Raw genomic sequence first — 115,343 nt, 5'->3', positions numbered from 1 at the left:
ACACCGCACAGAGCGCGTCTGACGCACTGCGTCCGGGTTTCGTCGCCGCGTTCTCGGTGCCGGCTAACCAGCTGCCGATGGAGGCGCGTAACGGCGCGGAGATCGCCGGCGATGACTCCTCGGAGACACTCGTCGTGGTCGCCGAGCGCGCGCCCGGCGCGGGCAAGGCGGATCCGGTCCCCGTCGCGGACGCGGTCCGTACGGCGATCTCGGCCCGGCACGGCGTCACCGCCCAAGACGTGCTGCTGGTCCCCGCCGGATCCATCCCCCGCACGTCCAGTGGCAAGATCGCGCGCCGCGCGTGCAGGGCGGCGTACGTGGACGGCACCCTGCGCGGGGGCCACCAGCAGACCGCCTTCCCGGATCTGCCGACGCAGTAGCGTCCGGCGACCGGGCCTGTAAAAGGCACCACGGGTGCCCCGCTGCGACGGGACACACCGGACGACACCCGAGGGAAAGGCGAGCCACGGATGGCACAGAGCGAGATGACGGTAGTTGAGCTCCGCGAATGGATGCGGGGTTGGGTCTGCCGGGCCACTGGGCTCGACCTCTCCAAGGTCACCGATGACCGCTCGCTGGAGGAGTACGGACTGTCGTCCCGCGACGCGGTCTCCCTGTCCGCCGACCTCGAGGACCTCATCGGCCGGCCACTCGACGCGACCGTCGCCTACCAGCACCCCACCATCGCCTCCCTGGCCGAGTACGTGGTCAACGGTCCGGTCGGGTCCGACGAGCCCACCGACTTCCACACGTTCCGTGACCGCGGGGCCGGCATGGAGTTCGATGTGGCCGTGATCGGGTTCGCGACCCGTTTCCCCGGCGGCGCCGACACCCCCGAGGCGACCTGGGACCTGCTGGCCTCCGGCCGCGACGCCACCACGCCCCGCCCGGCGACCCGCTGGGCGGAGTGGGCCGGCGACGCCTACGTGCAGCAGGTGCTCTCCGAGGCGCCCGATCGTGGTGGCTGGCTCGACGACTCGGAGGTGCGCGAGTTCGACGCCGAGTTCTTCGGCATGAGCCCCCGCGAGGCCGAGATGGTCGACCCGCAGCAGCGACTCGCCCTCGAACTCACCTGGGAGGCACTGGAGAACGCCCACCTCCCGGCCAGTGACCTCAAGGGCCGCGAAGTCGGCGTGTTCATGGGGTCTTCGTCAAGCGACTACCAGGTGTTCCTCACCTCCGATTCCGCCGCGGCCTCGCCGTACGCGGTCACGGGTGCCTCCAACTCGATCATCTCCAACCGGGTCTCGTACACGTTCGACTTCCGCGGTCCGTCCATGACCCTGGACACCGCCTGCTCGACGTCGCTGGTGGCGATCCACGAGGCCGTCAACTCCCTGAGGCTGCACGAATCGGACCTGGTGGTGGCCGGTGGCGTCAACATGATGCTCGCGCCCGCTGCGACCATGGGCTTTGCCAAGACCGGTGCAGCGCTGAGCCCGGACGGCCGCATCAAGGCGTTCTCGTCCGACGCCAACGGCATCTGCCGCTCGGAGGGCGGGGGAGTGTTCATCCTCAAGCGCCTCTCGGAGGCCGAACGCGACGGTAACGACATCCTCGCCGTCATCAAGGGGTCCGCCGTGAACTCGGACGGCCGCTCCAACGGGCTGACCGCGCCAAACCCCGACGCCCAGGTCGCGGTCCTGCGCCAGGCCTACGCCGACGCTGGCGTGGACCCGAGCGAGGTCGACTACATCGAGGCGCACGGCACCGGCACGATCCTCGGCGACCCCATCGAGGCCACTGCGCTGGGCCAGGTTCTCGGCCGCGGCCGAGACGCTGACCGTCCCACGCTGCTCGGGTCGGCCAAGACCAACTTCGGTCACATGGAGTCCGCCGCCGGCGCCGCCGGCCTGGCCAAGGTCATCCTCGGGATGAACAAGGACGCACTGCCGCCCACGATCAACTTCGCGGGCCCCAACCCGTACATCGACTTCGACGCCGCCCGGCTGAACGTTGTCACCGAGACCACGTCGTGGCCGCGCTACAGCGGGCGCGCCGTGGCCGGCATCTCCGGATTCGGCTTCGGTGGCACGAACGCCCACGTCGTGGTGGCCGAGTACCAGCCGGCGCAGGTGCGCACCGCCGCGGACGAGGCCGCCGTCACCGAGGCCGCCGGCACCGACACTGCCGGTGCCGGTGCCGGTGCCAGCGAGAGCTCCGCTCCCGGGACTCCGGCCGACGCGGATGACGTCGCCCGCTGTGTGGCCGAGGCCGTCGCGCGAAACGCCGACGAGCTCGCCACGACCGGCACCTCTGTGCCCGGTGCGCCCGCGACCGTCCTCGTGGTCTCCGGGTCGCTGCCGTCACGTCGTAAATCCACCGCCGGCCAGATCGCCGACTGGCTTGAGGCGCAGGACGACTCGGTGGACCTGGGCGCGGTCGCCCGGACCCTGGCCACCCGCAACCACGGTCGCTCGCGGGGGGCCGTTGTGGGTCACACCCGCGCCGAGCTCATCACGGGCCTGCGCGCGCTGGCGGCCGGTGATCCCGGGCCGGGCGTGTTCAGCGCCGATGCCCCCGCAGGTACCGGCGACGTATGGGTGTTCTCCGGTTTCGGTTCCCAGCACCGGAAGATGGCCAAGGAGCTCTACCTGTCCAACCCGCTGTTCGCCTCGTGCCTGGACGCGGTGGACGAGCTCATCGACTTCGAGGCCGGGTACCGGATCGCCGAGATCATCCTCGACGACTCCCAGACGTACGAGCTGGAGAACTCCCAGGTCGGCATCTTCGCCATCCAGGTGGCGCTGATCGACACGCTCAAGGCGCTCGGTGCCAAGCCGGAGGCCGTGATCGGGCACTCGATGGGAGAGGTGGCGGCCGCGTACGCCGCCGGTGGGCTCGGCCTCGAGGACGCGGTGCGCGTGATCTGCGTCCGCTCGCGCCTCATGGGCGATGCCGAGGGCCAGGTGTCGGACGCTGACGCCGGCGCGATGGCCCTGGTGGAGTACTCGGCGGAGGAGATCGCACAGATCATCGCCGACAACCCGCAGTTCGCCTCGATCGAGCCCGCCGTCTACGCCGCGCCCACACACACCACGGTCGGCGGGCGCGCCCAGCCCGTTGCCGACTTCGTGGCCTGGGTCGAGGAGCAGGGCAAGTTCGCCCGTCAGCTGCAGGTCCGCGGCGCCGGGCACACCTCGGACGTGGACATGCTGCTCGGGGAGCTGGCGGCGGAGATCGCCGGTCTGGAGCCCCACGAGCTCACCTCCGGCCTGTTCTCCTCGGTCGACCGCGAGACCTTCTACCGCGCCGGCCACGAGCCGGTCCACGCTGAGGCGTACTGGGTCAAGGGCATGCGCCACTCGGTGTGGTTCACGCACGCCGTGCGCAAGGCCGTAGAGGCCGGGTACGTCACATTCCTGGAGTTGGCCCCCAACCCGGTGGCGGCGATGTCGGTCGCAGCGACGTGCTTCGACGCGGGGCTCTTGGAGCCCAACCTCCTGCACGCGCTCAAGCGCAAGGAGTCCGAGGCTGACACGCTGCTCCACGCCATCGCGCAGCTGTACGTCCACGGGCACACCATCGACATGCCCAGCGTGGTGGAGATGATCCACGGCTATGTCACCGGCGCCGGCCGGTATGCGGCGGTGCCGGGTACCGCCTGGAAGCGTCGGACTCTGTGGCCCACTGTCACCGCTGGCGGCGGATCGGGCGAGGGCCGGATGCCGGGTTCGCACGTCGCACTGCCCGATGGCCGGCATGCTTGGCAGGTCCGCGCCGAGGTGGTGCCCAGCGTCGACGCGCTGATGACCGCCGCCGCGGCGTCGGTGCTCGAGGGGGCGACCCTCACCGCCGTCCACCGGCCCGGCGTCCTGCCGCCCTCCGGGTCCGTGACCACGACCATGACCCCGCACCCGGGTGGAGCGTCGGTGCAGGTCCACGCCCAGCCCGGCGACGCGTCCGCCGCGTTCGTGTTGGTCGCCGAGTGCGCGGTGACCGGCGGCGCCCCGATCGACCCGGACTCCGCGCCGGAGCAGCACTACGTGTCAACCGAGTCCGATGCGCCGGTGGTCGGTGACGACGAGGACGACGACGAGCTCGACAGTCGCTGGAACCCGGAGTCCGGTGAGCCGATCGGCGACCGACTGGCCCGGATCATCGGGTCGTCCATGGGGTACAGCCCCGATGACCTGCCGAGGGAGCTGCCGCTACTCGACCTCGGGCTGGATTCGCTCATGGCGGTGCGGATCAAGAACCGGGTAGAGCACGAGTTCGCGATCCCGCCGCTCGAGTTGCAGGCGATGCGCGACGCGTCACTGAACGACGTTGCGGACATGGTGACGTTCGCGGTCGAGCACCCCGAGGAGGTCGGCGATCTGGCCGCCCAGCAGGCCCGGGGCGAGGGCGCAGTGGACGTGGCCGCACTGCGCGGCGCTCCCGAATCGGGCACCGGTTCCGAACCGGGGGACGGCTCCGACGACGCCGCGGTCACCATCGCGCCGCGCGACGACACCGAGCGTATGGCGTTCGGTGCGTGGGCCGTGGTCACCGGCGCGGCTGCGCCAGGAGTGACCGGCGACCTGCCCCCGATCGACGAGACCACCCGAGCCACTCTCGCTGAGCGACTCTCGGAACGCTCGGGGGGCGATGTCACCGCCGATCAGGTAGCAGGGGCCGCGACGATCGCCGAGATCGCCGACCTGCTGCGCCCGTTCACCGAGGTCGCCGTGGAGGGCAACATCCGGGTGCTGGCCGAAGGGTCGGCCGAGCGGACCCCGCTGTTCTTGTTCCACGCCGCCGGCGGGTCGTCGTTCGTCTACGAGCCGCTGGTCGATCGCCTGGGCCCGGACACCCCTGTGTACGGCGTCGAGCGCGTCGAGGGACCGCTGGGCGAGCGCGCCGCGAGCTACCTGGACCGCATCCGCGAGATCGCGGCCGGCCGGCCCCTCGCGGTCGGTGGCTGGTCCTTCGGTGGCGCGTTGGCCGTGGAAGTGGCCCGGCAGTTGCGGGCCGCGGGCGACGAGGTCGCGCTGGTGGTCCTGCTGGATACCGTTCAGCCGTCGGAGCCGATCCCGGACAGCCTCGACGAGGCCGAGGCCAGGTGGCGCCGCTACTCGGAGTTCGCCAAGCGCACCTACGGGCTCGACGTGGAGGTGCCGAGGGATTTCCTGGCCGAGCACGGCGAGGACGGCGTTCTGGACATGCTGCTCGGCGCGCTGGGGGCCGAGGCCAACACCATGGGTGGCGGCGTTATCGAGCATCAGCGGGCCAGTTTCGTCGACAACCGGATCCTGCAGAGCGCGGACCTGTCTTCCTGGGCCGGTGTCGGCGCCGAGGTGCCGTTCGTGTTGTACCGGGCCGAGCGGATGCACGACGGCGCGATCGAACTCGAGCCGCGTTACGCGCACATCGACCCGGACGGTGGTTGGGCCGGGATCGTCGCCGATCTGGAGGTTGTCCAACTCGAGGGGGACCACCTCGCGATGGTCGACGAACCGGTGGTCGGTACGGTCGGTAGGCATCTGGCGCGTCGGCTCACCGAGCTCGACGCGGGTAGACGGAAGGGATCAGACGCGTGACGGCGAAGACCACCGCGGAGAAGCTCGCGGAACTGCGGGTCAAGACCGAGCAGGCCATGGACCCGGGTAGCGAGCGGGCCAAGGCTCGCCGCGATGCCGCGGGCCTGACTCCTCCCCGCGAGCGGATCGCGGAACTTCTCGACGCGGGTAGTTTCGTGGAGATGGGCCAGCTCGCCAAAGCCCCCGGCAGTCCGGACAACCCGTTCGGCGACGGAGTGGTGACCGGCCGCGGGACGATCGACGGCCGCCCGGTGGCCGTGTACGCCCACGACAACACGGTGTTCGGCGGGTCCGTGGGGGAGGCCTTCGGCAAGAAGGTCTGCGCCATCATGGACTTCGCCATCAAGGTCGGGTGCCCCATCATCGGCATCAATGATTCGGGCGGCGCCCGCGTCCAGGACGCCGTGACCTCGCTGGCCTACTACTCGGAGATCTCACGCCGACAGTACCCGGCGTCAGGTTACGTCCCCCAGATCTCGATCATGCTGGGCAAGTGCGCTGGCGGCGCCGTCTACGCCCCCGTGACCACTGACTTCGTGGTGGCGGTCCAGGACCAGGCGTACATGTTCGTCACCGGTCCGGACGTGATCAAGCAGGTCACCGGCGAGGAGATCTCCATGGAGGATCTCGGGTCGGCCCTGCAGCAGGCGAAGAACGGCAACGTCAACCATGTGGCCGTCAACGAACATGAAGCGTTCATGTACGTGCGTAACCTGCTGAGCTTCCTGCCATCCTCCGCGTCCGAAAAGGCTCCCCGGATCAACCCGGGCCTCGAGCCGGAGCCTACAGAGTCTGACCTGCAGCTCGACTCGATCATCCCCGACTCGGACAACGCCGCGTACGACATGCACGACGTGTTGATCCGGATGTTCGATGACGGGGAGTTCGTCGAGACGTCGGGCCAGTTCGCGCCCAACATGATTACCGGCTTCGCCCGGGTCGACGGCGAGCCGGTGGGTGTGGTCGCAAACCAGCCGCTGCACCTGTCTGGAGCGCTGGACATCGACGCCTCGGAGAAGGCCTCACGGTTCATGTCGATCTGCGACGCCTACTCGATTCCGATCGTCTACGTGGTGGACACTCCCGGATACCTTCCCGGCGTGCAGCAGGAGAAGCTCGGCATCATTCACCGTGGCGCCAAGATGGGCTTCGCGGTCGTCGCAGCTTCCGTTCCCAAGGTGACCTTCGTCGTGCGCAAGGCCTACGGAGGGGCGTATGCCGTGATGGGGTCCAAGAATCTCGGTGGCGACCTGAACTTCGCTTGGCCCACCGCACGTATCGCCGTGATGGGTGCCGAGGGCGCCGTCGACCTGCTGCAGCGCCGCCAGATCGAGGAGGCGGGCCCCGAAGAGGGTCCCAAACTGCGCAAGCAGCTGATCGACATGTACAACGAGTTCATCGCGACCCCATATACCGCCGCCGAGCGTGGCTACATCGACGCGGTGATCGAGCCATCCCAGACCCGTCTGGTGCTCCGCGGCGCGCTGAATCAGCTGCGCGACAAGATCCGCAACGAGTCCCCGAGAAAGCACCCGATCGCCCCGATGTGATCCACGCGGGCGGGGCCCGCCACCCGGCTGACAGTCGAGAGCCCCGCCCGTGCCGCGCATACGTGCCCGCCCCGGGCCCATGCTGGCCGGCCGGCCCGGCCATGCCCGCTCACCGCCGTCGGGGTGGGCAATCGGGCAGCGCGCCGTGTCCTGGTTACGCTGCCTCATTGACCTGCGCGCCCAGTGTGGTCCATTCCCGCAGCGGACCCCCTCTATTCGTGTGCAAAGAGGACGCATAAGCCAGAGGGACAGCGTGGCTGGGGCCGGGTGCGCTGCGTCCATGCACGCGGCGGGGGCAAACGAGGGGCCGACGGGGGCCGGGGCCCGGGGCGGAGCTGGGGCAGGGCGGGGTGGGCGAGTGGTGCGAAGGACCAGACGAGGAAAGGGCCCGCCGTCGGCTTCTGCCATCGGCGGGCCCTGCCCTACCCCTTCACTGCCCCTATCTCGGCACCGCCCCTACCCCTGCCGCGGGTGCCGGCTCGGGCCCGGGTGCCGGCTCGGGCCCGGGTGCCGGCTCGGGCCCGGGTGCCGGCTCGGGCCCGGGTGCGGGCGCGGGCACCGGCTTGTACGTCACTCCGGGTCGGTCACCAGAATTGGCCCCTCGGGCTGCCACCAGCCCCAGCGGGTCTCGGTCGAGGTTGTCACCTCGGCAGGCCTCGGCGGATCATCCTGGTAGGTGCCCAGCGGGGCGTATGCCTCGATCGAACCCCAATCGCGGTTCCAGTCATGGCGCAGGTACGACGGGATCGTACGAGCACGCTGAGCGGTCTCGACCCAGCCGAGCGGGCCACCGGCCTCGTAGGACATCCACGTACTGGTGGCGCTGACGGCAAGCGGACGGTCCGGCATGATCCGGAACTCCGGGAGCTCGGCGACGCCGGCGTAGTGCGCGAACGGCCGCTGACACGGGAACTGCAGGCTCACGGCCCAGTCCAGCAGGACCGGCGACTCCGACCCGACCATCTCCTGGAGCGTCACGAGCTCGGGCGCGCGCGGCGGCGTGATGGCTGCCCACTGCTCGGGGGTGAGGTCGTTGTCGTCGACCCGCACCCGCATGACATCCGCGTCGGTGGGGGCGTCCTTCATGTCCACCCGCAGGTTTCGCCACGTGGGAGCGGGACCGATGTCGAACGGCACGATCGGCTCGCCGACCGTCTCGACCCCGGCGTCTCCGGACCGGCCGAACTCGACCACGACCTCCTGGCCGTACTTGTAGATGCCGTCCGAGTCATAGCGGCCGATCCGGCCCGCCGCCGAGATGACGAGCAGTGGGTGGGACTCCCGGTTCTCGGGAAGTCGGTACCAGCCCGTCTCCAGGCTCGCCTCACGCTGCGGACCTGTGAGGAACGAGCCGAGAACCGGGGTGGTAGCCGGGTCGAGCCCGAACGGGAGGGCCACCGTGGACTCGTTGACGCCCTCCGCCCCACGTCCGCCGCCGGTGCCGGCGCTCTCACCGGTGTTGACCGACGGGCCGCCGCCGGGATCGGTGGAGGTGTTGGCCGCGCCGGGATCCGCAACCACCGCGTCGGCGGAGAGATCCGGGGCGACGCCGTCAGGTGTGAACGCGGTGTTCTCTCCGGCCTCGAGAGCCGTTGCACGGTCCTGGGGCCTGATCGACCCGTCGGGCAGCGGGGTGGCGCCGAGTGGGTCCAGCATGCCTGCGTTGGCATCCGGTTCGACCAGGACGCGGTCGGCGAGCATGCAGGGGTTACCCGCAATCGCGGACAGGTTACCGGCAGCGATCGTGTAGGCCGGGTACTGCTTGACGATGCCCTTGGCGAAAGAGGCGATCGAGAAGACCACCAGCAGGCCCGCGACCACGGCGATGGGAGCGGCGGCGAAGGTCCGCACCCGGCGACGGCCCTCGGAGGTCCGGGGCGTCGGGTCGCCGGTGTAGTCGCGTCGGAGGTGCTGCCATCCCGCGAAGGCGAAGGTGAGCACGGCCAGCGCGAGCAGCACGGTGGCAGCGTCGATGCCACGGATGCTGGGTGCCTTGTCCCACCACGGGAGCCCGTAGCTGGAGACGTACCACCAACCGTTGGGTCCGGCGAACGCCAGCGCGACGACCACGAGGATCACGCCGAGGAACAGTGTGCGGTTGCGGGCCGTCCGGACGGCGGACGCGGAGATCGCGAGGGCACCGAGTGCGGCGATCGCCGCGCCGATGCCGGCGTAGACCCCGAAGTGGTGGGTCCACTTGGTCGGCGAGAACATCATGAAGAAGGCGGTGCCCACGACCACGCCGACCAGACGCCAGACGGGACCTGAGGCGGCACCGGGAACCTTGCCGCGCCGCAGCAGCGTGCCGATCACAAGGATCAGGCACAGCAGCACCAGCAGAACCGGCAGGCGGCGCGCGAGGGAGCCGTCCACCGTGGGGATCATCAGGTAGTAGTAGCGGACGAATTCCTCGAACCAGTTCAGGTTGGGGCCGATCTCACCGCGGACGCGGATGGCCTCGAGGACCGCGGCGAGGCTCTGGACGCCGAACACGACGATCAGCACCATGGTGCCAGCGGCCGCCACCGGAGCGACCAGTGCGAGGTACGAACCGATCCGGCGGCCGCGCACCACCACGGTCCGCACGACCGCGCGCAAGCCCATGATGAGTGCTGCGACAGCCATCAGACCGGTCGGGCCGGTGGCCAGGGAGAACGAGGCAATGATCACCGCGATGGCGAACGGCAGCATCCGGCGCGTGGCTATCGCCCGTTCGACGGAGACCCACGTGAGCAGCGCCCCTAGCGCGATGGCGGGCTCGGGCCGCAGGCCGTTGTTGAACGCCATCCAAAAGGCGAGGAATACGGCGGCGGCGCTCCACACCACGACCGGCGTCGTGCGCGCGGCCCGGCCGAGTCGAGGCAGGACCTCACGGCTGATGACGAGCCAGCAGAGGATGGCCGCCACGAGCGCGGGAAGTCGCATCCACGGGCTGGCGGTGGAGACCTGCGAGAACAGAGTGAGCAGGTCGTAGTAGGGGGAGCCGAAGGGCGACTCGGGGACCCCGTACCAGCGGTAGTAGTTGGCCATGTAGCCGGCCGGGTCGGCGGCGCGGGCCATCGAGAGGATGTAACCGTCGTCGGAGGTGTTTCCGCCGATGATGTGCCAGACGAGAAGTGTGCCGATCACCGCGAAGTCGGGCGGTCGGATCCGGAACCAGCCGCGCGGCAGGAAACGACGGGCGCGTCGGCCGTCGGTCTGATCGAGGCCGTGCAGGGCCCACAGGGCCACGGCGGTGGCCAGCAGGCCGACCACGATCGCTGCCCACTTCAGGGCGGTGGGATCGGTGGTGAACCGGGAGTCGACCTCCACGGTGACGTCGAGGTCGGCGGGCACGGCGGTAGCGGAGGGGAGGTCCGTGTATACCCCCACCACCATCGGGCGTAGGTCGTCGGCGTCGACCCGGCGGGCGGCGCCGTCGATCCCTTGGAAGTCGGCCTCCACGTAGGTGGGGGCGGCCACCACGCGCAGTTGTGTGCAGTCGCCAGCCTCGACACGATCACGTGGTGCGGAGACGATCACCCGGTTGCGGGAGACCACGTCGACCGTGTCGGCGGACGCCCGCACGAACAGCGCCCGGTCGCCGGCCTCCTTGCCACCGGGCGGCGCGGTCGACAGCAGGACCCCGCCTGCCTCCGGCAGATCGGCGACCAGTGCGCACGGCACGGTCGCCGTGAATCGCTGAGGGGAGTGCGCCATGAGCGGGGCGGTGACCGAGTCGACGGACCCGTTCTGTGGCCACTGCACCGTGGACGTTGTCTGCGCGACCGGCAGGAACGGCAGGGACAGGAAGCACAGTGTGCCCAGGATTCCGCTGACGATGGCGATGAGTCGGAGGCGTCCGACGCGGGCGTCGGCGGCTATCGAGCCGGCGACCGGCCCGATAGCCGGGGGAGTTTCCGGGGACGGGGCCGGCGAGGAGTCTGACACGACGACCGATTCTAGGCGACGATCACTTCATCGGACCCGGCGTGGTCCAGCCCCACTGCAACTGACTCCCGCGGAGGAGCTCGGCGGGGCGCGCCGCCGGGTCGAGGGGTTCGAACCGCTGGAGCGAACCCCAGTCGCGAGACCAGTCATGGTCGAGGTAGGTGGGGACCGTGACCGCCTCGACCGTCTGCGTGGTCCACAACAGTGGGCCGCCACCGCCCGCGCTCTGCCACCAGTTCGCGGCAGAGGACGATTCCCGGTCGGCGAGGATGCGGTACCGGGGAATCTCGGCCACGCCACCGTTGTGCACGAACGGCCGCTGGCACGGGAAGGCAAGCGCCACAACCCAGTCGACGAGCACCGGGTCGGTGTGGCCGACGACCTCGTCGAGAGTACGTAGTCGCGGGTTCCGTGGCGGGGTCACGGCGAGCCACCAGTCGGGGTCGAGGTTGCCGTCTTCGGCGACCACGCGGACGACCTCTGCCTCGGCGGGGATCGACTCGAGCGGGATCCGCAGGTTGCGCCACGCGGGGGCAGGTCCGATGTCGATGGGGGGCATGGAGCCCATGACCTCGAAATCGGTGGGCCCGGTGGCGCCGACCCGGCCCGGCCGACCGTACTCGATCCTCAGATCACCGTTCGCGACACGACCGGCGGCGGCCATGACGAGCAGCGGCCGGTTGGGACTGCGGGTGGGGAGCTGGTACCAGGCACTGGTGAGCTCGGCCGCGACCTGGGGTCCGCGACGGTACGAGCCGAGGACAGGGGTGGTATCCGGGTCGAGGCCGAAGGGCAGGGCCACTGTGGATCCGTTGACGGTGACGGCGCCGCGGCCGCCGGTGGTGCCGACGTCGACGCCGTCGCCGGGGTCCCGCTCGCCGGTCTCGGACGTCGCCAGGGTGCCCGAGGCTTCGGTGCTCTCGACGGTGATGGAATCGGGCAGTCCGTTGGGGGCGAAGCCGTTGACGACGCCGGCGCCGAGGGATATCTCCGGTCCGGCGCCGATGGCGCTGAGCAGACCGTCATTGGAGTCCTCCTCGACCAGCACCGAGTCGGCGAGCGCGCACGGCTGGCCGGCCAGGGCGCGCATGTTGCTGCGTCCGACGGTGTAGGCGGGGGTCTGGGCGAACACGGCTGTGACCGCGGAGAACAGCTCGAAGACCACCACGGAGAATGCCACCACGGTCAGAGGGGCGCCGTCGATCCCGGTACGCAGGCGTGGGCGCGTCGTGGCCCCGGAGCCCCCGTCCCGCCGTCGCGAGGCTGGGGTGTCGGCGTGCGTGCGAAGGAACGGCACCGCGCGCCTGATGCGCACCCGGAGGGCGGCGCCGGGGTCGTCGGGCAGGATCCCGGAGTGGATGAGCCCGGCGATGAGCAGGCACACGAACCCGCCGATGAAGGCGACGTACTGGACCTGGACCCCGCCGATGGCGGGGAATGAGTCGGAGAAGGGGATGCCGTAGTCGGAGACGTACCACCAGGTGTTGTCAGTGGCGGTGGACAGACCGACGACGAGGCACAGCGCTGCCCACACCAGCCAGCGATTCCGGCTCAGCGACACCGTCGAGGAACGCAGCGCGATGACAGCCAGCACGGCCAGCGCGCCCGCCAGCCCGGCGAAAACCCCGAAGTGGTGGGTCCACTTGGTGGGGGTGAACACCAGGAACAGCAGCGATCCCGCGATCACACCGAGCAGTCGGCGGGATGGCCCGGCAGCTGCACCGGGGATCCGGCCGCGCCGCAGCATCACCGCGGAGACCAGTATCAGGCACATGAGCATGAGCAGGACGGGGAAGCGTCGGGCCACGCCACCATCGGCGGAGACCCCGAATAGCGCCTCCCAGCGTTCCTTCTCCCCGTACCAGGGCAGGCTCGGACCGAGATCGGTGCGGATCCGGGTGGCCTCGAGGACGGCGGCTAGCGTCTGGTCTGCGAACACGGTGTAGAGCAGCGCCAGACCCACGGCAAGCACGGGGCCCAGGATCGGCGCCCAGCCCACCACCTGCGCGCGGCGGCGCGCCATGCGGACGAACTCGCGCGCGCCCGCGGCCAGCGCCGCCACACACATCAGCCCGGTGGGGCCGGCTCCGAGGGAGAACGCGGCCACGCCGATCGCCGCGGCGCCCGGCACGAGTCGGCGGGTGGCGATGGACCGCTCCACCAGCGACCAGGTGAGCAGGGCGCCCAGCGCGATGATCGGCTCGGGTCGCAAGCCGTTGTTGAAGGCCATCCAGAACGCGAGGAACACGGCGGCGCCCGTCCAACGCGGGCCGCGCCAGGTGCGGGCGAGACGGCCGAGCCGGGGGACGACCTCTCGGCTGATGATGAGCCACGACAGGATGCCGCACACCAGGGTGGGAAGCCGCATCCACGGGCTGGCCGTGGAGATCTCGGCGAACATCCGCAGGATCTCGTAGTACCACCCCACCGGGGACTCTGGGGAACCGAGCCAGCGATAGTAGTTGGCCATGTACCCGCTTGGTCCGGCGGAGCGAGCCATGGTGAGCAGGTATCCGTCGTCGGAGGTGTTGGCGCCTACGAGATGCCAGAAGCTCAGGACGCCGATCACCACACCGTCGACCCCGGACAACCGCGACCACGACCGTGGCACGAACCGCCGACCGGAACGCCCGTCGATACCGTCGAGACGGTGCAGGAACACGATGGACGCGATGGTCGCCAGAACGCCGATCGCCATGAGAACCTGCTTGAGCAGGGTGGGGCTGGAGGAGTAGCGGGAGTCGACCGTCACCTCCACTGTCGACTCGCCCAGCCCGTCCGGTGCGTCCGCGGCGGTCAGGTCGGTGAACACGCCGGTGACCTGCGGCCGCATGGCCCCGGGAACAGCGGCGCGCACGGCGTCGTCGGCGTCGTTCGGGTTGCGGTCGAGGCCGGTGAACTCGGCCACGAGGATCCCGGTTTCAGCGCGGACGTGCAGGGTCTCGCAGGCGGGATCGCGCAACGTCGACAGGGGTACGGAGAGCAACGTGAGGTTGCGGACCGCCACCTCGATGACGGGGTCGCCTGCCGCGTCGTTCGCCCGCTGGACCACCAACCCGTCGGAGATCCGCCCGGGGGCGCCCTTGGGCAGGGTCGAGAACACGATGGTGTTCTCCGGCACCTGCGAGAGCGGCCCGCAGGGGGCGGTGATGGTCAGGTCGAGGGGCCGCCCTGAAACCAGTGGCGCGGTGACGGAGGCGTAGTCGGGTCCGGCGGTCCACTGCACTCGCGTGGTGTCCTGGTTGACCGGCAACACCCCGGCGAGGATCGCCAGGAACGCACCGAGGAACCCGGTGATGATCGCCCACCGGCGGTCGCGGTCCATGCCCGGGTAGGGGTGCAGACCGAGGGGGCGCTCATGATCGCTGTCGCGCACCTCGTCGTCGTCGCCCCGTGTCACGGTTCCCGCCTCCCACCTCGTCATCGCCTGATCACCGCACCACGATCACGGCGAACGGTCCCGCGTCGTGGACCTCGAAGTGGGGACCTTCCACGGCCTCGACGGGAATGGTGACACCGAACCGTCGGACATTGGGGTCGTTGGGGTAGGTGTCTTCGGCAAGCCGCAACGCGTACCCGTCGCCCGTCGGGCGGGCGACGATCGCGTCGGGGCCGCGCCACGGGGTCTCGTCCATCATGGCGCGCAACTCGGCGCCGCTGGTCGCATCCTGCCACCGGATCATGGATTCGTTGCGGTCGGCGTAGCGGCCCAGAGGGTTGGCGTAATGGGAGGTGACAGCCTGATAGGCCAGGTACGGGTGGTAGGCGAGGAAGGCGTCGGCGGTGCTGACGACGACGAGGTCTGTCCGGTCGCGGCCCGGGAATGCCTCCCGGATCACCTCGTCGACCTCGGCGTAGTGGGACTCGGGCCCGGGCGGGTAGCGGTCCGCGCGCTCACCGAAACCGTCGGTATCCGTGTAGGCGAGCCGGATCTCGTCGTGCAGGTGATCGGGGATGCCCTGCGCGTGGGCGAGTGCGGCCAGGGCTGCCACGACGCCCACCACCGCGGTGGCCCGGCGACGACGATTGGCCGCCTCCGCGGCGGGGCGCTCCACCCCGTCCTGTCGCCCGGCCGCCCGCACGGCGAACCCGGCGACGTCGGCAACAGCGAAGACCCCCGCGACGACCAGTAGCAGGATGAGCACCGGCTCTAGGCGAAAGCCCAGCATGGTGGTGCCCAGCACGGTGACCGCCATCGAGGCCAGGCACCACAGGTAGACGGCGACCACACCCAGGCCCAGGGCCTGTGCACGGCGCGAGGTCCACGCGCGGGCGACGATCCACACCAGACCGGCCAGGCAGACCCAGCCGGTGAGGCCACCTGCGGTCATGGGCAGCGGCAGGCGGGCGCCGGCGTCGGGCAGGTAATGCATGGCGGTCCCGGAGTCCGCGGGCGCCCCGCGCAGCGCGGCGAGCAGGTAGGGCGCCCATACGATGAGCGCGATCACGATGGAGCCGAGCCCGATCGCTGCGAGTCGGGCCGCCGGCAGCCAGAGCGGGACGACGTACCTGGACCGCGGCGCTCCGCCGCCCCGGTCCGCACGCGGGACGTCACCGTGGGGGGCGTTCCCCTGGCCAGCGCGGTAATTGCGCAGAAACGCGGCGACGGTCGAGACCAGCGCCATCAGCACGACGGTCCCCGCTGCCAGGCCCGTGTAGAGGGTGTAGGTGCTGGCCGAGACTCCCAGGAACAGGGTGGTCGCGAGGGTCGCCCTACGACCGGCGTGCAGTGCGGTGGGGTTGACGGCGTGCCAGGCGAGGATGAGCACCGGCGGGAGGAACAGTGCGACGATCGCGCCGTAGGGCTCGGGACTGCCGTAGGCGAGCATGATCGAAGTCGAGGCCAGTCCCACCGCGGCACCGAGATCGGTGCGGAGCAGGCGGGTCCACAGCACCGTCACCAGCGCGGCGGCGATCGCCAGCGAGAGGATGGACCACGGCTTGAAGGCCGCCCAGCCCTCGAGGCCGGCGAGGGTGGCGAAGCGTCCACCCAGCCAGAACCAGCCCGACGGGTAGAACGACGGCAGGTCGGCGTACGCCATGTCGGGCAGGCCGAGCGAGGTGGCGGAGCGGCCGAGGAACTGGGTGCGGAACTCCTGGTCCACGCTCACGCCGTGCAGGTACAGGCGTGAGGCGGCCAGCGGGATGCCCAGCGTCGCCGCCACGAGCAACGCCGAGCCGGTGGGCGCCGCGAGCGTGCCCAGACGAACCAGCGCGGGCCGACCTCCCGGCCGCTCGCCCGAGCGGGCAGCGAGGATCCCGAGTACGACCAGGGCGATCGCGGCGACCTGGCCGACCACCGTCAGCGCCCGCAGGACGTTCGAGTTGCCGTAGGCGGGGAACGAGACCAGGGAGAAACCGGCGAGGACGACAGCGGTGACCACGGCGGCCAGCAGCGTCGCCGCGCCGGCCAGGCCGACACCCCGGAGCGCCACCGGCATCCCTAGAAGGGGAGCTTGCGGAAGATGGGGCGCGGTACGTGAGTGAGCACGGCCATGACCCCGCCGAACGCCGCGGGCGCGAAGACCGCGCCCTTGCCGGCACCTGAGTTCTTCACCGCGATGCGGGCGACCTCTTCCTTGTTGATCGTCAGCGGCGCCTCCTTGACATGCGCTGACATGCGCGTGCGGACCTGGCCGGGGCGGATGACCAGGACGTCCACCCCATGCTCGGCGAGCGCGTACCCGAGGCCGGTGTAGAAGGAGTCCAGCCCCGCCTTGGTGGAGCCGTAGACGAAGTTGGATCGGCGTGCCCGCAGGCCGGCGGCCGAGCTCATGGCGATGATTCGGCCGTAGCCCTGCGCTTTCATCCGCTCCGCCAGGAGGACGCCCACCGACACCGCGCCGGTGTAGTTGATCTGCGCGATCTGGACTGCCTTGCGCTGGTCGGACCAGAGTTCCTCGTTCTCACCGAGCAGGCCGAACGCGACGATCGCCACGTCCACGTCCCCACCGGCGAAGATCTGCTCGAACGCGGCCGGGTGGGAGTCGGTGGCGGCGGCGTCGAAGTCGACCACCTCGACCAAGTTCGCGCCGGCGGCCGTCATCTCGGCGCGCGCGTCCTCGACGCCCGGGTCGCCGGGCAGGCAGGCGAGGATCACGCGCATCGGGCCCTGCTGCAGGTACTCGGCGCAGATGGCTAGACCGATCTCCGAGGTACCACCGAGTAGGAGCAGGGTCTGGGGGACGCCGACGGCATTGATCATGGGCAGGAGTCTACCGAGGGGGTCCGACGACGCCGCGCGGTCACGGGGTGACGGCGCATTCACTCGGTGCGGCGTGCCGGCGGGGGCCGCTGCGTGGTGGCGCGGCGGCGTGGCGGAGGGTCCGACCTTCTCGGTCTCCGCTCCCACACCATGGAGGGTGGGGTGGTGACGATCAGAGCGAACGCGGCGACGGTGGTGCGGAGGATCATCGTGGGCTCCCGGCTCGGTGCCCCGGGCGACCCTCGTCGTCTGGGGTGCGGACCAGTGTCACCCCGGCATGAGGGTCGTGTGAAGCCCCCGCCTGGAGGCCCCTGCGCGGGGGACCGTGCGCGGGGGACGGGACAGAGCGGCTCGGGCCCGTACTCCCCGCCCCGTCAGAGCAGTTCGAGCCGACGGCCCATGTCGGAGACGAACACACCGTTGGGGTCGATGCCGCGGCGGGTGGCGATCCACGAGTCGATCTGCGGATACATGGCGTGGAAGCGCTCGGCCGGCACCCGGGAATCCTTGGCCGTGTACAGCCGACCGCCCATCGACATGACCTTGGCATCAAGTTCATTGACGAACGCGTTGAGGCGACCGTTGATGGGGAAGTCGACGCAGACGTTCCACCCCTCCATCGGGAACGACAGCGGCGCCTCGTTCCCCGGCCCGAAGAGCTTGAAGACGTTGAGGAACGAGTAGTGGCCGGAACGCTGGATGTCGCCGATGATCTCCTTGAAACCCTCGACTTCGCCGGGCGGGACGATGAACTGGTACTGCAGGAACCCCTTGGATCCGTAGGCCCGGTTCCACTCCGAGAACAGGTCGAGCATGTGATAAAACGCCGGCAGCGTCTTGATCTGGTTCCGGGACGTTCCGCCGAGCCGGTAGTACACCTCGCCGATGGGTCCAAAGGTGTACTTGTTCGCCAACCCGTTGGGGAAGATGTCCGGGAAGGTGATGAGCGGCTTGGCATCCATCGCCAATGGGTTCTTCGCCAGCTTCGGCGCGTACTCCTCGAGCTGGGCCAGGGTGGCCAGTGACCCGCGGGAGACGGCAGCCCGGCCGAGCTTCGGTGGCGCACTGATGGCGTCGAACCAGGCGGAGGAATAGGTGTATTTCGACTCGGAACCGTCGGTGTGCAGAGCGATCGTCTCGTCGAGCGAGCCGGTCTGATCGGAGTCGGCCAGGAAGAAGGCCGTCTCGGTGCGGGTCATCGCGATCCACACCTTGAGGATGACGCCCGTCAGACCGTTGCCACCTACCGTGGCCCAGAACAGGGTGCCCTCCGGGTCGTCGGCGGTACCGCCCGGCTCCAGCGTGAGCACCCGGCCGTCGGCGACGAGCAGTTCCATGCGCGTGACGTGGTTGCCGAACGATCCGGCGGAGTGGTGGTTCTTTCCGTGGACGTCGTGGCCGATCGCGCCGCCGACGGTGACCTGCCGGGTACCGGGTAGCACCGGGACCCACAGGCCGAACGGCAGCGCCGCGCGCATGAGTTGGTCCAGGTTCACGCCCGCGTCCACCACGGCCAGTGCCTTTTCGGCGTTGAGTTCGTGGATGCGGTTGAACAGGCTCATGTCCAGCACCAGGCCGCCGGAGTTCTGGGCACTGTCGCCGTACGAGCGGCCGAGCCCGCGGGCGACTACTCCGCGCTGCAGGTGTGCCGGGGCGGAGGCGTTGGCATCGTTGACCGCCGCGACGGCTGCGGAGATCTCCTCCACCGAGCGCGGGGTGAGGACGTGGCTCATCGCAGGGGAGGTACGACCCCAGCCGGTGAGGCGCTTGAGTTCGGTGTCCAGGGAGGACTGGGCCGGGGCGGAGTTCTGGGCGGTGCTCACGTGGTCGAGGTTACCGCTCGTTGACATCGGATCCACCCTGTGACGGTCTCGGCGTGACGCCCGCAACGTCCGCTCGTAGCGATCGGAACAGCCCGGCGCGGCGTTCGTGACGGTCCGTCGTCGCCTGCGCAGGGGCCGCTGGCTGCGTTGATGTGCAGTCGGCCAGCGAATCTCGTCCCGGATGCGTGGTGATTCTGACCCGCGCGTCCTTGGTGGTCCCTTCCGGCGGCGCAACCGGACCATCTGCGTACAAAGGGGGAGCGCAAGCCGAGCGCTAGCGGCAGCCGGCGGTGAACGGCACGCCGCGGGCGCGGGCGTCGACCCAGTCGAGCGCCGGCCCCACCGCCGTGTACGCAGCGAGGATGTGCTCGCCGGGCACGGGCGTGTACTCGACGTCTGCGCCGGCTGCGCACCATTCGTCCGCCAGTCGCCGGGCTGTCCGCTCGGGGACGAACAGGTCCCCGGGGCCCTGCTCCGAGCCCGGGCCCGGGCCGATCGGCGCGAGGGCATCCCCGTGCCACACCTGGATCGGACTGGTCGGCACCTCACGCGGGTCCGCGCCGTGCACAGGGTCGGCGGTGCCCAGCCGGTTTCGGGCTAGGACCTTCAACACGGTCGGGTCGGTGCGCGGATCGGTGGTGGTCAGCATCGCCAGTGGGACGGGAATCAGTCCAGCCGCGGTGTTCGCGGCGGCGCACGTGTCGCGCAGACCATGGGCGGCCACGTCGCCGGTGTCGTTGAGCAGCGCGTACAGCTCGGGGTACTCGCGGGCGATCCCCAGGACCGCGGCCCGGTAGAGCCCGGAGGCGACATTGCCGTCCATCGTGTCGAACAGTTCCGCGTAGTCGGCGGGAACACCGCCCACCGACGACCCCACCAGGACCCCGGTCAGTTCGGGCGCGTAGACCGGCTGCAGCTGGGCGGCCCAGCCAGTGGCGATGCCGCCGCCGGAATACCCGACCTGCACGACCCGCGAGTCGGCGAACAGCGGACCGGTGTCCCCGGGCGCGACGAAGGCGCGGGCCGCGCGAATCCCGTCGAGGACGGCCCGGCCATTGGCGCGGCCCGCCGCATACGCTGCCTTCGGGCCCTGGAAGTCGGTCACGACCAGGCCGTATCCGCGGTCGGCGAGGATCTGCAGGAACGGCGGCAGTTCGAGGTTGAACTCGCGCGGCAGGACGTGCGACGGCATGCATGTCAGGCCGAGGGAGTCGATCGTGGCGTTGAACGACACCAGCGGTCGCGGGCCGGGACCGGTCCAGGGAGTGGCCGGCTCGATGACGGTGGAGACGATCTGCTGAGACCGGTCGTGGGAGTCCGTGCTCTGGACCAGCAGCTGCCAGCCCCGTCCGAAGTTTCGCACGTTGTGCGGCGGGATCGTCACCGGACGCGAGTCGAGAATCGTCCCCGGAGCGGTGGCGGGAGCGAGCGGAGGTGGCGACGAGTACCAGGGGTCCGGTGACGGGCTGGGTAGGTATCGCTCGGGGGTGCGCTCGTGCGCCGGGGCCGGCCGGAACACTGCCAGCGCATCCGGCAGCGCGACGGGGGAGGGCCCGGTTGCGGGACCGGACGTCGCCACGGCCGAGGGGACCCCGCCGAACAGGCAGGCCAGTGAGACGACTGCCGCGGCGACTGCGCGGCACGGACGGAGGGGGCACCGCGACCTCATGTGCGTACGGTATCGCGCCAGACGGTCGGCGCCACTCATTGCCAACACGGCAACCCCGCCAACACGGCAACCCGGCCAACCCCGCCAAGCCGCCCCGCCGACCCGCCCGGTTGACTCCGGGTCTGTCTCAGGCGGAACCGCGGGTGGTCGACGTGGGAAGGACGACGCGACCGGTGGGTGTGTACGACGGCGAGGCCAGGCGACGATTCGGCTCGCGCAGCGGTGAGGACGGCGGGATGGCTCGACCGGTCGGCGTGTACGAGAACGCGGTCGGCGCGTTGTCCACAAAGGGGTTGCAGAGATGCGACGTGGGATTGCTGCTGGTCGGAAAGGAGCGGGAACCTGACACGCCGCCGACGGTCCGACCAGAAGCGCGCTGGTGTGCACGCGGTTGGAAAACTATTGCACCCGCACCCGGGGCGGAATCTTGCCGGCCTCCAGAGGATCGATTGAATGCAGGATGTGGTCCGCCGGGCCGGCGTAGACGGTGATGAATGCGTTCCGGGCGGATGGGTGCCACCCGGGCGCGGGCGGCGTCACTCGCGGCGGTGGGTCGCACCACCTGTCGGGCCGGCGCACTACCCTGGCCGGGTGACGACATCCAGCGGCAGACCCGCACACCACGAGTCGGCGGACCCGCCGGAGGATTCCGTCCTCGACTCCCTTCGCGGCGCCGTCGACCCGCTGGAGCCGCGGCACGAGTCCGATCCGGCCGCACCGACCGATCTGAAAACGCAGGTCATCCGGTTCTTCCTCACCGGCGTCCTGTCGGCGATCGTCGACTACGGCCTGCTGCAGCTGCTCATGCTCGCGGGCCTCGGCCACGGTGCGGCCAAGGCGCTGTCGTTCGTGGCGGGCACGCTCACCGCGTACGCCCTCAACCGACGCTGGACGTTCCAGGCGGAGCCGTCGCGGGCCCGCTTCGCGGCCACGATGGGCCTGTACGCCGTGATGTTCGGCGTCCAGTGGGGCCTGTTCATGGTGCTGGTGCCCATTTTCGAGGATCAGAACTGGGGCACGTTCTGGGCCACGACCGTCGGATACGTGATCGCGCAGGGTGTTGCGACGGTCACCAACTTCATCGTCCAGCGGACCGTGATCTTCCGGGTGCGGTGAGGCGGCTGTGACTGCCGCAGTGGTGTCGGTTCTTCTCGCCCTCGCGCTGCTCTATGTGCCGGGCGTCCTGGTGGCGGCGGTGTTCCGTCAGAACCGTGTCGTAGTGCTGACGGTAGCGCCTGCCCTGACGTTCGCGGTGGTCTCCGTCGGTGCCATGGCCACCACCGCGGTCAACGTGCGCTGGACCCCGGCGGCCGTTGCGCTGTGGACCGTGCTCGTGGTGGCAACGGCCGCTGTCGTGTCCATCTTGCTGACGGTGGTCGAGCGGCGCCGGGCACTCCTCGGCCAGGTTCACCGGACGAACGAGCCCAGCCGCTCGTCGTCGTCGCCGTCGGGACGTCCGCCGTTGACCGCGGCAACGACCGCGGTTACCACCGCGGTTACCACCGCGGTTACGACACGTGCTCGGGTGCTGGCCGGCGTCGTGATCGTGGTCAGCGCAGTCGCGGGGGCCGCGCAGATCGTCGTCGCGAGTGATCGACTTACCCGCCCGCTGCAGTTCTGGGACGCGGTCTTTCACGGGGTCGCGGTGAGATACATCGCCGACACCGGCAAGGCCAGCCCGTTCTCGCTGGCCGGGGCGGCTCAGCCCGCCAACCAGGACTACTACTATCCGGACGTCTACCACGCGATCGGCGCGCTGCTGCTCCAACTGCCCGGCCAGGAGATGCCGGGAGTGCTCTCGGCGCTCTCCGCGGCCACCGTTGTCGTCTTCGTGCTCGGGTCCGCCGCCGTCGCCGCGCGGCTCGGCGGCGGGCCGGTCGGCGTCGCCGTGACGGCAGTCGCTGCCGCCACCACCTGGACGTTCCCGTTCGGGCGACTCAACTGGGGTCCGGTACTGCCGTACGCGTTCGGCGTCGCGGCGATCTCGGGCGCCTTGGTCCTCGGGATCGCGGTCGTCCGCGCACGCACGGTGTCCGCGCGGCACGCGTTGCTGCTCGGGGCCGTGATGACAGGTCTGCTGGCGGTGCATCCCTCCGTGGGCGTGGGCGCGGGGATCATGCTGGGGCTGCTCCTAGTGTGCGCGCGGCAGGGAGCCAGGATTCCGGCTCTGCTCACCTTGGCCGCCGCGGCCGTCGTCGCGCTCGTACTGTTCCTTCCCCAGATCGCCCTCAGCGCGGGCGGATCCGTGGCGGGATTTCGCTGGCCCAAGACGTACTCGTTGCTCCGGGTCGCCCAGGAGTACTTCGAGGTGACCAAGTCCGCCCCGGCATCTGTGCTCTGGTGGCTCATCCTGGCGGCCGGGGTGGTGGCTGTGGTGCGGGCACGGTCCCGGGCGGGACTCGCGCTGGCTGTCTCCGCTGCGCTGTTCACCGCGGTATTCGTGCTGGCCTACACGGTCAGTGCGGACTGGGCGCACCTGTTCACCGCCGTCTGGTGGGACGACGCCAACCGTCTCGCGGCGCTGGTGATGGTGGCGGCCACCCCGCTGGTTGGGGTCGGTGCGGCGACCCTCGCGCGGGCGGTGGGGGCCCGCGGCGAGTCGTGGTCGTGGACAGCGGGAGTCGTCGCCGTGGTGGTGGCGGCCGGGGTGTGCGTCCACGCCGACCTCGGCACCCAGCGGGTCCTCACATCGGCAGTTTACGGCGACGGGCCGGCCGTCACTCCCGGTGAAGCGGAGCTGTTCGCCGAGCTCGACGACCGGTATGTGGGGGGATTGGTCCTCGGCGACCCTTCCGACGGTTCGAGTTGGATCTACACGTTGTACGGGATCCCCGTCGTGATTCCTGCCCCGCTTGCGGAGGACCCGGCGGCCCAGGTCGGGGAGCCGCGGATGCTGCTCTACACGTCGATGAACCGGTACGGGTTCGAACCGGCTGTCACCATGACGGTTCGCGACCTGGACGTGCGGTGGGTCGTGGTCGGCTCCGGCGTCATCGGCGGCCCGGGCCGCCCGCCTGGTTTCGAGGGGTTGGGTCTCAACCCCCATCTCGAACTCGTCGCCGCCACCGACGATGCCCGGTTGTACCGCGTTATGCCCGTGGGTGCGCATCCGCCGGCGCCGCCGCCGGAGGGGATCCCCGCGGTGGTGCCGCCGATCGCCGAGGGCGTCGACTCGCTCGACGTGGTCGGGGGCCCGACCCGGCCGGGCGAGCCCTGACGCCGGTGGCCCCGCCGCGCCACTAGCCTGGTGTCCATGGCTTCCGAGAGCATCGCCGACACGCGCCCAGCGGCCGACCCGGACGGGGACACCGAGCGGGACCTGCTGCTCCAGCGCTCGCTGTTCTCCGGTCCGCTCCGGTGGGTCAACGACGACCTGTACTCGCGGGTCCTGCGCGGCGTGGCCCGCCGCACCCGCCGTGAGCTGCACCTCCAGGTCGGTGCCGTCGTGGACATCAACACCTACTTTGGCCGGTTCGAAGCGTCCTACTGGCAGCGGTGGACCTCCGTCAGCGAGGTGACCGTCCGGGTGTCGGTGGAGGCCGCCGGGCAGGTGGACGTTCTGGTCCGCGCTTCCGACATCGGTTCCCACGTGCGGACGGTCGACGTGGTCCACCACCACGGTGACGGCATGGCTGTGCTGCACGTGCCGGTGGACACGTTCACCGACGGCGGCGCGATGTGGCTGGAATTCCACGCGGTCGACGCGCCGGCGACGGTCTCGGATGTGGAGTGGAGTACGACGACGACGAGGCCCGCCCGTCGCGCCGCCGTGGCCATCTGCACGTTCAACCGGGCGGATGACTGTGCGGCAACGGTCGACTCGCTGGCGTCGGATCCCCTCGTCGCGGACCTCATCGACGATCTCTATGTCACGGACCAGGGCACCGACCTGGTGGAGACCCGCGGACAGTTCCGGCACGCGGTGGAGGAGTTCGGCGACCGGCTGCATTACCTGCGTCAGCCCAACCTCGGTGGTGCCGGCGGCTTCAGTCGCGGGCTGTTCGAGGCCACGGCGCCGGACGCCCCGGGGCCGGTGGACGTGCTGCTCATGGACGACGACGTCCGTGTGGAGCCGGAGACTGTGCTGCGGCTGTTCGCGTTTGCGGCCGTCACCCGTGAACCGATGCTGGTCGGCGCCCAGATGCTCTATCTGTTCAATCCTGACTACCTGCTGGTTTCGGCCGAGCGCACGCAGCTCGACGAGTTGAAGGGTGGGTTGGACGCCGACGAGTTCGCGCTGCGCGACGAGTCGGTGGTGGCCAACCGGCAGGAACGGCGGATCGACGCCGAGTACAACGCGTGGTGGTCTTGCCTCATCCCCGGCGAGGCCGTGGAGCGCGTCGGTCTCCCCATGCCGTACTTTTTCCAGTGGGATGACATCGAATACGGCCTGCGGTGCCGGCAGGCGGGGATGCCCACCTGCACTCTGCAGGGCGCGGCCGTGTGGCACGCCGACTTCTATTGGAAGGACGGCGACGATTTCGGTCAGTTCTTTTCCCTGCGGAATTCGCTGACGACCGCCGCCGTCAGGCAGGGGATCGACCCGAAAAATATGGCCAAGACACTCGGCCGAAATGTCCTGCGCGCGGTGGTGGCGATGCAGTACGGGCTGGCCGCCACTCGCTTACGCGGGATCGAGGCGTTCCTCGACGGACCCGGCGGATCCCACGGCGTCGGCGACGGCGGGCAGGCCGCGTTGGCCGCGATCCGCGCCGAGCGCGCGGAGTACCCGGAGACTGCCAAGCTGGGGGTAGAGACCCTTCCCGCCGGGATCGGTGTGCAGCGCAAGGTCGGGATCCCGCGGGACGACCGCGAGGATCAGGTGTTGGCCAAGCGGCTGCTCATGCAGAAGCTGGGTCGACAGCGCCGCGGCGTGGTGGCGATCCCGTACGAGGATGCCGCCTGGTGGCACGTTTCTCTGTTCGACGAGGTGTACGTCACCGATGCCTCGCAGTCCGGGGTGCACCACCGAAAGGTGGATCCCGCGCGCGCCGCCGACTTGCAGAAGCGCCTCGCCTCGCTGCTCGTCCGGTTCGTCCGGGAGGCCCCGGCCGCCCAGAAGCGGTGGCGTGCCGCGCAGGCCGAACTGACCACGCGGGAGAACTGGGCGCGCCTCTACGGGGTGTAGCCCCCGCCTCGCGCGCCCGGCCCGCAACCCGGCCATGCACGGCCCCAGTGGAGTCACTCCGTCAGCGTGGCGTGCGAACTGTCCTGCAAGAACGCTGCACGCAGTGACTCCACAAGGGCGGTTTCTTCCGTGGGCTTCCAGCGGAGGCGGATATGCGGCCCGCAGAGTTCTCCACAGCGCGGCGTATTCCACAAAACGGGTCACCTGGGGCGCTCGAGGGGGAGTTCCGGGCGGCGGCGTGGCGCAGAGTGGTCGGCATGAACTCACCAGCCCCGAGCCGCGCACACACGACCACCCGACCCGCCACCGGCGTAGAGCACGCCATGAGGGCTGAACCCGCCAAGGGCGCCGAGCGCACCACCACGGCAGAGCCCGAAGCCGGCGCAGAGCCCGAAGCCGGCGCAGAGCCCGCCGACGTCGCAGAACTCGCCGACCTCGCCGGACTGCCGCCCGGCCCGTTGACCGCTGCCGAGCTCGCGGCCGCGGTGCCGAATCCCGCCGGTCGCCTGCGGTACCGCAGGATCTGGCACGGCATGTATCGCCGCGAGGACCAGCCCGACGATCTCCGGCTGCGCAGCGAGGCGCTGGCGAGAACCTGGCCAGAGGGAGTTCTGCGCGGGCGCAGCGCTGCCCTGCTGTGGGGTGACGACACGGCACCGGCGGACGCGCAACCCGAAATCTGGCTGCCGTCGACGCGGAGGTCGTGCCCGGGACGGGTGTACCGCTACGGCTCGATGCCCTCCTCGGCCGTCACGGAGATCGCCGGGTTGAGGGTCACGACTCCGCTGCGCACCTGCCGGGACCTGGCCGGAGATGTGAGTTTCGAGGACGCGGTGCTTTCGGTGGAGCGGCTGTGTGCGATGGTGCCCGAACTGCCGGGCCAGCTGAGGGGAGCGGCCGATCATCCGGTCGGGCGCGGGGCGACGACGTTCCGCGCGGTGATCCGGGCCGCGGAACCCCGCTCGGGATCCGCAGCATCGACCCGCGCCCGCCTCGAGCTCGCCGCAGCCGGGTGCGGAACCTTCGGGCACGGGCACACCGTCCGGATGGGCCATTACACCGTCGAACTGCCGCTCGCCGATCCGATGGCCCGGTGCGTGGTGTTCACGCCCGGAGGGGGCCCGCTCGCGCGCGGACGGTCCGCAGAGCGCTATCGGGTGCGCCTTCAGCGGGCCGGGTGGACTGTGATCGATGTCAGAGGCCCGGCCGCGCGCACAGCCACGGCCACGCCCGGGGCCCGTATCGCCCCTGACATGGCTGTGTCTTCCAGTGCTCCCGTTCCCTACGCGCCCATGGAGACCGGGGTTTCCGGTGCGACCTGCCATCGCGCTGCGGCCGTGCTGCAGTCGCGCTGGCCGTCGACGGAGGTCCGGTTCCCGGTGCGCGATGACGGCGCGGCGGATCCCCACGGGATGTGGTCTGGCGGGGGATGGTGAGACGCCGGGGCCGACCACGCGGAGTGGAGGGTGCGGTTCCGATCTGGCTCAGCGGGTGTAGTCGGTGGCCTGCTCGTAGCGGCCCTGCTCGTCCCATACCCGGCGTAGGAGTTGCTCCAGCTCCCAGACGTCACCCTCGGAGCCGAAGTACTTGCGCTCAATGTGGTTGAGCTTGTCCTCGTTCTCGACGATCTTCGCCCACAGTTTGGCCCGCTCGACGGGATCATCGGTGAAGTTCTTGTTGAGGTACTCATTCGAGTGCCGCTTGAGGTTTCCGAGGACGGTGAGCGCCTTGCCGGCCGGGCTCAGCAGCGAGGCCAGGACCGTCGCGACGAGGACGCCCACGATGATCGCGAGCGAGAGGAAGGTGGGAATCTCGAAGACGTCGACGTGCTCGCCCCCATTGATGAACGGCAGGTTGTTCTCGTGCAGGGCGTGGAGGATGAGCTTGACGCCGATGAACCCGAGGATCGCGGCCAGGCCGTACTTGAGGTAGACGAGACGGTCGAGCAGTCCGTCGAGCAGGAAGTACAGCTGACGCAGGCCGAGCAGCGAGAACGTGGTGGCGGTGAAGACGATGAAGACGTTCTGGGTGAGGCCGAAGATCGCGGGGATCGAGTCCAACGCGAACATGATGTCGGTGCCGCCGATCGCGACCATGACGATCATCATCGGTGTCATCACGCGCTTACCGTTCTCAACGGTGAACAGCTTGTCGTGGTCGTAGTGGTCGGTGGCCGGGATCAATTTTTTGGCCAGACGCACGACCACGTTGTCGGCGTCGTCGTCCTCGTCGTCCTCGGCCAGCAACCGGCCGGCTGTGACGAGGAGGAACAAGCCGAAGACGTAGAACAGCGCAGAGAACGTATTGAGCAAAGCGGCGCCCACGAAGATGAACGCGGTCCGCGCGATGATGGAGAAGACGATGCCGAACAGCAGCACCTTCTGTTGTGCCGCCCGCGGCACCTTGAAGCTGGTGAGTAGCAGCAGGAACACGAACAGGTTGTCCACCGAGAGCGCCTTCTCGGTGATGTACCCGGCGAAGTACTCCACGCCCATCTCGGTGCCGCCGAAGAGCCAGACGGCGAAGCCGAAGACGACGGCGATTCCCACGTACAGGCCGGACCAGATGGCCGACTCCTTCAGCGTGGGGATGTGCTCCTTGCGCACATGAAAGAAGTAGTCGAACAGCAGTAGCGCGAGGATCAGCCCGACCGACAGCGTCCAGGCGAGAGGCGAGGCTCCCAACGGGGATTCCTTTCAGGGAGGGGCCGGGTGACCGGATAAGCCTACCCGCGTCAGGCTGCCGTACGCGCTGCCGCTCGCGCGGGCGTGACGGCGACCGGCGGTTAGAGGCGCGGCCAGTCGGACGGGTCGCGGCCGGTCAGCGCGAGCGCGGTGTCGCGGGCGGAGACGTCGGGGCCGTCGAAGCCGGGGACGGGCGGGTCGAACAGCTGTGGGGCCGGGTTGTCGGCGAGATCAGCGCGGACGAAGTCCAGGACGGCCCGCTCGAGTTGGTCGCCCCACCGCAGGTCCATGCCCTGTGAGGCGGCCAGATCCCAGGCGTGGACGGCGAGGTCGAACACCTGTTGCGCCAGGTAGTGCTTCACGGGCGCCCGCCCGTACGACAGGTGCACCTCGTCGTCGTCGGGGGTGCCACGCCAGGCCGCGGACACCGGTGCGCGGACCGACTGCCAGTCACCCACCAGATCGGGCCCGTCTGCGTCGCGCAGTCGACGCAGACGGTCCTCCAGGTCCTCGGCCACCTCGTCGACAGTGCCACCGGCCAGCAGCCCCGGCACCCACAGTTGCTCGTCGACCACGTGGGCGAGGACCTCGCGAGTGGTCCAGTCGCTGCACGGGGTGGCGGCGTCCCAGTCGGTGACGGCGGGCAGGACCTCGTCGTAGAGGTCGGCGGCGCGGGACTGCAGGGCGATCCAGTCGGTCATGAGCCCATCATGCGCCCCGCGGTGGCCAGTGCGCATCCGGCCCCTGGCCCGCCGACCCTCGATCCGCACCGTGTGCGATGTCAGGGCTTGTCGAAGCGCTCGCGCGCGCCCAGGCGCTGCAGTCGCAGCCACTCCCGGAAACCAGCCGGATCGCGTCGCGAGACAAGGAAATACCAGCCGAAGCGGACGATCTCCTGGGGGATGAGCCGCCGCAGTCCCGGCTGGGAGAGCACGTAACCGCGGTTGCGGTAGGTGAAGTGGCGCTTGACCGGGTCGTCGGGGAACTGGGTGTGCATACGCCCGCCGAGGATCGGCTTGAACTCGTCCGAGCCCTGCGGATGCAGGTACGCGGTGGTCAGGCAGGTGCCGAAGGGCAGGCCGGAACGGACGAGACGGCGGTGCACCTCTACCTCGTCACCGCGGATGAACAGGCGCAGGTCGGGAACGCCGACGCGGTCCAGGCACTCGGCGGTGAACAGCGCACCGTTGAACAGCGACGCGATTCCGGGGAGCAGGTCCTCGGTCTGCGCTGCGGTGGTGCCCGTCTCTCCGGGCTCGCTCGCGCCGTCGCCGGGTCCGTCGCTGAACAGTTCCGAGCGGTAGCGCCGCCATACCAGGCCTCGCCGCAGCGGGAAGGCCAGGCGGTCAGGATCGTCGAGGTCGCACACGACCGGTGAGACCTCGGAGAGCCCGTGGCGGTCCATGCAGCCCAGCAGGGTGGCCAGCACCTCGGGCCCCTCGGGGCGGCCGTCGTCGTCGGCGCACCACACCAGGTCGGCCCCGGTTGCCAGGGCATGCAGCATCCCCAGCGCGAACCCGCCGGCGCCCCCCAGGTTGTGCTTGGACCCGATGTACGTCGCCTCCACCGGCTGCGACTCGACTAGGTCGCGCACGGCCAGCTGGTCGGCGTTATCCACCACCACGAGGTGATCGATCGGCCGGGTCTGGCCGCAGACCACCGCGAGCGACGCGCGCAGCTGCTCCAGCCGCCGGTGGGTCACGACGACGGCCACGACTCGGCGGCTGTCGGCCGATTCCTGCTCAGTTGTGCGCCCGGACCGCCCGCCCCAGACGGGGGTGTGCTGCGGGTCTGGACCATTCTGCGCGCGCACCCCGGCGCTCCCCGGCTCGGCGCGCACCCCGGCGCTCCCCGGCTCGGCGCGCACCCCGGCGCTGCCCGGCGTGGCGTCCCCCGGCTCGCCGTCCCCTGGCTCGGCGCTGGACGCCTCGCCCGAGGCCGACGCGCCGGACTCAGGCCTCATGCCGCATCCTGCCGATGTACTCGCCGATGGACCTTCCGGCTTCGGGGCCCTCGTAGGCGGTGACGATCTCCTCGATGCTCCCGCGCTGGCGGATGCGGCCGTGGTCGATCCACATCGCCGAGTCGCACAGTTGGGCGAGGAACTCGTTGGAGTGCGAGGCGAACACGAGGATTCCCGAACGGGAGACCAGTTCGGCGAGCTTGACGCGCGCCTTTTTCATGAACTCCGCGTCCACAGCACCGATGCCCTCGTCGAGCAGCAGAATCTCGGGATCGATGGAGGTCACCACGCCCATGGCCAGGCGGACGCGCATGCCGGTCGAGTAGGTGCGTAGCGGCATGTCGAGGTACTCGCCGAGCTCCGTGAAGTCGGCGATCTCCTCGACCTTCGCCTTCATCTGCTTGCGGGTCTGCCCGAGGAACAGCCCGCGGATGATGATGTTCTCGTAGCCGGAGATCTCCGGGTCCATGCCGACACCCAGGTCGAACACGGGAGCAACTCGGCCGCGGATTCGTGCCGCGCCTCGGGTGGGTTCGTAGATGCCGGAGAGCAGTCGCAGCAGGGTGGACTTGCCGGCGCCGTTGTGTCCGACGAGGCCGACGCGGTCGCCCTCGCGGAGGGAGAGGGTGATGTCCTTGAGCGCCTCGACGACGACGACGTTGGACGCGTTCCTGCCTATCGCGCCGCCGGCGGAGCCGAGAACGGCCTTCTTGAGGGACCGCGATTTGGCGTCGAAGATCGGGAAGTCGACGCAGGCGTCCACGCAGTCGATGGACACGCCCCCGGCAGAGGGTGTAGCGGAGCTCATGGGATGTACCTCCTACACCCAGTACGGGACTCGGGAGCGGAACCGGCGGAGCACCACGAACGCCAGAAGCAGACCGACGGCCGTGCAGGCCAGGACGATCCACCAGTGGTAGGCAGCGACCGGCTGGCCGATCATCGGCGCCCGGACGATCTCCAGGTAGTGGTATAGCGGGTTGAGTTCGGCGATGCGGGCGCGGTCGGCGATCTGCCCGCCCTGCTCGTAGAGCGTCTGCGTGGTCCAGACGATGGGGGTCATATAGAACAGCAGCTGCACCATCGAGTCGAGCAGCGGCGCGATGTCGCGGAAGCGGGTGGCGAGGATGCCGAACAGCATGGACACCCACACGCCGTTGATCATCAGTACGGCTAGGCCCAGGGCGGACAGCAGTAGCTCCCATCCCAGCGGCCGCGGGAACACCACCATGAGTGCAACCCAGATCACCAGGTTGTGGCACAGGAACAGGAACTGCCGCCAGACCAGTCGGTAGACGTGGACGCTCAGGGCGCTGGGCAGCTGCTTGATCAGGCCTTCGTTGGCGATGAAGACCTCGGAGCCCTCCTTGATGCACCCGGAGATGAAGCCCCACATGATGAGGCCCACGGTGACATGGGGGAGGAATTCGGCGAGCGGGATCTGGAACAGGATCGAGTAGAGCAGGCCCAGCGCGACTGCCATGACGCCGGTGGCGATGGTGATCCACAGTGGGCCGAGTGTGGAGCGCCGGTAGCGCTGCTTGATGTCCTGCCAGCCGAGGGACAACCATAACTCGCGCTGGTGCAGCCCCTGACGCAGGTCGGCGATGGCCCTGCGGAAAGTCTGGGAGTCGTTGACGATCTCGCCACGTACGCGCTCGTCGGGGAGCGTGGCCGCAGCGGGATCGGGAAGGGACTGGTCCTGCACGATCGGGAAGCCTACTAGAGCGTTCGGATATGGCAGCCCCGCCGCGACTGCGAGTAGACAGTAGGGATGACAACAAGCACCCAGATCCAGCTCGCGAGCCGTCCCCGTGGATGGCCGACCCACGACAACTTCCAGACCGTCACCGTGGACTTGCCCGACCTCGCCGAGGGGGAGGTGCGGGTGGCCAACGAATACGTCTCGGTGGACCCGTATATGCGCGGACGGATGAGTGAGGGCCGTTCGTACATCCAACCGTTCGAGGTGGGCGAGACCATGACCGGCGGCGCGGTGGGGAGGGTCGTGGAGTCGCGCTCCGACTCCCATCCCGTCGGTGCGGTGGTGCTTCACGACCTGGGGTGGCGTGACATCGCGCAGGGGGCGGCCCGCCAGTTCCGGGTGGTGGAGGAGCTCGACGGTGTGCCGATCTCGGCTTACCTCGGAGTGCTGGGGCTCACCGGTTTGACCGCCTACATCGGCTTGATGCACATCGGAAAGTTCCGGGCCGGCGAGACCGTCTTCGTCTCCGGGGCGGCCGGTTCCGTGGGATCGGCCGTCGGGCAGATCGCGCGACTCGAGGGGGCGTCGAAGGTCATCGGGTCGGCTGGTAGTGCGGAGAAGGTGGAGACCGTGACCGGCCGGTACGGGTTCGACGCCGCGATCAACTACAAGGACGGCCCCGTCCGCGAGCTCGTGCGCGATCACTTCGGTTCCGAGAGTGGTGAGGGGATCGACGTGTACTTCGACAACGTGGGCGGCGACCACCTCGAGGCGGCGTTGGACATGATGAACGACGGTGGCCGGCTCGCCCTGTGCGGTGCCATCAGCGCCTACAACGACACCGAGCGGTCCCCGGGGCCCGACAATCTGGCGAACGCCATTACCCGCGGTCTGACACTCCAGGGTTTCACCATCGGTAACCATATGGAGCACTACACGGAGTTCACGTCCAAGGTCGGTCCGTGGGTCGCCTCCGGCGAGCTGGTGTACGACGAGACCGTGGTCGACGGGATCGACAACGCGGTGGACGCGTTCCTCGATCTGATGAGGGGCGCCAACGTGGGCAAGATGCTCGTCAAGATCTGACCCCCGACCCGGGCGGGGGCGCGGGCCGGGGGTGGGGCAGGCTGGAAGCCATGACGCCGACTCGCCGGGCCGCGCCCGCCTCCCGACTGCGCCGACGGGCTCGTCGGGGGCTCGATACCGTTCGAGCCGCGGCGGACGCCAGGTGGGGTCGGCCGCGCGACTCCCATCGGCCCGTGTATCTCGTTGCCCCTGCGGGGCACCCCAACCACGGCGACGAGCAGTTGTTGGCGGGGTGGCTGCGTTATCTTCGCCACCGGGTGCCGGGTACGCCGGTGGTGGTGGATTGCCACACGCCCGGTCAGGCCGCGGTCCTGCACCACGCCGAGCATCCTGACGTGCTGTTCACCGACACCTTGTGGCGGCTGGCTGGGGAGTGCACGGATGGCGACGAGGCGCTGGCGTTCTGCCGCTCGGCGGTCGCCGATCCAGGGGTGCGCCCGGCTCTGGCCTCGGGCATTGATCTGCTGCGTAGCGCGTCGGTGATCCATCTCATCGGCGGCGGCTACATCAACGATCAGTGGCCGCATCACCTCGGTGTGGTCGCCGGCGCGGGCGAGGCCGGGCGACTGTCCGGCGCGCGCGTGGTGGCGACGGGCCAGGGGCTGACACCCTGCGGTGATACCGCCCTCCTCGTCGACGCCTTGCGTGGTGTCGACTGGGTATCCGTCCGTGACGAGGCCTCTCGTGACCTCCTCGCCGGGTCGAATGTCCCGTTGGCGCTCACTGGTGACGACGGCTGGCTTGCCCTGTCATCCGGCGGTGGCGTCGGAGCCGACGGGCGCCCCGTCCGCGGCGACCACCCCGTCTACTCCAGCGCCCCCGACGTCGCCCGAGACCTGGTCCTGTGCGCGCAGTCTGACCTGGTCGATTCGGACGTGCTCGCTGACGCGGTCGCTCGGATCCTCGCGGCGTGGAGGGTGCCGGGGGAGCGGATCACGGTGGTGGAGTCGATCCCTGGCGGGGACCGGGTGGTGTGGGATGAGGTGTGCGCCCGCGCCGAGACCGACGACGACGAGGTGGGCCGCGCGCTGGCAGATCTGCACCTGACGCGCGCGCGTTTCGTTCCGTTCCAGGAACTGTGGGCCGCGGGTCTTCCGGCCCGTCCCGGGCAGTCCTGGCTGACTACTCGCTTCCATCCGCATCTTTTCGCGGCTGCCCGCGGTGCTTCGGGGGTGGCGATCCGCACCGGGTCGGCCTATTACGACGTCAAGCATGGTTCCCTGACGGCCGCGGGCTCGCCCTGGGAGCTCGTCGACGCGTACGAGATCGCGGATTCTTTTGGCGCGGCCGCGGTCCCGCCGGTGCCGTCCGCGGGCGGATTCGAGCCGGCAACCGTCGCAGATCTCATCGCGGCGGCGCGGGACCTGGCGGACGAGCTCTACCCCGAACGACGTCGATGAGTCGCTCTGTGCAGCATTTCCCCAGTCCGGCGCCGCAGCGACCCTGACGGAGTGACTCAACCCGTGGAGAAAGGTATCCGTGGCCGGCCCGTGTTCGTGCAACTAGTTGCATGAACAGTCGGGTGACCGTACGGTCGGGGGTGGTTACCCGTCCCGCCCCGGTTCCGAAAGGACTGCTCATGGCCCTGCCCCCCGTCCTCGCCGGCCCGCTCACCGTCCCGGTGGTGGCCTCGCCGATGTTCATCTACTCCGGTCCTGAGCTCGTCGCCGCGCAGTGCCAGGCGGGGGTGATCGGGTCGTTCCCGGCGCTCAACGCGCGGCCGCAGTCAGCGCTGGGGGAGTGGATCGACCAGGTCAGGCAGAGTAACGAAGCGTTCGCCGCCGCCAACCCGGACAGGTACGTGGCCCCGTTTGCGGTCAACCAGATCGTCCACCGCTCCAACGACCGCCTCGAGCAAGACCTGGCCACTGTCGTCGAGCACGAGGTGCCCATCGTCATCACCTCCCTCGGCGCGCGAGAGGAGGTCAACGAGGCCGTGCACTCCTACGGTGGCATCGTTCTGCACGACGTCATCAACAACCGATTCGCCCGCAAGGCCGTGGAAAAGGGTGCCGATGGGCTGGTCGCCGTCGCCGCGGGGGCCGGCGGGCACGCCGGGACCCAGTCGCCGTTTGCGCTGATCCAGGAGATTCGCGAATGGTTCGACGGCCCGCTGTTGCTGTCGGGGGCCATTGCCCACGGCCGCTCGATCCTCGCCGCGCGGGCGGCCGGCGCCGACCTGGCGTATGTGGGCTCGGCATTCCTCGCGACCGAAGAGTCCCGTGCCACCGACGCGTACAAGCAGATGATCGTCGACAGCGGCGCCGCCGACATCGTCTACAGCAACCTCTTCACGGGCGTCCACGGGAACTACCTGCGAGGCAGCATCGAGGCGGCCGGGCTGGACCCGGACAACTTGCCCGAGTCGGATCCGTCGACCATGGACTTCGGCTCCGGGGGGACCGCCGACTCCAAGGCGTGGCGTGACATCTGGGGCGCCGGCCAGGGCGTGGGCGCAGTGCACTCGGTCGTCACCGCCCGTGAGCTGGTGGACCGTCTGCGGTCCGAATACGACGAAGCTCTGGCCGCCCTCACCGCGGGCCTGCCCGCGATGCGCTGACCCGGTGTCGCTGAAATTCGCCATCCTCACCTCCCTCACCGAGAGGGAGGGCAGTGGCATCGAACTCGCCCGCCGCTTCGACAAGTCTATCGGATATTTCTGGCCCGCTACCCATCAGCAGATCTACCGAGAGCTCGACCGGCTGGCCGCTGCGGATCTCATCCGCGAATTGCCGCAGGAGGGGCCACCGCGACGTGGGCAGCCCAGGCGCTTCGCTGTCACCGACCACGGCCGGGACCTACTCGTGGCGTGGATCGGCGAGGACGACGAGCCCGATTCGATGCGCTCCAGCCTCGCGGTCCGGGTCCGCGCGGCGGCGAGCACCGGCAGGATCCACGAGCTGCGGCACGCACTCGAACACCACCGCCGTGGCCGGCTGGAGACTCTGCGCCGGTACCGGGAGATCGAGGAGCAGGACTTTGCGTCCCGCGACCCTGCTGACACCCGCGGCGTCCTCCAACATCAGGTGCTCAAGCTGGGCATCCAGGCGGAGCAGGCATGGTTGGGCTGGTGCGATGAGACCTTGGAAGTGCTGGAGCGCCTCATCGATACCGTGTAGTTCTTTCGCCGCTGTTGGGCGATCAGCGTCGCGATCAGTCGACCGTGAGGAGGATCTTTCCGTGAGATCCCCCGGACTCCAGCAGGGACAGCGCCTCCGACGCCCTTTCCAGGGGGATCTCTCGGGATACCCGCGTGGTGACGTCGCCGGCTGCGACCATCGGCCACACCTGATCCACCACCTCTTGACAGATGCCCGTCTTTCCGCCGGGACCGTCCACAGGGCGGGCCCGCAGGTTGGTCGCGAGGATGCCGGCCCGCTTGGGCAATAGTCGGCCCAGGTTGAGTTCCGCCTTGACTCCGCCCTGGAGTCCGATGACGATCACGCGACCGTCCGGCGCCAGGGAGTCGATGTTCTTCTCCAGATACTTTGCGCCCATCACATCCAGAACCAGGTCGACGCCGCGGCCCCGCTCGTCGTCGTCGGTCCACTCCTTGACCCGCTCGACGAAGTCCTCGTCCCGGTAGTCGATCGCCAGGTCCGCGCCCAGCTCCCGGCACATCCCCACCTTCTCCGGCCCGCCGGCGGTGGTGGCCACGCGAGCTCCGAGCGCGCGGCAGACCTGCACCGCGTGGGAGCCGATTCCGCCCGCGCCGCCGTGAATCAACACGCGCGGGGCGCCAAGGTCGGTCTCTCCCCAGCGGGCATGCGCCGCAAGGACACCGCGGCCGAGCCCGCCGGTCATGGCCAGGTTGGACCACACCGTGCAGGCCACCTCCGGAAGCGTCGCAGCCTCGTGCAGGGAGACCCCGGCAGGGACCGGCATGACCTGCCCAGCCGGGACGGCCACCCTCTCGGCGTACCCGCCGCCGGCCAGGAGCGCGCACACCTCGTCGCCCACGGCGAGCCCCTCCACGCCGTCGCCCACCGCCGAGATGCGGCCCGAGCACTCGAGGCCGAGAATCTCCGAGGCGCCGGGTGGTGGCGGGTAGTGTCCCTTGGACTGCAGCAGGTCAGCCCGGTTCACGGCCGAGGCCGCGACGTCGATGAGTACCTCGCCGGCTCCGGCGACCGGGTCATCGACCTCGGTCAGGCGCAGGGACTCAGGACCGTTGGTGTATGCGATGGCCTTCATACACTTGACCGTAGCCGGACTGAGGTCGGGTGGGTGGGGTGATCTACTATGGGCAGCGCCGTACACCGTGGTTCCACGTGGAACCACGCGGCCGCGCGCGTCGTGGCCTGCGGCGGGGAAGTGTGGCAGAGCGGCCGAATGCACTCGCCTTGAAAGCGAGCGTGCCTAAACAGCACCGGGGGTTCAAATCCCTCCACTTCCGCACTAGGTGTGTCAGCCGTGGTGTCAGCCACCGGCCTGTCGGCCGGTCACCGGCCGCCTGGTCCCGAACCGTCGATGACACGCATGCGGCCGGAGGCCGGAGCGCTCAACGGGCCCTCCTCGGCGACGTAGCGCCTAAGAGCCTCGAGATCGGTCACACCCGCCTCTCGGCGGTCCCCGCGTTCGGCTAGGACCGAGCCGTTCCACTCGGGTGAGGAGAGGAATTCGTTCACCACGACGGTGTACTCGCGCCGGGGGTCGACAGGCTCGTCGTCGACGATTATCTCCGTCACCCGGGCGCCATAGGGGCGGGCGAGATCCACGGTGTAGCGGACGTTTGACGACACGGCCGGGCCGTGTCGGCCGATGTCGTCGGCGAAGTGGTCGAAGGCCGCCCGGAGTTCCTCCCCGGAGACTGTGACCAGGTACAGGCGGTCACCGTAAGGCTGCACGCTGTGCAGTGTGGCGTAGTCGAGAGGGCCGGCGGGGAGGTCGGTGAGCAGCGAGTCCGGATTGGACAGTGCGAGTTCGGCACCCCGGCCGCGGGCGGCGTGCAGTTGTCCGTCGGCGATCAGGTCGGCGAGCGGCGATTCTCCGTTGTCATCCATGTCCCGGGAGACAGTCTCGTCGGCGGTCCCGATGAACTGGCGGGCTTCCGGCGCCGCCGCGGCTTGCGCCTGCCGCACGAGTTCCTCGGTTCCGGCATCGGGTGCGATGTCGAGGTTGACGGTCTGGTTGAACACCGACGTCTGCTTCCGGACGACGTCACCGGTGGACGGGTCGACGGCGAGGTCGACGACCGTGACGGACCGGCCATGGGACGCGGGGGCCACCACGACCCGTTCATCGTTCTCGGAATCGAGGACCCGGCAGGTCGCCGGCCCGCCGGAGGCCCCCACGATTACGGCGTCGACGGCGGGGTTGAGCCGCTTGACCAGGTCAATCTGGGTGAGTTCGTCGGGGCAGGCTGCGGGGTCGAGATTGCCGTGCACAGCGTCCGACTGGACCATGGCCACGATCGCCTCCACGCCCAGGAATTGCAGGGACTCGACGGCCTCATCGACCGCGCGGAGCGGCTCCGCCAAGCGGGTCGTCGTCTGGGGAGCCGATTCCGACGGCGCGGTCACTGCGACGACCCCCACTCGGACGTCGCCGACGCGGTGGATGGAGAAAGGGAAAGTCGGCGCCGCGTCGTGTGACGGGATGACGTTGGAGGCGAGGAACGGAAACGCCGCCCCCCGGAACGGCGGGAGCGGCGGGTCGACACGGCAGTCCTGTTCGGTCGTGCAGCCCGGCTTCACCAAGGAACGGATGTGGTCGGCGCCTTTCTCCAGTTCGCGGCGCCCCACGCCTGCGCCGTCCACGCCGATCCGGTTGAAGAACTCGATGGTTGGTCGGTCACCCAACAGCGCCGCCTCGGGCGCGGTCCCGCCGATCGAGTCGCCAGTGGCGAGCAGGAGTGAGTCCTCGGCCTGGGCGCGCAGTTTGCCGATCGTCGCGGCCAGGTGTGGCCCGCCTCCGGCCTGGCGGACGTTGCCCGAGCCGTCACGCAGTTCGCCCTGGAACCCCACGGGCCGGGCGAGGGCGCCGGAGAATTCGCCGATCCCCAGAACGCGGACGGACCGAGTCTCCGCCGCGGGGCTCCACGGACTACTGGTTTGCCCGGTTTGGGCGTTTGCACTCGGCGGGGTGGTGAGGGTGGCCACGAGGACCACGGCAGCGAGGACCGCCAGCACGACAAGAGCTACGCGTCCCGTTATGGACGTATGGGGAGCTGCGGAGTTCACCTCGTGCCATGAACTCTTGTGCTGCAAACCGACTCCTCAGGTGCGCCATCTCGCATATCCCGTGATCCGGGGAGTGCGGGTGTGTGCTGTGCTCCTCCAAACCTGGACCATGCTGCCCTCGCGAGGTCACGGGACCCCGCCGGAAGCATTACGTTCTGGTCACGAATTCCCGGGCGGCTGCGAGAAATTGGTCGTTTTCCTCGGGATCCCCGATGGACACCCGCACCCCGTCGCCGGCGAAGCACCGGGTGATGACCAGGTGTTCGCGGCAGTGGGAGTCGAAGTCCGTCGCGGACTCCCCGAGTGGGAGCCATACGAAGTTCGCCTGGGTGTCCGGGACCTCGTGCCTCATCTCGAGGAGCGAGCGCCGCACCCGAGAGCGTTCATCGACGACCGCGTCGGTGCGAGCGCGGAGTTCATCTCCGGCCTCGAGGCAGGCGATCGCGGCGGCTTGGGCCAGGGAGCTGACGGAGAAGGGAACGACCATCTTCGCGACCGGCACGACCAGGCTCACGGGCCCCACGAGATAGCCGACGCGCAGGCCAGCCAGGCCGTAGGCCTTGGAGAAGGTGCGCAGGGAGACCACGTTGGGACGTGCCATCGCCTCGGCGACGCCGTTCACCGGGTCATCCGATCGCATGTATTCGTAGTAGGCCTCGTCCAGTGCCACGGTGACCCGCTCGGGGATGCGGTCGAGGAACTTGCCGAGGTCGGCGCGGGAAACCGCCGGGCCAGTCGGGTTGTTGGGGGTGCAGACGAAGATCAATCGCGTTCGGGCGGTCACGGCGGCGGCGATGGCGTCCAGGTCCAGCGAGCCGTCCCCGCGGTTGGGGATCGCGACAGGTACCGCGTGGGCGATGCGCGCGATGATCGGGTAGGCCTCGAAGGAGCGCCAACCGAAGATCACCTCGTCGCCGGGCGCGCACACCGCCTGGACCAGTTGCTGGCACAGCGCCACCGAGCCGCATCCGGCGGTGACGTTCTCGGCGGGGACCCCGAGGAAGTCCGCGAGTCGGTCGACGAGCGCACCCGCTGTGATGTCGGGGTAACGGTTGGCGCCCATCGCGGCCTCCGCGATGGCGGTGGCGACACTCGGGAGGGGGCCCGCGGTGGTCTCGTTGGACGCGAGCTTGACCGCGCCCGGTACGGAGGCACCCGGAATGTAGGCGGGGATGGCGTCGAGGTCACTGCGCACGTCGGGGGACATGACTACAGGGTAGGACCACCGCGCGGCGGCCTGGTGGGCGGCCGTTTTGCGCACCGGCCCGGCGTGTGTGTACTGTACTTCTCGTTGGCTCAGCAGAGCCTCCTGGAGGCGTGCCAGAGCGGCCGAATGGGACTCACTGCTAATGAGTTGTCCTCCTAAAAGGGGACCGGAGGTTCAAATCCTCTCGCCTCCGCCATGCTGGCGATCCGGGTGACCGGATATCTGGCACGACAGAAGAATATGCGCCCGTAGCTCAATGGATAGAGCACTTGACTACGGATCAAGAGGTTAGGGGTTCGAGTCCCTTCGGGCGCACAGTGACAATGCCCCCGTCCACGCGGACGGGGGCATTCGTCATTTTCGCGACCCCTCGATCACGCACCTCGGGCAGGTGGCGGACCACGTCGGAAATGTAGCGATCGGTCAGTGTGGACATCACGCGTCGGCCCTATTGGGGAGTGGGGTCATCGCGGCGGCCCGGGGCGGGGGTGGGTCCCGGTGTATGGCGACGACAAGCTCGCCTGCTTCCTAGGCTGTGCCGATGGCTCAGCCCGCGCGAGAGGCGCTCCGCCGCAACGCCGGCCAGCTGGCGTCGGTGGCACTGGTGCTCATGTGGAGCTCGGGCTATGTCGGCGCGGAGCTCGGTATCCGGGCCGGCGGCACCCCTTTACAGCTGTTGGGGTGGCGGTTCTCGATCCTCGGTGTACTGCTGGTGAGCGTCTGCCTCGTGCTGGGGGTGCGGCTAGCCGATCGTGCGGCGTGGGCGCGGCAGGCTGTGTTGGGCTTGTTCAGCCAGGCTGTGTTTCTGTTCATGATCTTCCAGGGGGTCTCTCGGGGCGTCGACGGCGGCACTGCGGCACTGATCGCCGCGCTCCAGCCGCTGCTCGTGGCCACGGTGGCGGGCAAGGTCCTCGGAGAGCGGACGACGGCACGCATGTGGGTCGGCATGGCCCTGGGGATGGCGGGCGTCGTGGTGGTGGTCTCCGGCGGTCTCGATGCGGGCGCGGCCCCGTGGTGGGCGTACTTGTTCCCGGTGACGGGAATGCTCAGTCTGGCGACGGGAACGGTTCTCACACAGCGTCTGCGACCCCCCGAGTCGCTGCTGCAATCCATCACCATGCAGTCCGTCGTCGCGGGTGTCGCTTTGATGTCTGCGGCATTGTTGTCCGGCCAGGCGGCCCCTGTCGCCGAGGTTGACTTCTGGGTGGCCGTGGCATGGCTGGTGTTCCTGTCCACCCTGTGCGGTTACGTCCTGTTCGTGTTCGTCACCCGCACCCGCGGCGCCACCGTCGCCAGCGTGCTGCTTTACCTCACCCCGCCTACGACCATGGTCTGGGTGTGGCTCATGTTCGGCGTCCCGATCACCCTCCTCGCCGTCGCGGGGATGGCCGTCAGCGCGGTCGGCGTGGTCCTGGTGCTGCGATCCCGTCCGGCTGCGGCAGGTCAGCGCGCACGCCGGTAAATCGCGGCCGGGCGAGGTTGTCCGCTCCACGGCACAATAGGATCCGCGCCGGTAAGCCCGTGGACGCCGGGGTCAGAGTGGGAGATGATCCTGAGGTGAACCCACAGCAACCCGATCTGCAGCGTGCCCTCGCCGACCTCGACTCCCGGCTCGGACGCATCACCGCGGAAGTCGCGGAGGTCCGGGCCGGGCTGGCGATGCTCGGCCGGCAGGCGGCACCCGGGCCGGCCGAGCCGCCACAGCGGGAATCGCCATGGCGCCCTGCCGCGCCGCCGCCGGGAATGCCCGCCCCGGCGCACCCGGGCGGGCCCTGGCGCCCGCCCGGGCAGTACACAGTGCCGGGGCAGCATGGAGCGCCCGGGCAGTACGGGATGCCCGCTCACCCCGGTGACCGCGCGCACCCCGGGAGGCATGTGCACCCCGACCGGCCGGGGCGTCCGAGCACGGGAGCGCCGCGGCGTCGGGCTCCGCGCATCACCGCCGCCACCGTGATCGCCGCGGTCGGCGGATCGGTCATGCTCGCCGGCATCGCGTTCTTGCTGGTCGTCGCCATCCAGGCCGGGTTGTTCCCACCGCTCGCGCGGGTACTCGCCGCCGCGCTGCTGGCGGTGGTCCTCATCTGGCTGGGCCTACTCCTGCAGTCTCGTCACGAGCCCACGGCCGACGCCCCGGTCAATCCGGGCGCCCTCGCCCTGGTGGGCACAGGTCTGGCAGCGGCGATGCTCGACGTCATCGCCAGCACGACTCTCTACCAGTGGATCCCGGGGCCCGCCGCCTACATGTTCGTCGGCGGCCTGGCGCTCGGCGGGATTGCCCTCGCCCAACGCTGGTCCTCCGGATTGCTGGCCTGCCTCGTCTCAGCCGGCACGATGCTGCTGGCGCCTCTCATCTCCACCGGTATCGAAATGCCGATCTTCGTTGCGATCGTCGGCATCGCCACCGCAGTCCTCGCCGCCGACCTTGGGGTGGCCGTCCGCGTGGTGTGGTCCGTCCTGCCCGGACTCCTGCTGACCATTTACCTCTCGCAGGCAGCTCTCTACAGTCGCGGCGAACAGATCGCACTCATCGTGACCGCGATCGTCTTTGCCGCTGTCGGGGTGGGCGTGGCCTGGTTCGACACCGTCCGCCGCAGCCCGGCACTCGAGAACGCCGCCCTCGTCGTCGTCCCCACCGCCGCCTCACTCACACTCCTGCCGGCCACCTACCTCCTTCGGCCCGGATGGCCCGTCGGCCTGCTCCTCGCCGCGGCCTACCTGACCGTCGCCGTCCTCGTGGGCCGCGGCGGACGGGGCAAGGCGCACGCGCTGCTCTCCGCCGTGACGGGGTTCGTCGGTAGCGCGCTGCTCCTCCTGGCCTGGGTGGAGCTGGGCGGGCGCGAGCTGACCGGACTCGCGCTGACCCTGAGCGCTCTCGCCTACGTCGTGGCCGCCGGACTGTGGGCGCGCCGCTGGATGGACTGGGTGGCCGGGGTCGCCGCGGCACTCGCGCTGCTCGTCCATACGAGTGTCAATGAGCCGCAGTTTGCGCTCAGTGCGCGGCTCGCGGTCCGGGAGTTCTCCTATTGGGACGTGGTCGCGGCGTTCGCCATCGCCGCGCTGGCGGTCGCCGTGACGTGGTGGGCGCGCCGCCGCCTGCCGCACGAATCGACGCGCGTGGTGATGGTGGGATCTCTCGTCGCGCTGGCGAGCCTCTCGGTGATGGTGGTCGCGGCCGGCGTCGTGATCGGCGAACTGGCCGGGGCGGCGCGCAACGGCTTCCTCGCCGCACATCTGGTGGTGACCGTGCTGTGGACGTGCTGCGCTGCCTGGCTGGTCCTCCTCCCGAACCCACGCATCGCCGACGCGCGCAGGCTCGGCTTCGTCTTGGGATCGCTCGCGCTGGCGAAACTCCTGCTGCTCGACCTGGCCACCCTGCCGGGATTGTTCCGCGTGCTGTCATTCATCGCCGTGGGCGCGGTGATGCTCGCGGTGGCCGTGCGTTACCGCAAGGAGACCGAGCCGTCGGGCAGCGGTTCGCCTACGTAGATCCGGATGGCCCGCGGTTCCGCGCCGGACATCAGCACCTCGACTTCCGGATGGTCGGCCTCGTCAGGGTCGTCGGAGGGCAGGCTCCACACCACCTCGCCGCCCACGGTCAGTTGGCGCAGCGCCAGGCGCGTGGCCCGGACCCACCGCACGTGCTTCAGCGCAGGCTCGTCACGGAGGTCGTCGTCGGCCAGCCCCTCGCGGTCGCGCAGGTCGACCATGAGGCGTTCGCCAGCCGGGGCTTCGTAGGCGGTGCAGACCCTGTCGAGCAGAACGGACAACGGCCACGACGGCCCCGAACCGAGCAGGTCGATGATGATCATGCGCGCATCGCCGACCTGGCAGGAAGTCGGTGTGGTGAGGACCTCGAGCCGGTCAGCGACGGCCTCGGTGATCTCGATGAGCTGAACGGTCATGATGAACCCCTGTCCGACGGAGACGGTCGACAACGAGGACCGCGGCGCGGACCCAAACCGTCCCGACTGTGATCTAGATCATAGTCGACGGGTGGGGTTTTCGGATCACCCTGAGGTGACGATCCCGGGGCCTCCGGTGCCGGACAGCCCTCGCACATGTCAGCAGTGTGGTTGTGTCACAGGCGTGACTACTTCTCACACCGACCGCGCCGCTCCGGCCTCCGACGGCGCCGACGCCTTCACCCTCGGCTACGTCGGCCTCGACCCGGTCAGCGAGGGACTTCGAGAGACCCTCACCTCCACCGGCAACGGCTACATGGCCACCCGGGGCACCGCCGAATGGGAGGAGGCCGACGGGGTCCACTATCCGGGCACCTACGTCCACGGCGTCTACGACCGCGCGACCACCATGCTCGGCGGGGTCCCGGTCCACAACGAGGACCTGGTCAACCTCCCCAACTGGCTGCCCCTCAAGCTTCGGGTCGACGGTGCCGAGGTGCTCCGGCTGGCAGAGGTGGAGATCCTCGACTATCACCATGAACTCGACCTGCGATCGGCGCTGCTCACGCGGCGGCTTCGCTTCCGCGACGCGCAGGGGCGCGAGACGGAACTGGTGAGTCGCCGATTCGTCTCCATGGCGAGCCTTCACCACGCCTACCTGGAGTGGACTCTCACGCCGCTCAACTGGTCTGGCCAGGTCGAGGTGGTGACCGCGATCGACGGGCGCGTCATCAACGACGGCGTACCCCGCTACCGCCAGCTGGAGAGAAGCCACCTCAGTCCCCAGGCGACGCAGGTCGCGGGGCCGCAGACGATCGCCCTCAAAACTCGGACGCGCCAGTCCGAGGTGATTGTCAGCGTCGCCGCCCGGACCCTCGTCTCGACCGGCGGCCGAGAGCGGGACGTGGTCCGTTCCGATTTCCGGACGCACGACTACATCCAGCAGGTACTCCACGTGGAACTGGAGCGCGGGGTCCCCACCACGATCGAGAAGTCGGTGGCCCTGTTCACCTCGCGCGACCCGGCGACCGGGGACACTCTCCTACGCGCGTGCCGATCGGTCTCCCGGGCGCGCTCGTTCCGCGCGGCGTACGCGCACCACCGCGAATCCTGGGAGCGGTTGTGGCAGGCCTGCGACATGCGGGTGTTCGGTGACGACGAGGCTCAGCACCTGCTGCGCGTGCACATCAGCCACATCTTGCAGACGTGCTCGCACAACACCTCAGATCTCGACGCCGGCGTGCCCGCGCGCGGGATCAACGGTGAGGCCTACCGCGGCCACGTGTTCTGGGACGAACTGTTCGTCTTCCCGTTCCTGAACTTCCGGCTCCCGTCCGTCACCAACAGTTTGCTCATGTACCGCTACCGGCGACTGTCCGAGGCGCGGGTAGCGGCGGAGGCAGCAGGGTACAAGGGGTTCATGTTCCCGTGGCAGAGCGGATCGCTCGGGACCGAGGAGACGCAGGAGGTCCACCTCAACCCGATGTCGGGCAAGTGGGACGAGGACCTGTCACACAACCAACGCCACGTCAGCGCGGCGATCTTCTACAACATCTGGCAGTACATCACCATCACCGAGGACACGATGTTCCTCGAGTTCCGGGGCGCGGAGTTGATGCTCGGCATCGCTCGGTTCTGGTCATCCATCGCGCACTTCTCGTCGGAACGGCAGCGGTACGAGATCCACGGAGTGATGGGCCCGGACGAATACCACGAGAAGTACCCGGGCGCCTCAGAGGGCGGGCTGCGCAACAACGCCTACACCAATGTGTTCGTGGCGTGGATCTGCGATATCGCCGCCCACCTGCTCGACCTGCTGCCGGCACCCCGCGCCGGTGCCGTTCGTGCCCGACTCGAACTGCGCGACGAGGAGATCGCCAGGTGGAAAGACATGAGCCGCAGGATGTTCGTGCCGTTCCACGACGGGATCATCAGTCAGTTCGAAGGCTATGAGGATCTGGAGGAACTGGACTGGGACGGGTACCGCGACAAATACGGCAATATTCAGCGTCTCGACCGGATCCTCAAGGCCGAGGGCGACACCCCGGACCGGTACAAGCTGGCCAAGCAGGCTGACGCGGTGATGCTGTTCTTCCTGTTCAGCGACGACGAGCTGCGCCGGGTGTTCACACGCCTCGGGTACGAGTTCCCCGACGACGCCGCGGAACGGACGATCGACTACTACGACCGCCGCACGTCGCACGGGTCGACTCTGTCGTACATCACCCATGCCGGTGTCCTCGCGCGCTTCGACCCGGACAGCTCATGGGAGAGGTTCAAGGTCGCGCTGGGCAGCGATGTGCACGACATCCAGGGCGGGACGACCCGCGAGGGCATCCACATGGGGGTCATGTCCGGCACGGTCGACCTGGTGCAACGCTTCTACGCGGGCATGCGGGTCGAGGACGGGATGCTGCAGTTCGACCCGAACCTGCCCGGCGGTATTGACGGGGTCTCGTTCAACATGACCTACCTGCGCTCGCCGCTCACCGTGACGGTGATGAGGGACGAGGTGGTGATCCGCCACCGTGACGGCGTGATCGATGCGACCCCCGTGCGCGTGTGCGTGCGTGGCGAGCAGCGGCTGGTCGAGGTGCACGGCGAGGAGAGGTTCAGCCTGGAGTGACCTCCGTGCGGGCGCGGCGCCGTACGGCCCGCGCGCGGCGGCGCTCCTCGCGGCGATGGAGGTCGTGCACCACTTCGACCTCATGGTCGTAGGGGGTGCCGCGGAATCGGCGGAACGCGTAGACGAGCAGCGCCAGTCCGACGAGACCCGAGACGATGAGGGTGCCGCCGGTGCCCCAGCCGCCGACCAACCACAGGTCGGGCGAGAGTGGCCACCAGGTCGGCACCGGCGAACCGATGCCCCAGAAGATCCCTAGGCCGATCAGCCAGGCCACCCCGAGCAGTGAGCCCGCGATCTTGGGCCACGACTGGACGCCACGGGAGGCGCCCTCTAGGGCGAGACGTTTGACGACCAGGAGTCGACGGTCGAACCACTCGTATTGACGAGACAGCACCACGGTTCCGGCGAACAGCATTAGCAATCCGGGACCGGGGAGGAACAGCGCGGCGACCCCGAGAACGATGAGCGTCCACCCGAGTGTCTCGAGCGCGAGGCGTCTCACTGCCACGTAGCCGAGTCTTCTCATCGGACCATGGTTACAGAAAGAGGGCGGAGAGCAATCATGAAGGGGGTGCGCTCAGGCGGTGACCGCGGAGCGGTGCTCGTGGGCGGCGCGGGCTCCGGCGTCGAGGTCGACCTCGGGCCACCCGTCGGGGGCGTGGAGCACTGCGGCGAGGTCAGCGGCGGTCAGCCCGGAGCCGGCGGTGAGTAGCGTCTCGACAGCGTCGGGGTCGGGGGCGTCGAGCAGGGTGTCGTCGGCTAGTTCGTCGACGATGTCGCGCAGGGCCGCCCGCGTCACAGGGAACAGTTCGGGGTCGAAGCCGTCGTCGGCCGGTTGATCCAATCGCCACCACCGCGACCCGTCCCAGCCGTACAGAAAGCCCAGGTCGGCGTTGCGGGAGCGGGCGTGTTCGACGCCGCGGCGCCACCACCCGGGGGCGTCGCCGACGAGGTCGGTGCCAGCCTCGCGGGAGTTGCCGCCGCCTTCGGTGAGGGAGAACTCGGGGTGCCAGCCGACCAGGAGCGCGCGCCCGTCTCCGGGCCGCAGCAGCGCCATCCACATTCCCGCGTCGTCGGCCCAGTGCAGCGCCCCCGGGGCGGGCGGGTGGTGGTCGAGACCCACTGCTGCGCGCACGGCCGCGTCCACCGCGAGGAGGGAGGCGATGTCGTCGGGCGTCGAGTCCAGGTCCACGGGGAGCACGGCCATGTGGTCCACGCTAAACCCCATCGTTGACGACGACGAGGTGATCGCGGTGAACGCGCGGCGGCCCCGGGGTGGCGCAGGGGTGCGGGAGCAGCGCGGACCATCAGTCGAACCTGCTGCGGCTTTGGTTGCCGGGTCGTACGGTGTGGGCCATGCACAGTGAGGCGGCACACAGTCAGACGGGCCGTAGCCGGGCCACGCGGGGTGCAGTTGCACGGGACCTGCTCCCGCCTGGGCCCCGCTTTCCACGGATCCTGCAGGCGGTGCTCGCACTTGCGGCGCCCGTCGCCATCTTCCCGGCCGCGGCTCGGCGCTACGGCGTGCCGTTCACGCTCGATCTCATGCCCCGGGGGCGCAAGGTCGTCGCGGTGTCCGAGCCCGCGCAGATCAAGGACGTGTTCGCAGGCTCGCCGTCGGTCTTCCACGCCGGCAAAGGCAACGACGTCCTCCGACCGCTGCTCGGCGAGCACTCCCTGCTGATCCAGGACGGTGACGAACACGCCCGCGCCCGGCGACTGCTGGCGCCGGCGTTCGGGCGACGCGAGATCGACGGCTACCGCACGCTCGTCGAGGAGGTCACCCGCCGACAGTTGGACCGGTGGCCGCGCTCGGGTCGCGTCCGCGCGCACGTCCTGCTCAACGCGCTGACCCTCGAGGTGATCCTGCGGGTCGTGTTCGGGGTGACCGATTCGGCGCGTCTGGACCGGATGCGCCCCATCGTGGCCCGGGCGGTTGACGCCGGTCCTGTGGTGATGATCGGCCTGGGGGTCCCGGCGCTGCGCCGGTTCCGGCCGTGGAGCAGGGAACTCCGGGACCTGGCGGCCATTCACGAGTTCCTCGGCGAGGAGATCGCCGCCGCCCGCCGCGACCCGGCGTTGGCCGAGCGGCGGGACCTCATGGCGTTGCTGGTCCGCGCCTCGGCGACCGACGCCCAGGGGCTGTCCGACCGGGAGTTGCGCGATCAGCTCATCACCCTCGTGGCGGCCGGGCACGAGACCACCGCCACCGCCATGGCGTGGTCGATGCTCGAGCTGGCCCGTCATCCGCACATCCAGGACAGGTGCGTCGCCGAAATCGCCGAGGGCGGGTCGGAGTACCTCGACGCCGTGCTCAAGGAGGCCCTGCGGCTGCATCCCGTGGTGCCGATGGTGATGCGGGAGCTGCAGGAGCCGGCCACGGTCGGTGGCCGAACCTATCCGCGCGGGGTGACCATCTCCGCCTCGATAGTCCTGGCGCACCGCGCCGCGGACACCTACCCGGGCCCGCGTGACTTCAACCCTGAGCGGTTTTTGGGTGAGGTGCCCACGCCCACCGAGTGGCTGCCCTTCGGAGGCGGTGCGCGCCGCTGCATCGGGGCGTCGTTCGCGATGATGGAGGGGCAGGTCATCCTGCGGCAGTTGCTGGAGCGGTATCGGTTGGAGCCGGTTGGGAGCGGTCGAGAGTGGCCGCGGTCGCGCAACGTCACCCTGTACCCGTGGCGCCGGGCGCGGGTGGACCTGCACCCGCGGTGATCCCGCTCTGGTCGGGATCGACCCCCCGGCTACCGACCCCGGAGGTGTGACGGGTGGTGGTGATGTGGTAAACGGGACTCAGATGTGCTTTTTCGTGGAGTTTTTCCTACCGTGGACGGTGTGAACGCTTCTCAGTCGCCCTCGCCGAAGTCCGAAGTGCAGTCCGCCTCGGCCCCCCGCCTGTACACGTGGATCTCCGAGACCGGCAGACTGATCGAGCAGGTCAGAGTGGTTACCAAGGGCGATTCCTCCCGCGCTCGTGGTCGGATCGTCGCCGCGACGGACCCCGAGCACCCTGCCTTCACCGTCGAGTACGAGGCCCAGCTGGGCTCCGACACCGCCCTGCGCCGGGTGGGGCTGACCGTCACCACCGAGGAAATCGAGCGCACCATCGACCTGGTCTGCGACGGCGAGGGGGATTGGCTGCTCGAGGACTCCTCCGGCACCCGCTCGCGCGTGGGCGCCGACGGCGTGGTGGACGTGGACATCACCTACAGCGTGTTCTTCGCCAGCGTGATGATCCGTCGCCTGGGCCTGCACGCGCAGCCGGGCTCTGCAGAGGAGCGCGTGCTGTCGGTGGACTCCTTGACGCTCGACGTCACCGAGGACACGGTCACGCTCTCCAGCGACGACGAGCAGGTTCACGGCATCACCGCCACCGCCTCGACCAGTGCGACGGTCGACTCCGACGGCATTATCGTCGACGTGCCGGGGCTCAGCCGACGGGTCTGACCTGCTGGCCGGCGCGCCTGAACTATTAGCCGACGGGCTTGACCTCGCGGCCTGCGGCGCCGGCCTCCCGTAGCGCCTCGAGCCACCCGGCAGTTCCCGGCGTGACCTCCAGTGGCCGGGTGTCCCCGCCGGCGCGGGTGGCCTGCGCGTTCTCGTACGCGTGCCGAGCGTGATTGCCGTCGTCGACGAGCGCCCCCAGGGTTCCCTGCTCGGCCAGTGCGGCCCGCGCGGCCCCGAGGTCGGCGAGGCACTCGTCGAGCACGGGCAGCAGCGCGTCGCGGTTGGGTTCACAGATCGCCCGCACCAGGTCGGGTGCAGTCCCGGCGACGCGCGTGCCGTCCCGGAACGACCCGGCGGCCAGCGCGAGTGCGAGGTCTCCGCCGCGCCCGCCGGCCAGGGCGAGGGCCTCGGCCAGTACATGCCCCAGGTGGGAGATCCGGGCGACCGCCGTGTCGTGGTCGGCGGAGGTCGCCGAGATCACCCGCGCGCCGCCGTCCAGCGCGAGCCGCGCTACCCGCCCCCAGGTGTCAGGGTCGGCGTCGTCATCGGCCGCGACGAACCACGTGGCGCCGCGGAACAGGTCGGGATCGGTGGCGTTCCAACCGGAGTGCGCGGTCCCGGCCATGGGATGCCCGCCGACGAACCGTGCGTGCAGTCCGCGCCGGCGCACCGCGTCGAGGACAGGTCCCTTCACGCTAATCACGTCGGTGAGGGCGACAGTGGGTGCGTGCTCGGCCACCGCGTCCAGGACGGCGTCGAGGGCGGGGAGGGGAACGCCCACGACGACGAGGGCATCCGCCTCCGCGGCCCGGCGGAGCGTGGAGGGCAGATCCGTGGTGACGTCGAAACCTGCGGCGGTAGCGGCCTCGGCGTTGGGGGCGGAGCGGTTCCAGCCGAATGTGCGCTCGGGGCCGAGAGCCCGCATGAGTGAGCCGCCGATCAGACCGACCCCGAGCACGCACACGTCCGCCGCCACCGTCACCTGACAAGGTTCTCACAGCCGACTACGGTTGGGTCCATGGCCAGCAGCTCCGACCAACACGCCCGCGACTCCGGCGACGACTCTGTTACTGGCACCGCACTCGGGGTGGTCCAGGACGGCGGGTCCTGGCAGGTCGTCCAACTGGACGATGCCGCCCTCACCAGTCTCGACCACGCCGCCCAGCAGGTACGGTCGCTGCGCGCCGAGGGGCCGTCGTTCGGTCTGGTCGATGTGGAACACGAGTTCTTCGTGATCCTGCGCCCGGGACCGTCCGGGATGCGCCTCATGCTCTCGGATGCCACCGCGGCGCTGGATTACGACCTCGCGGCAGATGTGCTGGACGAGCTCAACGTGGATGTGCCCGACATGACCGACGATGAGCTCGAGGAGACTGACCCCTGGGGGGAGGGCGACATGGCGATCCTCGAGGACATGGGCCTGCCGTCCGGGGTGCTGGAGATCATCGTCTCCGAGACCGATCTGTACGCCGACGAGCAGTTGCAGTCGGTGGCCGAGCGGATGGGCTTCGGCGACGAGTTCGAGCGGCACCAACCCGACACGTGACGATGGTATGCGCGTGAGTTGGCTGTGTTCGTGATTATGCGGTGTCAGTGAGCCCGCGCGGGTCGGTGGATCCCGCACACCGGGGATCCGCGCGGGCGGCCGACGAGGGACTGGTGCGGCGTGCTCTCGCGGTAGCGGGCGGCACTCCTCCAGGGGACGTGCCCGTCGGCGCGCTGGTATTGGGCCCGGACGGTCGCGAGCTGGCCGTGGCCACCAACCGTCGGGAGGCCGACGGTGACCCATTCGCCCACGCCGAGGTGCTCGCCCTGCGCGAGGCGGCACGGGTTCTGGATGACGGCTGGCGACTGGAGGACTGCACCCTCGTGGTGACCTTGGAGCCGTGCACGATGTGCGCTGGGGCGGCGGTCGCCGCGCGGGTCGGACGGATCGTGTTCGGTGCCTGGGAGCCGCGCACCGGGGCGTGCGGATCGCTGTGGGACGTCGTCCGGGACCGGCGGCTGCTGCATCGTCCGGAAGTGCGAGGCGGGGTACTCGAGGAGGAGTGCGCGGCGATCCTGGAGGACTTCTTCCGCGCCCGTCGGTGAGTGTTCCGCGCCCATGGGTGAGTGGCGAAAGCGCGCGGTGGTCGCGTTCGACTCCGGCAGACAGTGACCGGATCGTGACCCGCTCACGGTGGAGGCCCCGCCTGGGTCTCCGTACGGTGGAGGACGGGAGGCGCCGGGTCCCGGCGCCGCGATCGAGAGGAGAACCACATGGGAGTGGGAGACAAGTTCTCGAACAAGGCCGAGGAGTTGGGTGGCCGCGCCAAGGAGTCGGCTGGCGCCGCAACCGGAGACCGTGATCTGCAGGCCGAGGGCCAGGCCGATCAGGGCAAGGCAGGCCTCAAGCAGGGCGCCGAGAAGCTCAAGGACAAGGCCAACGAAGCCGCGAGCAAGCTCACCGGCAACGATAAGTGACCTCGCGATTTTCGTCGCGGGAACTCATCCCGTAACCTACTTGGCGGTGGCGTGTCCGAGCGGCCGAAGGTGAAGCACTCGAAATGCTTTGTTGGGTAACCCCCAACCGTGGGTTCAAATCCCACCGCCACCGCCAAGGGGAGAGCCCCGGATCTCTGAGAAGAGGTCCGGGGCTCTTGTCATGTCGCGGTCACTCACCCCCAGCCGCAGCCGCGCGCAATCCCTGCAGCCGCGCACGTAAATTCCTGTGCGGCTGCAGGGATTGCGCGCGGCTGCGGGAGGGGGCACGCGGGAGGGGCTGCGGGAGGGGCTGCGGGTGCGGGGGCGGCGGGCAGAGTCAGGCGTGGCCGGGGAGGTCCTCGACGAAGTCAGGAAGTGTCACGACCGCGTTCAGTGTCGACAGCGCGGACTGGATCACCGCGTCCTGCGGCACACCGGACTCCTCGCCGAGCAGCGCCAACTCTTCCACCCCGGCCAGCCACGCCCGCGTCAGCGCCAGCGCCAGCGGGCCAGGCTCGCGCATTCCGTAACTGTCGAGGATTCGCAGACTGATCGTCCGGTGCATCCCGTCGACCACCTTCTCCAGGACCGGATCCACCGCCCGGCCCGAGCGGAGGACCGCCACGTAGTTGTCCCGACGCCGCTGGACGTACCGCACGAGCGCCGTGATGATCGCACGCGTGCTGTCCTCTGCGTGCGCACCCTCGGGGATCTCGGTCAACGACAGCACGTGGTCGGCGGCCGCCCGCACGACCGCCGTCAGGTAGTCCAGCTTGGTGGGAAAATAATGGAAGAGCAGGCTGCGGGACACCCCGGCCCGCTCAGACACCTCGTCCAACGACAGAGCGTGGAAAGGCACGGTCTCCAGCAAACGGATACCCAACTCGATCAGCTGTGACCGGCGCTCGTGTCGGGAGAGCCTACGGCCACCTGACGCGGTCATCGCCCCACCTCGTCATCGCCCCGTCCTGTCATCGGGCCCCACCTCGCCACAGCCCCACTTCGCCACAGTCCACCTCGTCATAGCGTCACGTCTCAGCAACCGCACGACCGCGTCCGCGCGCCCACGTACGCCCCACCTTAGGGGCACGTCGGCATTCCGGAACCGCCATGCCACGATGGAGCGATGCCGGACAACATCACTCCCACTACCCGCGCCACCACCTTCGACGTGGGCGAGCGGATGGTCCTCGACGGCACCGCGGGCGGTCGGACCGGCGTCATCCGCACCCCGCACGGCGACATCGCCACCCCGGCATTCATCCCCGTCGGGACCAAGGCCACCGTCAAGACCCTCACTCCGGAGCAGGTCCGCTCCACTGGCGCGCAGGCCGTCCTGGCCAACGCCTACCACCTCTACCTCCAGCCCGGCCACGAGGTCGTCGACGCCGCCGGCGGACTGGGAGAGTTCATGCGCTGGTCCGGGCCCACCTACACCGATTCGGGCGGGTTCCAGGTGATGAGCTTGGGCGTCGGGTTCAAGAAGGTGATCGAGATGAGTGCCGGCACCAAGCCTGACGACGCCGCGACGAACAAGGGGCAGGGGCGGCTGGCGAAGGTCGACGAAGACGGCGTCACCTTCACCTCGCACCTCGACGGCTCTCGGCACCGCTTCTCTCCGGAGGTCTCGATGCGGATCCAGCACTCGCTGGGGGCCGACATCCTGTTCGCCTTTGACGAACTCACCACGCTGATGAACACGCGCACCTACCAGGAGCGTTCGGTGGAACGGACCCGGCGCTGGGCGCAGCGCTGCCTCGACGAGCACGAGCGGCTGTCGACCGAACGCACCCACCGGCCGGGGCAGTCGCTGTGGGGCGTCGTTCAGGGCGCCCAGTTCGAGGACCTGCGGCGGCAGGCCGTTCGCGGGCTCGTCGCGATGAGCGAGGCCGCAGAGTCCGAGGGGCGGCGCGGCTTCGGTGGATACGGCATCGGCGGCGCGCTGGAGAAGGAGAACCTCGGCACGATCGTGGGCTGGTGCACCGAGGAGTTGCCCGAAGACCGGCCGCGGCATCTGCTGGGGATCAGCGAGCCCGACGACATCTTCACCGCAGTCGAGAACGGCGCTGACACCTTCGACTGCGTCGCCCCCACCCGCCTGGCCCGCCACGGTGGGATTTACACCCTCGACGGGCGGGTCAACATCACTCGCGCCCAGTTCCGTCACGATCACACCCCGCTCGACCCCGAGGGGCCGTCCGAGGTCTCGCGCGAGTACAGCCGCGCCTACCTGCACCACCTGTTCAAGGCCAAGGAGTATCTCGGCTCCACCCTGCTCACCCTGCACAATCTCGCGTTTGTGGTACGGCTCGTGGACGAGGTGCGCGCGGCGATGGCGGTGGGACCCGACGAGTACGTGGCCTACAAGGAACAGTTCCTGGGGCGGTACTACGCGTCGAAGGGCTGACACTCGGCGAAGGGCTGAGCCGCATCCTGCCCCGGTGTACCGACCGCTCGCCGAGTGGTCAGAGCCGCTCGCGATTTCCCTGGAGCGGGCAGGCCGGAAAGGTTGTATGTGACCACTCGACGTGCGGGCTCTCGAGCCGCGGAAGTTCGTCAGTCCCCGAAGTAGAGCGGGTAGTGCAGCGAGCAGCCCGGGTTGAATGCCGTCCCGCACGACGGGCACGCATCGCTGGACTGGTACTCGGCGATCGACAGGGTCGACCGGCAGACCCCGCACAAGAGAGCGTGCGCGTCGAAGAGTTCCCGCGGCCACACCGACAGCGCATGGTCGGCGGCGTCGGCGTGGCAGCGGAAACAGGGATAGAACTCGCCGCAGCAGTAAAAACGGATCGCCACCACGTCCAGCGGGCCGCGGTAGTGCACGCATCGGGTCTGGTCGTCCACGGTCGCGCCGAACACCGTCACCGAGGGGCGCCCGGCTGCCGGCCGATCAGCGGCGGGTCGCTCGCCGGCGGGTAGCTCAGGGGAGGTCATACCGCCGAGTGTTGCAGGGCGGCACGCGATAGCGCGGTCTGATAGCTGGGCTCGCGCTTCTTGATCCACGCGATCACCGTGTAGGTCACAGGCAGCAGGACCGCCTCGACGAGGGTTTTCCACACGAAGCCGATGACGACGTAGTTCCAGTAGTCGCCCGAGCCGAGCACCATGCCCAGGGCCGGGGCGGCGATCGTGCAGAACACCATCGTGTCCGCGAGCTGGCCGACCACGGTCGAGCCGAGCAGTCGAGCCCAGAGGCTTCGCTCACCGGTGCGGCGCTTCATCCACACCAGGACGTACGAGTTGAGCAGCTCGCCCACCACATACCCGGCCAGGCCGGCGAGGAAGAACTGCGGGATGACCCCGGCAACGGCCCCGAACGCGTCCTGGTTCTCGTAGAACGGCGCCTCCGGCAGGTGAACGGTGGCCGTGAAGCTCGCCGCGGCCAGCGCGAGGACCGCGAAACCGGACAGAACAACGCGACGCATCGCGTGGAAGCCGTACACCTCGCTGATCACATCGCCGAGCACGTAGGCCAGCGGGAAGAGCAGGAAGGCGCCATCGGTGACGAGCCCGTCCATCGAGAGGAAACCGAGTTCGAAGCTTAAGTCGGGGAAGAGGAGGACGCCCTTGGTTCCGGTGACGTTGCTGATAAGCATCACGCCGACGAACAGGGCGATCAGGTAGCCGTAGTACGGGCTGGCGACGGTGGCGAAGACGGCCCGGGTGCTGCGCGCCGGCTCGGGAGTGCTCCCGTCCGGCCGCCCAGTCCCGAGCGGGTCAGAATTCTGCGGTGGAGTGGTCATGAGCGACGATTATCCGCGCAGGCGCGGCCGGGCGGCGAATGCGGCCCGCCGGGCCGAGCGTGCTGAACGCTAGGCCACCACCCAGGGGCCGGACCGCAGCGACTCCGCCGTGACCACACCGCGCAGCGCCTCGATGGAGTCCGCACCCTCCGGTCCACCGAGAGAGGCCACGATCCGGGCGACGGCGGCCCTCGTCGTCGTCCCCACCTCCGCCAGGTCTGCCAGGGTCACTGCGCCGTCCCGCTTGGCCAGCCGCTCCCCGGCGGCGTTGACAGCGAGCGGGACGTGAACGTACTCCGGATGGGGCAGGTTCAACAGGTCGGCGAGGTGGGCCTGGCGAGGGGTGGACGAAAGCAGATCCTCGCCGCGCACGACCTGGTCGACGCCCTGCTCGGCATCGTCCACGACCACCGCCAGGTTGTACGCCCACACGCCGTCCCCGCGGCGCAGCACCACGTCGTCGACGACACCCGTGTACGGTCCGCAAATCACGTCGGTGATCGTCAATTCCGCGACCGTTGCGCGCAGACGCAGCGCCGGCACCCGTCGCGGGCCGAGGGCACGGCGGCGCCTCTCGCGTTCCGTCTCGGACAAGTCCCGGCAGGTGCCAGGGTAGGAGCCGGGCGGAGAGTGTGGCGCGCGCGGGGCCTCGGCGATCTCGCGGCGCGAGCAATAGCACTCGTAGACCAAGCTCTGGTCGGCCAGCTGGTTCGCAGCGGCAGCGTAGGCGTGCGAGCGTTCCGACTCCCACATGATCTCGCCGTCCCAGTCGATGCCGATCGCCGCGAGGTCAGCAAGTTGCCGCTCCGCCACGCCGGGGCGGGCTCGGGCGGTGTCAAGATCGTCTACCCGCATCCGGAACGCCCGATCCGAATCGCGGGCGAGCACCCACGCCGCCACCGCCGTGCGCAGGTTGCCCAGGTGCAGGTCGCCCGACGGGCTGGGTGCATACCGTCCGGCACCGGGGGGCAGAGGACTGGCTGGGGATTCCACGCCAACAACAGTAGGCCGCGTGCCCGGGAAAACGGCCGCGGTAGAGGTGCCGGCCGCGGCGGGAGATGCCAGACTGGACGGCATGAGCGCAGACGCTGATAATGCCCGCCCCGATGCCGATGACGACACCCGCCTCACCGAGGAGCAGATCGCCGAAGGCTTGTCGGATCTGCCCGGCTGGGCACTGTCTGAAGGGTCACTGACCTATACCGCCGTCTGCGAGACGCCGCAGGCCGCGATCAACCTGGTCGCCGCGATCGGACAGGCCGCCAACTCGCAGAATCACCATCCGGACCTGCTGTGGAGCTACGACGAGGTCACACTCGACCTGCGCAGCCACGACGTCGACGGGGTGACCCGGCGTGACCTGCGGCTGGCGCGGTCAATCTCGGCGCTGTCAGGGGAGTTCGACGCCACTCCGCTGGGACTCGGGGAGTAGGGGCCCGCCCTGCGCGCGTGGGGCAAGCGAGGCTGGCGGTGCGGCGCGCGTGGGGCAGGTGGGACTCGCGGCGTGGCGTGGAGTCACTCCGTCAGCTGGCGGTGGGAACCCACCTGCGAGAACGCTGACCGCAGTGACTCCATGGGGCAGCGCGAGTCACCCCGCAAGCCCGGGGACCGCGAAGACGGACGCCGCCGTGGCCAGGTCGAGCAGCGGCTGCGGCAGGATCCCCAGCAGAATGGTCACCACAGTCGCGACTCCGACCACGGCGTACGTGACGGGCCTGTGGGCGAACGCCACCTCGCCCGAAGCTGCGGGGTTGGGGGCTGCGACGGAACCGGGGGCTGCGACGGAACCGGGGGCCGCGGCGGAACCCGGAGCGTCGGCGTCGACGGCGTCGACCGAGCCCGAGTCGCGGAAGAACATCACGACGATCACGCGGACGTAGAACGACGCCGCGATCGCACTCGTGAGCACGCCGATCACCACCAGCGTCACGGCACCCCCGGCAACAGCCGCCGAGAACACAGCGAACTTCGCGATGAAGCCACTGGTCAGCGGGATGCCCGCCAGCGCGAGTAGCAACAGCGCAAATGCGCCCGCGATCAGCGGCTGCCGGCGACCGAGACCGGTCCAGGCCCGCAGGTCGGTGATCTCGGCACCGTCCGGATCGCGGACCAACCCGGCCACGGCGAACACGCCGACGGTGCTGACGGCGTACGCGGCGAGATAGAACAGCGTCGCGGACGTTCCGGCACCCGAAGGGCCGAGCACCCCGGTGAGCAGGAACCCGGCGTGTGCGACGGACGAGTAGGCGAGCAGGCGCTTGACGTCCGTCTGGGCGACACCGACGACCGTGCCCACGATCATCGTCAACGCTGCTATCACCCAGAGGACCGGCGCCCAGTCGGCCTCGAGTCGGGGAACGGCAGTGTGAAAGAAGCGGAGGATCGCACCGAACGCGGCGAGCTTGGTCCCGGCAGCCATGAACGCGGTGATCGAGGTGGGGGCCCCTTGGTAGACGTCGGGTGTCCACGTGTGGAACGGCACGGCTCCGACTTTGAACAGCAGGCCCACCGACATCATCGCCACGCCGACCAGGGCCAGTGAGGTGCCGCCGTCGTCCGCGACGACCCGTGCGATGCCGCCGAAGTCGACGGTCCCGGCGTAGCCGTAGATCAGTGCTGCGCCGTAGGCGAAGAACGCCGAGGAGAACGATCCCAGCAGGAAGTACTTGACGGCGGCCTCCTGCGAGAGCAGTCGTCGGCGACGGGCCATGCCGCACATCACGTACAGCGGCAGGGACAGCACCTCGAGCGCGATGAACAGGGTGATGAGGTCGTTCGCGGCGGGGAACAGCATGAGGCCGCCGGTGGCGAACAGTGCCAGCGGGAACACCTCGGTCTGGGACAGGCCAGCGCGCTCTGCCTCTCGTTCGGCGTCGCCCCCCGGGGACAGTGCGGCCTGCGGCGCGAAGCCCGCGAGCACCGGGGAACGCGACCCGGCCGCCGCGCCCACCCGCGAACGTTCGCCGATGAGCAGCCCGGCCCCGATCGCGACGAGGATCATCGCCCCTTGCAGGAACAGGGTCGGCCCGTCCACGGCGACGGCGCCGCCGGCGGTGATGGTCTGCGTCCCCGCGAGCAGCACCACCGACGCGAGTCCGGCGAGGAGCCCGCCGAGGTACAGCACCATCTGGGTGCCGTAGCGGTGGCGGGCGGGTGCGAACGCCTCGACCAGCACGGACACGATCGCCGTGCCGAGCACGATGAGCAGCGGCAGGAGCGAAGAGTAGGCGATGTCCGGGGTCATCGGGTGGCACCTTCCACGTGGGCGACGGTCTTGGTGACCGCCGGGGTGATCACGTCGAGCGCCGGCTGTGGGTAGAAGCCGAGCACGATCAGCGCCGCGATGAGCGGCGCAAGGACCACGCGCTCGCGCGTCGACAGGTCGGGCGTGGCCTGCAGCCCCGGCTCGACGGGCCCGCCCATCACGCGCTGGTAGGTCCAGAGGATGTAGACGGCTGCCAGGACGAGCGTGGCCGTCGACAGCACCGCGGCGACCGGGTACACCCCGAACGTCCCGACGAAGACCAGGAACTCGCTGATGAACGGGGCCAGCCCGGGCAGGGACAGCGTGGCGAGCCCGGCGATGAGGAACATTCCGGCGAGCACCGGCGCCACCTGCTGGACACCGCCGTAGGAGCTGATCTCCCGGACCCGGTGACGCCGGACGAGGAACCCGGCCACGAGGAACAGCGCGGCCGTGGCGATGCCGTGGTTGACCATGTACAGCGTCGACCCGGTCGCCGACTGCTCAGTCGCGGCGAACACGCCCAGCACGATGAATCCGAAGTGCGAGATCGACGCGTACGCGATGAGCCGCAGCAGGTCGGTCTGGGCGATCGCCATGACACCGCCGTAGATGATGCTGATCACCGCCAACGTGACCATCACGGGGGTCGCGGTGCTCGCGGCCTCGGGGAACAGCGGCAGGCTGTACCGCAGCATCGCGAAGGTGCCGACCTTGTCCACCACGGCCATCATGAGCACGGCGGAGGCGGGCGTCGCGGCGACGGCGGCGTCGGGCAGCCAGGTGTGGAACGGCCACAGCGGGGCTTTGATCGCGAACGCCAGCGTGAACCCGGCGAACAGCAGCAGCATCGCGCCGGGCGGGATCTGCAGCCGCCCGTCGGTGACGGCGTCGGTGATGAGGCGGTAGTCGAACGTGCCGCGGCCGTCGGGCCCGAGCCCGGCCCTGTCCGTGTACATGTAGAGGCCGAGCACGGCGGCGAGCATGACGAGGCCGCCGAGCAGGTTGTAGATGAGGAAGCGCACGGCCGCCCGCGCACGGTCGACGCCGCCGGTCCCACGGTCGCCCGCCGCCCGACCGCCGGGGTCGCTGTTGCCGAAAGCGCCGATGAGGAAGTACAGCGGGATGAGCATCGCCTCGAACGCCACGTAGAACAGCAGCACGTCCAGGCTCGTGAATGCCACCAGCGCGAGTCCCTGCGTGGCGAGCATCAGGGCGGGGTACGTCTGCGCACGCCGACCTTCGCCCCCCGTGTCCCCGGGTTCTTCCCCGCCGGGTGGGTCGGTGTCGCGCCATCCGGCCAGCAGCAGCAACGGCACGAGCCCGGCGGTGAGCAGCACCAGCACGAGCGCCACGCCGTCGATCCCGAGCGAGTAGCTTGCGCCGAACGCGGGGATCCACGGGCGGGACTCGACGAACTGGTGGGTGTCCCCGCCTGGGTCGAATCCGACCGCCAAGGCGACGGTCAACCCCAGGACGGCCAGGGATGCGGCCAGGGCGAGGGGCCTCGCCGCGCGGCGCGCCCTGGTGGGGAGGGCGACGACGAGGAGAGCACCGATCAGGGGGGTGAGCCACAGTGCGGTGAGCAGTCCGGGGCCGGTCACAGTGCGCCACCACCCAACATCGCGGCGATGACCACGACCGCGCCGATCAGCATGTACAGCGCGTAGGAGCGGGTGAGTCCGGATTGCAGGAGCCTCGTCCGGGCGGACAGTTCCCCGACTGCCGTGCTGACGCCGGTCGCCGCTCCGGCCACGACGCGGTGGTCGAGGACCGCGGTGCCGGCGACCAGTGCCTGGCCGGGCCGCATGAACACCGCTTCGTTGAGGTCGTCGGCGTACAGGTCACGGCGCGCTGCCCGGGTGAGCGCGGATCCGGAGGGGGCGGTGACCGGGACGATGCTTCTGGCGTAGCGGCGCACGGCGAGCGCGACGCCGGCCGCCACCACGACGAGGGAGGCGACGGTGACCAGCCACTCCGGTAGGACGTGCTCGGGGTGGTGTTCGCCCAGGACCGGGGAGAGCCAGTCCTGCAGCCGCCCGCCGATCGCGAGCAGTGCGCCCGAGAGCACCGATCCCACGGCGATCACGACCATCGGTGACGTCATGATCGCAGGTGATTCGTGCGGCTGCGCGTCGTCGGCCCATCGTCGTGGCCCGAAGAAGGTCAGGATCATCACGCGGGTCATGTAGAACGCGGTCAGGCCGGCGCCGAGCAGCGCGACCACGCCTAGCAGGTAGCCGATCGCTGATCCTGAACTGATCGAGCCCGCACCCACTGCGCTGGCGCCGCCAGAGCCCACGTCGAAGGCGGCGGAGATGATGCCCTCCTTGGAGTAGAAGCCGGCGAAGGGCGGGACGCCGATGATGGCGAGGTAGCCGACGCCAAAGGTGAGAAAGGTGACCGGCATGACCGCCCTCAGGGCGCCGTAGCGGCGCATGTCCACCTCGTCGTTCATCCCGTGCATCACCGAGCCGGCGCCGAGGAAGAGTCCGGCCTTGAAGAAGCCGTGGGTGAGTAGGTGCATGATCGCCAGCGCGTAGCCGGCGGGTCCGAATCCGGCGGCCATGACCATGTAGCCGACCTGGCTCATGGTGGAGGCGGCGAGGACCTTCTTGATGTCGTCCTTGGCGCAGCCGATCACGGCGCCGAACAGCAGCGTCACGGCGCCGACCGCGATCACCGCCGCGCGGGCCGCCGGGGTGGCGTCGAAGATCGGGTTGGCGCGGGTGATGAGGTAGACGCCGGCGGTGACCATGGTCGCCGCGTGGATGAGGGCCGAGACGGGGGTGGGGCCCTCCATTGCGTCGCCGAGCCAGGATTGCAGCGGGACCTGCGCGGACTTGGCGCACGCGCCCAGCAGCAACAGCAGCCCGAGGGCGGTGACGAGTCCGGAGCCGACCGTCCCACCGTCGGCGGCTGAGCCGTCGATCGCCGAGAACACGCCCTCGTAGGACACCGTGCCCAGCTGGGTGACCATGACCATCATCGCCACAGCCAGGCCGATGTCGCCGACGCGGTTGACCACGAACGCCTTCTTCGCGGCGGTGGCGGCGGACGGCTTGTGCTGCCAGAACCCGATGAGCAGGTAGGAGACCAGGCCGACGCCCTCCCATCCCAGGTAGAGGCCGAGGAAGTTGTCGGCCAGGACCAGCAGCAGCATCGCGGCGAGGAACAGGTTGAGGTAGGCGAAGAACTTCGGCCGCGCCGGGTCGGTGGCCATGTAGCCGATCGAGTACACGTGGATGAGCAGGCCGACGCCCGTGACGAGCAGGACGAACACCATGGACAGTTCGTCCAGGCGCAGACCGAAGTCGACGTCGAGGCCGCCCACCGAGATCCAGGTGAACAGCGTCTGGCCGGCCGCGCGGTCGCCCGCCCCGCGACCGGTCATGGCGGCGAACTGCCAGGCCGCCACTCCGAATGAGGCCAGGGCCGTGGCGCAGCCGAACAGGTGACCCCACGTGCTGGCGCGGCGTCCGAATAGGAGCAGGATCGCGGCGCCGAGCAGGGGCACTACGGGGATCAGCCAGAGCGCGGGCTCGGTGACGGCGGGGGCGAGGGCTGCGGAACTCATCGTCGTCGTCTCCCTAGTACCTGAGCAGGCTGGCGTCGTCGACGGACGCCGATCGGCGGGAGCGGTAGATGGCCATGATGATCGCAAGACCGATCACGACCTCGGCGGCGGCCACCACCATGATGAAGAACGCGAAGAGCTGGCCGGTCACGTCGCCGTGCATCCGCGCGAACGCCACCAGCGCGAGGTTGGTGGCGTTGAGCATGAGCTCGATGCACATGAACACGACGATCGCGTTGCGTCGCAGCAGGAAACCGGCTGCGCCGATGGTGAACAGCACGGCCGAGAGGTACAGGTAGTAGTCGGGGTTCACGGCTGAGCACCCCCGTCGGATTCGAGTTCGTCCCTGGCCGCCGCGTCTTTGGCCGCCACGTCTTTGGCCGCCACGTCGCGGGCTGCAGTGTCGCGGGCATAGCGCCGCAGCACCTCGCTCACCGAATCGAGGGCGTCGGAGCCGTCGGGCAGCCGGGCGGGCATGTCGGCGGAGTTGTGTCGTGCGTAGACGCCCGAGCTGGGCAGTGGGGTCACGCGGGCGGAGTCGTCGTGCTGCCAGTCCAGGAAGCGCTGCTCGGACATCTCCCGCTGGGTACGACGTCCGGTCAAACGCTCGCGGTGCGCCAGGACCATCGCGCCGAGGGTGGCGATGATGAGCAGGACCCCGGTGAGCTCGAACGCCCACACGTGCCGGGAGAACAGCAGCGCCGCGAGCGCCGGGACGTCGGAGTAGCCCGGGGCGAACCCGGCGAACGGAGGCAACTGGGCCCGCGCCACGCCGGTGGCCAGCAGGATGCCGAAGCCCAGGCCGGCGACGATCGCCGCCACCCGGTGCCCGCGGATCCGCTCGACCAGCGAGTCCGAGGATTCGACCCCGATGAGCATCACCACGAACAGGAACAGCATCATCACGGCGCCGGTGTAGACGACGATCTGGCCCACGCCCAGGAACACCGCGCCCTGCGCGATGTACAGCACCGCGAGCGAGACCATGGTCGCGGCCAGGCACAACGCCGAGTAGACGGCCTTGGTCGCCGAGACCACACCCAGTGCTCCGGCCACAGCAACGATGGCCAGCACCCAGAACACCACCCCTTCCCCGGCGGACACTAGAACTCCTCCGGGTCGTACGGTTCGCCCTGTTCGGGTGTGGCTCCGGTGATCTCGCCGCGGTAGTAGTCGGCGTGGTCGGCGCCCGGGACCATGTCGTGCGGGGCGGGGACCATCCCCGCGAGCATCGGTCCGAGCAGGTCGTGCTTCTCGTAGATAAGGTCGGCGCGGTTGTCGTCGACCATCTCGTAGTCGTTGGTCATGGTCAGTGCGCGGGTGGGGCAGGCTTCCACACACAAGCCGCAGCCGATGCAGCGCAGGTAGTTGATCTGGTAGATCCGCCCGTAGCGTTCCCCGGGGGAGTAGCGCTCCTCGGCGGTGTTGTCCGCGCCCTCGACGTAGATCGCGTCCGCCGGGCATGCCCACGCGCACAGTTCGCAGCCGATGCACTTCTCCAGCCCGTCCGCGTACCGGTTGAGCTGGTGACGCCCGTGATAGCGGGGTGCGGTGGGGACCCTCTCCTCCGGGTACTGCTCGGTGTGGGCCTTGCGGAACATCGTCCCGAAGGTCACGCCGAACCCGGCGAGCGGTTCGAGGAACTTGGGCAGCCTAGGCATGGCGGGTCTCCTGGGTCGGGACGGGGTCGACCTGTGGGGAGGGGTCAAGCGCCACCCGTTGGTGGGGGAGGGGCGGGACGGGGAACCCGCCGGCGACGGGGTCGAAGGGCACGGGGTCGACGAGCGCGGTCCGGGGGGCGCCGCCGGTGGGCGCGGCCCGTCCGCCGCGACGGGTGCGGGTCTGGCGGACGACGACGATGACCGTCACCGCGACCAGGCCCGCGATCACCATCGCGGGCGTGAGTAACTCGGACTCGGGCCCCACGACCACCCGGATGGTTGCCACCGCCATGACCCACGCCAGGGAGACCGGGATGAGCACCTTCCAGCCGAAGGCCATGAACTGGTCGTAGCGCAGCCGCGGGAGGGTGGCCCGCAACCACATGAACACGAACATGAAGGTCCACACCTTGGCGACGAACCACAGCAGCGCCCACCATCCGGAGTCCGCGCCGTCAAACAGAGAGAACGGGAGCGGCGCCTGCCAGCCGCCGAGGAAAAGGGTGGCCGCGAGCGCGGAGACGGTGGTCATGTTGACGTACTCGGCCAGCATGAACATCGCGAAGCGCAGGGAGGAGTACTCGGTGTGGAACCCGCCCACCAGCTCGCCCTCAGCCTCGGGCAGGTCGAAGGGGGCGCGGTTGGTCTCACCGACCATCGAGATGACGTAGACGACGAACGATGGCGCCAGCAGGAACACGAACCACACCTGGGACTGGGCGGCGACGATCCCCGAGGTCGACATGGTGCCGGCGAAGAGGAACACGCCGACGAATGACAGGGCCATGGCGATCTCGTAGCTGATCACTTGGGCGGTGGAGCGCAGTCCGCCCAGGAGCGGGTAGGTCGATCCGGAGGACCAGCCCGCGAGCACGATCCCGTACACGCCGATGGAGGTGACGGCGAGGATGTAGAGCACGCCCACGTTCAGGTCGGTGAGCTGCAACGGCGTGAAGTGCCCGAAGACGGAGACCACGGGACCGAAGGGGATCACCGCGAACGCCATGAACGCCGGGATCACCGCGATGACCGGCGCGAGCAGGAAGATTGGTTTGTCGACCCCTGCCGGGATCAGCCCCTCCTTGAGGGCGATCTTCACGCCGTCGGCCAGGCTCTGCAGGATCCCGGCGGGGCCCACGCGGTTGGGGCCGATGCGCATCTGCATCCACGCGAGGATCTTCCGCTCGAGGTAGATGGCCGCGAGGACCGTCACCACGAGGAATACGAAGACGGCGAGGACCTTGGCGACAAGCAGCCACCACGGGTCGGTACCGAACGCGGACAGGTCGGTGCCGGAGCTCATGCCGTCACCTCCCCGGTGGCAATGGACACGACGTCGCCGGCGCGGGCCGCGAGGGCCGCGTTTACCGCCGAGCCGGGTGAGTTCTGAGGCAGCCACACCACGTGGTCGGGCATCTCGGTGACCGCCAGCGGCAGGGTGATGACCCCGCGATCCGTGGAGACCGTCACCGGGTCGCCGTCGGACACCCCGAGCTCGCGGGAGGTCGTCGGCGACAGGCGGGCCACGGGGCGTCGGGCGGTGCCGGCCAGGTGCGGCTCACCGTCCTGCATGCGCCCGGCGTCCAGCAGCATGCGCCACGTGGCCAGGATCGCCTGCCCTGCGGCGGGCTCGGGGATCCGGGCCCGGGTCGGGGGAGCGGGCCTCGTCGTCGTGGTCGGATCGGCGTCCACAGGCCGTGCCCCAGCGTTCACAGGCGGCGGCGCGACGGCCTCGCGTACAGCCGTGATCTCACGCCGCACCGATTCGACGTCCGGCAGCCCGAACCACGCGCCGGTCTCTTCGGCCAGGGCGTCCAGCACGCGGTGGTCGGGCATCGCGTCGGTTCCGGTCAGCGCGGCGGCGAACGGTCGCTCGCGGCCCTCCCAGGTGAGGAACGTGCCAGCCTTCTCGGCGACGGGTGCGATGGGCAGGACGACGTCGGCGCGGTCGGTGATCTCGCTGCGGCGCAGTTCCAGGCTCACGACGAACCCGGCGGCGTCGATCGCGTCGAGCGCGGCATGCGGGTCGGGCAGGTCGGTGGCCTCGACACCGCCGATGAGCAGCGCATCGAGCTCACCCGAGACGGCAGCGGAGAGCTGTTCGGCAGTGGACCTGCCGGGTGCGGTGGGCAGGTCGGCGCAGCGCCAGAGGTCGGCGAGGGCGCGGCGGGCGGCGGTATCGGTGACGGCCGCGCCACCAGGGAGCAGGCCGGGCAGGCAGCCAGCCTCGAGCGCCCCACGCTCGCCGGCGCGGCGGGGGATCCACGCCAGGCGCGCGCCGGTGGAGTCGGCGAGGTCGGTCGCGGCGGTGAGTCCGCCCGGGATCGCACCGAGCCGCTCGCCGACGCAGATCACCGCGCCGGGCTGTCGGAGGAGCGCGGCCAGGGCGCCGTGGGTGGGGTCGGTGGCGTCGGCACTGGCGGGTGCGGCACCGGCGGGTGCGGTGCCGCCAGGCGTGGTGGGGATGACGGCGAGGGCGGCCAACACCTCCGGCTCGGCCCCGGGGACGGTCGGCAACAGGGCGGCGCGGGTCTTGCGAACGGCCGGCGTGGCGTAGGGGGCGATCGAGAAGACCTTCAGCCCGTGGTCGCGCGCGGCCCGGCGCAGGCGGAGGAAGACGATGGGCGATTCCTCCTCGGGGTCGAAGCCCACGAGCAGCACCACGGGGGCGGTCTCGAGGTCGGCGTAGGTCACGGGCGCGGCGTCCCCGGCCGACTCCGGGGCAGGCTTGCGTGCCGACTCCCGCGCCAGCCCGCGGCCGGCGACCCGGGCAGCGAGGAACCCGGCCTCCTCGTCCGAGTGATGGCGGGCGCGGAAGTCGATGTCGTTCGTACCGAGCACCGTGCGGGCGAACTTGGCGTAGGCGTAGGCGTCCTCGGCGGTGAGGCGCCCGCCGGTGAGGACTCCGGTCCGTCCGCGGGCGGCGGCCAGCCCCTGCGCGGCGGCGGCCAGAGCGGCTGGCCAGGAGACCGGGACCAAGCCGCCGCCCTCGCCGCGGACCATCGGGGCGGTGATCCGGTCGCGCTGGGTGGCATAGGTGAACGCCCAGCGGCCCTTGTCGCAGTTCCACTCCTCGTTGACCTCGGGGTCGTCGCCGGCGAGGCGTCGCAGGACCTTGCCGCGGCGGTGGTCGGTGCGTTGGCCGCAGCCACTGGCACAGTGTTCGCACACCGCCGGGCTCGAGACAAGGTCGAAGGGGCGGGCGCGGAAGCGGTACTGTGCCCCGGTCAGGGCGCCGACCGGGCAGATCTGGACCGTGTTGCCGGAGAAGTAGGACTCGAACGGCTCGTCGCCGTACACCCCGACCTGCTGCTGCGCGCCGCGTTCGAAGAGGTCGATGAACGGGTCGCCGGCGATCTGCTCCGAGAAGCGGGTGCACCGGGCGCACATGACGCAGCGTTCGCGATCGAGCAGCACCTGGGACGAGATAGCGATCGGTTTGGGGAACGTCCGCTTGACCTCGGTGAACCGTGAGTGCCCGTGCCCGCTCGACAGCGCCTGGTTCTGCAGTGGGCACTCGCCACCCTTGTCGCAGACCGGGCAGTCGAGCGGGTGGTTGATGAGCAGGAACTCCATGATCCCGCGCTGGGCCTTGTCGGCGACCGAGGAGGTGAACTGCGTGCGCACCTGCATGCCCTGGGTGACCGGGGTCGTGCACGAGGTCACAGGCTTGGGCGCACCCTCGACCTCGACGATGCACTGCCGGCAGGCCCCCACCGGTTCGAGCAGCGGGTGGTCGCAGAAGCGGGGGATCTGCACGCCCATCCGCTCGGCCGCGCGGATGATGAGCGTGCCCGGCGGAACCGAGACCTCGCGGCCGTCGACGGTGAGCGTGACGAGGTCCTCGGCCGGATCGTGCGCCGGGTCCTGGGCGGGGCCGCGGGCATCGCGGGGGACGCCTGACGTGGACGAGGTCATCGGGCCACCTCCTCGGGTCGCGCGGTCGCGAAGATGGCGGAGCGGCGGTGGTCGAACGGGCAGCCGTCCGGGATGTGCGCCAGGTACTCGTCGCGGAAGAGCATGATCGACGAGATGATGGGGGTCGCGGCGGCGTCGCCGAGGGCGCAGAACGATCTGCCGAAGATGTTGTCCGAGATGTCGAGCAGCCGGTCCAGGTCATCGGCGGTCGCCGTGCCATCTTCGAGTCGTCGCATGATCTGCACCAGCCAGTAGGTGCCCTCGCGGCAGGGCGTGCACTTGCCGCACGACTCGTGCGCGTAGAACTCCGACCAGCGCAACACTGCGCGCACCACGCAGGTGGTGTCGTCGAAGATCTGCAACGCCTTGGTGCCGAGCATCGACCCCTCCGCCACGCAGCCCTCATAGTCCAGCGGCATGTCCAGCTGGGCGTCGGTGAGTAGCGGCGTCGACGACCCGCCGGGAGTCCAGAACTTGAGGGTGTGGCCCTCGCGTATCCCGCCGGCCAGGTCGAGCAGTTCGCGCAGGGTGATCCCCAGCGGCGCCTCATACTGCCCGGGCCGGGCGACGTGCCCCGACAACGAGTACAGGGTGAAACCGGGGGACTTCTCCGAGCCCATTGATCGGAACCACTCGGGTCCGTGCTGCAGGATCGACGGCACACTGGCGATGGATTCCACATTGTTCACCACCGTCGGGCAGGCGTAGAGCCCGGCGACGGCGGGGAACGGCGGCCGCAGACGTGGCTGGCCACGGCGACCTTCAAGTGAGTCGAGCAGGGCCGTCTCCTCGCCGCAGATGTAGGCGCCGGCGCCAGCGTGGACGATCAGCTCCAGGTCGACGCCACTGCCGAGGATGTCGCGGCCCAGATAGCCGGCCGCGTACGCCTCGGCGACCGCGGTCTGCAGTCGACGCAGGACGGGGACGACCTCCCCGCGCAGGTAGATGAACGCGTGCGAGGCGCGGATGGCATAGGCGGCGATGACGATGCCTTCGATGAGCACATGCGGCGTGGCCAGCATGAGCGGCATGTCCTTACACGTTCCGGGCTCGGACTCGTCAGCGTTCACCACCAGGTAGTGCGGCTTGGCGGCCGCGGAGGCCTCGGGGCCGGGTCCGGCCTGGTCCTCGGCGGCGGTCTCCTGGGGGATGAAGCCCCATTTGCGGCCGGTGGGGAACCCGGCGCCACCGCGGCCACGCAGGCCGGAGTCGAGCACGGTGGAGATGACCTCGTCCGGCCCGGCTGCCAGGGCCTTGCGCAGGCCAACGTAACCGTCGTGCTCCAGGTAGGTCTCGAGCGTCCAGCTGTCGGGGGCGTCCCAGTACCGGCTGAGGTACGGTGCGAGCGGCATGTCAGGCCTCCTCGTCGGGATCGGCGGGGGCGGCCGGGGCGGCGGGGGCGCGCATGTCGTGCTCGCGGGCGATCCGCAGCCCGACCAGCGTCGCGTCGCCGGGAGCGCAGTCGTTAGCGCCGGGCCGCGTGTCGGGGAAGCCGGCGAGGATGCGGGCGGTCTCGTGGAAGGTGCACAGCGGCGCCCCTCGGGTCGGGGTCACTGGGCGGCCGGCCCGCAGGTCGTCCACCACCTGCCGGGCGGAGTCTGGGGTCTGATCGTCGAAGAACTCCCAGTTGATCATCACCACCGGCGCGTAGTCGCAGGCGGCGTTGCACTCGATGCGTTCTAGCGTCACGCGCCCGTCGTCGGTGGTGCCGGGCCCGTCGAGTCCCAGGTGGTCGCGCAGATCCTCGTAGATCTGGTCGCCGCCCATCACCGCGCACAGCGTGTTGGTGCACACCCCGACCAGGTAATCGCCGGTGGGTGTGCGTCGGTACATCGAGTAGAAGGTGGCCACGGCCATGACCTCGGCGGAGGTGAGTCCGACGGCGAGGGCACAGAACTCGATGCCGGCAGGTGTGAGGTGTCCATCCTCGGCCTGCACCAGGTGGAGAAGCGGCAGCAGCGCCGAGCGGGCCTGCGGGTAGCGGGCGACGATGAGGTCGGCGTCGGCCCGCAGTCTCGCCAGGACGCCGTCGGGGTAGTTCCGCTTGGCACCGGGCCGGACGATCGCACCCGGCTCGTCGGGCTTCTGGCCGAACTCGAGGAACACCGTCTCGCCGCCGCTGCGGGGAGCGGGCCCGCCCACCGGTTCCTGGCCGCTCATCGGTCCACACCTCCCATGACAGGGTCGATGCTCGCGACCGCGGCGATGACGTCGGAGAGCATCCCGCCCTCGCACATCGCGGCCACGGCCTGCAGGTTGGTGAACGACGGGTCGCGGTAGTGCACCCGGTACGGGCGGGTCCCGCCGTCGGAGACCATGTGCACTCCCAGTTCGCCGCGCGGGGATTCCACCGGCACATACACCTGGCCCGGCGGCACCGGGAAGCCTTCGGTGACCAGCTTGAAGTGGTGGATGAGCGCCTCCATGGAGCTGTCCATGATGTGGCGGATGTGCTCGGCGGAGTTGCCCAGCCCGTCGGGGCCGACCTTGAGCTGGGCGGGCCAGGCGACTTTGGGGTCGTCGACCATCACCGGCCCGGGCTCGAGCCGGTCGAGGCACTGCTCGACGATCTTCAGCGACTCCTTCATCTCGTCGATCCGGATGACGAACCGGTCGTAGCAGTCGCTCGCCGAGCCGGTGATCACGTCAAACTCGAAGGTTTCGTAACCGCAGTACGGGTCGGACCGGCGAACGTCGTGCGGCAGTCCCGTGGCGCGCAGGACCGGGCCGGTCACGCCGAGGGCCATGCACCCGGTGAGGTCGAGATATCCCACATCCTGCAGCCGCATCTTCCAGATGGGGTTCTCGCGCAGCAGCAGCTCCATCTCGCGGATCCGGCCGGGCATCACCTCGAGCAGCTCGCGCACCTTGGGCACCGCCTCCTCGGGCAGGTCCTGGACCACCCCGCCGGGCCGGATGTAGGCATGGTTCATCCGCAGGCCGGTGATCACCTCGAAGACGTCCAGCACCAGCTCGCGTTCGCGGAACCCGAACAGCATCGGCGTGCTCGCGCCCAGCTCCAACGCGCCGGTGGCCAGCGCGACCATATGTGAGGAGATCCGGTTGAGCTCCATGAGCATCACCCGGATGACCGATGCCCTCGGTGGCACCTGGTCGCTGATCCCGAGCAGCTTCTCCACGCCCAGGCAGAAGGCCACCTCGTTGTAGAAGGGCGAAAGGTAGTCCATCCGCGTCACGAACGTCACGCCCTGCGTCCAGTAGCGGTATTCCAGGTTCTTCTCGATACCCGTGTGCAGGTAGCCGATGCCGCAGCTGGCGCGGGTCACCGTCTCGCCCTCGATCTCGAGGATGAGCCGCAGCACCCCGTGCGTGGACGGGTGTTGCGGGCCCATGTTGACCACGATGCGGTCGTCGTCGGCGTTGCGTGCGGCCTCGCTGATCGCGTCCCAGTCCCGGCCCGAGGCGGTGAGGATCGTGTCGGAGTCCGCGGCGCGGTTCGCGCGGGTGCGGTCGGTGGTCATGAGTACGCCCTTCGCTGGTCCGGCGGCGGGATCGTCGCACCCTTGTACTGCACCGGGATCCCGCCCAGCGGGTAGTCCTTGCGCTGCGGGTGGCCCTCCCAGTCGTCGGGCATCTCGATCCGCGTCAGCGACGGGTGACCGTCGAAGATGACGCCGAAGAAGTCGTACGTCTCCCGCTCGTGCCAGTCCGTCGTGGGGTACACGCGAGTCAACGTCGGGACGTGCGGGTCGGCGTCCGGGGCCCACGTCTCTAGCATGACGCGTCGGTTGTGGGTGATCGACTGCAGCGGATACACCACGTGCAACTCCCGGCCTGCGGCGTCGGGGTAGTGCACCCCGCTCGCGCCCAACGACATCTCGAAGCGCAGGTCGGGGGCGTCACGGAGGGTCAGGGCCACCGCGGGCAGGTGCTCTCGCAGGACATGCAGGGTGAGCTGACCGAAGTGGACCACGACCTTCTCCACCGCCTCGGCAAAGCTCGGCCCGCCCCGCTGCTGCAGGGCCGCCGTGAGTGCGCGGATGACCTCGTCGTCGTCCCCGTACGGCGGTGGGGTGCTGCCGGGCATCGTCGTCGGGAGCACGAGTCCGCCAAATCCGGAGGTGTCCCCGGACCCGTGCACCCCGAACATGCCGTGGCGGACGCCGATCGTGTCCGGGGCGGCCTCGCGTGTGCCGGGTGTGACGGGGAGTTCGGCGTCGGCGCGGTCGGTGGAGTCGGGTGCGTGCGCCTCGTCGCGCCTGTCGGGGGAGTCCGTCATCGGAACATTCCCTCGACCGGGATGAGCGGACGCTGGTCCAGAGCGGCCTGCTCGGCGGCACGGATCGCCTCGGCCCGGTTGGCGCCCAGCGGCATGTTCTGGATCTTGTCGTGCAGAGTGAGGATCGCGTGCATCAGCATCTCCGGCCGGGGCGGACATCCCGGGAGGTAGATGTCGACGGGGACGATGTGGTCGACGCCCTGGACGATCGCGTAATTGTTGAACATCCCGCCCGACGATGCGCAGACTCCCATCGCCAGCACCCACTTGGGCTCGGCCATCTGGTCGTAGACCTGCCGCAGCACGGGGGCCATTTTCTGCGACACCCGGCCCGCCACGATCATGAGATCGGCCTGACGGGGCGACGCCCGGAACACCTCCGTACCGAAGCGCGCGAGGTCGTAACGGCCGGCGGTCGTGGACATCATCTCGATCGCGCAGCACGCCAGACCGAACGTCGCCGGCCAGAGCGACCCCTTGCGCATGTAGCCCGCCAACTGCTCGACCGTGGTCAGCAGGAACCCGGCTGGCAGCTTCTCCTCGAGTCCCATCTCCGCGCTCCTTCCAGGTTGTTTCGGGTCAGTCCCAGCTCAGCCCGCCGCGGCGCCACTCGTAGGCATAGGCGACGGAGACGTTGAACACGAACAGGGCCATCGCGGCCAAGCCGAAGAAGCCGAGGTGGTCGAAGTGGACGGCCCACGGGTAGAGGAAGAGAATCTCGATGCCGAAGATGATGAACAGCATCGCAGTGAGGTAATACTTCACTGGGAAACGGCCGCCCCCGGCCGGCTGCGGAGTGGGCTGGATCCCGCACTCGTAGGCCTCGAGCTTGGCTCGGTTGAAGCGGCTGGGCCCGGCGTACGAGGACACCGCCGACGAGAAGACGGCGAAGGCGACGGCCAAGGCGCCCAGGACCAGGATGGGCACGTACTCGTTCACTTCCGCATCACTCCTCGCGCTTGGGTGCGAAGCCGCCTGTGGGCGGGCTTCTGCTGCAACCGCAGGGGTCCGAGCGGCCGGCGTTGGTGGGGTCCCGGTCGTCCATCTCCCCAGAGGGCCGCTCAGTGTGAGGCCCCGCGTCTGTGACTCTACTCACACCATGTTGACGTATGTCGGGAGTTCGGATGCGCGGCGTGTCTGGCCGGCGGCAGCGCCGATGTCAGGCCGGCGCGAGGAGTCCGTTGACCGCAGCGCGCAAGCGGAACGGGTCGATCGGGTGGGGGACCGAGGCGTCCGCGCGCGACCAGTCGGCGAGCCAACGGTCATCCGCGCGGCCGAGTAAGACCAGGATCGGCGGGCACCGGTCGAGTTCGTCGCGCAACTGCTTGGCGAGCCCCAGCCCGCCGGTGGGCGTGGCTTCGCCGTCGAGGATCGCCAGGTCCACTCCGCCTGCATCCATGTGCTCGATCACGACTGGGGCGGTGGCGACCTCGACGTAGTCCAGCCTTGGAAGGTCCGGGTGGGGGCGCCGTCCGAGAGCGGACATGACGCGGCCCCGGGTGGTGGCGTCGTGGCTGTAGACGAGCACCCGCAGGGAGACGTTCGGTCGTGGGGTCTCGGTCACAGTCGTGATGCTACCGACGAGCTGATCGTCGGAGGCCACAAACGACAGTGCCCCAGCGTCCCTGGCGGGGAGTCTGCCGGGGCCGAAATGAGCGACGCGGCCCGGGCTCGAGAGCACCGGGCCGCGTCGGCGGCGGAGGATAGGGGATTTGAACCCCTGAGGGGCTATAAACCCCAACCCGCGTTCCAGGCGAGCGCCATAGGCCACTAGGCGAATCCTCCGCAGAGCACATTACCCAGCGCGTGCAAGTGGAGGCAAACTGCGGGACCGCGGCATCGGATCGACGCTGTCCGCGAGGCGGGTGGCGTGCGGGGTGGGCGGAGGCATGGCTAGACTCGTCCATGGACCCCGCGCGGCGTCCATCCTGTGAACTCCCCCAGGGCCGGAAGGCAGCAAGGGTCAGCGGGCTCTGGCGGGTGCGCGGGGTCCCCTTATGTCTTGGGACATGTCTTAGGGCACCAACACCGAAGTTGTCGATCCCGCCGGAGGCCACAGTGGCGCTGTCCGAACTCCCCGCCGACGAACTCGCTCGACTCGAGTCGCAGCTGGCAACCGAGTACGACGCGCTGGCAGGCAAGGGCCTGGCCCTCGACCTGACGCGAGGGAAGCCCTCGCCCGAGCAGTTGGACCTGTCCGAGCGTCTGCTGTCGCTGCCGGGAGAAGGCGATCACCTCGCGGGCAAAACCGACGTGCGCAACTATGGCGGCGGAGCCGGCTTGCCCGAGCTGCGGTCGATCTTCGCCGAACTGCTGGGCGTGGACGCCGATCGGGTGATCGCCCAGGACAACGCGAGCCTGTCGATCATGTATGACCTGCTGGCGTTCTCGATGCTTTTCGGCACGTCCGACTCGCAGCGCCCGTGGAAGGACGAGCCGACGCTGCGCTGGCTCTGTCCGGTCCCTGGTTATGACCGCCACTTCGGCATCACCGAGGCGCTCGGCATCGAGATGATCCCGGTGCCGTTGGGCCCGACCGGTCCGGACATGGACGAGGTCGAACGTCTCGTGGCGAGTGACCCGTCCATCAAGGGCATGTGGTGCGTCCCGATCTTCGCCAACCCGACCGGCGCGGTGTACGACGACCACACCGTCTCCCGTCTCGCGCGCATGGCCACCGCGGCCCCGGACTTCCGGGTCGTGTGGGACAACGCCTATGTCGTCCACACGCTCACCGAGGACTTCCCCAAGGTCCCCGACGTGGACACGCTGGCCGCCGAGGCGGGACACCCCAACCGCTTCTGGCAGGTGTGCTCGACCTCCAAGATCACCTTCGCCGGCGCCGGGGTGTCGTTCTTCTCGTCCTCACGCGCCAATCTCGACTGGTACCTGGGCCACACTGCCATGCGCTCCATCGGACCGAACAAGGTCAACCAGCTCGCGCATGCCCGATTCTTCGAAGACGCCGACGGCGTGCGCGCGCTCATGCTCCGCCACCGTGACCTCATCGCGCCCAAGTTCGAGGCCGCGGCTGCCGCCCTGACCCGCAGGGTGGGCGAGTACGACGTGGCTCGCTGGACCCGGCCCGAGGGCGGGTACTTCATCGATCTCGAGGTGGTCGACGGAACCGCCGCCGAGACTGTCCGCCTAGCCAAGGAGGCCGGGGTCGCACTCACCCCGGCGGGGTCGGCGTACCCGTACGGTGAGGACCCCGACGATCGGCACATCCGTCTGGCGCCCACGCTTCCGCCGCTGGCCGAGGTCGAGGCCGCCATGGACGTCGTGGGTCTGTGTGCCCTGCTGGCGGCCTGCCGCGCCGCGCTCCCCGGCTGACGCCCCACCGGACCTGGTCGCCTGTAACGACAGGCTGGGATCCGTTAACCCCCGCCCTTAATGGAGCGCGCTCCGCAGTGTCCGCTGTCGACGTTGAGATGTCGACGTGACCTGCGCGTCTGCCCGCTCGTGATGTCGACCACATTCCCAGATTGTGGATATCGACGTCCGCACCATAGGCGGGCCTGCCACCTGCGCGAATGTGAATCGCCCGCTCTATTGAGCGTGTGTCAACCGCTGCAACGTCTTGTCCGGGCCGGGGGCGTCTGGTTGTATCGGAGCGGTCCGGGCCAGAGAGATACGGACACCGGATACAGCTGAGGGGCTGTGAGGGGCCGGTGTCTGATATCGGTTCGGGAACCGCGCTGCGGGGGTCTGAGGGGGCCCGTTCCGCGCGCGAGGGACGTCGGGAGGGGCTGCGCATGGCGCGGCCCCTCCGGTCATTTCGGCACATCCCGGCACGCGTCAGCGCGAGACGAACGCTGTCCTCGTCGTCGTCGTACCCCCTGGGTACCCTCTAGACGTGGCCCTCTATCGGAAGTATCGCCCCGCCTCCTTCGCCGAGGTCGTGGGTCAGGAGCACGTCACCGAACCGTTGTCGGTGGCACTGTCCTCCGGTCGTATCAACCACGCCTACCTCTTCTCCGGCCCGCGCGGCTGCGGCAAGACCTCGTCCGCCCGCATCCTGGCGCGCTCGCTCAACTGCGTCCACGGGCCCACCGCCACCCCGTGTGGGGAGTGTGACTCGTGCGTCGCACTCGCGCCCGGTGGAACCGGGACCCTCGACGTCACCGAGCTCGACGCGGCCAGCCACGGCGGTGTCGATGACACGCGCGAACTGCGCGAGCGGGCGTTCTTCGCGCCGGCGTCGTCGAGGTACCGGGTGCTCATCATCGATGAGGCCCACATGGTCACCAACGCGGGCTTCAATGCGCTGCTCAAGATCGTGGAGGAGCCACCGGAGCATCTCATCTTCATCTTCGCGACCACCGAGCCGGAGAAGGTCCTGCCGACCATTCGTTCGCGGACGCACCATTACCCATTCCGGCTGCTCACGCCGACGTCGATGCGCGGGCTGCTCGAGCGGATCTGCGAGCAGGAGGGGGTGCAGGTCGAGCCGACTGTGTTCCCGCTGGTCATCCGGTCCGGTGGCGGGTCCCCGCGTGACACGCTCAGCGTGCTGGACCAATTGATGGCCGGCGCCGGCGACGAGGGCATCACCTACCCGCGCGCGGTGAGTCTGCTCGGGGCGACCGAGGTCGCGCTCATCGATGACACGGTCGACGCGCTGGCAGTCGGCGACGGGGCCACGCTGTTCCGGACGGTCGACAAGGTCGTCGAGGCCGGCCACGACCCGCGCCGGTTCGCCGCCGACCTCCTGCAGCGCCTGCGGGACCTCATCATGGTGCAGTCCGTGCCGCAGGCGATCGAGCGTGGGCTCGTCGACGCGCCGGTGGAGCAAGCCGAGACCATGCGACGCCAAGCCGAGAACATCGGGCCCGCCACTCTCGCCCGCTGCGCCGACATGGTGCACGAGGGGATGGGGTCGATGCGCGGGGCCACGTCGCCGCGGCTGCTGCTGGAGATCCTCTGTGCCAAGTTGCTGCTGCCGTCGGCCGACGATTCCATGGCCGCGCTGCTGCAGCGCGTCGAGTCGCTCGAGTCGGGTGCGGTGCGACCGGCCGCCGCGGTGGGTGCCGCCGGGGGCGGGGGAGCCGATTCGGGCGGGGCCCCTCACAGCGACGACGGCGAGTCCCGCCCCGGCCCCGCAGGCGGACCGGCGTCGCACACTCCGGGCCAGGCCGAGGGGCGTCCGAAGTTCGTGCGCCGGTCGCAGTTGCCGCCCGAGCCCGCACCCGCTCCGACTGCGGCGCCCGAGTCGCCTTCCGCACCCACGCGGTCCCGCCAGGCAGCGCCGTCCCAGCCAGAGAATTCCCAGCCGGTGTCAGGCCAGCCTGCGTTCGCCGCTGACCCCGGCGCGCCGGCCGTGCCCGCCGAATCCGTCGCGGAGCAGGTCGTGGCGAACCGGACGTCCGGGCCGGAGTCGGAGCCGTCGCAATCAGCGCCGCCGTCACAGTCGACACCGCCGCCGACGTCGGAGCCGCAGCCAGTGGCCGACACCGCGCCCGCGCCTGCGGCTGCTCCCGCGCCCGTATCTGCAGAGCAGCCCCGCCCGGCGGAGACGCCCCCGGTTGAGGAATTCTTGACGCCCGGCCCCGGGTCGTCCGCCTCCAGTTCCGATGCCGAGGCTGCGGCCCCGACCGCGGAGTCAGCCGCCCGGACGGACGCCCCGGCCCCCATTCCCGCAGCGCAGACCGCCCCCGAGCCGACCCCCGCAGCGGTGTCAGCTCAGCCTGCGCCTGCTCAGACCGACGACCCGTGGCGCGGACAGCCCGACCCCGCGCCGGAGTCGGCCCCTGCTCCCGCCGCGGCCGCGACCGGAATCGAGGCCGAGGACATCCGCCGCGCCTGGCCCGCCATTCGCGAGGCGGTACGCACCCGCACCCGCACCGTGGAGGTCATGCTCGCCGGCGCCACGGTCGCTGGCGTGGACGGACGGGTGATCCACCTGGTCCACGACTACGCGCCGCTGGCCAAGCGACTATCCCAGCCGCACAATGCCACCGCGATCACCGACTCAATCACCGAGGTCGTGGGCGGGGACTGGACCATCCGCTGCACCTCCGGGAATGCTCCCGCCGCGCCCGCGAGCGGGCGCCCCGCAGACTCGGCACCATCAGCACCCGGACGGGGACCCGCCGCGGGCCCTACTGACGCCCCCGGCGGGCCCCACCAGGGCGAGCCGCGGGGCTGGGAGCGCCGACTGCGTGACGTCGACGCCGGGCAGGGCCAGCCAGGAGGTCGCGCGGGCGGTGGCTACGACGACATCCCGCCCCCGACCGAGGAACCCGACCCGGAACCGGGTGAGCCGAACAGCCCGCCCCCACCGCCGGTCAGCGAGGACGAGATGGTGGACGAGGCCCGCAGCGGCCCCCAGAACCTCGACCACCGCACCGGTGAGGACATTGCATTGGCCCTGCTCAAGGAGCACCTCGGGGCCCGCCCACTCGAGCGCTGACCCACCCGCCCCGCCGCGCGCCGGGGCGCAGTGTCCTACCTGACGGTTACGCTGGGAACTGACCGACCGGGTCCCACCCGGCAGGATCATGCTTGAACTGTCACGAACCGGCATCACCAGGCATAAACAGACATAAACAGGCACTGCCCCGCACACCGCCGAAAGGACCCCGCCATGCAGCCCGGACCCGACATGAACGCACTGCTCCAGCAGGCCCAGCAAATGCAGGCCCAGCTCGCCGACGCGCAGCAGCAGATCGCCGCGAGCACCGTCGACGGACAGGCGGGCGGCGGACTCGTCTCCGTCTCCATGCGCGGCACCGGTGAGGTCACCAGCGTCACGATCGACCCGAAGGTCGTCGACCCCGAGGACATCGAGACGTTGCAGGACCTCATCGTCGGCGCGTTCGGCGACGCCCACACCAAGGTCCAGGAGCTCGCCGAGTCCCGCCTCGGCCCACTGGCCTCCGGCGGGGGCCTCGGAGACATGATGGGCGGCCTAGGCATGTGAACCTGCGGGGCCCGGCATGTTCCGGGTCCCGCCACCGGGTTCCGCTCACACCGGGCCCGCCACCCGGCGACGCAGCCGTCGTCGGGCCAGTAAGAGCACAGGAAAGCGCGATGTACGAGGGACCGGTCCAGAACCTGATTGACGAGTTCGGCAAACTGCCGGGCATCGGTCCGAAGTCCGCGCAGCGCCTGGCCTTCCACCTGCTGCAGGCCGAGCCCGAATCCGTCGAACGACTCCGATCCGCACTGCAGGCCGTGGTCGATGGCATCACCTACTGCGAGGTCTGCGGGACAGTCGCCGCAGCCGAACGTTGCCGCATCTGCTCGGACCCGCGCCGCGACCCCACGCTCATCTGCGTAGTCGAGGAGCCCAAGGACATCGAGGCCATCGAACGCACCCGCGAATTCCGCGGCCTCTACCACGTGCTCGGCGGCGCGCTCGACCCGATCAACGGCATCGGACCAAACGAACTCCGCATCGCCAGCCTGATGCGGCGGGTCGGCGCCGAATTCGAGGGCGAGGAGATCGCGGAGATCATCATCGCGACCGACCCCAACACCACCGGCGAGGCCACCAGCACCTACCTCGCCCGGCTGCTGCGGCCCTTCCCCGAACTCGTGGTGAGCCGCCTGGCCTCGGGCTTACCGATGGGGGCCGACCTGGAGTTCGCCGATGAACTCACCCTGGGCAGCGCATTGTCCGGTCGCCGCATCCTGTCCGGCGGGCCCGCGCAGACCCCACGGTCCGGCGGTGTCCTGCGGCCCGAGCAGGTCGACCCCGCTGAGCCCGTGGCCCCAGCCCCGGCAGACCAGGAGATCGGCTACCCGGGCGCGGAGTCAGAACTCGACGCGCAGTCAGAGACCGAAGAGCCCCGCGGCGTTTCCGTGCCACACCGACCGTAGCCAGTCGTCTCCCATCCCGAGCCCGGCCAGGGCCTCGAGTTGGTGCGCATAGGGGTAGGGAATGTTCGGGAAGTCCGTCCCGAGTAAGACCTTGTGACCCAGGTCGACCAGCCGGCTGCGCTCTGCCTGCGGGAACGGCGTGATCGCCTCCACGAAGTCCGTGAAGGCCATGGTGGTGTCCAGATAGACGTTCTCGTATCGCTCAGCGAGGTCGAGGAACTCCGAGTACTCGCCCATCCCCATATGAGCGACGATGAGCGGCAGATCCGGGAATCGGTCGAGCACCGCGGCCACAGGCTCGGGGCCGGTGAACTGGCCCGCCACCGGGCCGGACCCGCAGTGGATGACCGTCGGTACCTGTGCTTCGGCGAGCAACCCCCACACCGGATCGAGCTGCGGATCGCCCGGATCGTACTCGCCGACCTGAATGTGTGACTTGAACACCTGCGCGCCCGCCTCGACCGCGTCGCGCACGTACTCGCCCGCAGTCGGCTCGGGGTAGAAGGTCGCCGTGTGCAGGCAGTCCCGGTGCCGGGACGCGAACTCCGCGGACCAGGCATTGAGCCAGGCACCCATGTCGGGCTTGTGCGGGTACAGCATCGACGAGAACGCCAGCACTCCATAGGAGCGCAGCCGCTCGACCCGCTCGTCCTCCGCCTCCCGGTACGTGATGGGCCAGGGACGACCGATCTTGGGGCCGGCGGCGTCGAAATAATCCCACACCTTGTTCAACACGCGCGGCGGCATGAAATGGGTGTGCACGTCGATGATCCCCGGCAGGCCCAACGGCTCCCATAGGGCACGGACCTGCGCCGACTCGACTTCAGGGTCGGGAGGGGTCACTGATCCGGTGAGTATGGCGGTGCCGTGGTGGTCACACATGTCACCGAGGGTATGTCAACCGAGACAGGACGCCAGGCGATCGAATAGCCGGCGGCGGAACCCACCCCCGGGTGGCGTGCCAGTGCCTATCCGACTGCTGCGCCCCGGTGGTCACGAACACTGCAGAGCGACTGTCTCAGCGCCGTGCGGCGGCGATCCGCTCGCGTCGCAACTGCTCCACAGCCGGCACCTCGATCGGCGGCAGAGCGTCCACGCCGAGCGCGCGGCACAACAGCAGATCGGCCAGTTCCGGATTGCGAGCAAGCACCGGCCCGTGCATGTAAGTGGCAATGATGGAACCTTGGACCACGCCCTCGACGAGCCCGGAGGCTGGGACCTGCTGATCGGCGGGCACGCCGTTGCCGACCCCGGAGGTCACGCGGCCGAGCGGGGCGGCGTCGGGGCCCAACACGGTGGCGCCCATGTGGTTCTCGAAACCCGTCAGCGGCTGCATCAGGCCCGCCACCTGCGGCGCCACCACCAGCTCGCCGATCGAGCGGGAGGCCTGCGGCGTGGTGGTGACGTCCAGCAGACCGAGGCCGGGCGCGCGGGAGCCGTCGGAGACCACGAACCACTCGCCGAACACCTGCATCCCGGCACAGATCGCCAGCACCGGCGTGCCGCGCTCGACCGCCCGCTGCAGTCCGGGCGACTCGGACAGGTGCCGGGACGCCAGCTTCTGCGCCGCGTCCTCCCCGCCGCCCACTGTGTAGAGGTCGCATGAGTCGGGGACCTCGTCGTCCAGCGTGATCCGAACGATCTCTGCGTCGTAACCGCGCCACCTCAACCGCTGGCGCAGGACCAGCGAGTTGCCGTCATCGCCATAGGTGCCCATGACGTCCGGCAGTATCAGGCCGATCCGCACGGTCGACTCGGTGGACCGCGGAGAGTCAGCGGCCACGGTATTCAGTGGGGAGGCCGAGGACGAAGCCCCGGCCGCGCTTGCCCCCGCGTGGCGCGGATCGGGAGTTCCCGCCGGGGTGCTGTGCTCGCTCATCGCTACTTCCCCTTCCGGCCCGTGTCGGCCCCGGTGGCGGCGATCGCCCGTCCCAGGTCGCGGAACGCGGTGTAGTTCGCCAGCACCTCCACGCGTCCGGGTGGGCAACCCCGGATCGCTTTCAGCGGGTCGGGTTCCAGCCGATGCTCGACTCCGGCGTAGCTCAGGCGCACCGAGAGGTCGGCAGCGCGCTCGCCCGAGGCGTACACGGGCACGCCCTCGAAGCTCTCGAAGCGAACGTCCCACAGCCACGACAGGTCCACGCCGTCGGCGACCTGCCCGTTCACCGCGATCACCAGGCCGTCGGCGGAGGTGTCGATCATCCCCAGTGCCTCTTGCCAACCGGCCGGGTTCTTGGCCAGCAGCAGGTGCGCGGCCCGGCCGTCCACGTCGACAGTCGAGTAGCGGCCAGCCACGTCGTCGACCTGCTCGACCGCCCGGACCGCAGCGGCGGGGTCGGCGCCCATCGCGACTGCCGCGGCCACGGCCTGCGCGGCGTTGCCCCGGTTGGCCCGGCCCGGGATCGCCAGGCTCAGGGGCGCGGTGAACCCGTCGGGCCCGTGGATCGACTGGTCGTCGACCCACCAGTCCGGCACAGGACGCTCGAACTTCCGGCCGTCGGACAGCGTGCCGTCCGACCGCCACCGCACGGCCCCGGTCTCGTCGACCGTCCGGGAGATCGGCTCGCCGGTACGAGGGCAGCTCACCGAGTCGCCCGCCCACGCCGACCCGGCGGCCACCCACACCACGGACGGGTTGTCGTAGGCGACGGAGGTGATCATCACGTCGTCGCAGTTCGCCACGACGGTCGCCTGGGGCTGCGCCGCGACGCCCGCCCGCAACCGACGCTCGATCGTGTTGATCTCCCCGACCCGGTCCAACTGATCGCGACTGAGATTGAGCAACACGATCGCCTCGGGGGTGGTGTTCTCCGCAACCGCCGGCGTGTGCAGCTCATCGACCTCAATCGCCGCCAAGCCGGCCGATCGGTCGGCCCCGAGAGCGGACACGATGCCAGCGTCCATATTGTCGCCGTTCGCGTTCGAGGCCACCGGGCCGATGGTCGACAGGGCGGAGGAGAGCATCCTCGTCGTCGTCGACTTTCCATTGGTCCCGGTGACTAGCACGGTACGTCGGCCCGCCGCGAGCTGGCGCATGAGCTGCGGATCTAGCTTCAACGCCACCAGACCGCCGATCATCCCGCCCGACCCGCGTCCCGAGACTCGCGATGCCCAGGTCGCCAGGCGGGCCACGGCCACGGCCACCCGGCCGCGGGGGGTGAGGGCGGTGATCGCGCGGGAACTCATGTCGCCGAGTCTAGGCAGCGCCCCCGCTCAGAACTGCGCCGGACCGCCCAGGGCGGCGACCACGTCGTGCCCGAGGTCCGCCATTACGTCGTCGGGGGCGGCGGACATGTCGGACGCGGAGGCGATCACAGCGATCGCGTACCTGCCGCTTCCCGTGTTCACCACGGCGATGTCGTGCGACTGGTCGTCGGTCTCGCCGGTCTTATTGGCGATGCTGCCCGCGGGCAACCGGGCGGGCAACTTCCACCGCCGCTCCTGCGCGAGCATCGCGTCCAGCACGAACCGGGCCACGGCGGGGGAGGTGAGCGCGGCCCCACTCGACGCCCGACCGTCGGCGGCGCGGACGAGTTCGGCCAGGAAGCGGGCGCTCCCGCGGGCGGTGACCCGGCTCCAGTCGCCCGTCTCCTCATAGCGGAAGGCCCCGCCGGAGTGGAACTGCTCGGCCAGACCGACCCGGTCGGCGATGTCGCCGAGGGCGGTGAGCGGATCGTCGGTGTCGGGCGCGGTCGGGCCGTCGACGCTCAGGTCATACAGCAGGTTCGCGGCGTCGTTGTCCGAAACGATGATGGCCGCGGTGAGCAGGTCATCGAGTTCGCCGTAGGGGGTCTGCGCCGACGGATCGGCGTCCCACGCCTCGAGCGCGCCGACAGCGAACGCCAATTTGATGACCGACGCGGCGTACCGGGGGTCGTCCTGACCTGAGCACACCACGGGCTCGGCGGGGGCGTCGATGGCCAGTACACACGCCGCGAGCTCGTGGCCCTGGCCCGCGGCCTCGTCCACCGCGGCGGCCAGCAGGGGCTCGACATCCTTCCACCCTGGAGGCAACGGTTGTTCGAGACGGTTCGGGTTCGCGACGTGACCGTCCGGCACGCCACCGGCCGCGGGCGGGTCGAAGTGGGGGGCAGGCGCCCCCGGGGTGGGCTGGCGGGCGGTGGTGGAAAAGGGGACGGTCACTGCGACCGCGAGCAGCGCCGCGAGGCACACGGCGAGGGACGCCCCGATAGCCACCCGGATGCGACGACGGGTGCGGCGCCGCGCCCGGGCAGGGGCGTCGCGCACCTGCGCCGCGAGGGTGTCGGGTTGATTCCGCCGCACAGGGTGCCTCCTGGGTGGGGCCTGGCCGGGCCGCGGCGCGCCGTGCGGGGCGCGCACGACGGCCGGCGCTGAGTGGACTGCGTAGACCTTAGCGGCCCGGCCCGGGCGGGGGTACCGGCCCGTGCGAGCGCCGTGACCTAGGACGGTGGCGCCCGGGATGTCGTAGTGGTCTGCGACGATGATCGGCATGACCGGTTGGGTTGTAGTGGACGTCGAAACGTCGGGGATGACACCGGCTGTCGACCGGGTGTTATCGGTGGCCGCGGTGGTGATCGACGACGACGGCGAGGTGGTCGAGGAGTTCACGACCCTGCTGAACCCGGGCGTCGACCCAGGGCCTGTCCACATCCACGGGCTCACCCCGGCTCTCCTCGCCGGCAAACCCCGGTTCGCGGACATGGCGTCCGAATTGGACCGGGTCCTCGACGGGCGGACGGTCGTCGCCCACAATGCGACATTCGACGCGTCGTTCCTCGCTGCGGAGGCGCGTCGGGCTGGGCTCACGCCACCGCTCAAGCGGTTCGTGTGCACATTGGACCTCGCCGGCCGGCTGCACCTGTCCACCGGAGACCTCAAATTGTCGACCCTCGCCGCACACTTCGGGGTGCGGCAGCGTGCCGCCCACGACGCTCACGACGACGCGTTGGTGCTGGCCGGGGTGTTCGGAGGGTTGCTCGAGGTGGCCAGAAGCAAGAATGTGCAGCCGACAGTGCGTGAACTCGCCGCGATGGTGGCGCACCCCGAGACCGGATACCTGGTGTCGACCGTGTGGGCGGACGCCCTCGCCGCACCGAGATTGTGGCGACCGGCCGGGCGGCTCAAGCCTGGCGGCCCGCTGGTGCAGGGCATGGAGGTGGTGTTCACGCAGGATGTGGATCGCGACCCGGACGAGATCGCGAGTCTCGTCGTCGACAAGGGGTTGTACGTGGCCGACCGGATCACCTCCCGTACGTCACTGGCGGTGTGCGACGCACCCGGTGCGGTTCGCGGGCGTGCGGCGTTCGCCCGGCGCAAGGGGCTCGAACTGATCGGGTTCTCCCGCCTCGAGGAGCTGCTGGCGGACGTACGCCCGGGCAGGCCGGTCGCGGCGGCACCGGTGGACGACGCGCAGGGCGCACTGTTCTAGGGGTAGCCCTCGTGCCGGCGGGGTAGATCCTCGGGGCGGCCGGAGAGCGCGTCCGGATCCTCCACGCGGAGCCTGCGATGGACGATGATCCGATCGACCGCCCAGTGCACGGCCCACAGCGCCACGCCGGCCGCCAGCAGCCAGCCGGCCACCGTGTAGTCCTCCCGCGCCCGGCCGGACAGCGGCGAGACCAGAAACGCGCAGAACACCGTGCCCAGGATGGGCACCACGGTCGGCGTCCGGAAGTGCGCGTGTTCGACGGGGTCGCGGCGGAGCACGAGGACGGCGACGTTCGTCACCGTGAAGACCGCCAACAGCAGAAGTGAGGTGGTCCCGCCCAGGGAGGCCAGGTCGGCGAAGGCGATGAGCCCGAACGCGAGGACCGTGGTGAAGAGGATCGCCACCCAGGGGGTGCGGCGACCCGGGAGGACCAGGCCGAGCTTCGCCGGCAGCACCTTCTCGTGGGCCATGCCGTAAAGCAGCCTCGAGGCCATGAGCATGTTGATTAGTGCCGAGTTGGCCACCGCGAACATGGTGATGAACGCGAAGACCCACAGCGGGAACGACGGCGCGCCCGCCTCGACCACCATGAGCAGCGGCGTGTCCCCCACTCCCAGGTCCTCTGGGCTCACCAACGTCACGGACACGATCGCGACGAGGATGTAGATGACGCCGGTGATCGTCAGCCCGGCGAACATGACCTTCGGGAAGATCCGCGCCGGTTCCTTGGTCTCCTCTGCCATGTTGACCGCGTCCTCGAACCCCACCATCGCGAAGAAAGCGAGCGCGGTGGCGGCGGTGACGGACCGGAACGGACTTTCACCCTCGGCCAGATCGAACGCCGAGGCGCGGGAGAGGTCGCCCTGCCCCTGCGTGATCGCCCAGCCGCCGATCGCGATGATGATGAGCAGACCGGCCAGTTCGACGCAGGTCAAAACCACGTTGATCCGGACGGACTCGGAGACGCCGCGCAGGTTGACGGCCGCGACCGCGGTCATGAACACCAGCGCGACTCCGATGAGCGGCCAAGTCCCGGACACCCACCCGAGGTCGACCGCCTCGCTGAAGTTGCCCGCGAAGGCGATGGCGGCCGAGGACGCCGAGGTGAGACCGGAGGCCATCACCGTGAACGCCACGAGGAACGTGAGGAAGTGCACCTTGAAGGCGCGGTGCGTGTAGACCGCGGCGCCGCCGGCCTTGGGATACTTGGTCACCAGTTCGAGGTAGCTCGCCGCCGTGAGCATGGCGATGGCGAACGCGATGAGGAACGGCAGCCACACCGCTCCGCCGACCTCCGCGGCGACCTTCCCTGTGAGGGCGTAGATCCCGGTGCCGAGGATGTCGCCGACGATAAAGAGCAGGAGTAGCCCGGGGCCGATGACCCGTTTCAGCGCTGGCTGGTTGATTGTGTCCTCCCTGCGGCGTAGTGGTGCCCCGGCGACGGTTGCCCCGTGCGGGTCGAGCATCCCACCGCGCGGTCGCCGGGGGTGCGGCGGCCTCGTGGAATGATGGGCCACGTTCAGCGCCGCCGACCACAGGAGGACCGCCCCCGTGCCCGCACCCCAGAACGCTGCCGCCCGTGAGGTCTACGAGAAGGAACGGGCGCACGTCCTGGCCCCGTGGTCGGCGTGGGGGGCCTCCGACCCGATGGTCGTCACCGCGGCCGAGGGCTGTCATCTCACGGACGGTGACGGCAACAGGTTGCTCGACTTCACCTCGCAGTTGGTCAACACGAACATCGGACACCAGCATCCGGTGGTCGTCAAGGCCATCCAGGATCAGGCGGCCGAGCTGTGCACCATCAACCCGGCCCACGCCAACGCCGCGCGCGCCGAGGCCGCCCGACTGGTCGCAGAGGTCGCGCCTGCCGGAATGAACCGGGTCTTCTTCACCAATGCCGGTACCGAGGCCGTCGAGCACGCCATCCGCATGGCCCGCCGCCACACCGGCCGCCACAAGACCCTCTCCGCATTCCGCAGTTACCACGGCGCCACCACCACGTCGATGAACCTCACCGGAGACACCCGCCGCTGGGCCAACGACATGGGCAACACCGGTGCGGTGCACTTCCACGCCCCGTTCCTCTACCGCTCGCAGTTTTACGCCGAGAACGACAAGCAGGAGTGCGACCGCGCGCTCGAGCACCTCGACTCGCTCATCGGGCTGGAGGGGCCGGATCACTTCGCCGCGCTCATCATCGAGTCCGTGCCCGGCACCGTCGGAATCATGGTGCCGCCGGCCGACTACCTGCGCGGTGTCCGCGAGATCTGCGACAAGTACGGGATCGTCATGATCTGCGACGAGGTCATGTCCGGCTTCGGCCGGACCGGCCAGTGGCTGGCACTCGACAATTTCCGCTCCGGTGACGACGACTGGGCGCCCGACCTCATCACTTTCGCCAAGGGCTCCAACTCCGGGTACGTCCCCCTCGGCGGCGTCATCCTGCACGATCGGATCGCCGCCTCCTTCGAGACGACCCCGTACACCGGTGGCCTCACCTACGCGGGCCACCCGCTGGCCTGCGCTTCCGTGGTCGCGACCATCAACGTCATGCGCGACGAGAAGATCATCGAGAACGCCCGGATGATCGGCGAGGACGTCATCGGTCCGCGCCTGCGCGAACTGGCCGAGAAGCATCCGTCGATCGGCGAGGTCCGCGGACTGGGCGTCTTCTGGGCCGTGGAGATGGTGGCCGACCGAGAGACTCGCGAGCCCCTCGCCCCCTACGGTGGGTCCTCAGAGGCCATGGCGCGCACCTTCGCCGCCGCCAAGAAGGACGGCCTGCTGCTGTTCATGAACTACAACCGTTTCCACGTGGTGCCGCCGTGCATCATCACGCCCGACGAGGCCAACGAGGGCCTCGACATCTTCGACCGCGCGCTCGACGTGGCCGACTCGTACGTGAGGAGCTGACCAGCCGATGGCACTGGTACTTGGACTGATCGTCAACGCTGTCGCCCTGTGGGTGGCGACGCTGATCGTGCCGGGGATCACGCTGCACGAGACCGGCGGGATCTACGCGCCGGGCGGGGGCGCGATCGACAACGAGGTGAGCGTTCCCACGATCGCGGCGCTACTCATCGTGGCGGTGGTGTTCGCCCTGGTCAACGCTGTGATCAAGCCGGTCGTGCAGCTGCTGTCGCTGCCGCTGACCATCCTGACCCTGGGCTTGTTCCTGCTGGTGGTCAACGCGCTGATGCTCATGCTCACAGGCTGGATAACGACCACGTTCCAGCCCTTCGGCGCGGAGTTTGTGGTGAGTGGATTCTGGGCGGCCTTCTTCGGCGCAATTGTGGTCGGGCTGGTCAACTGGGTGCTGGGGATGCTCATCCCCACCCGCGCCCGCGCCTGACGCGGTCGGGGTTCGGACTGCGGCCCGGCCACCTGCGGCCCGGCCCGTCCACCCGCGGCCTGGCCCCCGTGTTGAGTCGCTGAGTCAGCTGGGCACCTCGGAGGTCCTGGGGAAAAGCTGCACGCAGTGACTCCGCGTGGGCGGGGTGGGGTGCCCGGCCCCGCTCAGGAGCCGAAGGCCGCTGAGGAGACCGCCCGCGGGGTCCAGCCCCGCGCGGCATAGTCGCGGATGAACTGCATCTGCGGGTAGAACGCGTCCCCCGGGCAAGCGGTCCCGCCCCAGTCACGGTGGCCCGAGACTGCCATCATCGGTCTCGTGCCCCCGCCTTCAGGGTTGCGGTAATTGACGCCCCCGCGCGGGTTGATCCCGGTGGCGTTGCACAGGGCGCGGACGCAGTCGATGGTGGCACCGACGGCGGCGGGAGTGGGCGGGCTCCACGTGAAGTCGCCCAGCAGGCTGATGCCGATGTTGCCGTTGTTGAATCCGCCGACGTGGCCGCCCGTGACGACGGGGGGAGCGATTCCAGCGACGGGCGGGACCTGGAAGACGGGGTTGCCGACCGGGGTGCCTCCGCGTCCCTGGTAGATGCGCCCCTCGGGATCGATGATCAGGTGGTAGCCGATATCGCCCCAGCCGAGAGTGTTGGCGTGGTAGTTGTACGTGGCCCGCACTGTGGCAGCCCTGTCGGGACCGACCTGGCCAGCGGTGTGGTGGATGGTGATCGACTGGGCCGGGAAGAACTGTGGGGCCCACCGGAAGCCTGGCACGTCGCCCGCGCCCCACGCCGCCCGCGGGATGATCGGGAGGCCGAGCAGTCCGACGCTGCCGAGGCTGTAATTGCGGGCCGTGCCGCGGCCGTCGTCAAAGACCGTTGCCTCGGATCCCTTGGGGGCGTCGACCTCGTAGCCCACGGCCCCGTCCGGAGCGGAGACGAGCTCGGAGGCGGGCACGCTACCGGCGTCCGGAGCGGTGTCCATGAGGTCGAGCGGCTGCCAGTCGCCCACCGAGCCGTCGGGGAACGCGAACCGGATGCGTCCGGCGATGTCCTCGGCGCTGGGGAAGGTGACCCCGACGTAGCCGAGCGGGCCGTTGGGCTGGATCATTCCGCTGCCGGTCGAGATCGACTGCATGAGGTCCTGGGCCACGCCGAGCGATCCGGTCGTGAACGGATTGGCGCCGGCTACGGGGCCTCGGACGGTGGAGGCGACGGCAGCGCCCACGCCGACCGATGCGGCGGTGAGAAATCCACGGCGTGTCACTGACATAGGAGCTCCAGACTGAGGTTGCGGAGGACGGCCGCCTTGCATATCGGCGCGACCCGCCGCCACATTACGCGCTCCCCGTAATCAAATCGAGACCGTCGTTACCCAAGTGATACATGAGAGTGATGTGACTGGAGTGGCGCTTTTCGCCGGAGGGAGGGGCGAGGTCGGGTGACCCACCACACGGTGATGGCACCGTCCCGCAACCGCCGGCGTTTGGCGCCCAACGAGAAAAGCGGTCCGCGCACCAGCCTTGCGGCGATGGGTGCGGGACCGCTCTTCTCGGGGCGCGTACTGGCCTAACCCTCAGCGCCGTCCGACGAGCCTCAGGGGGCCCACGTGCGGGCGCCCTCGACGGAACCGATGGCCTCTTCGGCCTCGGCCTCCCCGGCGTAGGCCCGGTTGACGGCGGAGACCACGGCCCGCAGGGATGCGGTGGTGATGGAGCCGGCCCGGCCGACACCCCAGAAGACCCGGTTGCCGAACTGCACCTCGACGTAGGCGGCTGCGGTCGCGTCATCCCCGGAGGTCATCGCGTGCTCTGAGTAGTCGAGGATGCGAACCTCGTCGTCGAACATCTCGTTCAGCGCCGAGACGAACGCGGCGAGGGGGCCGTTCCCGGACCCCGTCAGTTCGCGGGTCTCGCCCTTCCACTTGATGACGGCCTCGATAGAATCCTGGCCGTCGTCGGTCTCAGCGGGCGAGAGTTGCTGCGACATCCGCTCCATGGGGGAGACGCGGTCGAGGTACTCCAGGGAGAAGATGTCCCACATCGCCTTGGGGGTGACCTCGCCACCCTCGGAGTCGGTGACGTTCTGGACGATCTGCGAGAACTCCATCTGCAGGCGTCGCGGCAGCTGCAGGCCGTAGTCGCTCTTCATGATGTAGGCGACGCCGCCCTTGCCGGACTGCGAGTTCACGCGGATGACGGCCTCGTAGGTGCGGCCCTCGTCCTTCGGGTCGACCGGCAGGTACGGCACCTCCCACGTGATGTCGGTGATGTCCTCGCCGCGGGCATCGGCCTCGGCCTGGAGTGCGTCGAAACCCTTGTTGATGGCGTCCTGGTGCGAGCCGGAGAACGCGGTGAAGACCAGGTCACCGCCGTAGGGGTGCCGCTCGGGCACGCGCAGTTGGTTGGCGTATTCGACGGTGCGCCGGATCTCGTCCATGTCCGAGAAGTTGATCTGCGGGTCGACGCCGCGGGTGAGCAGGTTCATGCCCAGGGTCACCAGGCACACGTTGCCGGTGCGCTCGCCGTTGCCGAACAGGCAGCCCTCGATGCGGTCGGCCCCGGCCTGGTATCCCAGCTCGGCCGCCGCGACGCCGGTGCCGCGGTCGTTGTGTGGGTGCAGCGACAGGATGGTCGAGTCGCGGTGCGCCAGGTTCCGGTGCATCCACTCGATCTGGTCGGCGTACACGTTGGGTGTGGCCATCTCGACGGTCGCCGGCAGGTTGAGGATGATCGGGTTCTCCGGCGTGGCGCCCACGACCTCGGTGACGGCGTCGCAGACCTCCTTGGAGAACTCCAGCTCGGTGCCGGTGAACGACTCGGGGGAGTATTCCCAGCGCCAGTTGGTGTCCGGGTAGTCCTTTGCGATGCTGGTGACCAGCTCGGCGGCGTCGGTGGCGATCTTCTTGATGGCGTCCCGGTCCTTACGGAAGACCACCTTGCGCTGGAGGATCGACGTGGAGTTGTAGAAGTGCACGATCACGTCGGATGCGCCCCGGCACGCCTCGAACGTGCGGCGGATGAGGTCCTCACGGCACTGGACCAGCACCTGGATCGTGACGTCGGAGGGGATCGCGTCGTCCTCGATGATTTCGCGGACGAAGTCGTAGTCCGTCTGCGAGGCGGACGGGAAGCCGACCTCGATCTCCTTGTAGCCCATGCGTACGAGCAGATCGAACATGCGGCGCTTGCGTGCGGGGCTCATGGGGTCGATGAGTGCTTGGTTGCCGTCGCGCAGGTCCACGGCGCACCACTGGGGTGCGTGGGTGATGACCTTGTCCGGCCAGGTGCGGTCGGGCAGTGAGACGTCCTCGACCTCCTCGGCGAAAGGCCGGTACCGGTGCGAGGGCATGGAGGAGCCGCGCTGCTTGTTCCACGACGGCTGGTCAGGGTGGCCGGGCTTGGAGGGGGGAGTCAGGGTCGACGACGACGAGACGAAGGCATCAGCGGGATTCACTGCAGTGGCTCAACTTCCTGGAAGGGCGATCTGAAGGATCGGACCGGCGCGACGAGATCCCGCGACGGGGAGCCGGTCCGCCTCAGCGGGCCCCGCCGCGGCACCCAAGAAGGAGCACGCGCTGCATGAGGGCCACAATACACCTTCTCCCGTGACGTCACTGAATCGGAATGACGAAGGTCGACGGTTCGGTGGTGCCCCGCTCGGTCTGGCTCAGCGGCAGGTTCTGTTCGAGGTCCGCCGGCAGGGGCTTCGTTCCCCACACCCTGCTGCAGCCGGCTTCCTCGGCGACTTCTACCGCCTTGTCGACCAGCTGGTGAGCAATGCCCTGGCCGCGGAGACCCTCGCGGACCCGGATGTCGTAGACGAACAGGTCGGGGCTGGCGCCGAGGTGCCCTGCCTCGACCGCGATGAGCATCCCTACAGGGACCTCGTCGTGTAGTGCGAGGACGAGCAGGTTCGACCCGCGGTCGAGGAAGTCCTGTGTCCACTCCGCGGTGGGTGGCGTGGTGAACAGGTCGCCGGCCGACAGCACGAGGTCCACATCCGCGCGGGAGGCGCGGCGGATCACGAGCTCCGACGGGGTCATTGGTCCAGTGTGGCAAACTCCGGCGCGGTGCGGCATTCCATTGTGGCCGGGGTCATCGATTGGCGATCATCCAGTCGATCCAGCCGTTCTGGGCGGGGATCGATTCGAACCACGCCGGGTTGGTGCCGTTGGGCTGCTGGCGGGCGTGGTCGGAGCCGGAGTGGATGCCCACCAGGCGGTCGCCCTGGAAGACGGGTCCGCCGGAGTCGCCGAGGCCGTATCCGCCCTCGATGGTGTGGGAGCGGCCGATGCGCGAACCGGCGCGTGGTTCCATCCGGTCGAGGCGGGTCAGGCCGGTGCGGAGTTCGGGTGAGCGCAGCCCGCGGGGGGAGGTTTCGCCGAATCCGTGGAAGCGCAGTACGGCGCCCGGACCGGGGTCGATTCCGGCGCGCAGTACGGATGGTGACGGTGCGGGATGGCGGAGCTTGATGAGCATGACGTCCCCGGCGGGGGCCTTGTAGACCGCGGCGGGGGTGTGGCGGCCGAGGCTGCCGGTGTCGAGGGAGCCGAACGCGCCCACACTCTGCGGGGTCGCGAGGGAGGCAGTCACGGCGAAGCCGCCGGGCACGGTGGCCCAGTTGCCGAATCCCAGGGTGTAGGAGCCCGGGTCGGACGGGCCGCAGTGGGCGGCGGTGGCGACCCAGTACGGGTGGACGACCACGCCTGAGCACGGCGCCCCGAGGGCGCTGGCGAACGTGGTGATCTGCACGGCCCAGGGGGCAGGTCCGGAGGGGGTGCCGTTGACGACCGCCCCGGCGGTCGGTGTCGCGACCGCGAGGGAGGCGGCGACCGTCCCGACGACGGCGCCAGCTGCGGCAGCGAGCCGGCCGGGGCGGGCGGGGCGGGCGGCTCGAGCGCGGCGCGGAGCGGCCGTGAGACGGCGAGACCGCATGGTTCCGCTGGGACTAATGAGGCGCATGAGGTTCAGCTTAGGTGGTCGCGGGGAATTGTCGGGCCGCTGCGTGAAGATCCTCATACTGAGGACGTCGCAGTCCATGGCGCTGGTGTTACGTCGAGCGCGTCGCTCCAGGGGAGGGCCGCGTCACGACGCCGCGTCGACTTCCTTGTGTGCGAGCCGCACCGTCGCGAGCACCATCACGGCCAAGGTGACGCCCAGGATCAGCAGTTCGGCACCGTCGACCGCGAACCACTCACCCAGCACCACCACCCCCAGTCCGAGCGACACCACAGGTGTCGTGACCGTCGAGGCGGGCACCGCCTGATGCACGGCGCCGGCGGAGAACGACATCTGTTGCAGCGTGAGTGCGGCGACCGCGGCCACTCCCAGGCCGTACACCTCGCCGGTCGTGGCCACAGTGAACAACCCGCCATCGTGCCACCGTTCGGCGACCCCCTTCGTCAGGAGCGCGACGTAGGCGAACGCGGTGCCGCCGGCCACGCCCAGGAGGAGGGCACGGTCACCGTTGGAGCTGCGGTTCTGTGAGAGACGGAGGAGGACGACGACGACGAGGAGTCCCCCCGTGCACGCCAGTGCCCACTGCCACCCGGGCGGATGCGCGTTCCCTCCGGTCGGCCGTCCGTAGATGACGAGCACGATCACGCATCCCGCCAGGACGTGCCCCCAGAAGAGTTCGGTCTTGGTGACTCGTCGCCCGGTGACCCAGGCTCCGAGAGGCAGCGCGAAGGTCAGCGAGAGGACGGTGATCGTCTGGACGAGGATGAGTGAGCCGAACGCAAGCCCGAAGCCCTGGAAGGCGAACCCGATGAGGCTGATGACCATGCCGGTCCACCAGTACCGGCTGGACAGGACGCCGAACGGGCCCTCGTGTCGGCCCTTCGCACGGCGTGGTGATCGGTGTCGCATAACGGTTCCGAACGCCTGGCTGAAGGCTGATGCGAGGGCCAGGAGAACTGCCGCCCAGGTTTCACTCATCACTGATGAGTAAACACCTCCCGTAAAGTAGGGCTGCGTTAAGCCGATCAACACCGGAAGGGTGTGACCGCGTGGCACTCGTAGTGCAGAAGTACGGCGGCTCCTCCGTGGAGTCCGCAGAACGAATTCGTCGGGTCGCCGAACGGATCGTGGAGACTAGGAAAGCGGGTAACGACGTCGTCGTCGTGGCGTCTGCCATGGGCGACACGACCGACGAGCTACTTGATCTGGCGGATCAGGTCTGTCCGTCCCCGCCGCAACGCGAAATGGACATGCTGCTGACGTCGGGTGAGCGCATCTCCAATGCGCTGCTCGCGATGGCGATCAGTTCCTTCGGGATGGAGGCGTACTCGTTCACGGGGTCCCAGGCCGGGATCATTACCACCACCAGGCACGGCAACAGTCGGATCATCGACATCACCCCGGGCCGCGTACGTGACGCCCTGGACCAGGGCAAGATCGCGCTCGTCGCAGGCTTCCAGGGTGTGTCCCGCGAGACCCGGGACGTCACCACACTGGGGCGCGGCGGTTCGGACACCACTGCGGTCGCCATGGCGGCGGCGCTCGGCGCAGACGTCTGCGAGATCTACTCGGACGTCGACGGCGTGTACACCTCGGATCCCCGCATCGTGCCGAATGCCCGCAAGCTCGACACCATCTCTTACGAGGAGATGCAGGAGATGGCCGCCGTCGGATCCAAGATCCTCAACCTGCGTAGCGTGGAGTTCGCCCGCCGCCACAACGTGCCGCTGCGCGTCCGCTCTTCGTATTCGACCAACCCGGGCACGCTCGTGGCCGGAAATGTGGAGGACATTCCCGTGGAAGACGCACTGCTCACCGGAGTCGCTCACGATTCCTCGGAGGCCAAGATCACGGTCGTCGGCATCCCCGACCAGCCCGGGTACGCGGCCAAGATCTTCAGGGCGGTCGCCGACGCCGAAATCAACATCGACATGGTCCTGCAGAACGTGTCCAAGGCGGAGGGCAAGACGGACATCACCTTCACCTGCCCGCGTGAGGTCGGTGCCAAGGCGGTCGAGGTGCTGTCCAAGGCGAAGGACGAGCTGGGCATCGACCAGGTGCTCTACGACGACAACGTCGGCAAGGTGTCCCTGGTCGGCGCCGGTATGAAGTCTCACCCGGGCGTCACCGCGACGTTCTGTGAGTCGCTGTCCGAGGCCGGCATCAACATCGAGCTCCTCTCCACCTCGGAGATTCGCATCTCTGCGCTGGTCCGCGAGGAGGAGTTGTCGGATAGCGTCCGCGCTCTGCACGCGGCTTTCGAGCTGGGCGGAGACGACGTGGCGAAGGTCTACGCCGGCACCGGCCGCTGACCCACCGCTCAGGCGCTCACCCGCCACGCGACACTCGCGGCACGACACCCGCCACGCGACACTCGCGACCGGGGCCGTCCCACAACAGGGGCGGCCCCGGACTCGTCCACCCGGCTCCGCACTGCCCGCTGCTGCCCCCGCGCGTCCCCGCCCCTCCGCCCCGCCGCCCGGCTGCCCCTCGCACTCTGCGTGGAGTCGTTGCGTGCAGCGTTTCCCCAGGACGGTCGGCTGGCGTTGCTGACGGAGTGACTCCACGCCCCGCCCCGCCCTGCTGCCCGCGCGCGTCCCTGCCGCCCCGCCCCGCCGCCCCGACGCCCCGCCGGACCGCTCCGCGGTCAGCTCGACGGCCGCCACCCCCTGGAGACCAGCGCAGCGCGCACTTGCGCTTTCAGCGCGACACGGCGATAGCGCAAGTCGCGCACGCCCACGGGCAAGATGATCCACCCATCCGAGATCAGATCGCGCCACCGCTCGAGGTCCCGCGCGTGCTGGCCGGCTTCGAGGTGGCCTCTGCCGTCGTATTCGACGGCGATCTTGCGCTCGCGGTCCGCCAGGTCCAACCGGGCGCGGCAGCCGGGGACCTTGACCTGGGGTACGAAACTGTCGAATCCGCAGTCGACGAGGAACAGGCGCAGTTCTGTTTCCTTGGGCGACTCCGCCCTCGGGTCCGCCTCGGACGCGGCACGCCGGGCGGCAGCGCTGCCCCGACGCTCCGGATAGCGGTTCGACATCTCCGTCACCGCGTACCGGGCGTCGACCGGGAAGTGGCTGCTGCCGTCCAGCGCGACCACGGCGGGAAGTCGCTCCAGGTTTCGCGCGAGATCGAACAGAGTCCACGCAGGTGACGCGACCCTGATCGGCTGCCCGCCGGGGCCGGAGAATTCTTCGATCTCGGCGTGCGGGATGTCGTATTGGCGGGCGAGGACGCCGGGCCTGCGGAGTCGTCGTCGTCCGGTCGCCACCTCCACCACCTCGGGGGAATCGGGCCACTGGTGGCCGTGGAACCGCGCGGCCGTCCAGCCCGTCACCACGATCTCGGGCCGCGCGAACGCCAGCGCCGCGCACCGGGCCTGGAAGTCGTCGGCCACATGGTCCGGTAGCCACGCGCCCATGGTGGAACGCCTGTGACCGTCGGTCGCCCGGGCGCGGCCGCGGGTGGCCGCGAGGTCGGCGAACGTGCGGATGGGCGGTGGGGGACCAGGGAGACGGGGCACGACGACGAGGGTGGCCCACCCTGGCTGCCGCAGCCTGAGCAAATTCGAGAGGGCAGGTGCTCGCTGTGGAGGCGGAGGGTGCTGTGGATAGCGCAGCAGTCTCTGCGGTTCCGGCGTCCGGCCACGGGATTCCGGGTGCTGCAGTTGCCGTGTCAGCGGCGCGTGGAGTCACTGCGTGCAGCGTTTTCCGACGACGCCTCAGCGGTGTCGCGGACTGGGTGACTCCGCGCAGGTTGGTCGGCGCTAATACCGGCGCTGGCAGGCGGTGGTGACGGCCATGGCAGGCGGCGGTGACGGCGCTGGCAGCGGGGCGGGGACCGGCCGCGGTGGGGCTGCGCGCACCCCAGGTGGGCGCGGAGCGTCAGCTCGGGACAGGCGTGACGCGGGAGACGTGACCGGCCAGCGGGGTGACGGTCAGTCTGACCGTGGTGCCGCGCCGCAGATCGCGCACCAGGCCGGACTTGTGCACGGTCCACTGTCGGGTGCCCGCGTCGGTGTGCAGGACGAGCTCGGTGCGGCGCTTGCGCGCGTCGATTCTGTGAGGATTGCGGCGGTAGAGGGCCTGCAGGGCCGAGTGGGGCAGAAAGTCCAGAGTCTGGCGGTCTCGAACACTGACGACGGTCCCGGTCACCTCCGTGGCGGTCGAGAAGTCGAGGAATCCCACCGCGATCCGCGCCAGGGCGAGCACGCCGACCCCGATGGCCGCGACGCCGATGAGCAGAGCGATCAGCCGGAGCGACGCAAACTCCTCGGCGTATTGCGCGAGTTCACCGTCGGTTGCCAGACGTAGTGCGAACCAGAGGAAGAACCCGCACAGGACGAGTTGGATCGCTCCCCGGAGGAGCAGTGACGCCGGGGACTGTCCGGACCAGGGTCGGAGCGACACCCCCATGATCCGCGCCCATCTTGAAGTCGCCTCGCCGATTCCTGACCCGGACATGCTCGCCGTCATTGTGGTCGCCCCTTTCCGGGCAGTGCCGTTCAGTGGAACCAACACCATAGGCCGGAAAATGGAATTATACTTACAGTTCCTGGTTATCGGAATGCGGCGCGGAGTGCGGCCGCGTGTGACGCACGCCCCCGTCGGAGCTGCCGCTGCGCGGTAGGATGGACGTTTGCCGGTCGGTCGAGCGCAGGACGGAGAACCCGTCCGCGGCGGGCCGGGACAGAAGACTTCCAGGAGTTGACCTAAAGATCATGACCACTGTCGCCGTAGTCGGAGCCACGGGCCAGGTGGGGCGCGTTATGCGTGCCCTGCTCGAGGAGCGGGACTTTCCGGCCGACAAGGTCCGTTTCTTCGCCTCCGCCCGGTCCGCGGGGACCACGCTGTCGTTCCGTGGCGAGGACATCGTCGTGGAGGACACGGCCAACACGCCTGACGAGGAGCTCGAGGGCATCGATATCGCCCTGTTCTCCGCAGGCGGGACGATGTCCAAGGAGCAGGCGCCCCGGTTCGCTGCGGCGGGCGCTGTCGTCGTCGACAACTCGAGCGCGTGGCGCAAGGATCCCGACGTCCCGCTCGTCGTATCCGAGGTGAACCCGGACGCGGCGAAGAACCCGCCCAAGGGCATCATCGCCAACCCGAACTGCACCACGATGGCCGCGATGCCGGTGCTCAAGGCGCTGCACGACGCGGCCGGCCTCAAGCGACTGGTCGTGTCGACGTACCAGGCGGTGTCGGGTTCAGGCCTGGCCGGCGTGGACACGCTGAACGAGCAGATCACCGGCAACGTCGGCGCCGGCCACGAGCTGGTGCACGACGGATCGGTGCTGCAGACCGACGGCACCGGACCGTACGTCGCGCCGATCGCGTTCAACGTGCTGCCGATGGCGGGCGGGCTCGTCGATGACGGTTCCGAGGAGACCGACGAGGAGCAGAAGCTGCGCAACGAGTCGCGCAAGATCCTCGGGCTGCCGGAGCTACGGGTCGCCGGCACCTGCGTGCGCGTCCCTGTGTTCACCGGACACACGCTGAGCATCAACGCCGAGTTCGAGCGTGACATCACCCCGGATCAGGCGCGCGAGCTGCTCGCCTCCGCCCCGGGCGTCAAGGTCGTCGATGTGCCGACCCCGCTCGAGGCGACTGGCGCTGACGAGTCGCTGGTGGGACGCATCCGCCAGGACCAGTCGATCGACGGCAACAAGGGACTGAACCTGATGGTCGCGGGTGACAACCTGCGCAAGGGGGCGGCGCTCAACACCATCCAGATCGCTGAGCTGCTGGTCACGTTGCAGACGGCCTGATCCAGCACCGCGAGACGAGAGCCGCCGCCCGGTCGAGCAGACCGGGCGGCGGCTCTCGTCGTCGTCCGGGCGGGCGACCCCTGCTGGTCGTCGCCCGCCGGGGTCAGGCGTTCTCGACGATCGGCTCGGCGAAGTTTTCTGCGGCCGCTTCGGCCTCGGGTGACCCCGGCGGGAGGGTGCAGGCCAGGGGTTCGCTGCCGGACCAGTCGTGGCCCCAGTAGCTGTCCGCGGCGATGAGCTGCGGAAGGTACTGGTTCTCGTCAACGGTGAGACCGTCGTAGCCGTACTCGATGTCCCAGCCGCCGGGGGCGCGTAGGTAGTAGGACACCATCTTGTCGTTGGTGTGCCGGCCGAGGGTGGAGGAGATCGCGAAGCCGTGTTCGGTGGTGCGCTCCATGGCCTGGGCGACCCGGTCCATCTCGGTCACCTCGAGCATGATGTGCACGATTCCGGGGCCCATTTGTGGGGAGGGCATCACGGCGAAGCTGTGGTGTCGGGGGTTGACGCCCATGAACTGGATCCGTAGGGGCGGCATTCCGGGCATCGGCGGGAACGGGAACGCGCCGCGGGTGTGGAATCCCAGGACGTCGCGGTAGAAGGCGATGGTGGCTTCGTGGTCGGTGGACGGGATCACGATGTGGCCGAGGCCCAGCTCGTCGGTGACGAACTCGGTCCGATGCTTCGTGGACACGGGGGAGTGGTCGAGACCGGCACCGTGGAAAATCTCGAGCGGTTGCCCGGTGGGGTCGTCGAGCGCGATGAGTTCGTCGACCTTGCGTGCGCGGGCCTCGTCCGTAGACAGGTCCCGGTAGTCGACGCCGTGCTCGCGCAGTGTGGCGCGGACGCGGTCCAGGGCCAGCTCGTCGCGGACCTCCCAGCCCATCGCGGTGAGCCGGTCGGTGTCGCTGCGGCGGATGACGAGACGGTGGGCGCGCTCGTCCGTGCGTAGGTAGAGGGTGTCGTCGTCGGAGTCGGCGCCTTCGCCCAGGTCGAGGACGTCAAAGGCGAGGGTGCGCCAGCGGTCGAGCTCGGTGGTGTCGATAGTGATGTAGCCGAGCGCGCGGATGTCTCCCATAGGAAGTGGCCTTTCGAGGGATGGGGTGTGGGTGGTGCGCCGCGCCCGGCCGGGGGCGGCGGCGTCGTCGGAGGCGTCCGGGACTCAGATCATCGCCCGTAGCGGTCCTTCCGGGTCCACGTCGAGGCCCGACAGCGCAGAGGCGTGGTAGACGGTGCTGGGGACGTGGATGGCGTGGTGCAGGCCGGCGTGGGCGTCGCGCCAGAATCGCTGCATGGGTCGGTCCATCCGAAGGGCGGTGCCGCCACAGCGGTCGTAGACGTTGTCCACGGCCCGCACTGCTGTCCATGCGGCCTCGACCTGGGTGCGGCGTCCCTGGGCGCGGCGGGCGAAGGTGACCTCGTCGCCCCGGTCGACGATGTCCCAGATCTCCTCGGCGTTGGCGATGAGCGTCTGCCGTGCCTGGTAGATCTTGGCCTCCGACTCGCCGAGTTGGTACAGGACGTAGGGATCGTCCTTGATCGCGGTGCCTTGGGCGTTGATCCGGTCCGAGAGGTAGTCGCGGGCGGTGTCGAGCAGGCCCTCGCAAATGCCGATGGTGGCCGAGGTGATGCCGAGCGGGAACATGCACGACCACGGCATGCGGTACAGGGTCTGTTCGAGTCCGGCGCCCGCGACCTGCGAGCCGTCGATGAGGTGGTCGTACTCCATTACGCGCGCCTCGGGGATGAAGGCGTTCTCCACGACGAGGTCCTTGGACCCGGTGCCCTTGAGTCCCACGACGTCCCAGGAGTCGTCGATGATCTCGTAGTCGGTGCGGGGGATCACCACGTGCAGCATGCGGGGCGGCATCTCCATGTTGCCGTCGGCGTCGTGGGCCATTGCGCCGAGGAAGGCCCAGGTGCAGTGGTCGGTGCCGGAGGAGAAGCTCCAGCGTCCAGACATGCGGTAGCCGCCCTCGACGCGGTCGGCTTTGCCGTTGGGCATGTAGGGGGAGGCCATCCAGGTATCGGGATCGGTGCCCCAGACATCGTCCTGCACTGTTTTGTCCGCCATGGCGAGCTGCCACGGGTGGACGCCGACGATTCCGGCGACCCAGCCTGCGCTCGGGTTGAGCGCGGCGATGCCCATGACCGTCTCGGCGAACTCCCGGGGGGTGGCCTCCATGCCGCCGTACTCGGTGGGCTGGAGCATGCGGATCACGCCGGCGTCCTTCATCCGCGCGACCGTGGCGTCGGGCAGCTTGCCGAGCTGGTCGGCCTCCAGTCCTTCGTCGAAGAGGGCAGTGCGGTCTGCGGTGACCGCAGGGAGGACCGAGTCGGCGGTAAGAAGGGTTCCGGTCATCGGTGGACCTTTCGATGCGGGCGGTGGGGCGACCGCCGGGATGCTGATGCACCAAGCGTGACCTAAAGTGTGGTCTACGTCACCGTGCACTTCCGGTGAGTGGAATCGGTGCATCGGCCCGTCGGAGGTGCTGGGTATCGCTGGGGTATGGATACGACGATGGGCGCGACGATCGACTGTCCGATATTCGTGCGCTGCGGACCAACCCCTCGCGCTCGCTGCCGCATCTCAAGTCGCGGTCGGGCTTCGCGGTGAGCGTGTTGGGCGAGGGGGGACGAAGCGGTTGCGGCGATCGCAGGGAGTAAGGCCGCGCGCAAGTTCGAGCCGGTCCCGTTGATGACGACGAGTGGGCAAGGTGATCGAGGGTGCCCCGGCGTGGTTCACGTGCGACCTCGAGGCATGGGTGGGCGGCTATGCCTCGCGTCCGGCCCGCTTCCATTTGCCCGGGTCGACGGGGGCCGGCAGCCCTGTGCCCTGTTGCATGGTGGCGCCGATGAACTTCGCTGCCGCGTCGTCGATCTGGTCGAGCAACTCTTCGGCCATCGTGATTTCTGCTTGGTAGTGGCGTCGCGACCAGTCCATGACCATCTGCGCGTACGCCCATGACGGTTCGTTGCCGGCGTTCGTGGCCCGGGTAGCTGCACCGTCTCGCAGTTCTGTCATCTGTGAGATGTGCTCGCGCACGCGGGCCTTGAGGTTCTCCGGGTCGTTGAGGTGCCCCAGCCACAGGTGCAGGATCGTGGAGTGTTTGAGCGCCGGGCGGTCCACCTCCGCTGTGCGGGTCCAGCCCCGGAGAGCGTCGAGGCCTTCCGGGGTGATCGAGTACGCCCGCCGCTTGCGCGTTTCGCCCGGGATGCTGCGGGAGACCACGAAGCCGTGACTTTCCAGCCGTTTGAGTTCTGAGTAGACCTGGCTGAACGACGGGCTCCAGTAGAAGTAGTTCAGGCTCCAGTCTGCCCACGTCTTGATGTCGTACCCGGACAGCTCTTCGCCGAAGGAGAGGGTCCCCAGCACTGCCCACGCGGTCGCGGGCAGTGCTGGGAGTTCGATCTCCGCAGGTGGATCGCTATTTTCGGACATGCCTAACAGTAGCAATCGGGTTGCTGATCAGCCCTTGGTGCCGGGAACGTAGAGGCCCAGGTCGTTGTAGGTGCCGGGCGTGATGAACAGCGGTACGTCGGGTGAGCCGGTGGGGAAGTGGTTCGTCACGGTGTACCGGTACGGGTTGGGCCCCTTGGCGTCGGTGACCCACGGGGTCGCGTCGCCCCCGTCCTCGGGGATTCCGCTGGTGAGTGCGTCGGCCATCGCCTGTGCGCTCGTGTCACCGTCGGACTTCTCAGCGGCCCACCGGGCGAGTTGCACGGTCGCGCTCGCCACGGACGGGGTCCTGATCCCGGTGTCGGCGATGACGGAGCCCTCGGAGGTCGCGATGGCGCGTTCGGCGAAGTCCGTCATCTCCGGGGCGACCTCGCCGTCGTCGACGGCCCAGTTCTCCTGGACGACGAGGACGTTGGCGAGCTGCTCGGGCGAGAAGTGGTCGACGAGGGGGAAGGTCGACGACGTGGCCGTGCCGTATGCCGGGATATCCCAGCGCATGCCGGTGAGGGATTGGATGACGTACTGGACAGGTGTGCCGTAGCCCTCGAACACGAGCGCGTCGGGATTGGTGGCGCGCAGTTGCTCGAGCTGCGGGGTCATGTTCAGCGCGTCGGAGGGGTAGCCGACGGAGGTGAACTCCAGGCCGGCGGACTCGATTCCCTTGCGGTAGACAGCTTCAGACGCTTGGCCGGTCGGGTCGTTGGAGAACACCATGGCGACCTTCTGGCGCCCCTTGCTGCGGAGTTCGTTGACCAGCGCCTGTACGTAGGTGGCCACGGGCTCGGTGGTGCCGAAGTGATACGGGAACTTCTCGGGGTCGTTCAGCAGGTCTGACTGGGTCGCGCCAGCAGAGAAGATCTTTTCGCGGGTCGTGATGGGCAGGAGCGAGAGGGACACCGCCGAGCTGCCGCCCGGGTAGACCATGTCCGGCCGATTGCCGGAATTGATTTCCTCCTGGAGGGCACTCACCGCCTTGGTCGGGTCGTTCTGATCGTTGTTCTCGATCAGTTCGACCTGCCGGCCGCCGATACCGCCGGCTTCATTGACCTGCTCGGTCGCGGCCTTGACTCCCGCGAGGACGGCACGGCTCGCCGACGACGTGGGTCCGGACATGTCCGCGGTGAAGAAGATGCGGTACGGCCCGTCGCCCGAGGCGGACGCGTCGTCGCCGAGACGGGTGTCGCTACAGCCGGTGAGAACGAGTGCGGCGGCTGCGACCCCCGCCACCAGCGCTTTCGCTCGTGATGTCATCATTCGGTCCCTTTCCTTGATGTGATCCACAGCATATACCTAATAGGTGCATCGTCTTCGTGCGCGGTCAGTCTCGGGGCGGTCCGCCTCGGGGCGGTCGCTGCTGGCGTGAATGGGGGGTTCCGTCGCCGCAGTGGCGGTGCTAATATACCTGATAGGTATATGACGTAGGTCACGAAGTCGTGGAGGAAAGAATGACGCTCGAAAACTCGCCCAGCAAGACGGATGTGGACGTGGTGGTGGTCGGCGCCGGCATCGCGGGGATGTACGCAGTGCACCGGTTCCGCGGTGACGGACTGTCGGTGCAGGGCTTCGAGTCCGCCTCTGACGTGGGCGGGACGTGGTTCCACAACCGTTACCCCGGCGCCCGGTGTGACGTCGAGAGTGTGGACTACTCGTACTCGTTCTCCGACGAGCTGCAGCAGGAGTGGGATTGGTCTGAACGCTATGCCACCCAGCCCGAGATCCTGGCGTACCTCAACCACGTCGCAGACCGCTTCGACCTGCGACGCAGCTTCACATTCAACACCCGAGTCTCGGCCGCGCACTTCGACGAGGACACCGGCGTGTGGACGGTGACCACCGACAGCGGCACCATCACGAGCAAGTACTGTGTGTTCGCGACCGGTGCGCTGTCCGTGGCGAACTACCCCGCCATCCCCGGACGGGAGGAGTTCGCAGGTCGCGTCCTGCACACCGCGCAGTGGCCCCACGAGGGCGTCGACTTCACGGGTCTGCGGGTGGGAGTGATCGGCACCGGTTCCTCCGGTATCCAGCTGGTGCCCGAGGTGGCGCGCCAGGCTGAGTCGGTGACCGTCTTCCAGCGCACCCCCAACTACTCGATCCCCGCCGCGAACCGGCCGCTGAGTGACGAAGAGCGACGCGAGCAGAAGGCCACATACGACGAACGTCGGCGGAAGTCGCGGCTGTCCGGCGGTGGCTCGCCCTTCGTCCCGCACGAGAAGAACACGCTCGAGGTGGACGAGGCAGAGCGTGAGCGCGTCTACGAGCACTACTGGAACCTGGGCGGCGTCCTGTTCTCCAAGGCGTTCCCCGACCAGCTGCGCAACGAAGACGCCAATCAGCTGGCCAAGGAGTTCGCCGAGCGGAAGATCCGATCGGTGATCGAGGACCCGGCCGTCGCTGACGACCTGATCCCCACCGATCACCCGATCGGTACGAAGCGGATCGTCACCGACTCCGGGTACTTCCAGACCTACAACTCCGATCACGTGAAGCTCGTCAACCTGCGTCGCACACCGATCCAGCGGATCACCGCCGACGGAGTCGAGATCGCGGGACCGGACGGTCCCGAACTCCACGAGCTCGACGTGCTGATCTTTGCAACCGGCTTCGACGCCGTCACCGGTGCGCTGGGTGCGATGGACATCCGCGGGCGGGACGGCCGGGACCTGGCCGGCGCGTGGGCCGACGGCGTCAGTAGCTACCTGGGTCTGATGGTCGCGGGTTTCCCCAACATGTTCCTGGTCAACGGGCCGGGCAGCCCCGGTGTGTTGGCCAACATGGTGCTCACATCCGAGGACCACGTGGACTGGATCTCGGACACCATCGCTCACCTCGACTCCGCTGGCCTTCGGTCCATCGAGCCCGTTGAGCAGGCGCAGCAGGGTTGGATGGCGGAGTGTGCGCGGTTGGCAGACCAGACGCTGTTCACAAAGGCGGACTCGTGGTACGTCGGTGCCAATATCCCCGGCAAGCCGCGGGTGTTCATGATGTACCCGGGCGGGTTCGGCAACTACCGCGCCGCCACCAAGGAGATCACCGACGCCGGGTACGAAGGGTTCGCGCTGCGATGAGCGGGGCGCTCCGGGCCGAGGATCTCGTCGTCGTCGTCACCGGCGCGGCAGGCGGCATGGGCGAGAGCCACTGCCGACGACTCGCCGGCGAGGGCGCCCGAATCCTGGCCCTAGACGTGGGATCAGCGGGGGCCGCCGGCAGGCTCGCCGAGATTTGCGACGGCATCATCGCTGATGGCGGCCGCGCGGCGTGGCGGACGGCCGACATCCGGGACGTCACGGCGCTCGCGGCCGCCGTCGCCGACGGGGTCGCCGACCTCGCCGACGACCTGGGTGATCGGCCCCGTGTGGACGGTGTGGTGGTCAACGCCGGCGTGTACGAGACCCCTGGTCCGGTCTGGGAGATCGACGACGACGTGTGGCAACGCTCGTTGGACGTCAATCTCACCGGGGCCTGGAACACGGTCCGCGCAACCGAGCCCCATCTGCGGGACGGCGCCTCGCTGGTGATGGTCAGCTCGACCGCAGGCCTGAAGGGTGTCCGGGGTGCCGGGCAGTACGTCGCCGCGAAACACGGGCTCGTCGGATTGGCCCGGACGCTGGCGATGGAGCTGGCGCCCCGGTCGATTCGCGTCAACACCGTGCACCCGGGATCGGTGGCAACGCCGATGATCCTCAATGACCGTATCTACCGGCGGCTCCGTCCGGACCTGGAGAACCCCACGCGCGAGGATGCCGCGGAGACCCTCACGGCACGAAACCTGCTGCCCGTGCCGTGGGTTGAGCCCGAGGACGTGAGCAACGTCATCCTGTTCCTCGTGAGCCACGAGTCGAGGTACATCACCGGTCAGCAGCTCGCCGTGGACGCCGGACTGACGGCGCAGTAGGTCGACTCCGGCACGGGTGAGCACGAGAGGCGGCTAGTCCTTCGGGGCCCGGGGTGACTGCGCGATGTCCGCGAGGATGTCCATCGCGCATGTCCGTAGGGCATGGGCGAGGCTCGTGTCGCTCTCTATCCGGTCCACGGGGCCGCACACGGAGACCGCGGTTGCGGTCTGATGGCCGTCGCTCGTGCTCACCGGGCGCACGGTCACGGGTGTGGCGAGACAGGACAGGTGGGGAAGTAATTCGCCCCGGGAACGGGCCAGCCCCTCCTCTCGGATCTGCCGGGTCTCCTCGAGGAGTTCGTCGCGTGTCTTCAGGCTCTCGGGCGTGGTGTGCCCGAGTTCCTCGGCGTAGTGGGTCGCGATGTAGTCGGGCCCCTCGGAGGCGAGCAGGGCCTTGCCGGCGGCGGTTCGGAACGACGGGTGCCGACCGCCGACGTAGGTGGGCACCAGGCTCAGGCGCGTGTCACCGACCTTGTCCCACCACACGACGTCCGTGCCGTCGAGATAACCCAGGTGGACGACGAGGCGTGTGCGTTCCCGCATGGTCTCCAGGTGCGGGCGCGCGAGCCGGAAGTACCAGTGGCCCTGGCGGGCAAGGGTGCCGAGGTGGAACGGTCGGACGCCGATCTCATACTCGTTGCGAATCCGCAGTACCCACCGTTTGGCCACCATCTGCTCGAGTAGGCGGTGGACGGTGGTGCGGGGGAGGGACGTCGCCTCTGTGATCTGGGTGAGGGTCATGCACCCCTCGGCCGCGATGACATCGAGGATCGAATCCACCCGGTCGAGGATGCCGGGGGCATCGGATCTGGCGGTCCCAGTGCTCACGTGAGGCTTCTCCGTTCACGCTCAGCGACACAGCGGTCGCCCCGATGTGATTCAGGTCACTATAGTTGTGGGGGTGGGGGCGCTGACGGCGGGGTTACCGCCGGGCGGAACTTACCCGCCACCCGGCGGTCGCGTGATCGGAGGACCGTGTGAAGGAACACCAGGACGTCGGGCCCGGCGGCACCATCACGGACGACGGCGTCGCCGAGGCGATGATCGAGGTCCACGAACTGCGCAAGCAGTACGGCAGGCGCGGGCCCCTCGCACTCAAGGGTGTGGATTTCACCGTCGGGCGCGGTGAACTCTTCGGACTCCTCGGGCCCAACGGCGCCGGAAAGACCACGACGCTCGGCATTCTCACCACGCGGGTCAAACCGACGTCCGGCACGGCCCGGATCGACGGGATCGACGTGGTGGCCGAGCCCCAGGCGGTGAAACGACGGATCGCCGTGATGCCGCAGCAAAGCAATCTTGACCGCTCGCTCACCGCCCTGGAAAACCTGACGTTCCACGGTGCCTACTTCGGGATGCGCCTGCGGGAACGGCGACAGCGTTCCCGTGAATTGCTGGAACAGTTCGGGCTCGCCGACCGGGCGGACGAGCAGGTGGGAAACTTCTCCGGTGGGATGGCCCAGCGTCTGCTCATCGCACGTGCGCTGATGCACCACCCACCGCTGCTGTTCCTCGACGAACCGACCACAGGCCTGGATCCCCAGTCCCGGCTGTTCCTGTGGGACCGCGTCACCGAGCTGCACCGCGACGGCACCACCATCGTGCTCACCACGCACGACATGGGGGAAGCGGACCGCCTGTGCGAGAGGATCGCGATCGTGGACCATGGTGAGCGGATCGCGTTGGACACCCCCGCCGGCCTGCGCGAACTGCTGCCGGGCGGGCGCGGCATCGAACTTCTGCTGGACTCGCGGGACGATCCGGCACCGCTGCTGGCGGAGCTCGGCAAGACGGAATCCGCGGAGATCGACGACGGGCAGTGGCGTGTGCGGTGCTACGGCGACCGTCGACTGGGCGAGGTGATCACGGTCGCCGAACAACGCGGCGCCGTGGTCCGGGATGTCCACCGGCTCGAGGGCAGCCTCGAGGACGTATTCGTGCATCTGACAGGGCGTGAGCTGCGATGAATGACCAGGGTGGACACTCCGAGTGGGCCGCGGGTGCGCCCGCGCAGTCTCCGTCCCGGCCGGGTGGGCGGGCGACTCTCGATCCCACGCTGGCGCGCGCTACCGGCCCGAGAGCCTTCCTGGGATTGTTGCAGCGCGACATCTGGAACACCCTCCGCCACGAACTCGGCGGGTTTCTCGCGCAGTCGCTGATGCAGCCGTTGGCGTTCCTCTTCGTCTTCGGCCTGGTCCTGCCCAAGATCGGCGCGGCAAACGCGAGTTATGCCACGCAACTGCTGCCGGGGATCATCGCGCTGACGCTAGTCTTGACGGCCCTGCAGAACGTGTCGTTGCCCCTGGTGATCGAGTTCTCCTACACAAAGGAGATCGAGGACCGTCTGTTGGCGCCGATCTCCCCGCTGATGGTGGGGGTGGAGAAGCTGGTGTTCGCGACCGGTAGGTCGATGATCGCGGCGCTGCTGATCCTGCCGCTGGGGGAACTCATCCTCCCGAACGGGTTGCAGACCGCCGGTGCGCACTGGGGAATGTTCATCGTCCTGCTGATCGTTGGGGGATTTGCGGGGGCGTCGATCGGTCTGGTATTGGGGACGATGGTTCCGGCGAATCGCATCAACATCATCTTCGCGGTCGCGCTGACGCCGTTGATCTTCACCGGCGCGACCTTCTACCCGTGGCAGTTGCTCGACTCGCTGCGGTGGTTCCAGGTCGTGACGTTGTTCAACCCGCTCACCTACGTCTCCGAGGGCATGCGCGCTGCCCTAACCGACTCGCCGCATCTTGGGGCGGGATGGATCGCCCTCGGACTCGCGGTGTCGACCTCGGTGTTCCTCGTCCTCGGACTGCGCGGGTTCATCCACCGCGCGGTGGACTGATGACGGCCGGGGGGCGCGCCCTCCGGCGCGGGTTCCGCGTCAGCATCCTGATGCGTTGTGGCTGGTAGGTTCACCTGCATGCCGCAACTCATCCTCGCCCTGCTCGCGATCTGGCTCATCCTCAGCATCATCGGGTTCGTCGTCAAGGGCCTCGTTTGGCTCGCCGTCATCGGGATCATCCTCTTCCTCGGGACCGCTGCGTGGGGGTTCGTCAAGCGGGAGACGTTCGGCCGCCGCTAGGCGTACTTCTGGCCAGCCTGTGGTGGCAGCTCAACTCCGTCCAGGTCAACGGCGCCCGCCTGAGTAGCCTCGGATCATGAGCGCATCCACATCGCACGGGCCCTGGGCGACCGACGAGACCATGACCCGTTTGCGGTCCGTGACTCCCTTCGTCGCCTTGGGCGGGGCCGCGATCATCGTGGGCGGCCTAGTGGCCGCGCTGACCCGCCCGCTGGGTTTCGACGAGGGCTCCTGGGTGGCGGCCTATCTGGTGTTGGTGATGGGCGTGGCGCAAATCGGACTCGGGGCGGGACAGGCGGTGCTCGCCGTCGACGTCCCCACCGTCGCGGTGCGATGGCGGCAGGTTCTCGCGTTCACCGCGGGCAGCCTCGCCGTCATCGGTGGCACCCTGGTCGGATCTCCGCTCGTCGTGCTTGCGGGCGGCGCAGTCCTGGTCGCGGCCCTCATCCTGTTTCTGCTCGCGGTCCGCGGCTCCAGGGGGCCGGTGATATGGCTGTGGTTCCATCGACTCTTCGTGGTGTTCCTCGCCGGGAGTGTCGTGGTGGGAACGGTGCTGTCATTCCTGCGTCACGGGTGACGCGGCGGTGGCTGGGATACGGTGACAGTCCCGCGGGAGTGCGGACATCCCCGCGGGGATGCGGCAGTCCCTCTGATCGCCGCTCTCGGTGAAATGGAAGTGGGTATTGGCCATGGATGCACAACCAGTCATCGTCGGGGTGGACGGATCGAGCGACTCGGTGCGTGCGCTGCAGTGGGCGGCGGAGTACGCCCGCGATAACGGTGCGCGGATCCAGGTCCTTGCGGTCGTCGACCGCCCCTCCGCCTGGGGTCCCCTGGCCATGGCCGGCTGGGAGGACACCACTGCCTTGGAGGCGGACCGCCGCAGAATGCTGGCCGAGACTGTGCGGGAAGCGCTGGGGGAGTTCGTGGAGCTGGAAGAGCGGGTGCTCGCGGGTCATCCCGCCGAGGCGCTCGTCAGGGCGTCCGCGGATGCCCGGCTTCTCGTGGTGGGCAGCCGTGGGCGTGGAGGTTTCGCCGGGATGTTGCTGGGTTCGGTGAGCCAGCACGTGATCGCCCACGCTCGATGCCCCGTCGTCGTCATCCCCCACGAGAGTGAAGCCGAGCGCTGAACGCGGTAGCTCGGTAGTACAAGCCCGCCCTGAGCTCGCGTCCGGACGCTACTACTGGTGGTGTCCGCGCCTGACGGCCGTCGAGCGCGCCCCGCGTTTGCGGGAGAACATGGCCGCCGAGTATGCACGGCATCACTACGGGGTGGACGAGAGCGTGCCGTCAGGACCGAACATTCACCACTTTCTGAACAATCAAAAGACCGAGTATTTTGAAGGCATGGATCGACGATCACTGGTGCAGCGCGCTGTCGAGCGGTTCGGGCAGGGTCTGGAGCTCGAGGGCATACCGCGAATGCCGGCCCGGGTGTTTGCCTTCATGATGATCGGCGGCCAGGACTCCTACTCCTCGCGTGATCTCGCCCGAGGGCTCGAGGTGAGCGCGGCGGCGATCTCCGGCGCGGTCCGCTACCTCGTCGATGCGCGACTGGTGCTGCGCGAGCGTGCGCCGCGGGGTCGGGGTGATCTTTTGCGGCTCATGAGCGGTGACGTCTGGGCGGAGGTCTTCGCCTCCAGGCTCCCGCTGATCGACCAGATCAACGCGAGTATCGACGACGCCGTGGCGATTCTCGACGACCTGCCCGAGGCCGAAAAAGCCCCAGGCCTGGCGAATCTGCGCGAGACCCGGGAGTTCTTCGAATTCGTCCGCAATGACATGCCACGCATGCTCGTGCGCTGGGCGGAGCACAAGGCGAACAGTCACGCCGATTCTCCCGAGGTGACGAACACACCCCTGCCGTTCCTGAATCCGGATGAGGACGATGCCTCCACGCTGGCACGCAGAGAGCGGGCCCAACGATGACCAAGTATCGGCTTCGAGGCTGCTGACCGGGGTCAGAAGCATCCCGGCGGTGTCGGCGGCGTCGACTATGGCTCAGACGGCCGAGTTCGTTGCGCTCTGCAGGTGGCTGGCCACGTCCACCCCAAGAGGTGATTGTGCCCGTGGCGATACATGGTCGCAGTGGGCGGCCCGGTGGCATAGTGGGTATCGCAAGCCCCATTGTGACCGAGGTCTCATTCTCGGCACGTGGCGACATCCGTACGAAGCTGTGCAGGTCGACACCTGCACTGACGAGAGGATCGCACATGGCTATCAACGATGACGACATCACGACCGCCGGCGCACAGGGCGGCGAGGGCGTCGCTGACGGCGGCTCCAACCCCCATGGCCACGACGGTGGAGCCGACGGCTCGGCCAGCGCCGGTGAGGGGACCGCTGACGGCGGTTCGAACCCGGACGGCCACGACGGCGGCGCAGACGGCTCGGCCGGTGAGGGCACCGCTGACGGCGGCTCCAACCCGGACGGTCATGACGGCGGCGCAGACGGCTCGGCCTGATCGATAGTGCTGGGGCGGTGCGTCGCGTGCGGGCGGGATGAATTTGCCCGTGACTTTTGGGGTCGCCAGCCCCTGCTGAGCCCGGCGGCACGGTTACCGCGTGATTTCGGTGACCTGCTGTCGCCGCAGATGGTCGACGAGATCATCGCCGAGCGCGGGGTACGCACGCCCTTCGTTCGGATGGCGCGGGAGGGCACGCTCGTCGACCGGGCGTGCTTCACCCGCTCCGGCGGGTTCGGTGCGCTGATGCCCGATCAGATCGACCCCGACGGCGTGCTCACGCAGTTCGCCGCCGGAGCAACGATCGTCTTGCAGGGCCTGCACCGGTTCTGGCCGCCGGTCATCGACTTCGTTCGAGCTCTCACCTCCGATCTCGGCCACCCAGTGCAGACCAACGCCTACATCACCCCGCCGGCAAATCGCGGGTTCGAACCGCACTACGACGTCCACGACGTCTTTGTCCTCCAGGTGTCCGGCACCAAGCGGTGGCGCGTTCACGAGCCCGTCCACCACCACCCGCTTGCCGATCAACCGTGGACCGACCATCGTGAGGCGATCGCCGCGCGAGCCACCGAGGAGCCGGTCATCGACACTGTCCTCCAACCGGGGGACAGCCTCTACTTGCCGCGTGGCTGGGTCCACTCGGCCGAGGCGCAGGGTGAGACGTCGATCCACCTCACCGTCGGCGTAGCGCCCTTCACCGGTCACGACATCGCTTCGGCGCTCGTCGAGGCATTGGCCTCCGAGGAGTCGCTGCGCGAGTCGTTGCCACTCGGGCTCGCCCCGGTGGACGCCGCGCGCACCGAGGAGCACGCGCGCGCGGTGCTCGACGTGGTGGCGAATCTGATGTCGGAGAAGCAGGACGAGCTCAGCGCACTCGCCGGCGGGACACTCGCCACGCGGTATCTGGAGCTGACGCGGCCCGCCGCGGTCCGCCCCCTGGCGACCCTCGACGCGGTCGCGTCCCTTGACGCTGACACCGTGCTGCGGTGGCGGGACGGACTGCACGGGTCGCTCGATGACACCAGCCCCGACACGGTCGTCCTGACGCTGCCCACCAAAGCGATCACCTTCCCCGCGCAGTGCGCTCCCGCCCTGCGCGCGATTCTGGCCGGTTACCCGGTCACCGCGGGTTCGCTACCCGGTCTCGACGACGCCGCCGACGGCGTTGTGGTGCTGCGGCGGTTGTTGCGGGAAGCAGTGGTGGTACCGGGACGGGTTCCATGACGGGACCTGCGATTGGCCGGGCCGGTGAGGAACCGTGCAGCGTGTCCGCGCTGCGCCGCGGCGATCCTCTCGAGGGCTCCGGCGCGCGGGGGATGCGGTGGCTCATGCTGGAGCTCACCGGCCCGTGGGGTTTCCTGGCGCTGATCGACTCGCCCGCCATCTTGGATCCGGTGTTGGGGCGGTCGATAGCCCTGCGCGCCCAGGCGGCCGACGTGCGGGTCGCGGCGATCCGACGACCGGGCCGCCGGCCGGCCGAGCTTCGGTGGCGGTGGGCCCTCGCAGACGCCCGCCCCGGCCACGAGTACCTGCTGTGGGGCGAGGTGGATGGTCCCGAGCAGTATGCCGAGATCCCGCTCGACGGCTCCGCGGGCACCCCGTCCACAGAGCCGCTCGTGGCGGTGTGCACGCATGGCAAACACGACCAGTGCTGCGC

94 protein-coding genes, 5 tRNA genes, 1 other RNA gene and 1 pseudogene (2 of these 101 cut by a window edge) are annotated in these 115,343 nt (G+C 69.4%); 46 read left to right on the top strand and 55 right to left on the bottom strand.

From position 1 onward, the window contains the following. The 3 genes from fadD32 to FQ137_RS01540 form a co-directional block, all read left to right on the top strand. Nucleotides 1-380, top strand: the 3' portion of a protein-coding gene (gene fadD32, locus FQ137_RS01550; protein ID WP_149290829.1) for a long-chain-fatty-acid--AMP ligase FadD32. Its footprint begins 1,567 nt before the window's first position; only the last 380 of its 1,947 coding nucleotides appear in the window; the start codon falls outside the window, past its left edge; its stop codon occupies nucleotides 378-380. A 90-nt stretch (nucleotides 381-470) separates the two neighbouring features. Continuing rightward, a complete protein-coding gene (gene pks13 / locus FQ137_RS01545; RefSeq protein WP_149290828.1) occupies nucleotides 471-5,522 on the top strand; it encodes a polyketide synthase Pks13 in 5,052 nt (1,683 codons plus the stop codon). 56 nt (nucleotides 5,523-5,578) lie between these two features. Then, nucleotides 5,579-7,072, top strand: coding sequence for an acyl-CoA carboxylase subunit beta (locus FQ137_RS01540; protein WP_149292567.1), 1,494 nt, complete (start codon nucleotides 5,579-5,581; stop codon nucleotides 7,070-7,072). 570 nt (nucleotides 7,073-7,642) lie between these two features. On the opposite strand, the gene FQ137_RS01530 is transcribed toward FQ137_RS01540, so the two are convergent. From FQ137_RS01530 to FQ137_RS01505, 6 genes are all read right to left on the bottom strand, one after another. Then, nucleotides 7,643-11,002 carry an arabinosyltransferase domain-containing protein gene (locus FQ137_RS01530; protein ID WP_149290826.1) on the bottom strand — a complete coding sequence of 1,120 codons (3,360 nt, stop codon included), beginning with the start codon at nucleotides 11,000-11,002 and terminating at the stop codon, nucleotides 7,643-7,645. 22 nt (nucleotides 11,003-11,024) lie between these two features. Further along, nucleotides 11,025-14,426, bottom strand: a complete 3,402-nt coding sequence (locus tag FQ137_RS01525; RefSeq protein ID WP_149290825.1) for an arabinosyltransferase domain-containing protein — start codon at nucleotides 14,424-14,426, stop codon at nucleotides 11,025-11,027. A gap of 7 nt (nucleotides 14,427-14,433) precedes the next feature. Next, complete coding sequence (locus FQ137_RS01520) at nucleotides 14,434-16,443, bottom strand: arabinofuranosyltransferase (RefSeq protein WP_149290824.1); 2,010 nt, start codon at nucleotides 16,441-16,443, stop codon at nucleotides 14,434-14,436. Nucleotides 16,444-16,445: 2 nt separating this feature from the next. Further along, the gene (locus tag FQ137_RS01515) at nucleotides 16,446-17,207 is read right to left on the bottom strand and encodes a decaprenylphospho-beta-D-erythro-pentofuranosid-2-ulose 2-reductase (protein WP_149290823.1); all 762 of its coding nucleotides are present in this window, start codon (nucleotides 17,205-17,207) and stop codon (nucleotides 16,446-16,448) included. Nucleotides 17,208-17,581: 374 nt separating this feature from the next. After that, nucleotides 17,582-19,030: an FAD-binding oxidoreductase gene (locus tag FQ137_RS01510; RefSeq protein ID WP_149290822.1), complete on the bottom strand. Its 1,449-nt coding sequence runs from the start codon at nucleotides 19,028-19,030 to the stop codon at nucleotides 17,582-17,584. Nucleotides 19,031-19,304: 274 nt separating this feature from the next. Next, the gene (locus tag FQ137_RS01505) at nucleotides 19,305-20,699 is read right to left on the bottom strand and encodes a lipase family protein (RefSeq protein WP_149290821.1); all 1,395 of its coding nucleotides are present in this window, start codon (nucleotides 20,697-20,699) and stop codon (nucleotides 19,305-19,307) included. A gap of 591 nt (nucleotides 20,700-21,290) precedes the next feature. Here FQ137_RS01505 and FQ137_RS01495 point away from each other — a divergent pair. The 4 genes from FQ137_RS01495 to FQ137_RS01480 all read left to right on the top strand — a co-directional run bounded on the left by FQ137_RS01495 (nucleotide 21,291) and on the right by FQ137_RS01480 (nucleotide 27,263). Then, on the top strand, nucleotides 21,291-21,815 hold the full coding sequence (locus FQ137_RS01495; RefSeq protein ID WP_149290819.1) for a GtrA family protein: 525 nt from the start codon (nucleotides 21,291-21,293) through the stop codon (nucleotides 21,813-21,815). Between the two features lie 7 nt (nucleotides 21,816-21,822). Continuing rightward, the gene (locus tag FQ137_RS01490) at nucleotides 21,823-23,916 is read left to right on the top strand and encodes a DUF6541 family protein (RefSeq protein WP_149290818.1); all 2,094 of its coding nucleotides are present in this window, start codon (nucleotides 21,823-21,825) and stop codon (nucleotides 23,914-23,916) included. 36 nt (nucleotides 23,917-23,952) lie between these two features. Beyond that, nucleotides 23,953-25,827, top strand: a complete 1,875-nt coding sequence (locus tag FQ137_RS01485) for a glycosyltransferase (RefSeq protein ID WP_149290817.1) — start codon at nucleotides 23,953-23,955, stop codon at nucleotides 25,825-25,827. A gap of 257 nt (nucleotides 25,828-26,084) precedes the next feature. Then, nucleotides 26,085-27,263, top strand: a complete 1,179-nt coding sequence (locus FQ137_RS01480) for a hypothetical protein (protein WP_255583321.1) — start codon at nucleotides 26,085-26,087, stop codon at nucleotides 27,261-27,263. 48 nt (nucleotides 27,264-27,311) lie between these two features. On the opposite strand, the gene FQ137_RS01475 is transcribed toward FQ137_RS01480, so the two are convergent. The 5 genes from FQ137_RS01475 to FQ137_RS01455 all read right to left on the bottom strand — a co-directional run bounded on the left by FQ137_RS01475 (nucleotide 27,312) and on the right by FQ137_RS01455 (nucleotide 32,182). Next, the gene (locus FQ137_RS01475) at nucleotides 27,312-28,511 is read right to left on the bottom strand and encodes a TerC family protein (RefSeq protein ID WP_149290816.1); all 1,200 of its coding nucleotides are present in this window, start codon (nucleotides 28,509-28,511) and stop codon (nucleotides 27,312-27,314) included. Between the two features lie 101 nt (nucleotides 28,512-28,612). Beyond that, the gene (locus FQ137_RS01470) at nucleotides 28,613-29,212 is read right to left on the bottom strand and encodes a TIGR03086 family metal-binding protein (protein ID WP_149290815.1); all 600 of its coding nucleotides are present in this window, start codon (nucleotides 29,210-29,212) and stop codon (nucleotides 28,613-28,615) included. Nucleotides 29,213-29,292: 80 nt separating this feature from the next. Continuing rightward, nucleotides 29,293-30,474, bottom strand: coding sequence for a glycosyltransferase (locus tag FQ137_RS01465; RefSeq protein ID WP_255583318.1), 1,182 nt, complete (start codon nucleotides 30,472-30,474; stop codon nucleotides 29,293-29,295). Beyond that, nucleotides 30,464-31,282 (bottom strand): ABC transporter ATP-binding protein, encoded by an 819-nt coding sequence (locus tag FQ137_RS01460; RefSeq protein ID WP_149290814.1) that lies wholly within the window; start codon nucleotides 31,280-31,282, stop codon nucleotides 30,464-30,466. Before FQ137_RS01460 ends, FQ137_RS01465 begins: the two co-directional genes overlap by 11 nt. A 12-nt stretch (nucleotides 31,283-31,294) precedes the next feature. Further along, nucleotides 31,295-32,182, bottom strand: coding sequence for an ABC transporter permease (locus FQ137_RS01455; RefSeq protein WP_149290813.1), 888 nt, complete (start codon nucleotides 32,180-32,182; stop codon nucleotides 31,295-31,297). A gap of 66 nt (nucleotides 32,183-32,248) precedes the next feature. Between FQ137_RS01455 and FQ137_RS01450 the strand changes: the two genes are divergently transcribed. From FQ137_RS01450 to FQ137_RS01435, 4 genes are all read left to right on the top strand, one after another. Further along, nucleotides 32,249-33,265, top strand: coding sequence for an NADP-dependent oxidoreductase (locus tag FQ137_RS01450; protein ID WP_149290812.1), 1,017 nt, complete (start codon nucleotides 32,249-32,251; stop codon nucleotides 33,263-33,265). Nucleotides 33,266-33,438: 173 nt separating this feature from the next. Next, nucleotides 33,439-34,665 (top strand): polysaccharide pyruvyl transferase family protein, encoded by a 1,227-nt coding sequence (locus tag FQ137_RS01445; RefSeq protein ID WP_255583316.1) that lies wholly within the window; start codon nucleotides 33,439-33,441, stop codon nucleotides 34,663-34,665. Nucleotides 34,666-34,844: 179 nt separating this feature from the next. Beyond that, entirely contained in the window at nucleotides 34,845-35,825 is a 981-nt protein-coding gene (locus FQ137_RS01440) for a nitronate monooxygenase family protein (protein ID WP_149290810.1), read from the top strand. 4 nt (nucleotides 35,826-35,829) lie between these two features. Next, nucleotides 35,830-36,384: a PadR family transcriptional regulator gene (locus FQ137_RS01435; RefSeq protein WP_149290809.1), complete on the top strand. Its 555-nt coding sequence runs from the start codon at nucleotides 35,830-35,832 to the stop codon at nucleotides 36,382-36,384. Nucleotides 36,385-36,418: 34 nt separating this feature from the next. Here FQ137_RS01435 and FQ137_RS01430 read toward each other — a convergent pair whose 3' ends face one another. Continuing rightward, on the bottom strand, nucleotides 36,419-37,459 hold the full coding sequence (locus FQ137_RS01430; protein WP_149290808.1) for an NAD(P)H-quinone oxidoreductase: 1,041 nt from the start codon (nucleotides 37,457-37,459) through the stop codon (nucleotides 36,419-36,421). 116 nt (nucleotides 37,460-37,575) lie between these two features. On the opposite strand from FQ137_RS01430, the gene FQ137_RS01425 reads away from it, so the two are divergent. Continuing rightward, nucleotides 37,576-37,661, top strand: a tRNA-Ser gene (locus tag FQ137_RS01425). Between the two features lie 46 nt (nucleotides 37,662-37,707). Here the strand turns inward: FQ137_RS01425 and FQ137_RS01420 are convergent. Together FQ137_RS01420 and FQ137_RS01415 are read right to left on the bottom strand one after the other, a co-directional pair. Next, the gene (locus tag FQ137_RS01420) at nucleotides 37,708-39,474 is read right to left on the bottom strand and encodes a bifunctional UDP-sugar hydrolase/5'-nucleotidase (protein ID WP_149290807.1); all 1,767 of its coding nucleotides are present in this window, start codon (nucleotides 39,472-39,474) and stop codon (nucleotides 37,708-37,710) included. 121 nt (nucleotides 39,475-39,595) lie between these two features. After that, a complete protein-coding gene (locus tag FQ137_RS01415; protein WP_149290806.1) occupies nucleotides 39,596-40,654 on the bottom strand; it encodes a pyridoxal phosphate-dependent aminotransferase in 1,059 nt (352 codons plus the stop codon). A gap of 104 nt (nucleotides 40,655-40,758) precedes the next feature. On the opposite strand from FQ137_RS01415, the gene FQ137_RS01410 reads away from it, so the two are divergent. The 4 genes from FQ137_RS01410 to FQ137_RS01395 all read left to right on the top strand — a co-directional run bounded on the left by FQ137_RS01410 (nucleotide 40,759) and on the right by FQ137_RS01395 (nucleotide 44,140). Then, nucleotides 40,759-40,850: transfer RNA gene (locus FQ137_RS01410), tRNA-Ser, on the top strand. 46 nt (nucleotides 40,851-40,896) lie between these two features. Beyond that, nucleotides 40,897-40,969 (top strand) — tRNA-Arg (locus tag FQ137_RS01405). A 226-nt stretch (nucleotides 40,970-41,195) separates the two neighbouring features. After that, a complete protein-coding gene (locus tag FQ137_RS01400) occupies nucleotides 41,196-42,116 on the top strand; it encodes a DMT family transporter (protein ID WP_149290805.1) in 921 nt (306 codons plus the stop codon). A gap of 95 nt (nucleotides 42,117-42,211) precedes the next feature. Next, on the top strand, nucleotides 42,212-44,140 hold the full coding sequence (locus tag FQ137_RS01395; protein WP_149290804.1) for a DUF2339 domain-containing protein: 1,929 nt from the start codon (nucleotides 42,212-42,214) through the stop codon (nucleotides 44,138-44,140). Here FQ137_RS01395 and FQ137_RS01390 read toward each other — a convergent pair. Next, on the bottom strand, nucleotides 44,095-44,556 hold the full coding sequence (locus FQ137_RS01390) for a hypothetical protein (RefSeq protein WP_149290803.1): 462 nt from the start codon (nucleotides 44,554-44,556) through the stop codon (nucleotides 44,095-44,097). The two genes, FQ137_RS01395 and FQ137_RS01390, sit on opposite strands and share 46 nt — an antisense overlap. 184 nt (nucleotides 44,557-44,740) lie before the next feature. On the opposite strand from FQ137_RS01390, the gene FQ137_RS01385 reads away from it, so the two are divergent. Next, the gene (locus tag FQ137_RS01385) at nucleotides 44,741-47,182 is read left to right on the top strand and encodes a glycoside hydrolase family 65 protein (protein ID WP_149290802.1); all 2,442 of its coding nucleotides are present in this window, start codon (nucleotides 44,741-44,743) and stop codon (nucleotides 47,180-47,182) included. Here FQ137_RS01385 and FQ137_RS01380 read toward each other — a convergent pair. Continuing rightward, complete coding sequence (locus FQ137_RS01380) at nucleotides 47,169-47,690, bottom strand: PGPGW domain-containing protein (RefSeq protein ID WP_255583310.1); 522 nt, start codon at nucleotides 47,688-47,690, stop codon at nucleotides 47,169-47,171. The two genes, FQ137_RS01385 and FQ137_RS01380, sit on opposite strands and share 14 nt — an antisense overlap. A gap of 69 nt (nucleotides 47,691-47,759) precedes the next feature. Beyond that, nucleotides 47,760-48,389 carry a hypothetical protein gene (locus tag FQ137_RS01375; RefSeq protein ID WP_149290800.1) on the bottom strand — a complete coding sequence of 210 codons (630 nt, stop codon included), beginning with the start codon at nucleotides 48,387-48,389 and terminating at the stop codon, nucleotides 47,760-47,762. A 218-nt stretch (nucleotides 48,390-48,607) separates the two neighbouring features. On the opposite strand from FQ137_RS01375, the gene FQ137_RS01370 reads away from it, so the two are divergent. Together FQ137_RS01370 and FQ137_RS01365 are read left to right on the top strand one after the other, a co-directional pair. Then, nucleotides 48,608-49,897, top strand: a complete 1,290-nt coding sequence (locus tag FQ137_RS01370; protein WP_255584093.1) for a cytochrome P450 — start codon at nucleotides 48,608-48,610, stop codon at nucleotides 49,895-49,897. 120 nt (nucleotides 49,898-50,017) lie between these two features. Next, complete coding sequence (locus tag FQ137_RS01365) at nucleotides 50,018-50,629, top strand: putative glycolipid-binding domain-containing protein (RefSeq protein WP_255583306.1); 612 nt, start codon at nucleotides 50,018-50,020, stop codon at nucleotides 50,627-50,629. A gap of 25 nt (nucleotides 50,630-50,654) precedes the next feature. On the opposite strand, the gene FQ137_RS01360 is transcribed toward FQ137_RS01365, so the two are convergent. Continuing rightward, nucleotides 50,655-51,611: a prephenate dehydrogenase gene (locus FQ137_RS01360; protein WP_149290798.1), complete on the bottom strand. Its 957-nt coding sequence runs from the start codon at nucleotides 51,609-51,611 to the stop codon at nucleotides 50,655-50,657. Between the two features lie 36 nt (nucleotides 51,612-51,647). Here FQ137_RS01360 and FQ137_RS01355 point away from each other — a divergent pair, with 36 nt between their 5' ends. The 4 genes from FQ137_RS01355 to FQ137_RS01340 all read left to right on the top strand — a co-directional run bounded on the left by FQ137_RS01355 (nucleotide 51,648) and on the right by FQ137_RS01340 (nucleotide 53,228). After that, entirely contained in the window at nucleotides 51,648-52,175 is a 528-nt protein-coding gene (locus FQ137_RS01355; RefSeq protein ID WP_149290797.1) for a tRNA adenosine deaminase-associated protein, read from the top strand. A 113-nt stretch (nucleotides 52,176-52,288) separates the two neighbouring features. Continuing rightward, nucleotides 52,289-52,720, top strand: coding sequence for a nucleoside deaminase (locus tag FQ137_RS01350; RefSeq protein ID WP_188064930.1), 432 nt, complete (start codon nucleotides 52,289-52,291; stop codon nucleotides 52,718-52,720). A gap of 168 nt (nucleotides 52,721-52,888) precedes the next feature. Further along, a complete protein-coding gene (locus FQ137_RS01345; RefSeq protein WP_149290796.1) occupies nucleotides 52,889-53,092 on the top strand; it encodes a CsbD family protein in 204 nt (67 codons plus the stop codon). Nucleotides 53,093-53,137: 45 nt separating this feature from the next. Next, nucleotides 53,138-53,228: transfer RNA gene (locus FQ137_RS01340), tRNA-Ser, on the top strand. Nucleotides 53,229-53,429: 201 nt separating this feature from the next. Here the strand turns inward: FQ137_RS01340 and FQ137_RS01330 are convergent. Beyond that, nucleotides 53,430-54,035 carry a TetR/AcrR family transcriptional regulator gene (locus FQ137_RS01330; RefSeq protein ID WP_149290795.1) on the bottom strand — a complete coding sequence of 202 codons (606 nt, stop codon included), beginning with the start codon at nucleotides 54,033-54,035 and terminating at the stop codon, nucleotides 53,430-53,432. 183 nt (nucleotides 54,036-54,218) lie between these two features. Here FQ137_RS01330 and tgt point away from each other — a divergent pair, with 183 nt between their 5' ends. Beyond that, nucleotides 54,219-55,499: a tRNA guanosine(34) transglycosylase Tgt gene (gene tgt, locus FQ137_RS01325; RefSeq protein ID WP_188064715.1), complete on the top strand. Its 1,281-nt coding sequence runs from the start codon at nucleotides 54,219-54,221 to the stop codon at nucleotides 55,497-55,499. Nucleotides 55,500-55,648: 149 nt separating this feature from the next. Here the strand turns inward: tgt and FQ137_RS01320 are convergent, their stop codons facing one another. The 3 genes from FQ137_RS01320 to gluQRS all read right to left on the bottom strand — a co-directional run bounded on the left by FQ137_RS01320 (nucleotide 55,649) and on the right by gluQRS (nucleotide 57,831). Beyond that, on the bottom strand, nucleotides 55,649-56,029 hold the full coding sequence (locus FQ137_RS01320; protein WP_149290794.1) for a CHY zinc finger protein: 381 nt from the start codon (nucleotides 56,027-56,029) through the stop codon (nucleotides 55,649-55,651). Continuing rightward, nucleotides 56,026-56,838: a queuosine precursor transporter gene (locus FQ137_RS01315; protein WP_149290793.1), complete on the bottom strand. Its 813-nt coding sequence runs from the start codon at nucleotides 56,836-56,838 to the stop codon at nucleotides 56,026-56,028. The genes FQ137_RS01320 and FQ137_RS01315 overlap by 4 nt, the downstream gene beginning before the upstream one ends. A 69-nt stretch (nucleotides 56,839-56,907) precedes the next feature. After that, nucleotides 56,908-57,831: a tRNA glutamyl-Q(34) synthetase GluQRS gene (gene gluQRS / locus FQ137_RS01310; RefSeq protein ID WP_149290792.1), complete on the bottom strand. Its 924-nt coding sequence runs from the start codon at nucleotides 57,829-57,831 to the stop codon at nucleotides 56,908-56,910. A gap of 82 nt (nucleotides 57,832-57,913) precedes the next feature. Here gluQRS and FQ137_RS01305 point away from each other — a divergent pair, with 82 nt between their 5' ends. Continuing rightward, nucleotides 57,914-58,270 (top strand): 4a-hydroxytetrahydrobiopterin dehydratase, encoded by a 357-nt coding sequence (locus tag FQ137_RS01305; RefSeq protein ID WP_149290791.1) that lies wholly within the window; start codon nucleotides 57,914-57,916, stop codon nucleotides 58,268-58,270. A 156-nt stretch (nucleotides 58,271-58,426) separates the two neighbouring features. On the opposite strand, the gene nuoN is transcribed toward FQ137_RS01305, so the two are convergent. The 16 genes from nuoN to FQ137_RS01225 all read right to left on the bottom strand — a co-directional run bounded on the left by nuoN (nucleotide 58,427) and on the right by FQ137_RS01225 (nucleotide 75,263). Continuing rightward, complete coding sequence (gene nuoN, locus FQ137_RS01300) at nucleotides 58,427-60,082, bottom strand: NADH-quinone oxidoreductase subunit NuoN (protein ID WP_149290790.1); 1,656 nt, start codon at nucleotides 60,080-60,082, stop codon at nucleotides 58,427-58,429. Next, nucleotides 60,079-61,686, bottom strand: a complete 1,608-nt coding sequence (locus FQ137_RS01295; RefSeq protein ID WP_149290789.1) for an NADH-quinone oxidoreductase subunit M — start codon at nucleotides 61,684-61,686, stop codon at nucleotides 60,079-60,081. The genes nuoN and FQ137_RS01295 overlap by 4 nt, the downstream gene beginning before the upstream one ends. Then, the gene (gene nuoL, locus FQ137_RS01290; protein ID WP_149290788.1) at nucleotides 61,683-63,659 is read right to left on the bottom strand and encodes an NADH-quinone oxidoreductase subunit L; all 1,977 of its coding nucleotides are present in this window, start codon (nucleotides 63,657-63,659) and stop codon (nucleotides 61,683-61,685) included. Before nuoL ends, FQ137_RS01295 begins: the two co-directional genes overlap by 4 nt. 13 nt (nucleotides 63,660-63,672) lie before the next feature. Further along, the gene (gene nuoK, locus FQ137_RS01285) at nucleotides 63,673-63,972 is read right to left on the bottom strand and encodes an NADH-quinone oxidoreductase subunit NuoK (protein ID WP_149290787.1); all 300 of its coding nucleotides are present in this window, start codon (nucleotides 63,970-63,972) and stop codon (nucleotides 63,673-63,675) included. After that, the gene (locus FQ137_RS01280) at nucleotides 63,969-64,763 is read right to left on the bottom strand and encodes an NADH-quinone oxidoreductase subunit J (protein WP_149290786.1); all 795 of its coding nucleotides are present in this window, start codon (nucleotides 64,761-64,763) and stop codon (nucleotides 63,969-63,971) included. The genes nuoK and FQ137_RS01280 overlap by 4 nt, the downstream gene beginning before the upstream one ends. After that, complete coding sequence (gene nuoI, locus FQ137_RS01275) at nucleotides 64,763-65,311, bottom strand: NADH-quinone oxidoreductase subunit NuoI (RefSeq protein ID WP_149292561.1); 549 nt, start codon at nucleotides 65,309-65,311, stop codon at nucleotides 64,763-64,765. Before nuoI ends, FQ137_RS01280 begins: the two co-directional genes overlap by 1 nt. A 1-nt stretch (nucleotide 65,312) precedes the next feature. Continuing rightward, the gene (nuoH, locus tag FQ137_RS01270) at nucleotides 65,313-66,623 is read right to left on the bottom strand and encodes an NADH-quinone oxidoreductase subunit NuoH (protein ID WP_149290785.1); all 1,311 of its coding nucleotides are present in this window, start codon (nucleotides 66,621-66,623) and stop codon (nucleotides 65,313-65,315) included. After that, nucleotides 66,620-69,238, bottom strand: a complete 2,619-nt coding sequence (locus tag FQ137_RS01265; protein ID WP_149290784.1) for an NADH-quinone oxidoreductase subunit G — start codon at nucleotides 69,236-69,238, stop codon at nucleotides 66,620-66,622. Before FQ137_RS01265 ends, nuoH begins: the two co-directional genes overlap by 4 nt. Further along, nucleotides 69,235-70,590, bottom strand: a complete 1,356-nt coding sequence (gene nuoF, locus FQ137_RS01260; protein WP_149290783.1) for an NADH-quinone oxidoreductase subunit NuoF — start codon at nucleotides 70,588-70,590, stop codon at nucleotides 69,235-69,237. Before nuoF ends, FQ137_RS01265 begins: the two co-directional genes overlap by 4 nt. 1 nt (nucleotide 70,591) lies before the next feature. Then, on the bottom strand, nucleotides 70,592-71,398 hold the full coding sequence (gene nuoE, locus FQ137_RS01255; RefSeq protein WP_149290782.1) for an NADH-quinone oxidoreductase subunit NuoE: 807 nt from the start codon (nucleotides 71,396-71,398) through the stop codon (nucleotides 70,592-70,594). Next, complete coding sequence (gene nuoD, locus FQ137_RS01250) at nucleotides 71,395-72,720, bottom strand: NADH dehydrogenase (quinone) subunit D (protein WP_149290781.1); 1,326 nt, start codon at nucleotides 72,718-72,720, stop codon at nucleotides 71,395-71,397. Before nuoD ends, nuoE begins: the two co-directional genes overlap by 4 nt. Next, nucleotides 72,717-73,478, bottom strand: a complete 762-nt coding sequence (locus FQ137_RS01245) for an NADH-quinone oxidoreductase subunit C (protein ID WP_149290780.1) — start codon at nucleotides 73,476-73,478, stop codon at nucleotides 72,717-72,719. Before FQ137_RS01245 ends, nuoD begins: the two co-directional genes overlap by 4 nt. Beyond that, nucleotides 73,475-74,029: an NADH-quinone oxidoreductase subunit B family protein gene (locus FQ137_RS01240; protein ID WP_149290779.1), complete on the bottom strand. Its 555-nt coding sequence runs from the start codon at nucleotides 74,027-74,029 to the stop codon at nucleotides 73,475-73,477. The genes FQ137_RS01245 and FQ137_RS01240 overlap by 4 nt, the downstream gene beginning before the upstream one ends. A 28-nt stretch (nucleotides 74,030-74,057) precedes the next feature. Continuing rightward, the gene (locus FQ137_RS01235) at nucleotides 74,058-74,417 is read right to left on the bottom strand and encodes an NADH-quinone oxidoreductase subunit A (RefSeq protein WP_149290778.1); all 360 of its coding nucleotides are present in this window, start codon (nucleotides 74,415-74,417) and stop codon (nucleotides 74,058-74,060) included. A gap of 220 nt (nucleotides 74,418-74,637) precedes the next feature. Then, nucleotides 74,638-74,964: a hypothetical protein gene (locus FQ137_RS01230; protein ID WP_370452369.1), complete on the bottom strand. Its 327-nt coding sequence runs from the start codon at nucleotides 74,962-74,964 to the stop codon at nucleotides 74,638-74,640. A gap of 211 nt (nucleotides 74,965-75,175) precedes the next feature. Further along, nucleotides 75,176-75,263: transfer RNA gene (locus FQ137_RS01225), tRNA-Ser, on the bottom strand. A 119-nt stretch (nucleotides 75,264-75,382) separates the two neighbouring features. Here FQ137_RS01225 and ffs point away from each other — a divergent pair. The 5 genes and pseudogenes from ffs to recR form a co-directional block, all read left to right on the top strand. Further along, nucleotides 75,383-75,477: signal recognition particle sRNA small type (gene ffs, locus FQ137_RS01220), an RNA gene on the top strand. A 59-nt stretch (nucleotides 75,478-75,536) separates the two neighbouring features. Further along, complete coding sequence (locus tag FQ137_RS01215) at nucleotides 75,537-76,811, top strand: aminotransferase class I/II-fold pyridoxal phosphate-dependent enzyme (protein ID WP_149290776.1); 1,275 nt, start codon at nucleotides 75,537-75,539, stop codon at nucleotides 76,809-76,811. Between the two features lie 523 nt (nucleotides 76,812-77,334). Then, complete coding sequence (locus FQ137_RS01210; protein WP_149290775.1) at nucleotides 77,335-79,890, top strand: DNA polymerase III subunit gamma and tau; 2,556 nt, start codon at nucleotides 77,335-77,337, stop codon at nucleotides 79,888-79,890. Nucleotides 79,891-80,064: 174 nt separating this feature from the next. Further along, on the top strand, nucleotides 80,065-80,400 hold the full coding sequence (locus FQ137_RS01205) for a YbaB/EbfC family nucleoid-associated protein (RefSeq protein ID WP_149290774.1): 336 nt from the start codon (nucleotides 80,065-80,067) through the stop codon (nucleotides 80,398-80,400). A gap of 110 nt (nucleotides 80,401-80,510) precedes the next feature. Further along, a pseudogene (gene recR / locus FQ137_RS01200) lies at nucleotides 80,511-81,116 on the top strand (recombination mediator RecR); the annotation flags it as partial. A gap of 138 nt (nucleotides 81,117-81,254) precedes the next feature. Here the strand turns inward: recR and FQ137_RS01195 are convergent. The 4 genes from FQ137_RS01195 to FQ137_RS01180 form a co-directional block, all read right to left on the bottom strand. Continuing rightward, nucleotides 81,255-82,184, bottom strand: coding sequence for an amidohydrolase family protein (locus FQ137_RS01195; RefSeq protein ID WP_149290772.1), 930 nt, complete (start codon nucleotides 82,182-82,184; stop codon nucleotides 81,255-81,257). A gap of 136 nt (nucleotides 82,185-82,320) precedes the next feature. Next, complete coding sequence (locus FQ137_RS01190) at nucleotides 82,321-83,181, bottom strand: type 1 glutamine amidotransferase (RefSeq protein WP_149290771.1); 861 nt, start codon at nucleotides 83,179-83,181, stop codon at nucleotides 82,321-82,323. 2 nt (nucleotides 83,182-83,183) lie between these two features. Further along, on the bottom strand, nucleotides 83,184-84,488 hold the full coding sequence (locus FQ137_RS01185) for a MurT ligase domain-containing protein (RefSeq protein WP_149290770.1): 1,305 nt from the start codon (nucleotides 84,486-84,488) through the stop codon (nucleotides 83,184-83,186). A 27-nt stretch (nucleotides 84,489-84,515) separates the two neighbouring features. Further along, a complete protein-coding gene (locus FQ137_RS01180; protein ID WP_149290769.1) occupies nucleotides 84,516-85,586 on the bottom strand; it encodes a serine hydrolase in 1,071 nt (356 codons plus the stop codon). Nucleotides 85,587-85,773: 187 nt separating this feature from the next. Here FQ137_RS01180 and FQ137_RS01175 point away from each other — a divergent pair, with 187 nt between their 5' ends. Then, complete coding sequence (locus FQ137_RS01175; RefSeq protein ID WP_149290768.1) at nucleotides 85,774-86,712, top strand: exonuclease domain-containing protein; 939 nt, start codon at nucleotides 85,774-85,776, stop codon at nucleotides 86,710-86,712. On the opposite strand, the gene FQ137_RS01170 is transcribed toward FQ137_RS01175, so the two are convergent. Then, nucleotides 86,709-88,178, bottom strand: a complete 1,470-nt coding sequence (locus FQ137_RS01170) for an APC family permease (RefSeq protein ID WP_149290767.1) — start codon at nucleotides 88,176-88,178, stop codon at nucleotides 86,709-86,711. The genes FQ137_RS01175 and FQ137_RS01170 overlap by 4 nt on opposite strands. An 85-nt stretch (nucleotides 88,179-88,263) precedes the next feature. Between FQ137_RS01170 and FQ137_RS01165 the strand changes: the two genes are divergently transcribed. Both FQ137_RS01165 and FQ137_RS01160 read left to right on the top strand, forming a co-directional pair. After that, nucleotides 88,264-89,625, top strand: a complete 1,362-nt coding sequence (locus FQ137_RS01165; protein WP_149290766.1) for an aspartate aminotransferase family protein — start codon at nucleotides 88,264-88,266, stop codon at nucleotides 89,623-89,625. A 7-nt stretch (nucleotides 89,626-89,632) separates the two neighbouring features. Beyond that, nucleotides 89,633-90,064 carry a phage holin family protein gene (locus tag FQ137_RS01160; RefSeq protein ID WP_149290765.1) on the top strand — a complete coding sequence of 144 codons (432 nt, stop codon included), beginning with the start codon at nucleotides 89,633-89,635 and terminating at the stop codon, nucleotides 90,062-90,064. A 164-nt stretch (nucleotides 90,065-90,228) separates the two neighbouring features. Here the strand turns inward: FQ137_RS01160 and FQ137_RS01155 are convergent, their stop codons facing one another. From FQ137_RS01155 to FQ137_RS01135, 5 genes are all read right to left on the bottom strand, one after another. Next, nucleotides 90,229-91,329, bottom strand: coding sequence for a peptidoglycan recognition family protein (locus tag FQ137_RS01155; protein ID WP_149290764.1), 1,101 nt, complete (start codon nucleotides 91,327-91,329; stop codon nucleotides 90,229-90,231). A gap of 323 nt (nucleotides 91,330-91,652) precedes the next feature. Further along, a complete protein-coding gene (leuA, locus tag FQ137_RS01150) occupies nucleotides 91,653-93,512 on the bottom strand; it encodes a 2-isopropylmalate synthase (RefSeq protein ID WP_149290763.1) in 1,860 nt (619 codons plus the stop codon). 157 nt (nucleotides 93,513-93,669) lie between these two features. After that, nucleotides 93,670-94,101, bottom strand: a complete 432-nt coding sequence (locus FQ137_RS01145) for a GNAT family N-acetyltransferase (RefSeq protein ID WP_149290762.1) — start codon at nucleotides 94,099-94,101, stop codon at nucleotides 93,670-93,672. A 52-nt stretch (nucleotides 94,102-94,153) separates the two neighbouring features. Continuing rightward, a complete protein-coding gene (locus FQ137_RS01140; protein ID WP_255583301.1) occupies nucleotides 94,154-95,020 on the bottom strand; it encodes a trypsin-like serine protease in 867 nt (288 codons plus the stop codon). 123 nt (nucleotides 95,021-95,143) lie between these two features. Then, complete coding sequence (locus tag FQ137_RS01135) at nucleotides 95,144-95,995, bottom strand: DMT family transporter (protein WP_149290761.1); 852 nt, start codon at nucleotides 95,993-95,995, stop codon at nucleotides 95,144-95,146. A gap of 71 nt (nucleotides 95,996-96,066) precedes the next feature. Here FQ137_RS01135 and FQ137_RS01130 point away from each other — a divergent pair, with 71 nt between their 5' ends. Continuing rightward, nucleotides 96,067-97,329, top strand: a complete 1,263-nt coding sequence (locus FQ137_RS01130; RefSeq protein ID WP_149290760.1) for an aspartate kinase — start codon at nucleotides 96,067-96,069, stop codon at nucleotides 97,327-97,329. Nucleotides 97,330-97,664: 335 nt separating this feature from the next. Here the strand turns inward: FQ137_RS01130 and FQ137_RS01125 are convergent, their stop codons facing one another. Both FQ137_RS01125 and FQ137_RS01120 read right to left on the bottom strand, forming a co-directional pair. After that, nucleotides 97,665-98,543: a hypothetical protein gene (locus FQ137_RS01125; protein ID WP_149290759.1), complete on the bottom strand. Its 879-nt coding sequence runs from the start codon at nucleotides 98,541-98,543 to the stop codon at nucleotides 97,665-97,667. Nucleotides 98,544-98,904: 361 nt separating this feature from the next. Continuing rightward, entirely contained in the window at nucleotides 98,905-99,495 is a 591-nt protein-coding gene (locus FQ137_RS01120) for a hypothetical protein (protein ID WP_149290758.1), read from the bottom strand. 245 nt (nucleotides 99,496-99,740) lie between these two features. Here FQ137_RS01120 and FQ137_RS01115 point away from each other — a divergent pair, with 245 nt between their 5' ends. Next, entirely contained in the window at nucleotides 99,741-100,787 is a 1,047-nt protein-coding gene (locus tag FQ137_RS01115; protein WP_149290757.1) for an aspartate-semialdehyde dehydrogenase, read from the top strand. A 103-nt stretch (nucleotides 100,788-100,890) separates the two neighbouring features. Here FQ137_RS01115 and FQ137_RS01110 read toward each other — a convergent pair whose 3' ends face one another. The 4 genes from FQ137_RS01110 to FQ137_RS01095 form a co-directional block, all read right to left on the bottom strand. Then, the gene (locus FQ137_RS01110) at nucleotides 100,891-101,862 is read right to left on the bottom strand and encodes a VOC family protein (protein WP_149290756.1); all 972 of its coding nucleotides are present in this window, start codon (nucleotides 101,860-101,862) and stop codon (nucleotides 100,891-100,893) included. Between the two features lie 84 nt (nucleotides 101,863-101,946). Beyond that, nucleotides 101,947-103,146, bottom strand: a complete 1,200-nt coding sequence (locus tag FQ137_RS01105; RefSeq protein WP_149290755.1) for an acyl-CoA dehydrogenase family protein — start codon at nucleotides 103,144-103,146, stop codon at nucleotides 101,947-101,949. 411 nt (nucleotides 103,147-103,557) lie between these two features. Continuing rightward, on the bottom strand, nucleotides 103,558-104,226 hold the full coding sequence (locus tag FQ137_RS01100; RefSeq protein WP_149290754.1) for a PadR family transcriptional regulator: 669 nt from the start codon (nucleotides 104,224-104,226) through the stop codon (nucleotides 103,558-103,560). Nucleotides 104,227-104,253: 27 nt separating this feature from the next. Further along, a complete protein-coding gene (locus FQ137_RS01095; RefSeq protein WP_149290753.1) occupies nucleotides 104,254-105,498 on the bottom strand; it encodes an ABC transporter substrate-binding protein in 1,245 nt (414 codons plus the stop codon). Nucleotides 105,499-105,689: 191 nt separating this feature from the next. Here FQ137_RS01095 and FQ137_RS01090 point away from each other — a divergent pair, with 191 nt between their 5' ends. Together FQ137_RS01090 and FQ137_RS01085 are read left to right on the top strand one after the other, a co-directional pair. Beyond that, entirely contained in the window at nucleotides 105,690-107,312 is a 1,623-nt protein-coding gene (locus FQ137_RS01090) for an NAD(P)/FAD-dependent oxidoreductase (RefSeq protein WP_149290752.1), read from the top strand. Next, nucleotides 107,309-108,139 (top strand): SDR family oxidoreductase, encoded by an 831-nt coding sequence (locus FQ137_RS01085; protein ID WP_149290751.1) that lies wholly within the window; start codon nucleotides 107,309-107,311, stop codon nucleotides 108,137-108,139. The genes FQ137_RS01090 and FQ137_RS01085 overlap by 4 nt, the downstream gene beginning before the upstream one ends. Nucleotides 108,140-108,172: 33 nt before the next feature. On the opposite strand, the gene FQ137_RS01080 is transcribed toward FQ137_RS01085, so the two are convergent. Next, a complete protein-coding gene (locus FQ137_RS01080) occupies nucleotides 108,173-108,967 on the bottom strand; it encodes an IclR family transcriptional regulator (protein ID WP_149290750.1) in 795 nt (264 codons plus the stop codon). Nucleotides 108,968-109,116: 149 nt separating this feature from the next. Here FQ137_RS01080 and FQ137_RS01075 point away from each other — a divergent pair, with 149 nt between their 5' ends. The 9 genes from FQ137_RS01075 to FQ137_RS01040 form a co-directional block, all read left to right on the top strand. Then, a complete protein-coding gene (locus tag FQ137_RS01075) occupies nucleotides 109,117-110,106 on the top strand; it encodes an ABC transporter ATP-binding protein (RefSeq protein WP_255583299.1) in 990 nt (329 codons plus the stop codon). Continuing rightward, nucleotides 110,103-110,978 carry an ABC transporter permease gene (locus FQ137_RS01070; RefSeq protein WP_149290749.1) on the top strand — a complete coding sequence of 292 codons (876 nt, stop codon included), beginning with the start codon at nucleotides 110,103-110,105 and terminating at the stop codon, nucleotides 110,976-110,978. Before FQ137_RS01075 ends, FQ137_RS01070 begins: the two co-directional genes overlap by 4 nt. A 78-nt stretch (nucleotides 110,979-111,056) precedes the next feature. After that, on the top strand, nucleotides 111,057-111,218 hold the full coding sequence (locus FQ137_RS15285) for a hypothetical protein (RefSeq protein WP_188064711.1): 162 nt from the start codon (nucleotides 111,057-111,059) through the stop codon (nucleotides 111,216-111,218). A gap of 76 nt (nucleotides 111,219-111,294) precedes the next feature. Then, a complete protein-coding gene (locus FQ137_RS01065; protein ID WP_223146482.1) occupies nucleotides 111,295-111,795 on the top strand; it encodes a hypothetical protein in 501 nt (166 codons plus the stop codon). A 112-nt stretch (nucleotides 111,796-111,907) separates the two neighbouring features. Further along, entirely contained in the window at nucleotides 111,908-112,348 is a 441-nt protein-coding gene (locus tag FQ137_RS01060; protein ID WP_149290748.1) for a universal stress protein, read from the top strand. A 217-nt stretch (nucleotides 112,349-112,565) separates the two neighbouring features. Then, the gene (locus tag FQ137_RS01055) at nucleotides 112,566-113,147 is read left to right on the top strand and encodes a GbsR/MarR family transcriptional regulator (protein WP_149290747.1); all 582 of its coding nucleotides are present in this window, start codon (nucleotides 112,566-112,568) and stop codon (nucleotides 113,145-113,147) included. Nucleotides 113,148-113,431: 284 nt separating this feature from the next. Beyond that, nucleotides 113,432-113,683 (top strand): BatC protein, encoded by a 252-nt coding sequence (locus FQ137_RS01050; RefSeq protein WP_149290746.1) that lies wholly within the window; start codon nucleotides 113,432-113,434, stop codon nucleotides 113,681-113,683. A 6-nt stretch (nucleotides 113,684-113,689) separates the two neighbouring features. Then, nucleotides 113,690-114,910, top strand: coding sequence for a cupin domain-containing protein (locus FQ137_RS01045; protein ID WP_149290745.1), 1,221 nt, complete (start codon nucleotides 113,690-113,692; stop codon nucleotides 114,908-114,910). A 92-nt stretch (nucleotides 114,911-115,002) separates the two neighbouring features. Then, nucleotides 115,003-115,343: the beginning of a sucrase ferredoxin gene (locus FQ137_RS01040; RefSeq protein WP_149292557.1), read on the top strand. The gene runs 472 nt beyond the window's last position; 341 of the gene's 813 nt are visible here — the first part of the coding sequence; it begins with the start codon at nucleotides 115,003-115,005; the stop codon falls past the right edge of the window.

Origin of the sequence: Dietzia sp. ANT_WB102 (genome assembly GCF_008369165.1) — a bacterium.
Lineage (GTDB): Bacteria > Actinomycetota > Actinomycetes > Mycobacteriales > Mycobacteriaceae > Dietzia.
Note: the sequence above shows the minus strand (reverse complement) of the source record. Positions and strands in the feature narration are given on the sequence as shown.

Coding starts and splice junctions, on each gene's coding strand:
- nuoF (WP_149290783.1), bottom strand. CDS start 70,590: ATGCCGCTCGCACCGTACCTCAGCCGGTACTGGGACGCCCCCGACAGC.
- FQ137_RS01070 (WP_149290749.1), top strand. CDS start 110,103: ATGAATGACCAGGGTGGACACTCCGAGTGGGCCGCGGGTGCGCCCGCG.
- FQ137_RS01155 (WP_149290764.1), bottom strand. CDS start 91,329: ATGTCAGTGACACGCCGTGGATTTCTCACCGCCGCATCGGTCGGCGTG.
- FQ137_RS01460 (WP_149290814.1), bottom strand. CDS start 31,282: ATGAGCTCCGCTACACCCTCTGCCGGGGGCGTGTCCATCGACTGCGTG.
- FQ137_RS01060 (WP_149290748.1), top strand. CDS start 111,908: ATGGATGCACAACCAGTCATCGTCGGGGTGGACGGATCGAGCGACTCG.
- FQ137_RS01305 (WP_149290791.1), top strand. CDS start 57,914: ATGAGCGCAGACGCTGATAATGCCCGCCCCGATGCCGATGACGACACC.
- FQ137_RS01330 (WP_149290795.1), bottom strand. CDS start 54,035: ATGACCGCGTCAGGTGGCCGTAGGCTCTCCCGACACGAGCGCCGGTCA.
- FQ137_RS01115 (WP_149290757.1), top strand. CDS start 99,741: ATGACCACTGTCGCCGTAGTCGGAGCCACGGGCCAGGTGGGGCGCGTT.
- FQ137_RS01230 (WP_370452369.1), bottom strand. CDS start 74,964: ATGTCCGCTCTCGGACGGCGCCCCCACCCGGACCTTCCAAGGCTGGAC.
- FQ137_RS01345 (WP_149290796.1), top strand. CDS start 52,889: ATGGGAGTGGGAGACAAGTTCTCGAACAAGGCCGAGGAGTTGGGTGGC.
- FQ137_RS01120 (WP_149290758.1), bottom strand. CDS start 99,495: ATGACGGCGAGCATGTCCGGGTCAGGAATCGGCGAGGCGACTTCAAGA.
- FQ137_RS01085 (WP_149290751.1), top strand. CDS start 107,309: ATGAGCGGGGCGCTCCGGGCCGAGGATCTCGTCGTCGTCGTCACCGGC.
- FQ137_RS01540 (WP_149292567.1), top strand. CDS start 5,579: ATGGACCCGGGTAGCGAGCGGGCCAAGGCTCGCCGCGATGCCGCGGGC.
- FQ137_RS01090 (WP_149290752.1), top strand. CDS start 105,690: ATGACGCTCGAAAACTCGCCCAGCAAGACGGATGTGGACGTGGTGGTG.
- FQ137_RS01515 (WP_149290823.1), bottom strand. CDS start 17,207: ATGATCAATGCCGTCGGCGTCCCCCAGACCCTGCTCCTACTCGGTGGT.
- FQ137_RS01265 (WP_149290784.1), bottom strand. CDS start 69,238: ATGACCTCGTCCACGTCAGGCGTCCCCCGCGATGCCCGCGGCCCCGCC.
- FQ137_RS01170 (WP_149290767.1), bottom strand. CDS start 88,178: ATGCTCGACCCGCACGGGGCAACCGTCGCCGGGGCACCACTACGCCGC.
- FQ137_RS01055 (WP_149290747.1), top strand. CDS start 112,566: ATGGATCGACGATCACTGGTGCAGCGCGCTGTCGAGCGGTTCGGGCAG.
- FQ137_RS01185 (WP_149290770.1), bottom strand. CDS start 84,488: ATGAGTTCCCGCGCGATCACCGCCCTCACCCCCCGCGGCCGGGTGGCC.
- nuoN (WP_149290790.1), bottom strand. CDS start 60,082: ATGACCCCGGACATCGCCTACTCTTCGCTCCTGCCGCTGCTCATCGTG.
- FQ137_RS01065 (WP_223146482.1), top strand. CDS start 111,295: ATGAGCGCATCCACATCGCACGGGCCCTGGGCGACCGACGAGACCATG.
- FQ137_RS01505 (WP_149290821.1), bottom strand. CDS start 20,699: ATGAGGTCGCGGTGCCCCCTCCGTCCGTGCCGCGCAGTCGCCGCGGCA.
- FQ137_RS01105 (WP_149290755.1), bottom strand. CDS start 103,146: ATGACCGGAACCCTTCTTACCGCCGACTCGGTCCTCCCTGCGGTCACC.
- nuoL (WP_149290788.1), bottom strand. CDS start 63,659: ATGAGTTCCGCAGCCCTCGCCCCCGCCGTCACCGAGCCCGCGCTCTGG.
- FQ137_RS01400 (WP_149290805.1), top strand. CDS start 41,196: ATGGCTCAGCCCGCGCGAGAGGCGCTCCGCCGCAACGCCGGCCAGCTG.
- FQ137_RS01160 (WP_149290765.1), top strand. CDS start 89,633: ATGGCACTGGTACTTGGACTGATCGTCAACGCTGTCGCCCTGTGGGTG.
- FQ137_RS01100 (WP_149290754.1), bottom strand. CDS start 104,226: ATGTCCGAAAATAGCGATCCACCTGCGGAGATCGAACTCCCAGCACTG.
- FQ137_RS01195 (WP_149290772.1), bottom strand. CDS start 82,184: ATGTGTGACCACCACGGCACCGCCATACTCACCGGATCAGTGACCCCT.
- nuoH (WP_149290785.1), bottom strand. CDS start 66,623: ATGAGCTCCGGCACCGACCTGTCCGCGTTCGGTACCGACCCGTGGTGG.
- FQ137_RS01190 (WP_149290771.1), bottom strand. CDS start 83,181: ATGAGCGAGCACAGCACCCCGGCGGGAACTCCCGATCCGCGCCACGCG.
- FQ137_RS01145 (WP_149290762.1), bottom strand. CDS start 94,101: ATGACCCCGTCGGAGCTCGTGATCCGCCGCGCCTCCCGCGCGGATGTG.
- FQ137_RS01205 (WP_149290774.1), top strand. CDS start 80,065: ATGCAGCCCGGACCCGACATGAACGCACTGCTCCAGCAGGCCCAGCAA.
- FQ137_RS01470 (WP_149290815.1), bottom strand. CDS start 29,212: ATGACCGACTGGATCGCCCTGCAGTCCCGCGCCGCCGACCTCTACGAC.
- FQ137_RS01245 (WP_149290780.1), bottom strand. CDS start 73,478: ATGACGGACTCCCCCGACAGGCGCGACGAGGCGCACGCACCCGACTCC.
- FQ137_RS01485 (WP_149290817.1), top strand. CDS start 23,953: ATGGCTTCCGAGAGCATCGCCGACACGCGCCCAGCGGCCGACCCGGAC.
- FQ137_RS01480 (WP_255583321.1), top strand. CDS start 26,085: ATGAACTCACCAGCCCCGAGCCGCGCACACACGACCACCCGACCCGCC.
- FQ137_RS01240 (WP_149290779.1), bottom strand. CDS start 74,029: ATGGGACTCGAGGAGAAGCTGCCAGCCGGGTTCCTGCTGACCACGGTC.
- FQ137_RS01315 (WP_149290793.1), bottom strand. CDS start 56,838: ATGACCACTCCACCGCAGAATTCTGACCCGCTCGGGACTGGGCGGCCG.
- tgt (WP_188064715.1), top strand. CDS start 54,219: ATGCCGGACAACATCACTCCCACTACCCGCGCCACCACCTTCGACGTG.
- FQ137_RS01110 (WP_149290756.1), bottom strand. CDS start 101,862: ATGGGAGACATCCGCGCGCTCGGCTACATCACTATCGACACCACCGAG.
- FQ137_RS01465 (WP_255583318.1), bottom strand. CDS start 30,474: ATGAGGCCTGAGTCCGGCGCGTCGGCCTCGGGCGAGGCGTCCAGCGCC.
- FQ137_RS01095 (WP_149290753.1), bottom strand. CDS start 105,498: ATGATGACATCACGAGCGAAAGCGCTGGTGGCGGGGGTCGCAGCCGCC.
- FQ137_RS01415 (WP_149290806.1), bottom strand. CDS start 40,654: ATGTCCCCCGACGTGCGCAGTGACCTCGACGCCATCCCCGCCTACATT.
- FQ137_RS01320 (WP_149290794.1), bottom strand. CDS start 56,029: ATGACCTCCCCTGAGCTACCCGCCGGCGAGCGACCCGCCGCTGATCGG.
- nuoD (WP_149290781.1), bottom strand. CDS start 72,720: ATGACCACCGACCGCACCCGCGCGAACCGCGCCGCGGACTCCGACACG.
- FQ137_RS15285 (WP_188064711.1), top strand. CDS start 111,057: ATGCCGCAACTCATCCTCGCCCTGCTCGCGATCTGGCTCATCCTCAGC.
- FQ137_RS01430 (WP_149290808.1), bottom strand. CDS start 37,459: ATGAAGGCCATCGCATACACCAACGGTCCTGAGTCCCTGCGCCTGACC.
- FQ137_RS01135 (WP_149290761.1), bottom strand. CDS start 95,995: ATGAGTGAAACCTGGGCGGCAGTTCTCCTGGCCCTCGCATCAGCCTTC.
- pks13 (WP_149290828.1), top strand. CDS start 471: ATGGCACAGAGCGAGATGACGGTAGTTGAGCTCCGCGAATGGATGCGG.
- FQ137_RS01375 (WP_149290800.1), bottom strand. CDS start 48,389: ATGGCCGTGCTCCCCGTGGACCTGGACTCGACGCCCGACGACATCGCC.
- FQ137_RS01390 (WP_149290803.1), bottom strand. CDS start 44,556: ATGACCGTTCAGCTCATCGAGATCACCGAGGCCGTCGCTGACCGGCTC.
- FQ137_RS01525 (WP_149290825.1), bottom strand. CDS start 14,426: ATGACGAGGTGGGAGGCGGGAACCGTGACACGGGGCGACGACGACGAG.
- FQ137_RS01440 (WP_149290810.1), top strand. CDS start 34,845: ATGGCCCTGCCCCCCGTCCTCGCCGGCCCGCTCACCGTCCCGGTGGTG.
- FQ137_RS01355 (WP_149290797.1), top strand. CDS start 51,648: ATGGCCAGCAGCTCCGACCAACACGCCCGCGACTCCGGCGACGACTCT.
- nuoE (WP_149290782.1), bottom strand. CDS start 71,398: ATGAGCGGCCAGGAACCGGTGGGCGGGCCCGCTCCCCGCAGCGGCGGC.
- FQ137_RS01140 (WP_255583301.1), bottom strand. CDS start 95,020: ATGCGCCTCATTAGTCCCAGCGGAACCATGCGGTCTCGCCGTCTCACG.
- FQ137_RS01450 (WP_149290812.1), top strand. CDS start 32,249: ATGACAACAAGCACCCAGATCCAGCTCGCGAGCCGTCCCCGTGGATGG.
- FQ137_RS01175 (WP_149290768.1), top strand. CDS start 85,774: ATGACCGGTTGGGTTGTAGTGGACGTCGAAACGTCGGGGATGACACCG.
- FQ137_RS01520 (WP_149290824.1), bottom strand. CDS start 16,443: ATGCCGGTGGCGCTCCGGGGTGTCGGCCTGGCCGGCGCGGCGACGCTG.
- FQ137_RS01050 (WP_149290746.1), top strand. CDS start 113,432: ATGGCTATCAACGATGACGACATCACGACCGCCGGCGCACAGGGCGGC.